This is a genomic window from Tamlana crocina, from assembly GCA_040429635.1.
Lineage (GTDB): Bacteria > Bacteroidota > Bacteroidia > Flavobacteriales > Flavobacteriaceae > Flavisericum > Flavisericum crocinum.
In genome coordinates this window covers 173,014-288,356 of sequence record CP158972.1, presented here as the reverse complement: position 1 = coordinate 288,356, position 115,343 = coordinate 173,014, and the positions used below count along the sequence as shown (strand labels likewise).

The 115,343-nt window shown below is 38.8% G+C and carries 107 protein-coding genes, 3 tRNA genes and 1 riboswitch (2 of these 111 only partly in view); of the genes, 40 read left to right on the top strand and 70 right to left on the bottom strand.

Annotated elements, in window-relative coordinates:
* The 6 genes from ABI125_01255 to ABI125_01230 all read right to left on the bottom strand — a co-directional run.
* On the bottom strand, positions 1-1,793 hold the 5' portion of the coding sequence (locus tag ABI125_01255) for a TonB-dependent receptor (protein ID XCF06497.1). 580 nt of this gene lie to the left of the window's left edge; the window shows 1,793 of its 2,373 coding nt (coding positions 1-1,793); its start codon is at positions 1,791-1,793; its stop codon lies off the left edge, out of view.
* 156 nt (positions 1,794-1,949) lie between these two features.
* A complete protein-coding gene (locus tag ABI125_01250; GenBank protein XCF06496.1) occupies positions 1,950-2,471 on the bottom strand; it encodes an OmpH family outer membrane protein in 522 nt (173 codons plus the stop codon).
* 250 nt (positions 2,472-2,721) lie between these two features.
* Positions 2,722-3,576, bottom strand: a complete 855-nt coding sequence (locus tag ABI125_01245) for a class I SAM-dependent methyltransferase (GenBank protein XCF07859.1) — start codon at positions 3,574-3,576, stop codon at positions 2,722-2,724.
* 172 nt (positions 3,577-3,748) lie between these two features.
* The gene (gene mnmG / locus ABI125_01240) at positions 3,749-5,620 is read right to left on the bottom strand and encodes a tRNA uridine-5-carboxymethylaminomethyl(34) synthesis enzyme MnmG (protein ID XCF07858.1); all 1,872 of its coding nucleotides are present in this window, start codon (positions 5,618-5,620) and stop codon (positions 3,749-3,751) included.
* Positions 5,621-5,693: 73 nt separating this feature from the next.
* Entirely contained in the window at positions 5,694-6,110 is a 417-nt protein-coding gene (gene ybeY / locus ABI125_01235) for an rRNA maturation RNase YbeY (GenBank protein ID XCF06495.1), read from the bottom strand.
* A complete protein-coding gene (locus tag ABI125_01230) occupies positions 6,103-9,525 on the bottom strand; it encodes a DUF4175 family protein (protein ID XCF06494.1) in 3,423 nt (1,140 codons plus the stop codon). The genes ybeY and ABI125_01230 overlap by 8 nt, the downstream gene beginning before the upstream one ends.
* Before the next feature lie 443 nt (positions 9,526-9,968).
* On the opposite strand from ABI125_01230, the gene gltX reads away from it, so the two are divergent.
* The 3 genes from gltX (at position 9,969) to ABI125_01215 (ending at position 13,661) form a co-directional block, all read left to right on the top strand.
* Entirely contained in the window at positions 9,969-11,555 is a 1,587-nt protein-coding gene (gltX, locus tag ABI125_01225; protein XCF06493.1) for a glutamate--tRNA ligase, read from the top strand.
* Positions 11,556-11,823: 268 nt separating this feature from the next.
* Complete coding sequence (locus ABI125_01220; GenBank protein XCF06492.1) at positions 11,824-12,471, top strand: T9SS type A sorting domain-containing protein; 648 nt, start codon at positions 11,824-11,826, stop codon at positions 12,469-12,471.
* Between the two features lie 338 nt (positions 12,472-12,809).
* Positions 12,810-13,661: an alpha/beta hydrolase gene (locus ABI125_01215; protein XCF06491.1), complete on the top strand. Its 852-nt coding sequence runs from the start codon at positions 12,810-12,812 to the stop codon at positions 13,659-13,661.
* 140 nt (positions 13,662-13,801) lie between these two features.
* On the opposite strand, the gene ABI125_01210 is transcribed toward ABI125_01215, so the two are convergent.
* Positions 13,802-14,485, bottom strand: a complete 684-nt coding sequence (locus tag ABI125_01210; GenBank protein ID XCF06490.1) for a hypothetical protein — start codon at positions 14,483-14,485, stop codon at positions 13,802-13,804.
* Between the two features lie 73 nt (positions 14,486-14,558).
* On the opposite strand from ABI125_01210, the gene ABI125_01205 reads away from it, so the two are divergent.
* Positions 14,559-15,482 (top strand): SPFH domain-containing protein, encoded by a 924-nt coding sequence (locus ABI125_01205; GenBank protein XCF06489.1) that lies wholly within the window; start codon positions 14,559-14,561, stop codon positions 15,480-15,482.
* A 63-nt stretch (positions 15,483-15,545) separates the two neighbouring features.
* Here ABI125_01205 and ABI125_01200 read toward each other — a convergent pair whose 3' ends face one another.
* The 6 genes from ABI125_01200 to ABI125_01175 form a co-directional block, all read right to left on the bottom strand.
* A complete protein-coding gene (locus tag ABI125_01200; GenBank protein XCF06488.1) occupies positions 15,546-15,749 on the bottom strand; it encodes a hypothetical protein in 204 nt (67 codons plus the stop codon).
* A gap of 89 nt (positions 15,750-15,838) precedes the next feature.
* Positions 15,839-16,186 (bottom strand): hypothetical protein, encoded by a 348-nt coding sequence (locus tag ABI125_01195; GenBank protein XCF06487.1) that lies wholly within the window; start codon positions 16,184-16,186, stop codon positions 15,839-15,841.
* Positions 16,187-16,462: 276 nt separating this feature from the next.
* Positions 16,463-17,095: a response regulator transcription factor gene (locus tag ABI125_01190; GenBank protein XCF06486.1), complete on the bottom strand. Its 633-nt coding sequence runs from the start codon at positions 17,093-17,095 to the stop codon at positions 16,463-16,465.
* Positions 17,067-18,746 carry a sensor histidine kinase gene (locus tag ABI125_01185; protein ID XCF06485.1) on the bottom strand — a complete coding sequence of 560 codons (1,680 nt, stop codon included), beginning with the start codon at positions 18,744-18,746 and terminating at the stop codon, positions 17,067-17,069. The genes ABI125_01190 and ABI125_01185 overlap by 29 nt, the downstream gene beginning before the upstream one ends.
* 201 nt (positions 18,747-18,947) lie before the next feature.
* Positions 18,948-20,102: a GNAT family N-acetyltransferase gene (locus tag ABI125_01180; protein ID XCF06484.1), complete on the bottom strand. Its 1,155-nt coding sequence runs from the start codon at positions 20,100-20,102 to the stop codon at positions 18,948-18,950.
* A gap of 67 nt (positions 20,103-20,169) precedes the next feature.
* A complete protein-coding gene (locus ABI125_01175; protein ID XCF06483.1) occupies positions 20,170-20,652 on the bottom strand; it encodes a DUF1761 domain-containing protein in 483 nt (160 codons plus the stop codon).
* A 184-nt stretch (positions 20,653-20,836) separates the two neighbouring features.
* Between ABI125_01175 and ABI125_01170 the strand changes: the two genes are divergently transcribed.
* From ABI125_01170 to ABI125_01160, 3 genes are read left to right on the top strand one after another with little or no spacing between them, the layout of a single operon-like run.
* Positions 20,837-21,424: a hypothetical protein gene (locus ABI125_01170; GenBank protein ID XCF06482.1), complete on the top strand. Its 588-nt coding sequence runs from the start codon at positions 20,837-20,839 to the stop codon at positions 21,422-21,424.
* Between the two features lie 12 nt (positions 21,425-21,436).
* A complete protein-coding gene (locus tag ABI125_01165; GenBank protein ID XCF06481.1) occupies positions 21,437-22,039 on the top strand; it encodes a sigma-70 family RNA polymerase sigma factor in 603 nt (200 codons plus the stop codon).
* The gene (locus ABI125_01160) at positions 22,029-22,586 is read left to right on the top strand and encodes a hypothetical protein (protein ID XCF06480.1); all 558 of its coding nucleotides are present in this window, start codon (positions 22,029-22,031) and stop codon (positions 22,584-22,586) included. Before ABI125_01165 ends, ABI125_01160 begins: the two co-directional genes overlap by 11 nt.
* Here the strand turns inward: ABI125_01160 and ABI125_01155 are convergent.
* Positions 22,583-24,601 (bottom strand): glutamine--tRNA ligase/YqeY domain fusion protein, encoded by a 2,019-nt coding sequence (locus ABI125_01155; protein XCF06479.1) that lies wholly within the window; start codon positions 24,599-24,601, stop codon positions 22,583-22,585. The two genes, ABI125_01160 and ABI125_01155, sit on opposite strands and share 4 nt — an antisense overlap.
* A gap of 99 nt (positions 24,602-24,700) precedes the next feature.
* Between ABI125_01155 and folB the strand changes: the two genes are divergently transcribed.
* The 4 genes from folB (at position 24,701) to ABI125_01135 (ending at position 27,288) form a co-directional block, all read left to right on the top strand.
* A complete protein-coding gene (gene folB, locus ABI125_01150) occupies positions 24,701-25,063 on the top strand; it encodes a dihydroneopterin aldolase (protein ID XCF06478.1) in 363 nt (120 codons plus the stop codon).
* Positions 25,064-25,116: 53 nt separating this feature from the next.
* Positions 25,117-25,187: transfer RNA gene (locus tag ABI125_01145), tRNA-Cys, on the top strand.
* Positions 25,188-25,342: 155 nt separating this feature from the next.
* Positions 25,343-26,341, top strand: a complete 999-nt coding sequence (gene yiaK / locus ABI125_01140; protein XCF06477.1) for a 3-dehydro-L-gulonate 2-dehydrogenase — start codon at positions 25,343-25,345, stop codon at positions 26,339-26,341.
* A 44-nt stretch (positions 26,342-26,385) separates the two neighbouring features.
* Positions 26,386-27,288, top strand: coding sequence for a sugar phosphate isomerase/epimerase family protein (locus tag ABI125_01135; protein ID XCF06476.1), 903 nt, complete (start codon positions 26,386-26,388; stop codon positions 27,286-27,288).
* A 203-nt stretch (positions 27,289-27,491) separates the two neighbouring features.
* Here the strand turns inward: ABI125_01135 and ABI125_01130 are convergent, their stop codons facing one another.
* The gene (locus ABI125_01130) at positions 27,492-29,729 is read right to left on the bottom strand and encodes a VacB/RNase II family 3'-5' exoribonuclease (protein ID XCF06475.1); all 2,238 of its coding nucleotides are present in this window, start codon (positions 29,727-29,729) and stop codon (positions 27,492-27,494) included.
* 624 nt (positions 29,730-30,353) lie between these two features.
* Between ABI125_01130 and rpiB the strand changes: the two genes are divergently transcribed.
* From rpiB to ABI125_01115, 3 genes are all read left to right on the top strand, one after another.
* The gene (rpiB, locus tag ABI125_01125) at positions 30,354-30,788 is read left to right on the top strand and encodes a ribose 5-phosphate isomerase B (protein XCF06474.1); all 435 of its coding nucleotides are present in this window, start codon (positions 30,354-30,356) and stop codon (positions 30,786-30,788) included.
* Positions 30,789-31,706 carry a cation diffusion facilitator family transporter gene (locus tag ABI125_01120; GenBank protein XCF06473.1) on the top strand — a complete coding sequence of 306 codons (918 nt, stop codon included), beginning with the start codon at positions 30,789-30,791 and terminating at the stop codon, positions 31,704-31,706.
* Between the two features lie 149 nt (positions 31,707-31,855).
* Positions 31,856-32,302, top strand: a complete 447-nt coding sequence (locus tag ABI125_01115) for a GNAT family N-acetyltransferase (protein ID XCF06472.1) — start codon at positions 31,856-31,858, stop codon at positions 32,300-32,302.
* A gap of 92 nt (positions 32,303-32,394) precedes the next feature.
* Here the strand turns inward: ABI125_01115 and ABI125_01110 are convergent, their stop codons facing one another.
* The 22 genes from ABI125_01110 to ABI125_01005 form a co-directional block, all read right to left on the bottom strand.
* A complete protein-coding gene (locus tag ABI125_01110) occupies positions 32,395-33,762 on the bottom strand; it encodes a T9SS type B sorting domain-containing protein (GenBank protein XCF06471.1) in 1,368 nt (455 codons plus the stop codon).
* A gap of 42 nt (positions 33,763-33,804) precedes the next feature.
* The gene (locus ABI125_01105; protein ID XCF06470.1) at positions 33,805-34,665 is read right to left on the bottom strand and encodes an OmpA family protein; all 861 of its coding nucleotides are present in this window, start codon (positions 34,663-34,665) and stop codon (positions 33,805-33,807) included.
* A 100-nt stretch (positions 34,666-34,765) separates the two neighbouring features.
* Positions 34,766-36,403, bottom strand: coding sequence for a S41 family peptidase (locus ABI125_01100; GenBank protein ID XCF06469.1), 1,638 nt, complete (start codon positions 36,401-36,403; stop codon positions 34,766-34,768).
* A gap of 95 nt (positions 36,404-36,498) precedes the next feature.
* Positions 36,499-37,317: a DUF4349 domain-containing protein gene (locus ABI125_01095; GenBank protein ID XCF06468.1), complete on the bottom strand. Its 819-nt coding sequence runs from the start codon at positions 37,315-37,317 to the stop codon at positions 36,499-36,501.
* Positions 37,318-37,327: 10 nt separating this feature from the next.
* Positions 37,328-37,711, bottom strand: coding sequence for a ribonuclease P protein component (gene rnpA, locus ABI125_01090; protein XCF06467.1), 384 nt, complete (start codon positions 37,709-37,711; stop codon positions 37,328-37,330).
* Positions 37,712-37,787: 76 nt separating this feature from the next.
* Positions 37,788-39,239 (bottom strand): geranylgeranyl reductase family protein, encoded by a 1,452-nt coding sequence (locus ABI125_01085; protein XCF06466.1) that lies wholly within the window; start codon positions 39,237-39,239, stop codon positions 37,788-37,790.
* 2 nt (positions 39,240-39,241) lie between these two features.
* Positions 39,242-40,270: a polyprenyl synthetase family protein gene (locus tag ABI125_01080; protein ID XCF06465.1), complete on the bottom strand. Its 1,029-nt coding sequence runs from the start codon at positions 40,268-40,270 to the stop codon at positions 39,242-39,244.
* A 29-nt stretch (positions 40,271-40,299) separates the two neighbouring features.
* Positions 40,300-41,028 carry a hypothetical protein gene (locus ABI125_01075; GenBank protein XCF06464.1) on the bottom strand — a complete coding sequence of 243 codons (729 nt, stop codon included), beginning with the start codon at positions 41,026-41,028 and terminating at the stop codon, positions 40,300-40,302.
* Complete coding sequence (locus tag ABI125_01070) at positions 41,009-41,647, bottom strand: hypothetical protein (protein XCF06463.1); 639 nt, start codon at positions 41,645-41,647, stop codon at positions 41,009-41,011. The genes ABI125_01075 and ABI125_01070 overlap by 20 nt, the downstream gene beginning before the upstream one ends.
* 3 nt (positions 41,648-41,650) lie before the next feature.
* On the bottom strand, positions 41,651-42,313 hold the full coding sequence (locus tag ABI125_01065) for a hypothetical protein (protein ID XCF06462.1): 663 nt from the start codon (positions 42,311-42,313) through the stop codon (positions 41,651-41,653).
* Positions 42,314-42,316: 3 nt separating this feature from the next.
* Positions 42,317-43,099: a hypothetical protein gene (locus ABI125_01060; protein ID XCF06461.1), complete on the bottom strand. Its 783-nt coding sequence runs from the start codon at positions 43,097-43,099 to the stop codon at positions 42,317-42,319.
* Positions 43,096-43,596: a hypothetical protein gene (locus ABI125_01055; GenBank protein XCF06460.1), complete on the bottom strand. Its 501-nt coding sequence runs from the start codon at positions 43,594-43,596 to the stop codon at positions 43,096-43,098. The genes ABI125_01060 and ABI125_01055 overlap by 4 nt, the downstream gene beginning before the upstream one ends.
* Before the next feature lie 135 nt (positions 43,597-43,731).
* Complete coding sequence (gene thiH, locus ABI125_01050) at positions 43,732-44,868, bottom strand: 2-iminoacetate synthase ThiH (GenBank protein ID XCF06459.1); 1,137 nt, start codon at positions 44,866-44,868, stop codon at positions 43,732-43,734.
* Positions 44,869-44,950: 82 nt separating this feature from the next.
* Positions 44,951-45,721, bottom strand: coding sequence for a thiazole synthase (locus tag ABI125_01045; GenBank protein ID XCF06458.1), 771 nt, complete (start codon positions 45,719-45,721; stop codon positions 44,951-44,953).
* Between the two features lies 1 nt (position 45,722).
* Entirely contained in the window at positions 45,723-46,364 is a 642-nt protein-coding gene (gene thiE / locus ABI125_01040; protein ID XCF06457.1) for a thiamine phosphate synthase, read from the bottom strand.
* A gap of 4 nt (positions 46,365-46,368) precedes the next feature.
* Positions 46,369-47,136, bottom strand: coding sequence for a hydroxymethylpyrimidine/phosphomethylpyrimidine kinase (locus tag ABI125_01035; protein ID XCF06456.1), 768 nt, complete (start codon positions 47,134-47,136; stop codon positions 46,369-46,371).
* Positions 47,137-47,249: 113 nt separating this feature from the next.
* Positions 47,250-47,831: a thiamine phosphate synthase gene (locus ABI125_01030; protein ID XCF06455.1), complete on the bottom strand. Its 582-nt coding sequence runs from the start codon at positions 47,829-47,831 to the stop codon at positions 47,250-47,252.
* 154 nt (positions 47,832-47,985) lie between these two features.
* Positions 47,986-49,845, bottom strand: coding sequence for a phosphomethylpyrimidine synthase ThiC (gene thiC / locus ABI125_01025; GenBank protein XCF06454.1), 1,860 nt, complete (start codon positions 49,843-49,845; stop codon positions 47,986-47,988).
* Positions 49,846-49,898: 53 nt separating this feature from the next.
* The gene (gene thiS / locus ABI125_01020) at positions 49,899-50,102 is read right to left on the bottom strand and encodes a sulfur carrier protein ThiS (protein XCF06453.1); all 204 of its coding nucleotides are present in this window, start codon (positions 50,100-50,102) and stop codon (positions 49,899-49,901) included.
* A gap of 102 nt (positions 50,103-50,204) precedes the next feature.
* Positions 50,205-50,299, bottom strand: a riboswitch (TPP riboswitch).
* A 397-nt stretch (positions 50,300-50,696) separates the two neighbouring features.
* Positions 50,697-52,553: a M1 family metallopeptidase gene (locus tag ABI125_01015; protein XCF06452.1), complete on the bottom strand. Its 1,857-nt coding sequence runs from the start codon at positions 52,551-52,553 to the stop codon at positions 50,697-50,699.
* A gap of 71 nt (positions 52,554-52,624) precedes the next feature.
* Positions 52,625-54,232 carry a S8 family serine peptidase gene (locus ABI125_01010; GenBank protein XCF06451.1) on the bottom strand — a complete coding sequence of 536 codons (1,608 nt, stop codon included), beginning with the start codon at positions 54,230-54,232 and terminating at the stop codon, positions 52,625-52,627.
* Positions 54,233-54,259: 27 nt separating this feature from the next.
* Entirely contained in the window at positions 54,260-55,123 is an 864-nt protein-coding gene (locus ABI125_01005; GenBank protein XCF06450.1) for an MBL fold metallo-hydrolase, read from the bottom strand.
* A gap of 153 nt (positions 55,124-55,276) precedes the next feature.
* Between ABI125_01005 and ABI125_01000 the strand changes: the two genes are divergently transcribed.
* Positions 55,277-57,055 carry an SLC13 family permease gene (locus ABI125_01000; GenBank protein XCF06449.1) on the top strand — a complete coding sequence of 593 codons (1,779 nt, stop codon included), beginning with the start codon at positions 55,277-55,279 and terminating at the stop codon, positions 57,053-57,055.
* A 103-nt stretch (positions 57,056-57,158) separates the two neighbouring features.
* Positions 57,159-59,027 carry a sodium:proton antiporter gene (locus tag ABI125_00995; protein ID XCF06448.1) on the top strand — a complete coding sequence of 623 codons (1,869 nt, stop codon included), beginning with the start codon at positions 57,159-57,161 and terminating at the stop codon, positions 59,025-59,027.
* Between the two features lie 133 nt (positions 59,028-59,160).
* On the opposite strand, the gene ABI125_00990 is transcribed toward ABI125_00995, so the two are convergent.
* The 12 genes from ABI125_00990 to lepA form a co-directional block, all read right to left on the bottom strand.
* Complete coding sequence (locus ABI125_00990; GenBank protein XCF06447.1) at positions 59,161-59,976, bottom strand: DUF3800 domain-containing protein; 816 nt, start codon at positions 59,974-59,976, stop codon at positions 59,161-59,163.
* Positions 59,977-60,213: 237 nt separating this feature from the next.
* Positions 60,214-62,616, bottom strand: coding sequence for a glycoside hydrolase family 31 protein (locus tag ABI125_00985; GenBank protein ID XCF06446.1), 2,403 nt, complete (start codon positions 62,614-62,616; stop codon positions 60,214-60,216).
* A 281-nt stretch (positions 62,617-62,897) separates the two neighbouring features.
* Entirely contained in the window at positions 62,898-64,808 is a 1,911-nt protein-coding gene (glgB, locus tag ABI125_00980; protein XCF06445.1) for a 1,4-alpha-glucan branching protein GlgB, read from the bottom strand.
* Between the two features lie 5 nt (positions 64,809-64,813).
* A complete protein-coding gene (locus tag ABI125_00975; protein XCF06444.1) occupies positions 64,814-66,442 on the bottom strand; it encodes a trehalose synthase in 1,629 nt (542 codons plus the stop codon).
* A gap of 1 nt (position 66,443) precedes the next feature.
* A complete protein-coding gene (locus tag ABI125_00970; GenBank protein ID XCF06443.1) occupies positions 66,444-68,381 on the bottom strand; it encodes an alpha-1,4-glucan--maltose-1-phosphate maltosyltransferase in 1,938 nt (645 codons plus the stop codon).
* A 40-nt stretch (positions 68,382-68,421) separates the two neighbouring features.
* Entirely contained in the window at positions 68,422-69,687 is a 1,266-nt protein-coding gene (locus tag ABI125_00965; protein XCF06442.1) for a glucose-1-phosphate adenylyltransferase, read from the bottom strand.
* 31 nt (positions 69,688-69,718) lie between these two features.
* On the bottom strand, positions 69,719-70,921 hold the full coding sequence (gene glgA / locus ABI125_00960) for a glycogen synthase (protein ID XCF06441.1): 1,203 nt from the start codon (positions 70,919-70,921) through the stop codon (positions 69,719-69,721).
* 632 nt (positions 70,922-71,553) lie between these two features.
* Positions 71,554-72,999 (bottom strand): T9SS type A sorting domain-containing protein, encoded by a 1,446-nt coding sequence (locus tag ABI125_00955; GenBank protein ID XCF06440.1) that lies wholly within the window; start codon positions 72,997-72,999, stop codon positions 71,554-71,556.
* 78 nt (positions 73,000-73,077) lie between these two features.
* Entirely contained in the window at positions 73,078-74,895 is a 1,818-nt protein-coding gene (locus ABI125_00950; protein XCF06439.1) for a 7TM diverse intracellular signaling domain-containing protein, read from the bottom strand.
* Positions 74,873-75,508 carry a response regulator transcription factor gene (locus ABI125_00945; protein ID XCF06438.1) on the bottom strand — a complete coding sequence of 212 codons (636 nt, stop codon included), beginning with the start codon at positions 75,506-75,508 and terminating at the stop codon, positions 74,873-74,875. The genes ABI125_00950 and ABI125_00945 overlap by 23 nt, the downstream gene beginning before the upstream one ends.
* Positions 75,509-75,630: 122 nt before the next feature.
* Positions 75,631-76,437 (bottom strand): hypothetical protein, encoded by an 807-nt coding sequence (locus ABI125_00940; GenBank protein ID XCF06437.1) that lies wholly within the window; start codon positions 76,435-76,437, stop codon positions 75,631-75,633.
* A 156-nt stretch (positions 76,438-76,593) separates the two neighbouring features.
* Entirely contained in the window at positions 76,594-78,390 is a 1,797-nt protein-coding gene (gene lepA, locus ABI125_00935; GenBank protein ID XCF06436.1) for a translation elongation factor 4, read from the bottom strand.
* Between the two features lie 198 nt (positions 78,391-78,588).
* Between lepA and ABI125_00930 the strand changes: the two genes are divergently transcribed.
* Positions 78,589-78,879, top strand: coding sequence for a hypothetical protein (locus ABI125_00930; protein ID XCF06435.1), 291 nt, complete (start codon positions 78,589-78,591; stop codon positions 78,877-78,879).
* 58 nt (positions 78,880-78,937) lie between these two features.
* Here ABI125_00930 and ABI125_00925 read toward each other — a convergent pair whose 3' ends face one another.
* Both ABI125_00925 and ABI125_00920 read right to left on the bottom strand, forming a co-directional pair.
* Positions 78,938-79,093: a hypothetical protein gene (locus ABI125_00925; GenBank protein XCF06434.1), complete on the bottom strand. Its 156-nt coding sequence runs from the start codon at positions 79,091-79,093 to the stop codon at positions 78,938-78,940.
* Between the two features lie 267 nt (positions 79,094-79,360).
* The gene (locus ABI125_00920; protein ID XCF06433.1) at positions 79,361-79,912 is read right to left on the bottom strand and encodes a hypothetical protein; all 552 of its coding nucleotides are present in this window, start codon (positions 79,910-79,912) and stop codon (positions 79,361-79,363) included.
* Positions 79,913-80,006: 94 nt separating this feature from the next.
* Between ABI125_00920 and dusB the strand changes: the two genes are divergently transcribed.
* Entirely contained in the window at positions 80,007-81,002 is a 996-nt protein-coding gene (gene dusB / locus ABI125_00915; GenBank protein XCF06432.1) for a tRNA dihydrouridine synthase DusB, read from the top strand.
* A 48-nt stretch (positions 81,003-81,050) separates the two neighbouring features.
* A complete protein-coding gene (locus ABI125_00910; protein ID XCF06431.1) occupies positions 81,051-81,335 on the top strand; it encodes a SelT/SelW/SelH family protein in 285 nt (94 codons plus the stop codon).
* A 33-nt stretch (positions 81,336-81,368) separates the two neighbouring features.
* On the opposite strand, the gene ABI125_00905 is transcribed toward ABI125_00910, so the two are convergent.
* Both ABI125_00905 and rbfA read right to left on the bottom strand, forming a co-directional pair.
* Positions 81,369-82,574: an FtsX-like permease family protein gene (locus ABI125_00905; protein ID XCF06430.1), complete on the bottom strand. Its 1,206-nt coding sequence runs from the start codon at positions 82,572-82,574 to the stop codon at positions 81,369-81,371.
* 1 nt (position 82,575) lies between these two features.
* Positions 82,576-82,971, bottom strand: a complete 396-nt coding sequence (gene rbfA, locus ABI125_00900) for a 30S ribosome-binding factor RbfA (GenBank protein XCF06429.1) — start codon at positions 82,969-82,971, stop codon at positions 82,576-82,578.
* 203 nt (positions 82,972-83,174) lie between these two features.
* Between rbfA and mce the strand changes: the two genes are divergently transcribed.
* Positions 83,175-83,576 (top strand): methylmalonyl-CoA epimerase, encoded by a 402-nt coding sequence (gene mce / locus ABI125_00895; GenBank protein XCF06428.1) that lies wholly within the window; start codon positions 83,175-83,177, stop codon positions 83,574-83,576.
* Positions 83,577-83,726: 150 nt separating this feature from the next.
* Positions 83,727-83,800: transfer RNA gene (locus tag ABI125_00890), tRNA-Ile, on the top strand.
* 32 nt (positions 83,801-83,832) lie between these two features.
* Here ABI125_00890 and ABI125_00885 read toward each other — a convergent pair.
* The 3 genes from ABI125_00885 to dcm all read right to left on the bottom strand — a co-directional run bounded on the left by ABI125_00885 (position 83,833) and on the right by dcm (position 86,666).
* Positions 83,833-84,717, bottom strand: coding sequence for a carbohydrate kinase (locus tag ABI125_00885; GenBank protein XCF06427.1), 885 nt, complete (start codon positions 84,715-84,717; stop codon positions 83,833-83,835).
* Positions 84,718-84,813: 96 nt separating this feature from the next.
* Positions 84,814-85,437, bottom strand: a complete 624-nt coding sequence (locus ABI125_00880; protein ID XCF06426.1) for a hypothetical protein — start codon at positions 85,435-85,437, stop codon at positions 84,814-84,816.
* Positions 85,437-86,666: a DNA (cytosine-5-)-methyltransferase gene (gene dcm / locus ABI125_00875; GenBank protein ID XCF06425.1), complete on the bottom strand. Its 1,230-nt coding sequence runs from the start codon at positions 86,664-86,666 to the stop codon at positions 85,437-85,439. The genes ABI125_00880 and dcm overlap by 1 nt, the downstream gene beginning before the upstream one ends.
* Positions 86,667-86,948: 282 nt before the next feature.
* Here dcm and ABI125_00870 point away from each other — a divergent pair, with 282 nt between their 5' ends.
* Complete coding sequence (locus tag ABI125_00870) at positions 86,949-87,152, top strand: hypothetical protein (GenBank protein XCF06424.1); 204 nt, start codon at positions 86,949-86,951, stop codon at positions 87,150-87,152.
* Here the strand turns inward: ABI125_00870 and ABI125_00865 are convergent.
* Positions 87,149-87,745, bottom strand: a complete 597-nt coding sequence (locus ABI125_00865) for a riboflavin synthase (protein XCF06423.1) — start codon at positions 87,743-87,745, stop codon at positions 87,149-87,151. The two genes, ABI125_00870 and ABI125_00865, sit on opposite strands and share 4 nt — an antisense overlap.
* Positions 87,746-87,823: 78 nt before the next feature.
* Between ABI125_00865 and pdxA the strand changes: the two genes are divergently transcribed.
* The 9 genes from pdxA to ABI125_00820 all read left to right on the top strand — a co-directional run bounded on the left by pdxA (position 87,824) and on the right by ABI125_00820 (position 95,256).
* Entirely contained in the window at positions 87,824-88,876 is a 1,053-nt protein-coding gene (pdxA, locus tag ABI125_00860) for a 4-hydroxythreonine-4-phosphate dehydrogenase PdxA (GenBank protein XCF06422.1), read from the top strand.
* 126 nt (positions 88,877-89,002) lie between these two features.
* The gene (locus ABI125_00855) at positions 89,003-89,542 is read left to right on the top strand and encodes a DUF177 domain-containing protein (protein ID XCF06421.1); all 540 of its coding nucleotides are present in this window, start codon (positions 89,003-89,005) and stop codon (positions 89,540-89,542) included.
* An 8-nt stretch (positions 89,543-89,550) separates the two neighbouring features.
* Positions 89,551-89,754 (top strand): 50S ribosomal protein L32, encoded by a 204-nt coding sequence (gene rpmF, locus ABI125_00850; protein ID XCF06420.1) that lies wholly within the window; start codon positions 89,551-89,553, stop codon positions 89,752-89,754.
* A gap of 183 nt (positions 89,755-89,937) precedes the next feature.
* A complete protein-coding gene (locus ABI125_00845) occupies positions 89,938-90,930 on the top strand; it encodes a beta-ketoacyl-ACP synthase III (GenBank protein ID XCF06419.1) in 993 nt (330 codons plus the stop codon).
* A gap of 37 nt (positions 90,931-90,967) precedes the next feature.
* The gene (gene accB, locus ABI125_00840) at positions 90,968-91,456 is read left to right on the top strand and encodes an acetyl-CoA carboxylase biotin carboxyl carrier protein (GenBank protein ID XCF06418.1); all 489 of its coding nucleotides are present in this window, start codon (positions 90,968-90,970) and stop codon (positions 91,454-91,456) included.
* A gap of 87 nt (positions 91,457-91,543) precedes the next feature.
* Positions 91,544-92,896: an acetyl-CoA carboxylase biotin carboxylase subunit gene (gene accC / locus ABI125_00835; GenBank protein ID XCF06417.1), complete on the top strand. Its 1,353-nt coding sequence runs from the start codon at positions 91,544-91,546 to the stop codon at positions 92,894-92,896.
* A gap of 98 nt (positions 92,897-92,994) precedes the next feature.
* Positions 92,995-94,104 carry an FAD-dependent oxidoreductase gene (locus tag ABI125_00830; protein ID XCF06416.1) on the top strand — a complete coding sequence of 370 codons (1,110 nt, stop codon included), beginning with the start codon at positions 92,995-92,997 and terminating at the stop codon, positions 94,102-94,104.
* Between the two features lies 1 nt (position 94,105).
* Entirely contained in the window at positions 94,106-94,795 is a 690-nt protein-coding gene (gene mtgA / locus ABI125_00825; protein XCF06415.1) for a monofunctional biosynthetic peptidoglycan transglycosylase, read from the top strand.
* Positions 94,792-95,256, top strand: coding sequence for a 3-oxoacyl-ACP synthase (locus ABI125_00820; GenBank protein ID XCF06414.1), 465 nt, complete (start codon positions 94,792-94,794; stop codon positions 95,254-95,256). The genes mtgA and ABI125_00820 overlap by 4 nt, the downstream gene beginning before the upstream one ends.
* Positions 95,257-95,259: 3 nt before the next feature.
* Here ABI125_00820 and ABI125_00815 read toward each other — a convergent pair whose 3' ends face one another.
* From ABI125_00815 to ABI125_00790, 6 genes are all read right to left on the bottom strand, one after another.
* Positions 95,260-96,171, bottom strand: coding sequence for an ABC transporter ATP-binding protein (locus ABI125_00815; protein ID XCF06413.1), 912 nt, complete (start codon positions 96,169-96,171; stop codon positions 95,260-95,262).
* Between the two features lie 72 nt (positions 96,172-96,243).
* Positions 96,244-98,379 (bottom strand): prolyl oligopeptidase family serine peptidase, encoded by a 2,136-nt coding sequence (locus ABI125_00810; GenBank protein XCF06412.1) that lies wholly within the window; start codon positions 98,377-98,379, stop codon positions 96,244-96,246.
* A gap of 77 nt (positions 98,380-98,456) precedes the next feature.
* On the bottom strand, positions 98,457-99,446 hold the full coding sequence (locus tag ABI125_00805; GenBank protein XCF06411.1) for an aspartate-semialdehyde dehydrogenase: 990 nt from the start codon (positions 99,444-99,446) through the stop codon (positions 98,457-98,459).
* A 136-nt stretch (positions 99,447-99,582) separates the two neighbouring features.
* Entirely contained in the window at positions 99,583-99,984 is a 402-nt protein-coding gene (gene mscL / locus ABI125_00800) for a large-conductance mechanosensitive channel protein MscL (protein XCF06410.1), read from the bottom strand.
* A gap of 63 nt (positions 99,985-100,047) precedes the next feature.
* Positions 100,048-101,154: an alanine racemase gene (alr, locus tag ABI125_00795; protein XCF06409.1), complete on the bottom strand. Its 1,107-nt coding sequence runs from the start codon at positions 101,152-101,154 to the stop codon at positions 100,048-100,050.
* Positions 101,147-101,794 (bottom strand): thymidine kinase, encoded by a 648-nt coding sequence (locus ABI125_00790; protein ID XCF06408.1) that lies wholly within the window; start codon positions 101,792-101,794, stop codon positions 101,147-101,149. Before ABI125_00790 ends, alr begins: the two co-directional genes overlap by 8 nt.
* 108 nt (positions 101,795-101,902) lie before the next feature.
* Here ABI125_00790 and ABI125_00785 point away from each other — a divergent pair, with 108 nt between their 5' ends.
* Genes ABI125_00785 through ABI125_00770 form a run of 4 tightly spaced genes read left to right on the top strand, consistent with a single transcriptional unit; the run spans position 101,903 to position 104,299 of the window.
* Positions 101,903-102,646: a hypothetical protein gene (locus ABI125_00785; protein XCF06407.1), complete on the top strand. Its 744-nt coding sequence runs from the start codon at positions 101,903-101,905 to the stop codon at positions 102,644-102,646.
* 3 nt (positions 102,647-102,649) lie between these two features.
* The gene (gene rsmI, locus ABI125_00780; GenBank protein XCF06406.1) at positions 102,650-103,324 is read left to right on the top strand and encodes a 16S rRNA (cytidine(1402)-2'-O)-methyltransferase; all 675 of its coding nucleotides are present in this window, start codon (positions 102,650-102,652) and stop codon (positions 103,322-103,324) included.
* Positions 103,325-103,333: 9 nt separating this feature from the next.
* The gene (locus ABI125_00775) at positions 103,334-103,678 is read left to right on the top strand and encodes a HopJ type III effector protein (protein ID XCF06405.1); all 345 of its coding nucleotides are present in this window, start codon (positions 103,334-103,336) and stop codon (positions 103,676-103,678) included.
* A 51-nt stretch (positions 103,679-103,729) separates the two neighbouring features.
* Entirely contained in the window at positions 103,730-104,299 is a 570-nt protein-coding gene (locus ABI125_00770; GenBank protein XCF06404.1) for a uracil-DNA glycosylase family protein, read from the top strand.
* On the opposite strand, the gene ABI125_00765 is transcribed toward ABI125_00770, so the two are convergent.
* The gene (locus ABI125_00765) at positions 104,296-105,069 is read right to left on the bottom strand and encodes a hypothetical protein (GenBank protein ID XCF06403.1); all 774 of its coding nucleotides are present in this window, start codon (positions 105,067-105,069) and stop codon (positions 104,296-104,298) included. The two genes, ABI125_00770 and ABI125_00765, sit on opposite strands and share 4 nt — an antisense overlap.
* A 124-nt stretch (positions 105,070-105,193) precedes the next feature.
* Entirely contained in the window at positions 105,194-105,784 is a 591-nt protein-coding gene (locus tag ABI125_00760; protein ID XCF06402.1) for a carboxymuconolactone decarboxylase family protein, read from the bottom strand.
* Positions 105,785-105,842: 58 nt separating this feature from the next.
* On the opposite strand from ABI125_00760, the gene ABI125_00755 reads away from it, so the two are divergent.
* The 3 genes from ABI125_00755 to ABI125_00745 all read left to right on the top strand — a co-directional run bounded on the left by ABI125_00755 (position 105,843) and on the right by ABI125_00745 (position 109,361).
* Positions 105,843-106,268, top strand: coding sequence for an OsmC family protein (locus tag ABI125_00755; protein ID XCF06401.1), 426 nt, complete (start codon positions 105,843-105,845; stop codon positions 106,266-106,268).
* A gap of 33 nt (positions 106,269-106,301) precedes the next feature.
* Positions 106,302-107,993, top strand: a complete 1,692-nt coding sequence (recJ, locus tag ABI125_00750; GenBank protein XCF06400.1) for a single-stranded-DNA-specific exonuclease RecJ — start codon at positions 106,302-106,304, stop codon at positions 107,991-107,993.
* Positions 107,994-108,095: 102 nt separating this feature from the next.
* Positions 108,096-109,361 carry an MFS transporter gene (locus ABI125_00745; protein XCF06399.1) on the top strand — a complete coding sequence of 422 codons (1,266 nt, stop codon included), beginning with the start codon at positions 108,096-108,098 and terminating at the stop codon, positions 109,359-109,361.
* A 7-nt stretch (positions 109,362-109,368) separates the two neighbouring features.
* Here ABI125_00745 and ABI125_00740 read toward each other — a convergent pair whose 3' ends face one another.
* Both ABI125_00740 and ABI125_00735 read right to left on the bottom strand, forming a co-directional pair.
* Positions 109,369-110,121 carry a UDP-2,3-diacylglucosamine diphosphatase gene (locus tag ABI125_00740; protein ID XCF07925.1) on the bottom strand — a complete coding sequence of 251 codons (753 nt, stop codon included), beginning with the start codon at positions 110,119-110,121 and terminating at the stop codon, positions 109,369-109,371.
* 162 nt (positions 110,122-110,283) lie between these two features.
* Entirely contained in the window at positions 110,284-110,739 is a 456-nt protein-coding gene (locus tag ABI125_00735; protein XCF06398.1) for a 6-carboxytetrahydropterin synthase, read from the bottom strand.
* Between the two features lie 149 nt (positions 110,740-110,888).
* Here ABI125_00735 and ABI125_00730 point away from each other — a divergent pair, with 149 nt between their 5' ends.
* Entirely contained in the window at positions 110,889-111,530 is a 642-nt protein-coding gene (locus ABI125_00730) for a 2OG-Fe(II) oxygenase (protein XCF06397.1), read from the top strand.
* A 106-nt stretch (positions 111,531-111,636) separates the two neighbouring features.
* On the opposite strand, the gene ABI125_00725 is transcribed toward ABI125_00730, so the two are convergent.
* The gene (locus ABI125_00725) at positions 111,637-112,971 is read right to left on the bottom strand and encodes an MATE family efflux transporter (GenBank protein ID XCF06396.1); all 1,335 of its coding nucleotides are present in this window, start codon (positions 112,969-112,971) and stop codon (positions 111,637-111,639) included.
* Between the two features lie 193 nt (positions 112,972-113,164).
* Between ABI125_00725 and ABI125_00720 the strand changes: the two genes are divergently transcribed.
* Positions 113,165-113,238: transfer RNA gene (locus tag ABI125_00720), tRNA-Ala, on the top strand.
* A 37-nt stretch (positions 113,239-113,275) separates the two neighbouring features.
* Here the strand turns inward: ABI125_00720 and ABI125_00715 are convergent.
* Complete coding sequence (locus ABI125_00715; protein ID XCF06395.1) at positions 113,276-114,952, bottom strand: glycerol-3-phosphate dehydrogenase/oxidase; 1,677 nt, start codon at positions 114,950-114,952, stop codon at positions 113,276-113,278.
* A protein-coding gene (locus ABI125_00710; GenBank protein XCF06394.1) for an alpha/beta fold hydrolase crosses the window boundary here: on the bottom strand, positions 114,953-115,343 show its final stretch. It continues 458 nt past the right edge of the window; 391 of the gene's 849 nt are visible here — the last part of the coding sequence; its start codon lies beyond the right edge, outside the window; its stop codon occupies positions 114,953-114,955.

Sequence of the window (115,343 nt, the reverse complement as noted above, 5' to 3'; positions counted from 1 at the left end):
TTATTCCCTATTAAATCTGAACCATCTATATAATCGATTCTATTATCAACATTCTTATAGTAGGCTTCTAATTCCAGAGAATACTTTTTATTCTTAAAGTTCCTGTAATAGCCTATGGCATATTGGTTAGATAACTGCGGCTCTATAAACGCTCCACTGGGAGTCCAAACATCTAGAGGAGTCACAGAAGTTGTATTTGAAAGCAAGTGTAGATATTGCGCCGACCTTGTATAACTCGCCTTTAACGATGACGATTCGTTTAACTGATATGATAGCCCCAATCTAGGCTCTAAATTATTGAAGGTTTTAATGCTTTCATTCTTTTTAAAAGCAGTTTCCCCAATCGCTGTACCTGTTTCATAAATACCTAAAGCGCTATTGTAAACTACAGGTTTATTATCTTGATAATTCGTGATATTTACACCGCCCAAACGGTTAAATCTACTCAATCTAAGCCCGTATTGCGCCGTAAATTTATCGGTGATTTTATGTTCGGCACTCACATAAATGCCGCTTTCTAATGCTCTTTTTTCATCCAGCTTTAAAAAATTTATTGGTGAAGAAGCTGAGGTCGGTTTTACTTCACCCGGATTAAGGTTGTAGAGGATACTACTAAAGCCAAAATCCAGTTTTAAATTATTGTTTAAGTAGTATTTAAAGTCATATTTAAGATTGTAATTTGTGATATCGGCGTCCCAATCTAATTTCACAAAATCTATTATAATTTGGTAATCATATTTGCTATAAATCAGTGATAAATTAGAAAACAACTTATCATTAAAAATGTGATTCCAGCGTAAGTTTCCTGAAACATTTCCGTAATTGTTCTTTAAAAAGTTATTAATATTGAAAACGTCTCGTCCAAAGTAACCCGATAAATAAATTTTGTTATTTTTATTTATGTTGTAATTTGTTTTAAGGTTAAGATCGTAAAAAGAAATTTTATCATCTTTTACCTCTTCTATACTTTTCATTAAAAGATGTGCGTAAGACGATCGACCAGCAATTAAAAAGGAGCCTTTATCTTTAAATAATGGCGCCTCTGCTGTTAACCTACTCGAAATCAAACCTATACCTCCATTCAATTCGAATTCCTTACTGTTACCATCTTTTTGATGTACGTCTAAAACAGAAGACACCCTACCTCCAAAATTAGCAGGAATGTCACCTTTGTAGAGCTTAACATCTTTAATAGCATCGTTGTTAAACACAGAAAAGAACCCAAAGAAATGCGAGGTATTGTAAATAATAGCCTCGTCCAATAAAACTAAGTTTTGGTCCACAGCTCCTCCTCTAACATTAAATCCTGGAGCGCCTTCGCCATTATTGGTAACACCAGGCAGCATTTGAATGGATTTAATAACATCTACCTCACCAAGTACGGCTGGCATTTGCTTGATAGTAGAAGCGTTGAGCTTAGACACACTCATTTGTGGTTTTTTTATACTAACACGCTCTGGTTCTTCTGCTGTTATTACAACTTCCCCTAGTGTTTGAGAAAGTTCTTGTAATTCAAAATTAAGTTCTAGATTTTTGCTAAGGTTAACCTCTTTAGTAATGTCCTGATAGCCCATGTAGGACACAATTAAGGTATAATTTCCTTGGCTTGCCGTAAGTGAATAAAACCCGTAATTATTAGCAACAGCACCACTACTTGTTCCTTTTAAAAATACTGTGGCACCCATGAGGGTTTCGCCGTTTTTGGCGTCTTTAACCTTGCCTCTTATTGTGTAATTTTGAGCACATATTAAAGATGAGAATAATAGGCCTAAACCTAATAAAGTATATTTCATACTGTTCGTTTTTTTGATTATCACTTTTATTGACAAACAAAAAAACGAAGGGTTGCATTGGGCCTAAAAAATAAGTTTTCTTAGCATAATTATTTCAACAAAAAAACCCTGCTAAATTAGTTTAACAGGGTTTTTTGTTATTAAAATAAGTGTTAATTACTCCTCCTTTTTATAGCCAGCATTTAAGGCATCCAAAATGGTTTGGGTTAAATCGTGTTGTTCTTCACCATAAAGCACAGTAGCTGCGGCTTCACTGGTACCTAAAATATAAGTATAACCATTTTTCTTTCCATAATCCTTAACAAATTCTTTTACCTTAACGATAGTAGAATCTATTTCCGTTTGAAACTCTTGAGTTAATTGCTGGTTCTCTATTTGCATTTGCTGTTGCAACTGTTGTTGCTTTTGTTGCAAACCGGCCATAAGCTCTTGTTGTTTTTTTTGAGAAGCACGTTGCGCTTCTTTTTGCGTTTCTTGAACTTCGGCCTGAAAAGCTTGCCCTATGCTATCCGCTCTTTTTCTGAATTTCTCTTCTTTAGCCTGATATTTAGTTTCAATATCTTTTTTTTCTTGATAATCGTTAATTACTGTTCCGTTATCAATAAAACCAATTTTGTTTGGCTTTTGGCAAGATGCTAAAACAAGCATCGCTAGTAATACATAAATTGTGTTTTTCATTTTTTGACTACTTATTTATTATTTACGCAAATATTTTTTTGCTAAGCACAAATGTAGCAAAGTAAACCATATTGTAAAGCTGAATTATCCCTAAACTAAAAATAACAAAAATTTATATATACTAAATATTGAATAGAAATTAATTATAAAAACAAACCTTAAATAACGTGTTTTAAGGCTGTTTTATAAAAAAGTGAGGCCATAGATTATTTAGAACAAAAACAACAAAGCAGAAGGCTTTAAACGAATTTTAAGTGTTTTTTGCCACGTAAATTAAAGAAGAAACCTCTTTTGTAGCAAGTGCCTTCAAATTTGAAAACAAACCAATACAGAAAGCGCATATAAGATTCATTTTTCCTGCTTTATATTTTTCTGAAAGCAAGCTCACATAAAAAGCATCAAACCACATAGGTTTGGTTTTTATAACTTGCAAAGAAAAGCTATTCATTAATTTTGAAACTGAATCTCGATTAAAATGCCATAAATGTCTCGGCACATCGTAAGCTGCCCAAAAGTTTTTATAATGTTTGGCATCGTAACTTTTATAATTGGGAACGGCAATAATTAAAGTTCCGTTTGGTTTCAATAATTTTTTAAAAACTGATAAGTCTTCTTCCAAATTTGGCAAATGTTCCAAAACATGCCAAAGGGTAATCACATCAAAACTATGTTCCTTAAATTTAAAAAATTGGCCGGCATCAAAAACAGCATTATTTGTTTTTTTATTGGCTATGCCCCTAGCCTGTTCATTAGGTTCAATTCCAAAAACTTTCCAATTGTTTTTTTGTGCGGTTTGTAAAAAATCGCCCGTTCCGCAACCAAAATCCAAAAGCGTTTTTTCGCCTTCGGAAAACCGATTGATTAAATTCAATTTACTTTTTAAAGAAAAGAAACGGACTAAATGATATGCTTTTTCAAAAAGATTTCTTTTGGAATCGGTATGTGAAATGTAATCCTCACTTTCGTAATATTCTGGTAATTTTTCAATGGACGGTTTTGGGTATGTTTCCAAAAACCCGAATTTTTCATTTTCTAACAATTGAAAATCTTCTCCAGAAACGGAATGATCTTTTAAGTTTAAATAAAGTTTTTGGTTGTTTTTTATTGCCACGAATTCACGAATGTTTTCTCGATAATAAAGATTAAGCAATGAAATTTTACTTCAAAACAATCTCGTATAAATGATTTAATTTTTGTCTAAAAAAAGAACGTTCCACGTGGAACGTTAAAAAACTCAGTCCTTATAGTTAAACAGAGATTCCTGCTTTCGCAGGAATTTATCGACCCATATAAACCAATAAAACGGAAATATCATTAGGGGACACACCACTAATTCGTGATGCTTGCGATACCGTTGTGGGTTGAATTTTTTTCAATTTTTCACGTGCTTCAAAGCTCATCGATTTGATTTGTGAATAATCAAAATTCTCTGGAATTTTCACATATTCCAAACGACTCAACTTATCGGCATTATTTTTTTCCTTAGCGATATATCCAGAATATTTAACTTGAATTTCAGTCTGCTCAATAATCTCTCGATCCAAATTATTCTCCTGAATATAGCTTTCCACAGCATCCACTTTTCGAACATCATCCATTTCGATATTGGGTCGTGCAAATATTTTAAAAAGTTTACCCGATTGTTTAACGGGAGCAGAATCTTTACTAACCAAAATCGGATTTATCTCTTCTGGCTTTACGCTTAAATTTTGGAAAAAGTCGACAAACTTTTCAGCCGATTCGTGCTTCTCCTCCATTCGATTTAATCGCTTTTTTGAAGCCAATCCTATTTCATATCCTTTTGGTGTTAATCTTAAATCGGCATTATCTTGCCTTAAAAGTGTTCTATATTCTGCTCGCGAGGTAAACATTCTATATGGTTCTTCCGTACCTTTTGTAATCAAATCGTCAATCAAAACCCCAATATAAGCTTCGTCCCTTTTTAGCGTAAAAGCGTCGTTTTCCTGAACTTTTAAACTCGCATTGATTCCAGCCATCAAACCTTGAGATGCTGCTTCTTCATAACCTGTTGTTCCATTAATTTGTCCAGCGAAATACAAACCATCAATCAACTTAGTTTCCAAAGTGTGCTTTAACTGTGTTGGTGGAAAATAATCGTATTCTATAGCGTAACCTGGTCTAAAAAACTTGACATTCTCAAAGCCTTTTACAGAGCGCAAAGCTTTAAACTGAACATCTTCCGGAAGCGATGTTGAAAACCCATTTACATAAACCTCCACCGTATTCCAACCTTCTGGCTCGATAAACAATTGATGCCTATCCTTATCTGAAAAACGATTAATTTTATCTTCAATTGACGGACAATAACGAGGACCCAAACTTTTAATACGACCATTAAACATAGGCGACCTATCAAAACCTTCACGAAGTAAATCATGAACCAATTCGCTCGTATAAGTCATATAACAAGAACGTTGTTTTTCCAACGGTTTAGTTACATCCAAATAAGAGAATTTTTCTGGATTATCATCACCCGGTTGTTCCGTCATTTTTGAATAATCCAAACTTCTACCATCCACACGTGGCGGTGTTCCAGTTTTCATTCTACCGGAATCAAAACCTAAATCGACCAATTGCTCCGTTATTCCGGTTGCGGCTTTTTCACCTGCTCTTCCTCCGCCGAAGTTTTTATCACCAATATGAATCAGTCCATTTAAAAAAGTGCCGTTAGTCAACACCACAGATTTCGCTTTAATCTCAATTCCCAAAGAAGTTTTAACACCAACCACTTTTCCGTTTTCAATTAAAAGTCTAGACACCATTTCCTGATAAAAATCAAGATTCGGCGTTTGCTCCAAAAGCATTCTCCAATCTTCAGCAAAACGCATTCTATCACTCTGCACCCTCGGACTCCACATAGCCGGGCCTTTTGATTTATTGAGCATTTTAAACTGTATAGCAGACGTATCTGAAACTATCCCGCTATAACCACCCAAAGCATCAATTTCACGAACAATTTGCCCCTTGGCAATACCACCCATAGCAGGGTTACAGGACATCTGGGCAATGTTCTGTAAATTCATTGTTACTAACAAGGTTTTGCTTCCCATATTGGCGGCGGCAGCGGCAGCTTCACTACCCGCATGCCCAGCACCAACCACAACAACATCATACTCTTCGTTAAACATAAATCCTGAATTTATTTTGAGATGTTCCACGTGGAACAATCAAATTTAAGTTTGCAAATATACGGCCTAAAATTTAATTCTTTTTAAACCTTGACAGATAGTAATTCTCCTTATCCCGCATCAATCTGGCCTCATAATCTGTCTTATCTTTATAACCACAATAATGGAGCACACCGTGAATAATAACCCGTTTTAACTCCTCTTCAAAAGCCACATTAAACTCGTTAGCATTATCCTTAACCCGTTCTACAGAAATGAATATATCTCCTGCAATGGTCTTCCCAACCGAATAATCAAAACTAATAATATCAGTCAAGGTATCATGGTTAAGATATTCAATATTCAATTTATACAAATAGTCATCATCACAAAACACATAATTGATTTCTTCAAGTTTGTATTTTTCGTTTAAAATAGCACTCACAACCCAATCTGAAATGGCTTGTTCTGAATCTAATTTAAAGTCCGTTTCGTAATTGAAATTAATCATTTTGCTGCTTGAAATATTTCTGAACCTTTTCTTTATAAACCGGTTGCAAAGGTAGAGCTTGTTTGTTTAATATTTCGGTGGTTTGAAAATATTCTTTTGCCGTTGGAATTTGATTGTTTACAGTGCCAGAAAATTGTTTTTTGTTTGATTCCGATTCTCGCCTTTCTTCCTCACCTTGTTGATGAGTAGCATTCTGCATCTTTAAAAGCTGATGTTTTAAATCCATCATTTTTTGAAGGGTTTGATTCGTAAAACCTTTGTTCAATAATTCCAATTCTATGTTTTCCATTTTTCGAACCAAAGCATCACCATTACCTCCCAATCCTTCTTTCTTAATTTTTTCTTCGAGCTCATTACGCAATTGTTGCTGCTGTTGGTAGATTTCATAAAGCAATCCATTCATGTCTTCGTTACTTCCTTCACCTTCAACGCTTTGTTTACCACCCTCTCCCTGTTGCTCACCATTTTTGCCTTTACTACCTTCTTCTCCTTCTTTTTCACTTTCATTGTCTCCCTGGCCTTGTTGCTTTCCTTCGCCTTCTTTTGGCTTACCCTGTTCTCCCTTTTTCATGCCCTGCTGCATCATTTTATTCAGCTGTTCTTGGCTCATAATAATATCGGGCAACTGCATATCGCCTTGGCCTCCCTTACCAGCCGACATACTCAAGCTTTCCTGCATACTGTCCAAAATATCACTTAAAATATCTGCCAAATTATTAGCCGAAGTCACAGCGAATTGCTGATTAGAAATACCTTGGTACATTTGATTTTCAGCAAGCAAAGTCATAGCCTTATCAATGTTGTAATACACATCGGTAATCTCTTTGTTAACCTTTTCGGAAATTTTAGTCTGACGCAGAGAAAGCGCAAACAAACTATCATCAACATGCTCAAAATGTTCTTTTAAATTGTTTTGTTTTACCAAATACGAAGCATATTTATTATGACTGCTTTCTATAGTTTTGAATTGATTCATTAGTGCTTCCTGATCAAACGAAAACAACACCAAATTATCTAAAATCTGACGAAGGGTTTCCATGTCCTCCTGCATCTGTTCTCCACCACCAGCTTGCATGGCGCCCTTCATCTGTTCGCTCATTTGCTTCATCTTTTGCGCTGCCTTTTTTTGACTTTGCTTTGCTTTTTGCAACGATTCTTTAGATTTGTTTTGTTCAGAATTTTCTTCATTTTCAGAAGGCGATTGTTGCTCCATCTGATCTAATTCATCAGCCGCCTTTTGTTGCTCAGCATCCACTTCTTTCTCATCTAATTTGTCACGAGGAATATCAATTGGCTTTTTCAATTGATTGCTTTCCTTTTCCAAAGCATCCATTTCTTGTTTGTATTCCTCAAACTTTTCATTTAATTCATCTTGCTTTTCCTTTGTATTTTCTTCCTTTGGTTTATTGATTTGCTCATCTTGTTCATCTGATAATTTCTCCAAATCATCACGTAATTTTTCAAGCTTCTTTTCTACATAAAAACGCTTGGTCAATTCCAAAAGCTGTTCTAAACTACGCTTTTTGTTTTTGTTTTGTTTCGCTAAATCATCCAATTTATTAATCAATTCCTCTTGACTGATTTTATCCTGAAGCTTCTCAATTTCCTTTAGTAACCTTTCGTCCTTTTTTAACTTTTCTTCATTCTCTTTTAAACGTTCTTTGAGTGCTTCCTTAAATTCATCCTCATTGGGGTTTTCTTTTTGGAACTCTTCCAAATTATCCTTTAATTTTTGGTTGAAATGTTTCATCATTTCGTCCTGCTGCTTTTGTCGTTTAAAGAACGACTCTAACTTTTTCTTATCGTTAAAATTTAAATCTGATTTCTCCTTTTGCGTTTGCGTTAACTCATTCAATTCCTTTTCCTGCTCATCAAACTTTTCCAAAGACTTATTCAAATCCTGAATGGTTTCCCCCTGCTCCTTTAACCGTCGCTGCTCTTCCTCATCCTGTGTCCGTTTCCTGTAGGTGAACAATGCACTCTTAGCACTCTTAAATCGGTTAACGGCATCATTATCGAATACCTGAAAATACATCTCATAAGCTACCCCAGCTTCAATATTGATTTCGTTCGGGAAAGCTGAAATAAATTCGGAAATATTGGAGTTGGAAACCGGAATTACGACTTCCTGTTTGTTATTTTCGTCATTGATGGGATAATACACGAGTTGTAGTTTGCTAAAACCATAATCGTCACTTACCTGCCCTCTAAAATAAAGCGTTTGCATATCCAAGCTGTCCTGTTTCATTTCCACATTGATTTCAGGATATTGATCCTTAACCACATCAATATTAAAACCTAAATTTTCGTAATGTTTTAAATGTTGATTGCTCGTACTTAAGGAATAATCGAAATTACTGAACACCTGTTTTGAAATCTCAAACTGGTTTGATTTTTCAGTAATAAAAAGCACTGTGTCTTTTGAAAACAGAAACACCTCATCGGTCGATTTGGTCTGTAATTTCCAAGTGATTTTAGTGCCTTCGGGAACAACGGCATTACCGGTACTGTTCAGTATTTCATCTTGTTTTTTGGTATAATTCGGATAGTCAAGCACCATTTTAAAATCCAATAACGACGGCGTTTCCACCACATTTACAGTATAGGGTTTTGAAGTCACCGTATTGGCCGAAAGTTGAAACGTAACGGGTTCGCCCAATTGCGAAAACACATATTCAAACTCACCCGGTGCTTTCTGCTGCAAAAAATAGGTTTCGTTGTTATAATTAATTTGGGCGGTTTCCGGAACTACCTCGCCAGCCGTTTTTACAATCAATTTAAAATCTTTGTGCTCAATGGCATTTAGGTTGCCATTAACCACAAAAAACTGGAACGGTGCTGGCGGTTCGTAAGCTGTTTTGTAATGCACCACGCGTTGGTAGCTATCGCTAAACCAATTGAAATTCCCCGAAACAAACGTCAGCAATAAAATAACCACGGGAATGGCGGCGTATTTTAAATACCCTAAATTGCGTTTAAAATTTACGGCCAATTTGAAAGGTACCGGCGTCAATGCCATCGATTTCTGTTCTATACTGGCGAACAATAATTCCGATTGTTCGTTGCTTTGATGAAGCTGAAGGACGTTCAATAATTTATCGTTAACCTCTGGAAAATGTTTCCCAATAATTTTTGAAGCCGCTTCGTAATCAATCCCTTTTTGAAGCTTGAACAGCTTCGCCAACGGAATAAAAACAAACTTGATCAGCAACCCCAACTCTACCGCTACAAACAACCAAAACAATACAGTTCTCGCCGTCGTATTGAGCCATAACACGTGCTCAATAAACAGCGTAAACAAAAAATACAACAGCCCAATGGTAAAAAACAAAATAGTGCCCTTAAGCAATTCGTTGGTATAAAATCGCCTAATAAACGCTTCAAGTTTGCTCTGTATGGTTTTAAAATGGCTCATAAATTTTAAAAAATCACGCTAATGTACTAAACTACAACTTTATGTGCTATTGTTCGCTTAACATCATGTTAATTTAATGTAGATGCTCAGCATATTTAGACACAAATTGCACGAATATTCACAAATGCATCACATAATTATTTTATGGTTTTGGAATGAAAAGATTCGTGCTAATCGGTGAAATTCGTGTCTTTATCATGTTGTCTTTTTTTGGACATGAATGGCACTAATTTTTACGAATTATTTATTGAAAAGCTTGATTCTCAACAAAACCATTTAACTAAAACACCCCTATAATCCCCTCAAGGGGATAATAGCCCACGTGTTCCATTTCATAAAAAACGAAAGGCTTTCCAATTGAAAAAAGGACAAAACGGTATCCATACCAGTAGAAATTCGTGTCTAAAGAATTTTGATTGTATCTTTGCACAAACTTAAAAAACATGACCAAGAACGTTCGTGTGCGTTTTGCACCCAGCCCAACCGGACCACTACATATTGGCGGTGTTCGTACCGCACTTTTCAACTATCTATTTGCTAAAAAACACAACGGAACTTTTGTGCTTCGTATTGAAGATACCGACCAAACCCGTTACGTTGAAGGCGCAGAACAGTACATTATCGACGCCTTAAATTGGTGCGGGATGCCTTTTGACGAAGGGCCGACCGAAGCCATACATAGTACCAGTACCGGCAACTATGGCCCATACCGACAAAGCGAACGCAAAACGCTTTATAAAAAATATGCCGATATGCTTATTGCATCAGGCAACGCTTATTATGCTTTCGACACGGCTGAAGAATTGGATTTTCATAGAAAAGACCAAGAAGCCAAAGGAAAAACCTTTATTTACAATTGGCACAATCGATTAAAATTGAAAAACTCCTTATCGCTTAGCGCGGAAGAAACCCAAGCCAAACTTGATGCCGGTGAAGATTACGTGATTCGTTTTAAGAGTCCACAAGATGAGACGCTTCATCTAAAAGACATCATCCGCGGAGATATTAAAATTGATACCAATATTCTGGACGATAAAGTGTTGTTTAAAAGCGACGGCATGCCTACTTACCATTTGGCAAATATTGTAGACGACCATTTAATGGAAATTACCCACGTAATTCGTGGTGAGGAATGGTTGCCCTCATTGGCTTTGCATTATCAATTGTACCAAGCCTTTGGTTGGGAAGCTCCCGAATTTGCACATTTACCGCTTATTTTAAAACCCACCGGAAAAGGAAAATTGAGCAAGCGCGATGGCGATAAAATGGGCTTTCCGGTATTTCCGTTGGAATGGACCGACCCCAAAACCAACGAAGTTTCCAGAGGATACAAAGAAGACGGTTATTTCCCTGAAGCCATGGTTAACTTTTTAGCCTTTTTAGGTTGGAATCCCGGTACCGAACAGGAAATTTTCTCGATGGATGAATTGATTGCCGCCTTCGATTTAAAGAAAGTAAACAAATCGGGTGCTCGCTTCGACCCCGATAAAACCAAATGGTTTAACCACCATTATATGCAAGAGCAAAGTGACGCTATTTTAGCTGAACAGTTTAAGCCAATTGTGGACGAGAATGTCACCCTGAGCGCAGTCCAAGGGTCTCAACAGGATGAGATTTCTCCCGCTGGTCGAAATGACATCGATGTGGAATACATCGCATTAGTCGTTGGTTTAATAAAAGAACGTGCCACCTTTGTTCATGATTTTTGGGACTTGAGCCACTTCTTTTTCACGGCACCAACAACCTACGACGAAAAAGCATCCAAAAAGGCTTTTAAAGAGGATACAGCCGAAATTCTTAAAAAAGTAAAAGACATCATTCTACATATTGACGATTTTACCGTTACCGCTTTGCAAAAAGACATTAAAGGCTGGATTACCAGCAACGACATTGGTTTTGGCAAAGTGATGATGCCGCTACGTTTGGCCTTAGTAGGCGCTTTACAAGGCCCGGATGTGTTCGATATTATGTTTATGATTGGGAAAAATGAAACGGTTAAGCGTATTGATAACGTTATAAAGGTGTTGTAAGTACTACTAACTTAAAATATTAAAGCCCTTAAAATGGATTTACTGGTCTGTTTTTTAAGGGCTTTTTTTATTTGCTTTATTAAAGGGTTACTTGTATTTGTAAAAAATTTCAACTACATTCGTTAACCTGTGCAAAATTTATTTCAGTATTAAAACAGCTGTAAAGCATTATTAAGAATTTAAAAAGTAAACTTAGTCATCTAAATTGTAAATGGATAAACTAGATAATACAATCATTTTTGTATTGTAACAATGAAACCTTTGAAAAATGAAAAAAATAATACATTCTCTAATTCTATTGTTAGTTTCTCTACCATCATTTGCAATAGATATAGTTAGCAGTTCTGCCTCACAAATAACCGGAGGTTTAAATGTAAATGTTGAAACCTTTTGGACTGAAGGGTTTAGTTTATTAAGCAGTAATTTTTCAATAGAAAATAATGTAATAAATCTTTCAATTTGTTTCAAAGAAGAAGGTACCTTAGCGTATCACCAAGAAGATAATGATTTTTTTATCCCATTAACTAATAGTGGTAATTACACGATTAATATTGATGTTATTGTATCTTCACTAGGTTCTACAACATGTGATTCAACTGTCGTGACAGATACAGATTCTACTAGTGCGGTATATAACTCTTTATCAACCAATGATTTTAAAGGTTTAGGAAAGGAAAGTTTTATTATATTTCCTAACCCTGCATCAACAAAAGTCAATTTAAAAGTTGAGAAAGTTTTCCTCAAAGGAATTTATTTATTGGATAGCTTTGGTAGGGTCATAACAAGGTTAAATAATTTACATAAACAAAATATTGAATTTGACATTTCCCACTTAAATCAAGGTGTTTATTTTATTGCAGTAGAAACCGATAATAAAGTTTTTTATAAAAAACTGCTTAAAAAGGAACAAACCTGAAAATAGTGTAATACTCGTTTATTACCTGAATTAATATCATCAGCTATTCTAAATAACTGATAGACAATATTGTTGCTATAAATTTCTGATCTAATTGAATAAAAGATTTCAACAACTCCGAAATATTTATTTTAAACTTTTAAAATAGATTTAATGGTCTGTTTGGAAGGCTTTTTAGTTCTAATAAAAATTGAAGTTGTATATAATTTCAGCTACCTTCGTTTACCTGTGCTGAATTCATTTCAGTAAAGACGGATATAAGTCATCTGTACAGAACTTTTTTTCAGTATTTAAACAAACGTATATCCTTTAAATTAGCTACAATTAAAACAGAAAAAATGAAATATGCGATAATTCATCAAACCATATTACTTTTATTGGTTTTTCAATTTAGTTTTACAAATGCCCAAAATAAATTTGAAACACCTTATGGAAATAATGATTCCGTTGGAAAGTATGTAGAATTAAATGGAGCTAAAATTTATTATGAAGAATATGGTAAGGGTGAACCATTACTCTTAATACATGGAAACAAAGGAGACATTAAAACAATGGAATATCAAATTGACTATTTCAAAAATAAATACAGAATCATTGTTGCTGACAGTAGAGGCCAAGGGAAATCGGAATTAAAAACAGACTCTCTTACTTTTAATCAAATTGCAAAAGATTGGGAGAGCTTAGTGAATTATTTGAAGTTGGATTCCATAAATATACTTGGTTGGAGTGATGGAGGCGTAATAGGATTAAAAATGGGTATCAATAGAAACATTAAAATAAAGAAAATAGTCGCAATGGCGCCAAACTTGAGACCAGACACTACAGCTGTCCATGCTTGGGCTCCCAAAGGAGTTAAAGAAAGATTAATAAGTGCAAGAAAAATGAGGTCTAAAGGAGATAATTCCCGTGACTGGGAATCATATATACAATTATCAGAAATGTTATTATATCAACCCAATATAAGTCATTCTGATTTAAAAAAAATAAAAGCCCAAGTATTGATAATTGTCGGTGACAGAGATATTATAAAAAATGAACATGCAGTAGAAATTTATAATAATCTTCCTAAAGGTCAACTTTGTATTATGCCAGGTCTTAATCATGGAGCTCCTCAGAACAATCCAATAATTTTTAACGAAATAGCAAATAGATTTTTAACTGAAAAATTTGATTATAAAATTAAAAAATAACTGTAGCCAATACGATGTAAAAAAATTGCTTGGTTCTAGCCCACTCGGAAAATCCTGCGGATTTTCCTCTGGTTCATTCCATTTTTAATGAGCTAGTTGCTTGCACACGCAACAACCTTTACACAATCACATTAAACGTTCTAAAACGACACCGTAGCCCCAAAAACCAGCATACTTTGGTTGCCTTTAAAACGGGCATCTCCCCCACTCGTATCCAAATCCTGTTTTTCCAGTTTTTTTAACATATTGGTAAACCCGTAAATGTATTGGGCTTTAAGCTTAAAATTTTTAATGCCTGCCGAAGCCCCAACAGCACCATTAAAATGAAACTGCGAAATGTTGGTGATATCCTCGGCTGTTAAGTTGGCGTAGTTATTTATGTAATAACCTTCCTGGTTTTTATCGTCAAACTCCAGTTTACTGTTGTACTGTATCATGGGGCCAACATCAATGGTAAAATGGTTGGGAATCACTTTTACGTGCATGAGCATCGCCACTTGCACAGCAAACAACTTATAATCGATAAATTCATTTTCGGTGCTTATCATGGTGGGGCGTCCCGCAATCTCCACATGACTTTCCGAAAATTGCAAACCGTAACTCATATTGTACCAACGTAACGGAATATCCACATTCGCCATAAAGCCGCCTACAAATCCATTAGATTCTTTGGTGTCAAAATTATCGGTAAGAATATTGAATTTAGCAATTCCGCCGGTAATGTTAAAACCATTGGTTATGGGGTAATTGCCCCTTTGCGCAAAATTATTTGTAACAAAACATAGTGCCACAGCTACTAATAGGAAAAGTCGGATTCGTTTCATTTGTAAGCCTCTAAGCGATCAAATATAGCATATTTTTGTATCTTAATTTTCTTAAACCTTTTAACTAAACATTATGAGCTTCTTTTATCTTCCCTTTATTATTCTTGGCCTGGTTATTTTATTTGCCTCGTTTTTTATCGTGAAGCAGCAAACCGCTGCTATTATCGAACGATTTGGAAAATTCCACAGTATTCGCCAATCGGGGCTTCAACTTAAAATTCCATTGATTGACAAAGTCGCTGGGCGATTAAGCTTAAAAATTCAACAATTGGATGTTATCGTTGAAACCAAAACATTGGATGATGTATTTGTTCGTTTGAAAGTATCCGTTCAATACCGTGTTTTGAGTCAAAAAGTGTACGATGCCTTTTATAAATTGGATTATCCACACGACCAAATTACCAGTTACGTATTTGATGTGGTGCGTGCCGAAGTACCAAAAATGAAATTGGATGATGTGTTTGTTAAAAAAGATGACATCGCACTTGCCGTTAAAGCGGAACTCAACGATGCTATGCTCGATTATGGATTCGACATCATTAAAACGCTTGTAACCGACATTGATCCCGATCCACAGGTAAAGGCTGCCATGAACCGTATTAATGCCTCAGAACGCGAAAAAATAGCCGCACAGTTCGAAGGCGACGCCCAACGTATATTAATTGTTGAAAAAGCCAAAGCGGAAGCTGAAAGTAAGCGTTTGCAGGGTCAGGGTATTGCCGATCAACGTCGCGAGATTGCCCGAGGTTTGGAAGAGTCGGTTGAAGTGTTGAACCGCGTTGGAATTAACAGCCAAGAGGCTTCTGCATTAATTGTTGTAACGCAGCATTACGACACCTTGCAATCTTTAGGAGAAGAAACCAATAGCAACCTTATTTTATTGCCCAATGCGCCACAGGCTGGCAGCAACATGCTAAACGATATGGTGGCCAGTTTTACTGCTAGTAACCAAATTGGAGAGGCCATGAAAAACGCCAAAAAGAAAAAAGAGGAATAAACAAACCATTCCTCTTAAAACTTAAAAAGCCCATTAGAAATATTTCCAATGGGCTTTTTTTTGCTATTTTTTATATCCTTCTATCAGTTTTTTTAAACTGTTTCGGTAATCTTCTAATTCCTTCTGATTTAAAGTGGCACTTACCTCGCCTTGTGGTAACGTACCTCGGCTTTCATCCAAATATTTTTGAAGCTCGGGATAATCGTCTTCAATGGTTCTAGTAAGCGTTGAGATTTCGGTTAAAATATCTTTTTTTTGTGCTTCCATTTTAATTTGCTTTTTGTGTTAGCAGTAAATTACAAAAATGAAAACGAAAAAGTCTTAAAAAACTACTAATTTACACCTTATCAACCAGATTACTCTTCGTTTTTAGCGATAAGAGAGTTGGAATTATCGTTACCTTCATTGTCTCTCCAAGGCTTGTAATTTTTGTATTCTGGTCCTTTTAAATCAGACTTATCAGAACCAAATACTACCGCTGTATAAGTTTTATCAGAAGCATCTGTATTGTGCTTTTTGTTCTTATAAGCTGGGCCTGTTAATTTTTCTTCTTTTGCTACTGAATAAATGGTAACAGGTTCACTTTTTTGCTTTCCGTGCTTATAGTTTTTGTAAGCTGGCCCGGTTAAATCGCTTCTTTTTTGAGCGAAAGCTGAAGTTGATGCTGCAAATACCAATGCTAAAATAATGGCTATATTTTTCATAATCTTTTTATAGTTTTTATTATACTACAAAAATAAGTGTAAAACAGAGCCTTTACTGGTAATTGAAACCACGTAATCCGTATCCGTATTTATACGGATAAAACGTTAATGGCAGGGTTTAAATTACGTTTTAATATCAAACAAACCCAGTGTGTCAGGTTGAGCGAAGTCGAAACCCAATCGTAATCCTAGTCTCTAAAGACCTTTCGACTGCGCTCAAGGTGACAACTGTTAATTTTTGTTGAAATCCGAGTTCAACTTTTGAATATTATGGTTTTAAATCAAATTAATCTGTGCGGCTTTTTTTATCAATTCGGCGGTATTTTTTACTTCAAGCTTTCTCAAAATATTGGCGCGGTGGGTTTCAATTGTTCGCGTGCTTACAAATAATTTCGCAGCAATATCTTTGGTAGTCAAGCCCTCTGAAATAAGCTCTAACACCTCCTTTTCTTTATTGGACAGAATGTTTTCGCTAACTTTTTGTTCAGACATAAAATTGACCATCTTTTCGGCAATCATGGGGCTGAAGTATTTTTTGCCCTGATCAACAATCCGGATTACCTTAATTAACTCGTCTTCATCGGTGTTTTTAAGCATGTAGCCATAGGCGCCCGCTTTAGCACATTTGGCGATATAGTTTCCATCGTCATGCATCGAAATCACAATAGGTTTTACTCTTGCGTTTTGTTTCTTTATTTGGCTTAAAACCTCAAAACCATCCATGTTTGGCATGGTAATGTCGAGCAAAACAATGTCGATATCATTATTTATTTCCAACGCTTCCATAAATTCTTTTCCGTCTCCAACGGATTTTACAATGTCGATATCGTCGTGCTTTTTCAACAGTTCTTTTAAGCCATTTCTAAAAAGCTCGTGGTCGTCAGCTATGATTAGTTTTATTTTCTTCATGTTCAATAGGTAATTCGATTTCGAAAGTGGTATTGCCCTGTTTCGATTTTATTTTAATTTCACCGTTACAGATCTCAACCCGTTCTTTCATGTTAATAATGCCCGAACCCAGTTTTACGGTATTGATGTTAAAGCCTTCGCCATCGTCAAAATAAAAAAGGGAAATGAAATCGTCAAATTCCGAAAGGGTAATCCGGATATTTTTTGCTTTGGAATGTTTTAAGGTATTATTAATCAATTCCTGTCCTATCCTAAAAATATTGATGGCTTGGTTTTTCGTGATTTTACTCTCGTTTTCCTTGGTTAAGTCTTCAAACTCTATGGAAATGCCAGAAGTTTTTTTGATGTTATCCACAAAATTGGTGAGCGCCACACCAACGCCAAAATCGTCTATGGTTGAAGGCATTAGGGCATTCGACATCAGTCGGATTTCTGAAATCGTGCCATCGAGAATCTTTTTCATTTCAGCCTTTTGGGTGGGGCTTTCAATACGATTTTCAATATAAAATTTCAACGAAGTTAACAACGGACCAATACCGTCGTGCAGTTCGCGTGAGAGACGTCGGCGTTCGTTTTCCAAACCATCTACCATCAGGCGTTTGGTATTAACCCTGTTTTTGTTTTCCTTATTTCGGAACTCCAACAGTTTGTCACGCATTTTTATCAAACTTTTTCCCAATAAATCATTCTGACTTTTAGGAACGTAATTGGAATTTAAGTTCATCTTTCCCAATTCATTGGAAAAACTTACCGCACCCTGTAACGATTTTTTAAGGTTCGCCAAAGCATCGAACATGTCCTTTATTTCGTTGGAATTGATAACAAAATCGTCGGTTTGGTTGTAGTCGCCATCGGCCATTACCTTCAAACTTTTACGCATGTTCGAAATGGGGTTGGTAATAATTTTGGTTAAAAACAACGATAGCACGATAGCCGCTGTCATGATGATTAAAATGAGTCCCAACAGCCTTAATTTAAGTTGTTCCAATGGGGCTTTTACCTCGCTGGTGTCAATCTCCGAAAGGATAACCCACTTGAGGTTAGAAACGGATATGGGGCTGTAAACGCTGTACACATCAATGCCGCGATAGTCATGAAACACCCCTCTGCCGGTAGTTCCCGAAAGCGCATCAACCACCCCTTTGGTTTTGGCTTTGATGGATGAAGGCGCCTTTTCTGGCATAAACCGCGATGGCGAACGCATGGTAAAATCGGCCCCAACTAAATAAGACTCCCCGCTCTCCCCCATTCCAGCACGTTCCAATAGGATTTCCTTGATTTTGTTGTATGGGATAATTTTTGCCTTTACCATGCTATCGTTTACCGAAACCAACCCTATTGAAGTCTTACCTTCTTTGTTGTAGCTCGTAAAATCATAAATTCCAGAAGTACGCAGCACGCTTTGAGGCAGCTCCATATCGAGGCTGTCAATTGAAAATTCATTGCTTTGTTCCGCCAAAAAAGTTTTCCATTCCGTTTGGATTAAATTTTCAAGCTGAATTTGTTTTAAGGTTTTTATGGAATTGAGCTGAAGCAGAATTCTATCGTCCAATACCTTTGAAAACTGATTGTAAAAGGTGATGGACAACATGAGTATCACCATAAAAATCAAGCTGTTTATGATGATGAGTATGAGGTTTCTTAGGCTCATTGACAAACTTTGTAATTAACAATGGTAAAGGTAAAAAGTATTCTATTTCTGTTCAATTTTAAAGCTCAATGTCACTTCGAGCGGAGTCGAGACCTAATTTTATAAATGTTTTTTTAAAGGCTTCTCGACTCCGCTCGACCTGACAAAAATTAGATGTTAATGACATTACCAATCCCATTTTTGAAAGTTACTAAAACAAATCTATTTAAACGGGTGGCGCACCTCCCAATCTTCCGATGGGTTCATCAACTTAAAGATTAATCTAAAAATACCGTTTAAAAAGCTGTTAGTGTGCTTTAAATACACCACCATGGGCTTGGCTTTTGCCCCCACCGAACTTTTTATTTCCATGGCTGTACGGGCATAAACCACTTTTTTAAATTGGTTGCTTATAGCGAATTCCAACATGTCGTAAAGCATGTTTAAATACAGCTGGTTGGGGTATTGATGCGCTTTATCATAACCCAAAAAATAGGTTTCCAAATCTTGGTTGTTCAAAATGAGCGTAAAAAAACCAACCAATTCGCCTTTTAAATAATAACCAAAAACCTTGAAGTTTTCCTTTAGCTGAAGTTTTAAACTATAAAAATGATTTTCGGGAAGTATAAACGTATTAAACTTGGCATTGTTGGAGACGTTCATGTAAAAGCGATGCAGTTCGGGTGTGTGCTTTTCAATAGCATCCAAATCCATTTCAACGGTTTTTATGGAATTTCGTTTTTTACGGGCCCGTTTATAGCGGTCGCGGTATTTTTTATTGAGGCTTTGCAAATAGTCTTGAAACGTTTTCCACTCTGGCCTTACGGAAAGTATCATATTGGGTTGCACATACACTTGGTGCAAATTTTCGGAATCGAAAATAGCTTTAGCTTCGTGAATGGCGTCATCCTTAAAAAAATCCTTTAAGGCAACCGCTCTTATTTTTTTATTTTGATTGCGCTTGATTCTTTTAGCAATATCATCCAAAGCTGAAAAAATAGCCTCAAAAAATTCAGTTTTCAAGAGGGCTTTCGGATTATAAAAAAGTCCGTGCTGCCCCGTATGCGTTAAGTTGCCCACCACCAAAATATTGCCTTTTAAAACCCGCGACACCACATCCTTAAAAAACGTTTTGATGCACGATACCTGCGTGTTGCGAAACATATCCTTTAAATACAACTGCACCCGCTGCGCAATGGCAATGCCTTCCAAAGCCTCATTTTTAAAAACACCAATGTAAAACCATTGGATGTTTGTTGGAGTAGCTTCTTCCATGGCTTGTAAATAATGCGATTGCAACAACACATCGTGTTTTGCTAAAGCGTCCCATCCCAGCGGAAGTTCGTTAAATGATGCGTAAATTTTATAGTGTATCAATACAAAAAAGAAAAGACTGAAAATTACAATTCTCAGTCTTTAAATATGTTAAAAGTTTACAAAAAATCTATTTCCATGCGCAAATAATGCCGCCCATTAAACCCAGGGTAACAATCCAATATCCGGCATTTATAAAAATGTATTTAGCGCTTTTACGCTCGAAAAGCGCATTGGTGCCCAATATAGGCAAAGCAATAAAAATACCTGTTAACACGCCATGGAATACGCCATGTTTAAAGGTTCTGAACGCATCGGAATAATCGGCCATAAACACTTCGTACGACGGTAATGCATTGGCTGGGTCGCCCCCTACCAAACTAAAAGCTCCCATTTGGTGGATTACAATTCCGGGAAGTGCCGTAGAAAGTAAAAACGCAAAAAGCAGTGCCAAACCAAAGATTTTGGCCATGTTGGCCCCTTTCATTTTTTCTTCGGTCATGTCGGCCGCTTTCATCCAAGCCGTTCCGAAAGTTTTTGGGTTGTACCAAATAAAACCGACCACCAAGGCCGAAACCGCAGCCACAATCATGGCTAAAAAATTGAATTCCATAGTTTAAGAAAATTGGTTAGTATGCTTAAAGATAGCTAAAAAACTTTTCTGTTTAGCTAGACTTGGCAAATCTTACTTGTGTTAAACCTAGTCGAAGTAAAAAAACTTTATGATAATATGAACCTTTTACGCATTTAGGTGTATTTAAAAATAAAGATATTTATTAACTATTAAATTTACACCGATGGAAAAAACAACACTCAACCTTATTTTAAGCACAATTATTCTTGCAACATGCGTATTTTATCCAAATACTATTAAAGCTCAAACTGTTAAAAACTGGCACATTGCAGGAAGTAAACCTGAAAGTTATAAAATAGGTATAAGCCACGATAAGGAAAGAAATAGTAACGTAGCATATTTAAAATCCAAAGAATCTAAAATAGATGGTTTTGGCACCATAATGCAAAGTTTTCAACCAACTGATTTTTTAGGAAAAAAAGTAAAATTAACAGGCTACATAAAAACTATTGATGTTAAACGTTGGACAGGAATGTGGATGCGTGTTGATGGCCCAATTAAAGGACAATCCTTAAGTTTTGACAATATGGGAGACAGGCCTATAAAAGGCTCTACACCTTGGAAAAAATATGAAATCATTCTCGACGTTCCAAAATCTGCAACTAATATTTCCTACGGCGTACTAACCGATGGTACAGGCGATGCTTTAATAGACAATTTTAATTTTGAAATTATAAGTGATGATGAAACCTCTACCGGAAGAGTAAAATTGGAAAAACCAACAAACACAAATTTTGAAGAATCTAATTAAAGCGAATTGAGATTGGATTTTATAAGTAAAAATTTCTATAAGAATAAATCTGATGAAGATCTAATAGAACTTATCAATAAAGGAAATGAAAAAGCTTTTAACGAAATATATAGAAGATATTCCAAAAGACTTTATTATTTTTTCTTTAAAAAACTATACCAGGACCACAATAAAGCCGAAGATTTTTTACAAGATTTATTTCTTAAATTAATAGAAAAGGCTAATTATTTCGATAAAACCAAGTTGTTTTCTACTTGGTTTTATACTATCGCATATAACATGTGTAAAAACGAATACCGATTAAACGAAAAACAAAATTTAGTAAAAAACGGTATTTTAGTAAAACCAGATGTTGTCGTCTACTCGAACGTAGAAAACAAATATGATACTGCTATTTTTAACCGCTATTTACAAAATGAGTTAGCTAAAATTGACGAAAACCATAGGCTTGCATTCTTAATGAGATATCAAGATAATTTATCAATTAAAATGATAAGTGAAATTATGGGATGCTCTGAGGGTACCGTAAAATCTCGACTGTTTTATACAATTAAAAAACTATCAAAACAACTAAATAAATTTAATGCTTTAAAAAACTGCAACGATGGAAAATAGGCTTGAAGAATTATTATTAGCAAAAGAATATTCTAATTTATCTCCTAAAGAAAAAGCTTTCGTTTTAACAAAAATATCCAAAGAAGATTACATTATAAAACGTACTTTACTTATCAATTCCATTGAGTCTTTCAATGACGAGTATAAAAATATATCACTAAACAAAAACATAAAAAAAAACTTAAGTGATGCTTTTAAAAAGCAAAAAACAAAAGATAAATCAAACTTTTTAAAAAACTTTATAACAACAAGAAAGGTGTTAGCACCAACAGTTTCTGTGGTTTGTTCCTTTGTTTTAATAGTTCTATTTTATAATTTTTATAAAGAAATTACATTGAAAAACAATATAGAATCGGTAACCAATTATTTACTTTATGAGAATATCAATAAAGAGAATATTAATCATTTTTATTTGATTGATTCTCTTAAAAACCATCATAAAATAGCCGATTCAATAAATATGAAACACAACGAAATGAATAAGTTTTTAAGAATTAAAAATCAAGGTTTAGACGCTTCTTTTTCTCCGTCAGACCATAATTTTTAATTTATTTGTTTAGCCTCTGCCACCAACAACTCATTTTTATCCTCCAAAGCCTTTTCTAAAAAGGCATTGATTTCCTCATTTCTTTCTTGTCCGTTTTCCAACAAAACGCCTAGCACCAAAGTCGCCGCAATACGGGTACCCACTTTTTTTACCGCTGTATTGAACAAAGGCTCCAATTCGTCGTAGCTCACCTCTTTGGCTAACTCTAAAATATCAGCCTTTACTTTAGCCTGTTTATCTTCCGGGTAATTGGTATATTTTTTTCCCAATTGCTGAATCACATTTATGGCCTTACGCTTAGGTTGTTGATTATTAGGTTTATTGTTTTGTTTTGGCTGTTGTGGCTTCGGTTCGTTTCGACTACGCTCAACACGGGTTGCTTTAGCCCACGAATCGCGCAACCCAACGGTTTTGTTGAATACCAATTTTTCTTCGGAAGCATCGTCATCCACATTAAAGTAGCCCAATCGTTGAAACTGGAACCTATCGCCTACTTTGGCTTCTTTTAAACTTGGTTCGACAAAAGCTTCGATGATTTTTAGGGAATTCGGATTTAAAAACTCCATAAAATCTTTGTCCTGGTGCGCATCGGGCGCTTCGTCCATAAACAATCGGTCGTATTCCCTTACTTCCGCTTTTACAGCATGCTGAATAGATACCCAGTGCAAGGTGCCCTTCACTTTTTTGGAAGTATCCTCGGAATAGGTACAATGGATTTCAGTAATATGTTCATCTTTTACCACACTTTCAGCCTTGATGATGTAGGCATTTTTAAGTCGAACTTCGCCACCCAATTTCAATCTGAAAAATTTGTTACCGGCTTCTTCCTTAAAATCGTCCTTTTCAATGTAAAGCTCACGTGAAAACGGTACTTTTCTAAATCCGGCGTTATCGTCTTCCTGATTGTTTTCGGCATCGAGCCACTCTACTTTATTTTTAGGATAATTGGTAATCACCAATTTTACCGGGTCTAAAACCGCCATAACACGCGGAGCTCGTTTGTTTAGATCCTCACGGATACAAAATTCCAATAACGATACGTCAATCACGTTATCGCGCTTCGCCACACCAACGGTTTCCACAAACTTACGCAAAGCTACGGGAGTGTAACCACGGCGGCGCAACCCAGAAATGGTAGGCATACGCGGGTCGTCCCAACCTGAAACGATATTTTCCTCCACCAATTTGAGCAGTTTACGTTTGCTCATAATAGTGTAACTGAGGTTTAAACGGGCGAATTCGCGTTGTTTAGGCCTTAATTTATTAGGGTCGACTACTTGATCTAAAAACCAATCGTAAAGCTCTCTGTGGGGCTTAAATTCCAACGAACACAAACTGTGCGAAATCTGTTCAATATAATCGCTCTCGCCATGTGTCCAGTCGTACATCGGGTAAATGCACCAATCGTTTCCGGTACGGTGGTGCGCTTTTTTCATGATGCGGTACATGATCGGGTCGCGCATGAGCATATTGGGGTGCTGCATATCAATTTTAGCGCGCAAAATGTGTTCGCCTTCATCAAACTCGCCGTTTTTCATGCGTTCGAACAAATCGAGGTTTTCTTCAATCGTTCTGTTTCTGTAAGGGCCATCCACACCTGGTTGCGTAGGCGTACCTTTTTGTTCGGCCATGGCCTCGCTACTTTGCGAATCGACATAAGCTTTGCCTTCTTTGATGAGCTGCAGTGCCCAATCGTATAATTGCTGAAAATAATCGGAAGAAAATAATTCTTTGTCCCATTTATAGCCCAACCAAGCCACATCTTTTTTAATGGCATCCACATATTCCTGTTCTTCTTTAGCAGGGTTGGTATCGTCAAAACGTAAGTTTACAGGTGCATTGTAATGCTCACCCAAACCAAAACTTATACCGATGGCCTTGGTATGACCTATATGCAAATATCCGTTGGGTTCTGGCGGAAAACGGAAACGTAAATCGTTTTTCGGTAAACCATTAGCTAAATCTTCCTCTATAATTTGCTCGATAAAATTGAGCGATCTTCTTTCTTCAGACATAAATTTTAATCCTATTAGAGAAACTAAACGGGTTAGTTCAAAAAGTTCTGTGTAAAATTAGGTAATTTTGCCCGATAATTGAGATTTTAATACGCCAACATGGGAATTATAAAAGTTGAAAATATTCGCATTTTTGCCTACCACGGCTGCCTAAAGGAAGAAACCAAAATTGGTAGCGATTACCGAGTGGATTTGGAGGTGGAAGCCAATTTACAAACTTCGGCCAATAACGATAAACTGAGTGATACGGTTGATTATGTGTTTTTAAACCGCGTGATTAAGGAAGAAATGAGCATCGCCTCTCACCTTTTGGAAACCGTAGCCAAACGTATTTTAACCCGCATTTTTAACGAAGACAAACTGGTTACCAAAGCCACGGTTTGGGTAAGTAAACTGAATCCGCCCATAGGTGGAGACGTGGAACGCGTAACGATTAAAATGACCGAAAAGCGTAAAAATTAATTTTAACACTTAAGAAATGTTATTTTTTTTTACATTTGCACCACCGTTTTAATGGCGTCGTGGCCGAGTGGCTAGGCAGAGGTCTGCAAAACCTTCTACAGCGGTTCGAATCCGCTCGACGCCTCAACAAAAGCTTCCAATGTTCTGGTAGCTTTTTTTATTTTATGCACTTGCCTTTGTTAAAAGTTTCAACTAACTTTCGCTTATCAACTGATTTAAATTATTAAGACGACTCACATCGTTAAAGTTTTAAACAATTAAAATTAGACAGAGAGGTCCATGCAAATTACACCCGAAAACATTCAAAAGGTTCTTTACGAACTCTTTCTTAAGTACAAATTCAACAACACGAATGCTAAATTACTTGCTAATGTATTTACAGAAAGCACTTTAGACGGTGTAAGCTCTCATGGCGTCAATAGAGTGCCTCTTTTTATAGAATATGTAAAAAAAGGAATAATTAAAATTGATGCTGAAGCAGAGAAAACAGCTTCTTTTGGCAATATAGAACGTTGGGATGGAAATTTGGGCCCTGGAATTGTAAATGCAACTAAGTGTACTAACAGAGCCATTGAATTAGCAAAACAACATGGAATGGGCATGGTAGCATTACGCAACACGAATCACTGGATGAGGGGCGGAACTTATGGAAAACAAGCTGCTAATGCCAATTGCATTTCAATACTTTTTACGAATACTAAACCAAACATGCCACCTTGGGGAGGAAAAGACAGCAGAATCGGTAATAACCCCTTTGTGGTATCTATTCCAAGAAAAAAAGGACATGTTATATTGGATATGGCGCTTTCGCAGTTTTCATTCGGTAAGATTAACGATTATAGACTTAAAGGAGAAAAATTACCTTATCATGGTGGCTGGGATGACAAGGATGAGTTGTCAAATGATCCCGATAAAATTTTATCAAAAGAGCGTGGTTTACCCATTGGTTATTGGAAAGGTTCTGCCCTTTCTATGGTGTTGGATATGCTGGCTACCATACTTTCTGCAGGAGACTCTACCTACAAAATAAGCTCAAAAGAAATTGAGACAGCCATTTCCCAAGTTTATATCTGTATCTATCCTGAGGTTTTTAATGACAATGGACTACAGGAGAAACTCTTAGAAGAAATTATTAATTTTACTCAAAACGTAGAACCAATAAATCCTGAAGATACAATATACTATCCAGGTGAAAGAAGCGCACAAACCAGAGCAAAAAATTTAAAGGAAGGCATTTTTGTAAACAGAAGTATTTGGGAAAAGATTATGGCACTCTAATAAAATAAAAGCAAAAATTCCACTTGTCTATAAAAGTGAATACTATGAATATAACTCGAAGAAACATTTTGAAAAATTTAATGCTAGCACCTTTAGTTTTAGGAGCTAACAAACTAATGGCTCATACCAACCCATTAAAAAAAAATTCGACATCAAGACTGCAATACAGCATCAATGCGTATTCGTTTAATTCAGAGCTTAGGAGTGGCGAAATGACTTTTTATGATATGATGGATTTTGCAGCAGATATTGGTTTGGATGCAGTAGATATAACGGGGTATTATTTCAATTCATATCCAGAAATACCTTCAAACAAAGAGCTTTTTGATTTAAAAAGAAAAGCACTCGAGTTAGGACTTGATATTTCATGGACTGGCGTTAGAAATGACTTTGCCACTCCAAATCTTGTAAAAAGAAACAATGACATTGAACTTATCAAAAACTGGTTAGAGGTATCATCTAAAATAGGATCACCTATAATGAGAATTTTTACGGGAAAACATAAAAGCGAAACCTATTCAAAAGACGATGTAAAGGAATGGATGGCGAACAACTTTAAAACCTGTGCCAAATATGGTGAACTTCACGGTGTCGTTGTTGGTCTGCAAAATCATGATGAATTTTTGTTTACCAGTGAAGAAGTTATTGACATGTTGAAAAGAGTAAATTCAGACTGGTTTGGATTAATTTTAGATTGCGGAAGTTTACCTTCTAACGACCCTTATAAAGAAATAGAAAACCTTGCTCCTTATGCTAATTACTTTTTAGTAAAAGAACACGTAAAACAAAAAGATAGCACTAAAGTCCCTGCAGATTTACAACGCATAGCTAAAATAATACAATCTAGTAATTACCGTGGATATGTATCGTTTGAAAGCCTTAAAGAAGGAGATACAAAAGCCATTATAAAAAATATGGTTAGCGAATTTAAATCAGGCCTTAACTGAAATGGCATCTAGAAATTGCTTGCGATGGTATTAATTATGTTACTCAAATCTTTTCATTTTCAGTCTTAAATAAAGTAGTATAAACTAAGGTTTACTTGTATATTAGTAAATCAAGGGTTGTAGCTCATTACAAACTTTATCACATTTTGAAAGCGTAGATGTTAACTAATTACCTACTTTTCATATACTAATACGTTAACTTCCTAATCCTCAGATTTTCCAACTAAATTAAAATCGAGGTGTTTTTTAACTAAATCGGTGTTTTTAACTTTTACAATCACTTCGTCTCCTAATTGGTACATGGTTTTGGTATTTCGCCCAACCATGGCATATTGATCTTGGTCGAAGCCGTAATGGTCGTCTTTCATATCGCGCACACTTACCATGCCCTCGCATTTGTTTTCAATAATTTCCACGTAAATGCCCCAATCGGTCACCCCCGAAATTACGCCCACAAACTCTTGGTCTTTATGGTCTTCCATAAAACGAATTTGCATGTATTTAATGGAATCTCGCTCGGCTTTGGTGGCCAGCATTTCCATATTGCTGGAGTGTTGGCATTTTTCTTCGTAAGTGGCTTCGTTGGCACTTTTTCCGCCATCTAAATAATGCTGTAACAATCGGTGTGCCATCACATCCGGATAACGACGAATGGGTGAGGTAAAATGGCTATAATAATCGAACGCCAAACCGTAATGCCCAATATTGTGCGTGGTATATTCAGCTTTGCTCATACTGCGAATAGTCAAAGTATCGACTAAATTTTGCTCCTTTTTGCCCACCACTTCCTTCAATAAATTATTAAGCGATGCCGATGTGGTTTTGCGGTCCTTAAAATTGAGTTTATAACCAAAACGTCCCACTACATTTTGCAATGCCGCCAGTTTACTATCGTCTGGCTCGTCGTGCACTCGGTACACGAAAGTCTTTTTCGGACTTTGTTTTCCTATAAATTCGGCCACTTTTTTATTGGCCAACAGCATAAATTCCTCAATCAACTTATTGGCATCTTTACTGGTTTTAAAGAATACCCCTTGCGGATTGTTGTTCTCATCGAGATTAAATTTTACTTCTACTTTATCAAACGAAATAGCGCCCGTACTCATACGTTTTTTACGCATAATTTTAGCCAATCGGTCAAGCACCAAAATAGCTTGTGCTATTTCGGGTTGGGTTTGATATGCTTTTTCGGTGAGTGAAACGTCTTGGGGGATTTCGGTTTTTATTTGAGACGCTTCGACTCCGCTCAGCGTGACATCCGGATTGTTTTCAATAATCGCTTGGGCTTCTTCGTAAGCAAAACGGGCATCGCTATAGGTTACGGTTCGCCCAAACCATTGGTTTTTAATTTCAGCTTTATTATTCAGTTGAAATACTGCCGAAAAGGTATATTTTTCTTCGTTGGGTCGTAATGAACAAGCATTATTCGATAAGACTTCGGGAAGCATAGGAACCACACGGTCTACCAAATAAATGGATGTGGCGCGCTCGTACGCTTCGTCATCCAACACTGTGCCTTCTTTTAAGTAATGCGATACATCGGCGATGTGGATTCCTATTTCGTAGAGTCCGTTGTCCAAAATTTTAAACGACAGGGCATCATCAAAATCCTTAGCATCCTTGGGATCGATGGTGAAGGTTAAATCCTGGCGCATATCGCGACGTTTGGCAATTTCTTCCTTGGTAATCGAAGTATCTAAATTATTGGCGTACTCCTCAACATCGTGGGGAAAATCATGTGGCAATCCGTATTCGGCCAAAATAGCATGAATTTCGGTACCGTGTTCACCTGGTTTTCCGAGTACTTTAAGCACTTTTCCGTAAGGTGAATCGGCGTTATCGGGCCAGTCTTCCAACTTTACCAAAACCTTATCGCCATCTTCAGCTTTTAAAGTTTTATTGATGGGCACAAAAATATCTTTGTACATTTTGGTACTATCGGCCACAACAAAAGCATAATTATTATTTTTCTGCATTTGAATAACGCCAACATATTCCGATTTAGCACGCTTAAGGATATTGGTAATTTCCCCTTCCATTTTTCCGCGTTTACGGCGCTTATAAACGTAAAATTCCACTTCGTCACCTTGCAATGCTTTGTTAACATTGTTTGAGGCTATAAACACATCTTCGTCAAAATCATCGCAAATCACGTAACCGGCGCCACGGGACGATAAATCCAAAATCCCCACATGATACTCGGCCGTAACAATGGCTTTAAACTTGCCACGATCAACCTGCTCAATTTCCTGTTTGGCGGCCAATTTGGCCAAGGTTTTTATAATTTGGTTACGGCTACTGGCATCGTTAACACCTAATTTAGCCGCAATTTGTTTATAGTTGTAAGATTGGTTTCTATCTTTTTTTAAAATACTTAGAATGGTATTTGTTAGGTTGGAAATGCCTTTTTTACCGGATTTCCTTTTTCTCTTTTTACTCATTAATTGTTGTAATCTATTTATTTTCCTAAGATACTAGGAAAAAATGTTATAAAATAGCTTTATTAAGGCGAAGATTAAGCTATTTGCTTTGCAAAGCTACGGTTTTAAAATTTAATACGATTTTTTCAATGTTATCTTAAGGTGAATTTAACTTATCCACATTATATATTATAATATCTATTTCTTTTAAAAATTTAAAAAATAAAATGATGGTTATTATAGCTTGTTAATATCTGGTATAACTTTTTTAAGTTTTATTTTGATTACAATAAATTTACATTCTGTTAAAAGGTAATTAACATGATGAATTATTTTAAAGGGTTAATTTTTAACTGATTTCAAATTTTAATCCACAATTGTTAACAACCCAAATTAACCGTTTTTAACTCATAACTTTTTTAAAATTGATGTTTATATCGATCTTATTTTGGTCTGAAAACATCTCAAAAAAAAACGGATTAAAAATTTGCATTTTAGTTTCCGGTTTTTGTTTGAAAAAATAATTGAATAATCCCAATTTTAATTTTACAAAACTATCAACACTTATTAACAAGTAATGAATACTTCCATCCACAATGTTAATAATTGTTACCTTTGTATAAGATTTACCATAATACAAAAAAGATGAAAATTTCAATAGGGAACGACCACGCCGGAACCGAGTATAAACAAGCCGTTGTTAAACACCTTGAAGCTAAAGGATATACCATTATTAACCACGGTACCGATGCTAATGATAGTGTGGATTATGCCGATTTTGTACATCCGGTAGCCAAGGATGTTGAAAACCAAAAAGCAGAGTTGGGCATCCTTATATGCGGCAGTGCAAACGGTGTGGCCATGACGGCAAATAAACACCAAAAAATTAGAGCAGGACTGGCCTGGAACAAAGAAATTGTTCATCTTATACGTAGCCACAACAATGCTAATATTTTGTGTATTCCGGCACGTTTTACAGCGGTTCAACAAGCTATTGAAATGGTCGATGTGTTTTTAAACACCGATTTTGAAGGTGGCCGCCACCAAAACCGAATCGATAAAATTCCTGTTTCTTGCTAAATGGGGCACAGCCACTCGCATAACCACGTGCATGGGCACAACGATTTAAAAGGTCGGAATCTTTTAATTTCCATTTTTTTAAACATTTTAATAACCACCGCACAAGTGGTTGGCGGATTGGTTTCTGGAAGTTTGGCACTTTTAAGTGATGCCTTGCATAATTTTAGCGATGTACTATCATTGGTGGTGAGCTATGTGGCCAATAAATTATCTAAAAAGGAAGCCTCGTTCGATAGAACCTTTGGTTATAAACGGGCCGAAATTTTGGCCGCTTTTGTAAATGCTTCCACGTTAATAATTATTGCGATTTTATTGATTATTGAAGCCGTAAAACGTTTTCAAGATCCCGAGCCTATAAAGTCGGGGTTGGTTATTTGGCTATCGTTATTGGGGATTGTTGCCAACGGTTTAAGCGTACTGTTGTTAAAAAAAGATGCCCATAACAACATTAATATGCGTAGTGCTTATTTGCACTTGTTAACCGATATGTTGGCCAGTATTGCCGTGCTTATTGGCGGACTTTTAATGAAATACTATCAACTGTTTTGGGTGGATAGTGTCCTTACGTTTTTAATTGCCGTTTACTTAATTTTTGTGGGTTACGATTTGTTAAAAACCTCCACTAAAATGATTATGCTCTTTACACCGGCCCATATCAATATTGAAGATGTGGTGAAAACGGTTAATAAACTTCCAAAGGTAAAAAAGCTGCATCACGTGCACATTTGGAATTTAAGTGATAACGAGCTGCACTTGGAAGCGCATTTAGATTTAAGGGAAGATTTAGCCATTACCGAATTCGATGCACTTTTGGAGGAAATAGAATCCGTTTTGCATATACAATTTAACATCAACCATGTTACTATCCAGCCAGAGTTCAATAAAAATGATGATAAAGGCGTAATCGTTCAAGATTGAAGCGTCATTCCGATTAGGTACGACGTAGGAATCTCATAAATGTAATAGTTAAATTAATATCTTTAGATTGTAGTCATTTAGAAAAGAGAAACGTTCCGATAGCTATCGGGATTTTAAAAAATAACCCAACCCCAACTATTTTAAATATCATGTTAACAACCATAGTAAAATCATTCGAACAACTCACAAAACAAGAACTGTATAAATTACTGCAACTCCGCAATCAGGTTTTTGTGTTGGAACAGCATTGTATTTACCTCGATTTAGACGGAAAGGACCAAAAGGCACTGCATGTTTTGGGTTATAAAAATGAAGAATTAATTGCTTATACCAGAATTTTTAAACCTGGTAATTATTTAAAGGAAGCCAGTATTGGTAGGGTATTGGTGGTAAAAAATGAAAGAAAGCACCATTATGGAAATAAAATTATGGAAGCTTCCATAAAGGCTATAAAAGAATATTTTGAAACGTCGGTCATTCAAATTTCTGCGCAGTGCTATTTAAGAAAATTTTATGGCGATTTAGGTTTTTCGGAGTTCGGTGAGGAGTATCTGGAAGATGATATTCCGCATATAGGCATGATAGGGACTTTCTAATTTTACAGCGTCATTGCGAAGGAGTGAGCAACTAAAAAGCCTGTACTGAGCGCAGACGAAGTATGGCAATCTTTTAATAAATCTTCTTATAGTTACCGCTTCAAAGCAAAATGCCCTTTTAAAACATTTCTATTATTTAAAACAATAACATACCAATAGCTATCGGTAGGCAGTAATTTCCCGTTGTAAGTGCCGTCCCAACCATTAGCGTTCGAGGGCAAAAATTTCAATAATTTTCCGTAGCGGTCGTAAATCGTAATATTGTTGATAAGATTGGTGTTGTCAATCACTTTCCAAACATCGTGAAAACCATCGCCGTTGGGGGTAAAATATTTTGGGATGTAGTATTCATTTTCAGTAATTAAAACAAAAAAACTGGATTCATTGCTGAAGCAAGCCGTCTCGTCATAAATATAAATGGTTTGTGAAGTGGAAATAATATCGCCAGCATTTAAAGTAGTTCCAGTACCATTTTGGCCCGTAAAATAACTCCCGTTAACCAAATTTGGAAGGGTGTAACCGGTGCCAATAACATCATCCAACTCATCAACAGGAACAAAACCGTTACAGTCGTTAATATTTTGTGCATAATTGTTGAACGTATCGGGCATCCAATCTGTACGGTCGTCATTTAGGTTATCAACAATCACGCAGTTCAAATCTTGATTTCCACTGAAATAAACCGAATTCATATTACTGTTATTACTATTTTTTAGGTTTAAATTGCAAAGCAGGTTGTTACTGCAATTCAAATCGGTGAGGTTGGTGTTGTTTGAAAGGTCTAATACCGAAATACTATTTTCATAACATATTAAAACGCCCAATCGTATATTATTTTGAAGGTTTAAGTTTGAAATTCGGTTTTGGTCGCAACTTAAATAAGTGAGGTTTATATTGTTTTCAATATTCAAATTTGCAATGAAATTGTTGCCACATTGCAATCGGCTTAAACCCGTATTGTTTGAAACATTTAGAGTCGAAATTTGATTTCCTTCGCAGACCAAAACATTCAATTTTGTATTGTTTGTAACATCCAAATCAGTTAAAAGGTTGTTTTCACTGCGTAACGAAATCAGCTCACTATTTTGGGTAATATCAAGATTGGTCAACTGATTGTTGAAACACCATAACCGTTGCAAATTAGGCGTGTTTTCAATATTAATGGCTGTTAACAAATTATCGCTACAATATAATTCGGTGATATTTGAGTTTTGGCTAACATCCAAAAGCGTCAATGCATTATCGGAGCAATCGAGATTGGTTAAAGCAATAAAATCTTCGATTCCGGTGAGGTCTAAAATGTTTTTTGAAACGAGGTCCAAATCGGTTATTATACTAATATTTGCCGTTGGAATTTGTCCGTTAATAGGAGGGGAGTCGTAACCCAAATCAATCAATGCCTGCTCAAAATTAGGATCTGGAATAGCGGTATTTTGACAAAAACTTTTAAAGCTTATCAAACAAAAACAAACTATAAAACCAATTTTATGGGGCATAGGCTTTTAATTAGCATTGCCAACGTAAGTAATCACAATTTCTACGCGCCTATCAAACTCTGGGTCGCCTCCCAAAGGAAACTTACGTCGCATGCCTAAATGCCGCATACGTTTTTTATCCACGCCTTTTTTGGCAAAATAATCGTAAACATACTTGGCCCGTGCTTCCGATAGGTTACGTTTTTTTGTTTTTCTATCAACGGCATCACGCGTAAATTGGGTACAGCACACATGCCCTTGAACGGTAAAATAAATATCGTCGCGCTCTACCAAAGCTTTGGCAATATTTTCTAAAGTCTTTTTAGAACCTGGTGTTACTGTGGCATAGCCCGTTTTGAACAAAATATTCTTAAAAATGATTTTATCGCCCACAGCGCTTTCATTTATTAAATCTATTTCGGTTTTTTCCTTGATTTTTTCAGGCGTTACTTCGGCCACCTCTACTTTTTCGGGTTTTGGTGGTTTGGGTTTCACTATAATTTCAACCTTTCGGTTCAACCCTCTAATTTTCAAAAGGTCTTTTTCTTCAACTACTTTTAAAAGAATTTTACCCTTACCATCAACGTTAGAAATCAGGTCTTCACTAATCTCGTTATTGGCAAAGATGGCTTTTATGGCGTCAGCACGTTGTTGCGAAAGTTTTAAGTTGTAAGTATCGGCGCCACGGTCATCGCAAAAACCGAAAATAGCAATCGATTCAATTTCTACATCCGAGATGTTCGAAATGAATAACAACAATCGGTTTTCTTCAGTTGGAGGTACCACGAATTTATCGGTATCAAAATAAACTTCGTGTGTTAAATCTTTTTGCGAAAAGGCCATTACACCGTTAAAAGTCAATAATATCAATACCAATAATTTACGCATAGTAGGATTTAGAATAGATGGATAAATATACTATTTTTAATCGAAAACCATCGTAAAAGCCTATAAACAGGGCTTTTTTTAGGACGATTGAACAAAAACACTATAGCCGTAAATACCCGTTGTAAGTGGATAGGTTACCTAAAATATCTGTGGCTTTTTTAATTTCGGGGTTATGGGTTTTGTAATATTCGTAAAGCCCTTCGCGGTACACGTAGCGTTTTACGATTTCTTCGGTAAGCAGTTTCAGTAAAAAATCTTTGTTTTCGTCAATCACACTTTTTTTCGATTGCTCTAAATTTGAAATCAAAGCGTTGTAGTTGTTTTCGATATCGTCGTTCAATTCTTCTTTTTTAGCCGTTTCGAATGCTTTTTTTAATGCTTTTTCGGTATCGGTTTCAAATGAAAAATTATTGGATTTTAGGAAACTTTTAAACTCCGAAAAATCCTGATTATTAAGATTGAACCCATCTATATTTTCGATGTTGTGGTTGTAATAATAGTTTGTAGCAAAATCGAAAATCAAGTTGTTATTGACAATAGCGGTGGTAATGGGCGAGGTTTTGTAAGTACCCATAGGCACGTCGGGATACACGCCGCCGCCATCAAAAACCTTTCGTCCGTTTTTGGTTTTAAACTCGTGATAATTTTTTTGGTCGATTTTAACGGCCTCGCCTTTTTCGTTCCTATTCCAATAATCTAAAGCCTGAATACAGCGTCCCGAAGGTGTGTAATATCTAGAAATGGTAATTTTTACTTGGGTGCCATAAGTCAGCTCTTTTGGGCGTTGCACCAAACCTTTACCAAAGCTGCGGGAGCCCACGATTACGGCACGGTCTAAATCTTGTAAAGCACCCGAGACGATTTCGCTGGCCGAGGCGCTTTTTTCGTCAATTAAAATAACCAAAGGCATTTCGGTATCAATGGGATCACGTTGGGTGAGGTAAGTACGGTTGTACTTTTTAACCTTCGATTTTGTGGTTACCACCAATTGCCCTTTCGGAACAAACAGATTAACAATGTTAATGGCTTCATTTACTAATCCACCGGGGTTTCCGCGTAAATCCAAAATCATTTTTTTGGCGCCTTGGGCCTTTAAATCGCGAAGGGCGTAATTGGTTTCCTCGAAGGCTTTTTGACTAAAACGGCTCAATACAATATAGCCCGTTTTATCATTAATCATTGAAAAATACGGCACGGCCTTAATCTCCACTTCCGCGCGGTTTATGGTAGCCGTTTGGGTTTTGCCTTGGCGTTTAAAAGTCACTTCAACCGAAGAACCTGACGTACCTTTTAGTAAATCGCCAGCACTTTCTTTATAATTGGCCACAACGGTGTTGCCCACCTTTATAATTTCGTCTCCAGCCTTTAAGCCCGCTTTGTCGGCAGGATAATCTTTGTAAGGCTCAACCACAATCAATTTATCTTTTAAAGTCTGAATTTTAGCCCCAATACCCGTATAATCGCCGGTGTTGTTAATTCTTGCCGCTTCAACATCCTGCTCGTTCATAAAATTGGTGTACGGATCCAGGTCTTCCAACATACTTTTTATGGCAGTGTCCATTAAATCGGCCGGATTGGTATCATCAACATAATTCATGTTGAGTTCCTTAAACAGCGTGGTGAAAATTTCAATCTGTTTCGCGATTTCAAAAAAATCATTTTTAAAAGCGGTAGTGCTGAAAAAAACAACTCCAGCCAGAATAGGGATTATGATTCTTTTCTTTAATATGAGTTTCATCTATTTGAATTTTTTAACAACTTATTTTTTAGGTGTTTGTTGGTGTTGCTCTGGCAGTTATCAAAATGTTTTGACTATTCCCTACCAAAAGCCCATTATGATTTTTTACTCTTATTTATCCATTTTCTTAAAAAGAAAATTCCGATGATGAGAATGATAATAAACGGCCAAATATGTAAAATTCCCAAGAAAAATAAGGAAATTCCGTTGAAGCCGGATTTTATGGCATTCCACATTTTGGTGCCGTACGATTTGGCTACCGGCGCTTCAGAAGTGAGTTTATAAAATTCAATTTCCAAAGTGCTTAGCGATACTTGGTTTTGAAGGTAATTCAAGCGGCCTTGTTTGGCTTCAATTTCTTCTCTGATGGTTGAAAGTTCGCGTTCTATTTCTAAAATTTCCTTGACGTTTTTAGCTTTGTCCAATAATTCCAAATAGCGATTTTCCAACTGTTTTTTGGCCTTTAATCGGGCTTCCAAATCAATGAATTCTTCGGTGACATCTTTTGCAGAAACACGTTTTTCATCAAAATACGATACGTTTTGGCTAACGGCATCTAAAGCATCCTGAAAGTTTATAGTGGGAATTCTTATAACCAACCGACGGGTAATTCTATTAAACGCATTGTTAGAATTATCATCTTGAATAAAACCTTTGTTCGCTTGAACCACATTTTTAATGTCGAGGTAGGTTTTATCTAAATCTCGTGTTTCAAACCGCAGAAATGAGGTTTTAATGATTTTTTGAGCCGTTGATTCAGAAGGAACCGCCATATCATTATCAACAGTAGCCATTTCTTCAACACTGTGCATTACCTCAGATTCAGTATGCACCACCGATGTATTCTCGCTTGATGGTCCTTTAGAGCACATCAAAGGAAACAAAAGCACTAAAACATAAGATAGTAGTTTCATAACAGATTTTTTACTGGCTTTCCTCCGAAATTTTGTTTAAAAATTTAGTAAACAACTGGTTCATTCGTTTTTCAACTTGATCAAAAGAGGGTTTTTCTTTGCCAATGTACAAAATCATAAACGCGTGAGGCGTTGTTAAATTGTTAAAATACTGGCCTTTATTTAGTCTGTAAGCTTCTCGAAGGAAACGTTTTATGCGATTTCTAGCCACAGCAGTTTTAAAGTTTCGCTTACTTACCGAAACACCGGTTTTAGCCATAACATCATCATCAAAAGTAGTGCCCAAATAGACCAATCGCAAGGGAAATGCCGATACCGATTTACCCTCGGTAAACAGTTGGTCTATTAGTTTTTTGCTTTTTAGCTTTTCTTTTTTGCCGTAGGTGAATTTCAATGCGCTGATTTTATTGCCAAAGGTAGCAAAATATAAAAAGCGTTTTTTAATAAGAATTTCGATTTGGTGGAAGGAATTATCTTTTCACGGTATGCTTAGCCACAGTAAACGTTTTTCCAGCTACGTTGGCCAGCCAACCCAAATGGGCCTTGGGGTCTTTGGCGAGGGCTTTTAAAATATCAGTAGTAGTTTTAGCCAATTGCGTACCATCCTTTAAAAATTGAGAGGGATGTTCTATATTTTTCAATAGGTATGAATTGGTATCATAGCCCGCTTGCATAATTATTTTCAAAATAAATTCGGCATCCAAAGCTTTGTAGGAAGGGTAGGTACCCTCAAAAATTCCAGCAACGGTGCCTGCAAATTTTTGGTCTTCCTTACAACGGCCAATCAATATTTTTAAGAATGACATCCAAATGGGTTCCAAACTTTTATTTTTTCCAAATTGAACAAGCAAATTTGAAAGTGAAAAATCGTATTCCAATTCGTTTTCGATGGTTTTTTGATAAGGTATTAACGCTTCAACACTAAAATCGTTGATTTTTGAACATTCCTTTATGGTTTCGGAAGCCCACCGCGCACTCAAAACTGCATATTGTATACCATCACCGCTAAGTGGATTGATTAGTCCTGCAGCCTCGCCCACCAACATAGCTCGGTTTGAAACCACTGGATTTTTTGGGTCATAAAATGTTATGGGCCAACCTTGAACTTTTTCCGTTGCCGTACCGTTACCCAGTCGTTTTTTTAAATCGGCGTTGGTGTCAATAAAATTTGAAAAGCATTTTCGAACCTCCGAAACTTGTTTCGGGCACGTTTTAAATACCATCGCCATACCCACATTGGCATCGTGTTCCCCTTTCGGAAAAAGCCAATAAATCCCAGGGAAATTCTCTTTGTTGAAATACACATCCACACGGTTTCTTGGACCATTTACATTTTTATAATACGAACGAAGCCCCAGCAGTTGATAAGCCGGGTCGGGGGAGTTGCCACGTAATTGTCTTGCCACTATCGACCTGCTACCATCGGCACCAACAATAAGTTTTGAGGTAATTTGCTGTTCCGAAGCGCCAACTTTGTATGTAGTGCTTACTTTCAGATTGGTAACCTTAAAATCCGTAACCCGAGCCCCTTCAATAAAAGTCGCTCCGGCCGATTTTGCTGCATTGTAAATCATAAAATCCAGTTCAATTCTCGGTATAATCCGTGCATGAAAAGGCAATTCATCGGGCTTTTCCAATTCGATAAAGGTTTGATCATTTTCCATAAACAGTCCCACTTTTTCAATGGTATTAGCCTTTTTAAAAGTATCGGTTTCGGTAATGCCCATATCGTGGAGTTCCTTAAGCGCAATGGGACTCACACCATCGCCGCAAACCTTGTCCCTTGGGAAACGTTCGGCTTCGATAACCACCGTTTTTATGTTCGCTTTTGAAAGATGATAAGCCAGCGAACTCCCCGCAGGGCCGCCGCCAACAATAAGCACATCGCAATCTACCGCTATGTTTTGCCTAATATGAATCATCTTCAATAATCTCTGTTTATCATGTACAAAATGATGGTTTCCAGAAAGGCTTTATCTTCAGAATCCTTCAAATGTGAAAAATGGGTGTAAAATTCTTTTAAAGCTGCGCCGGCCAAATATTGACTTGTTTTTTTGGCATGGATGATGGATTCGTATTTATGCATCAGCTCCAAAATGTGTTTGGCATCGGTCATGGTTCTTTCCAAAACGGGTGTGCCCAAATAGTTTTGTATCAACGATTTTTCGTTTTTTGAACATTCTGAAAGCAGATGAATGAGCATCAATGTGCGCTTGCCTTCAATAATATCGCCACCTATTTCTTTTCCGTAGGCACTCTCTTCTCCCACTAAATTGAGAACATCGTCCTGAATCTGAAAAGCAGCACCCATAAAATAACCCAATCGATTAAAATTATCGGGGTTCACGTTGCCTTTGCTCCCAATAAGCGCACCGATGCGTATGGGCTGAATGCAAGTGTACCAACAGGTTTTTTTAAGAATCATGCGCAGATAATCGCTTTCCGAAAGGTCGCAGCGGTTATCCTGTCGCCAACCCAATTCGAGGGCTTGTCCTTCGGCCGATTCGGTAATAAGATGATGGATTTCCAAAAAAATGCGTTGCGCCAATTTTTCACCCAAAAGGGTTTTGTTGTGCCAAAGCGGAAAAAGGCTCAAGGCATTCATCATATCGCCTACGTTTATCGCTATGGCCCTGCTGTGGGTGGTGTGCATCGTGGGTTTGTTGCGGCGCGAGAGGCTTTCGTCTTCCACATCGTCGTGGATTAGGAAGGCATTGTGAAGCATTTCGAGGGTAACGGCGCTAAATTTAGCCTGACTTAATGGTCCGCCATGTGCACCACAACTGGCCATGCACAACCCCGGCCGGAAGCCTTTTCCGCCACGGTTGGGATAATCCAAAACCAAATCGTACAAATATTTTTTGGGCTCTTTTTCGGGTACAAACGCATGGATGCCACGGAGGGTTTCAGCACCGTAGAATTTTAATTTCGATTTCATTTCCGAAACATCCATCGTAGCGTGTTTTTTGAAATTTTAGTACTTCAATCCACAATTTCCAAAACCAAAAGAATCCTAATTTTTGGATTGTTTATATCGGTTAAAAAAGCGTTGTAATGCCCAACGGTACTGTTTTTTGGAAGATTTATGGTAATGTTAATGTCCTTTTCTTCCTGGGGTTTTAGTTGTACCGTTTTGGGCTCTATTTTAATGGCTCGAAGTCCTATTTTTAGTGAACCACTGCCTAAAAAATCCGATTTTCTGAGTTCTATGGTAGTGGTTTCGTTTTCCGAATCATTGAACAAACTCAAATTAAGCGTTGTGGTTTCCCCTGCTTTTAAAGGATGTTCGGGTTCCAGAAAAATAATATCGCCATTTGATGGTTTTGAGGAACTTTTTGAAGCGGACTTATTTTTTTTTGAAGTTGAATTCGTTTCGTTTTTCAAAGCTTCAAGAACCTCGTTCATTTGGCTGGTAATGGAAGCAAAGCCATCAATCACTAAATCGAGTACTTCGTGCGAATCGCGCCTAATGCGGTTCATCAAGGCATCGGGGTTGCTCCTCAGTTCGTCAACATCAATCAGTTTTTTTTCAATGTTTTTGGCAGCCAAAATACCCGCGGCTATTTCTTCCTCTAAAATATTAACGGCAGAATTAACGATGTTCTGCGCTTTGTTCACCACGCGGTCGGGGTCTATCCACGATTCGTTTTTATCCTTTTTCGATTCGCCAGCACCCGATGCGTTTTTTTTGCTATTTTTTCGATTTGGCATTGGTGGTTTTGGTTTGTGGGGGTTGCACATTGAGGTGGATTCTGAAAAATGAAGGCTCGTAGCCTACCACCGACGCATTGCTGAAATACATATTGGGCGGTGTGTTTTTTGGAATCCGCAAGGTGATTTTTACCGTGCTGGACTCACCCGGCTTTTGGGTGAATTTTTGCGGACTGAATGTAGTTTTGATACTAGGAAATTCTTCGGATGCGCTGTTTATAAAAATGGAATTGGTGAGTTGGCATTCGGCAGTTTCGGTTTTGGTGTTTTCCAAAACAAATTCCAAAGTCACGCTTGAACCCGCTTCAGCATTGGCCGACAGTTCAAAAGCTGGTTCAGTTACCATTTCATTTTCATTGTTTTCACCATTTAAAAATGAATCCACCATCCCCAAACCCAATTGCATGGCGTGGTTATAATATTCTAAATTCAATTGGGCAAACGCCTTAAACGCCTTGTTGTACTGTTCGGGCTTAAAAACAAACAGGTTGCTCGACTTGTTGGGCTGTTTGCTCCATTGGTTCAGTAGATTTAAACTTTGGTTCATGTATTTTTTATTCAGTTCCAAAGTTTGCTTAAACAAGGTTTCCAAAGGCTGATTGTCGGTTGTTTTGGTCATTTTTTAAGTGTTTTGGCGGTCGCGGTTTTGTTGGGGTTCGCAGTAAAAGTGCGATTGCCAACTTTGCCATTTCAACTTGAATTTTTTCTCTTCATGCGGCGTTGCCGTTGTGGCATGGTGGTCGGCCACATTAACGGTCAAACAAATATTTTGGTTGTATTCCTTTTCGCGGAGCACAATTTCTGCGGAATATGTGCCATTACTAAAATTGGCTAAATCGAGTACTAATAATACGCGCTCGGAATCATGCGGTTGAAGCGACACACTGTTTTTGTTCAACTTGGGTTGCGAAGGTGCTAACGTGCCATCCTGGTCGGTCAATTCCCGAATGCCTACTTGATAGGTTTTGGCTGAGCTACAGTTGTTTTTTACCGTAAAAGGAATCATAATGCGCTCTCCAGCCATAGCTTTTCTATCGATGGAAGCAATGCAGTGTGGCGGGCATTTTTCTTTTGGCGCACAGCAATCCTCGTTATTCATAATGGCTTTAAGAGGGTTCAAAGCACTTTTGCCCAACTGCCCCATTTGTTCACTAACAGGGGCGTTGTTGCCTATCATATTTTCTAACATGGTGCCGTAAAATTGTATTGACATGTCCGAAAGGGTTTGGATATTTTCCATAACGGCATCGCTAAACACGTTCGATTTTAGTTTTCTGTTTTCCATGGCTTAGGTGATTTTAGATTCTTGGTGCGATTTAATAACAAACGATAATTCTTGGTCCCAAAACCGAACGTTCAAATCGTAGTCGTTATCGGCTTGGGCTTCCTTCGGCATCACAAAAGAAAACGTAACAAGCATCTGCTTGCCGGGTTTTATTATTTGTCCGGCCTCGGCAATTTTGGCGTTGGCCCAATTGGGCAATTGTTCTTTGATGTGTTGCGTAATTTGGTCCATGGTCGCGTTAAAACCATTGGCTTTTCTATCTCTTACTCCAAAACCAAAGGCGCGGCACAGCATATCCATATCGAGAGCTGCCACGTGTTTAGGATTGGGGATTTGAAAATCGAGGTTGCCCCTGTTTAAAACGGTAAAACTAACGCTGTGTTTTGTGCCCGGAGCAGTAGCCTGAAGCGTAAATTCGTTGGGTTGCACAGCGATGTTGATACTAGGCTGAACCACCAACTGAACTTGTTTTTTTTTGCCCTTAATTTCAATGAATTGATGATAAGTGCCCGGTGGTGTTTCTGGAGGAAGGCTGACCGTGAGCGACTGTAATTTGGTTTCGCCGGCACGCAGTTTGGTGTTTATATAAAGTGAAATATCACTTAGTTTGTTTAAACTTTTGCTGGTAGTGGGTTTTAGACCTATGTACCGAATTCGGGTGTTGGTTTTATTGGTGTTGCGCAACTGTACCGTACCGCTCAACCGTGTAGGTGCACCATTCAAAATAATGGTTTCATCTCCAAAATCGATATTTTCAATTGTAGCATTGGGTACTTTGGTCATCATGGCGTTTGTTTTTTGGTGTCGGTTTCTCGAATGTCACTCCTTTTCGGGAAGGGTCGGGTGTCGGGTTGGCAACAATCGTCTTCGCAAAGTTCAGCCGATGTAGGTACGTAAGGTTCGGTAATAATTTGCCCTTCGCCGCTAGTGCAGATACTAAAAAATTCTACGCCCATCATTTTAAAACAAATGTTGGTGTAATTCGGTATACGCACGCGATGTTTCATCAAATCTTTGATGTCTTGCAAGGTGAACCGAGGCAGATTTAAAATTTCCATTTTATTGTCGGTTGCCACGGGTTCTTTTGCATCTCCGGTAAGTTTTAGTGTATTGGTAGTATTCAGGTTGCCGCTGATAATGTTTTGCACACTTCCGGAAAGTGCCGTTGCAATTTGTCCGGAGTGCCGGGCATCCATGCCACCCGATAATTCGGTGTCCACATCAAAAGGCGCATCGGGGTGAATGGTATGGTGGTAATTGGTAGGAATTCTTGGCGTACTCATAGCGTGAAGAAATTTACAGTTAGCCCCTTAAAGGTAGTAAAAATTTCACGATAATTGAACGTAAATATTTAAATTTTAGATAGTTGTGTTTTTTGAATGGACGTTGATACGTAATAATTGAATATGTTTTATCGTTTACCAAGTGTTTTCCCAGTCTTTCCAAACGGGTTCCAAACCATTATTTTGAAGCATTTCTGCAATGGTTTCCGTGGGGCGTTCGTCTGAAATTTCAAACTGCTCCAACGATTGTGGTTTTACCACATAACCACCGGGGTTGGTTTTCGATTCGGCACTCATGGAGGTAATGCCCAAATGGACAATATGATTTCTGAAGGTTTCACTCTCGCGGGTACTCATGGAAAGTTCCACATCTTCATCCAATAACCGGAAGGCACAGATGGTTTGTGCCAAATCGCTGTCGGTCATTTCTACTTTAGGTTCCAATCCACCGGAATGAGGACGCAACCTCGGAAACGAAATGGAATACTTGGTTTTCCAATATTTTTTTTGGAGGTATTTTAAATGCAAAGCCGTAAAAAAACTATCGGCACGCCAGTCTTCCAAACCAAACAATGCGCCCAATCCTATTTTGTGAACACCAGCCCTGCCCAATCTGTCGGGAGTTTCCAATCGGTAGTTAAAATTCGATTTTTTCCCTTTCGGGTGATGTTTTTTATACTCTGCCCTGTTGTAGGTTTCTTGATACACCAAAACGGCATATAAGTTGGCTTCAATCAGCTCTTCGTATTCATTTTGGTCCAATGGCTGGACTTCAATAGTAATATTAGAAAACTGTTCGTTAATCAGTTTAATCGAATTTTTAATGTAAGGAACTCCAACCGTTTTGTTGGCTTCACCGGTAACCAACAAAATATGGTCGTAGCCTTTATTTTTTAAAAAGGCAACTTCTTTTAAAATTTCGGCATCGGTAAGAGTGCGGCGCGGAATTTTATTCGTCATACTAAATCCGCAATACGTACAAATGTTTTGGCATTCGTTGCTTAAATACATAGGTACGTACATTTGTATGGTATTGCCAAAGCGCTTTTTGGTAATACTTTGGCTCAGTTGGGCCATTCGCTCTAAATAGGGTTTGGCTGCTGGTGAAACGAGGGCCTTAAAATCTTCTAAATCGCGTTTGGTTTTAGCTAAAGCATGCTCTACATCTTGTGCCGTTTTGGAGTTGATACTAGACAAGGTTTCGTCCCAATTGTAGGTATCGAGAATGTTTGTGAAACTACTTTTTATTGGATTTTGAATATTGGTTTTCATATTTTATGCGAAATTCTTTTTTGAATTGGGAACTTCAATTATGAGATTACTTCAGTCGTACCTCCTTCGTAATGAGGTATGGTTATTTTAAAAAACTGGTTAACGGGCTACTGGCTTCGGCGTGGGTTTTTACGGAAGCCAATTTGGCGTTGTAGGCCATTCTTCCTGCTTGAACGGCCATTTTGAAGGCTTTCGCCATGTTGGTAGGGTTTTGCGAAACGGCAATGGCGGTATTGACCAAAACGGCATCGGCACCCAGTTCCATGGCAAAGGCGGCGTGCGACGGGCTACCAATACCAGCATCCACAATTACGGGAACGTTGCTTTGCTCGATAATAATTTCTAAAAAGTCTAGGGTTTTCAATCCTTTGTTGGTGCCAATTGGTGCGCCCAATGGCATAACACACTGTGCTCCCACTTCTTCCAAACGTTTGCACAACACGGGGTCGGCATGAATGTAGGGCATCACCACAAAGCCTAATTTTACCAGTTCTTCGGCTGCTTTTAAGGTTTCAATGGGGTCGGGCAACAAATATTTGGGGTCGGGATGGATTTCCAATTTTACCCAGTTGGTATCCAAAGCCTCACGGGCCAATTGCGCCGCAAACACCGCTTCTTTGGCATTTCGAACGCCCGAGGTATTGGGCAATAGATTGACGTGGGGCTGCATGATGCTTTTCAGCATTTTATCCTTACTGTTGTTGGCGTCAACACGTTTTAGAGCCACCGTAACCAACTCACTTTCCGAAGCGAGAATGGCTTCTGTCATTAGTTGGTTGGAACTGAATTTTCCAGTGCCAGTAAATAATCTCGATTGAAATGTTTTATCTGTTATTTTTAGTAAATCGTTCATATTAAAAAGTATGGCGTTGCTCTTGGGTGGCCGATGCGCCCAAAAGTTTGTTAATATTTGAAATGTTGTTGAAATCTTGTGTAATGGCTCCAGACATGGCAATACCGTGAACACCGGTTTTTAAAAGCTCAGGAATGTCGGCTTCATTTATTCCTCCAATGGCAATAATAGGCGTACTGCTTTTTAAGGTGTCGAGAATAGCTTGATAGCCTTCCAAGCCCAAAATAGGGCTCAAATTAGCTTTGGTTTTAGTAAACCGATACGGCCCCAAGCCAACATAATCGACGTTTTTGGCGATTAGGTTTTCGCAGTCTTCAAGGGTATTTGCCGTTCCACCAATTAAGTACCATTTACCTAAATATTCACGGGCTTCGGCGGGGCAGGTATCGGTTTTTCCCAAATGCACACCGTCTGCTTTTATAACTTTAGCAATTTTATAATGGTCGTTTATAATCAACCGCGTTTGAAAATGTGCCGTAATTTCCCGAGCTTGTTCTGCGGTTTTTAAAATGATATCTTCGGAATAATTTTTTAATCGAAGTTGCACCAATTCGGCACCGTAGGTACAGGCTTTTTGGACGTTTTTAAGATGGGCTTCCGGAGAATCTCCTTGTGATATATAATGAAGCTTTGCTATTTGCATGTTGCTAATGTTTTAATTGATAATTGTGATGACCGAGTAAACCCGAATTCGAATTTAAAAACTGCTCGGTGTAATATTTGGCGTGTTGGGCAGCGTCTTCCAAAGGTATTTCTAAAGCTAAATTGGAGGCCAGGGCAGACGACAATACACAACCGCTGCCGTGCTTTTCTGAAACTTTTTCAACACTTGGTGGGATATTGATCTTTACAATTTTACTGTGGTACAATGCGTCCCAGCCTGGTTTATCAGTTCTGTGTCCACCTTTTAAATAAATTTGGGTTTTGGTTGAAATGTGTTCAAGAGTCGTTTCTATATCTTTTTCTGGGTAAAGGGATTGAATTTCATCGTAATTAGGGGTGATAATAAAACACCTGTCCCAAATACTATCTAACAACTGTTGATTTTCTGAAGTATGAAAATCGAACCCGGCGCTGGCCTTAAAAATAGGATCTAAAACGATTTTTATATCAGGGTTGAGGTGGTTTAACTGTTTTAAGATACTTAGCAAAACGTCCCAAGATTCAACAATGCCAATTTTCACTACTGAAATTTGAAACCGTTGAAAAAGCACATCAATTTGGTCTGAAATAACTTCGGGTTTTACCCAATCGCAAGTTTTAAAATCCACATCGTTTTGAACCGTAATGGCTGTACAAACCGATAAACCGTACAAACCATGTGTCTCAAATGTTTTGATATCTGAAGTGAGTCCCGCACCACCCGAGGGGTCGTGGCCTGCAATGGTTAATATATATGTTTTATCGTTTTGCATATGTTGTTATGTTGAATTGTCAGGCTGAGCGGAGTCGAAGCTTTGTTTCAGCATTTCATAATTTTTATAATCTGTTTAGAAAACTTATCAATACAATTCCTCATGCTTCGGAATCACTCGAAGTGATGTTTCATCGTTTTAAAATCCTGCACAGGCGTTTCACTCTGCCAAATACCGCCTAAAACACCAACGCCTTGGTAACCCAGTTTTGTGAATTCCGACAGGTTTTTGGTGGTCACTCCGCCCATTCCAATGATGGGTTTGTTGATGTGGTTAACATCAAAACCACGGCCTCTGTAACCTTTTTTTGAAATGGATGAAAACACCGGGCTCAATAAATGATAGTCGAACTCGAACTCACACGCCATCAATTCTTCGGTACAATGAAACGAACTGCTCATACAGATGCTTTGGTTATTCCTGATGCTTTGAAGAGTGTCCAAAGAAACTTCGCGTCGTTTGGCCTCCTGAAAATGAATGCCTTTTAAGTTATAATCGTTTATCAATTTATGATGTTGATGTACCACAATTCTGTTGTGAAAACGTTTATCAATTTGGTTTAAATACTCGCCGTGCGATTGATAGTTTTTATGTGGCTTCCGTAAATGAAAATACTCTAAACCAGCTTCGAAAAGCTGATTTAGAATAGAAATTTCATTTTTTATGTCCTGCTCGGGAGCGATTAAAACTACCATATTTTTAATGACGTCACTTCGAGTGAATTTTAGGATTGGAATGACTAAAATTTTTATCGAGAAGTATTCTTATTTATGTTTCTTGGTTGGGCACTTCTCGATACAATTCCTCATACTTCGGAATCACTCGAAGTGACGTAACGTTTTTGAAATTCTACAAATAAACCTCCGAACCTTTTTCCTTAAACTCTTGCGATTTCTCTTCCATGCCTTTTTTGATGACTTCATTTTCAACAATATCGTTTTCCTTAGCAAAATCGCGGACTTCCTGAGAAATTTTCATCGAACAGAATTTTGGTCCGCACATTGAGCAGAAATGTGCAATTTTAGCACCAGCAGCCGGCAAGGTTTCGTCATGATATTCGCGAGCCAATTCGGGGTCTAAACCTAAATTAAACTGGTCTTCCCATCTGAACTCGAAACGTGCTTTACTCAAAGCGTTGTCACGATGTTGTGCTCCCGGGTGGCCTTTGGCTAAATCGGCTGCATGGGCGGCTAATTTATAGGTAACTACGCCGGTGCGAACATCGTCTTTATTAGGTAGACCTAAGTGTTCTTTCGGGGTTACGTAGCATAACATGGCGCAACCGTACCAACCAATCATTGCGGCCCCAATTCCAGAGGTAATGTGGTCGTAACCCGGCGCGATATCGGTGGTTAAAGGGCCTAAAGTGTAAAATGGGGCTTCGTCGCAAACCTCAATTTGCTTTTCCATATTTTCTTTAATCATGTGCATGGGCACGTGTCCGGGGCCTTCAATAAAACACTGTACTTCGTGTTTACGGGCTATTTGGGTTAACTCGCCTAAAGTTTCCAATTCGGCAAATTGGGCTTCGTCGTTGGCATCGGCCACCGAACCTGGGCGCAGACCATCACCCAAAGAAAAGGCGACATCGTATTGTTTCAATATTTCGCAAATCTCTTCAAAATGCGTGTACAAGAAACTTTCTTTATGATGTGCCAAACACCATTTCGCCATGATGGAACCACCGCGGGAAACAATGCCAGTAACGCGCTTTGCCGTCATAGGCACATAACGTAACAGTACACCGGCGTGAATGGTAAAATAATCCACCCCTTGTTCGGCTTGTTCTATAAGCGTATCACGGAAAATTTCCCAAGTTAAATCTTCGGCAACGCCGTTTACTTTTTCCAAAGCTTGGTAAATAGGCACAGTTCCCACAGGAACAGGTGAATTACGGATAATCCACTCGCGGGTTTCATGAATATTCTGTCCAGTGGATAAATCCATGATATTATCGGCACCCCAACGGCAAGCCCAAACGGCTTTTTCAACCTCTTCTTCAATCGATGAAGTGGTGGCAGAGTTACCAATATTAGCGTTTATTTTCACTAAGAAATTGCGACCTAAAATCATAGGTTCGGCTTCGGGGTGATTGATGTTTGAAGGAATAACGGCGCGCCCACGGGCCACTTCTTCACGGACAAATTCCGGAGTTATTTTTTTCGGAATGGCCGCCCCAAAATTTTGCCCCGGGTGCTGTTTGGCGATTTCGGTCATTTCATCAATGCGCTGGTTTTCACGAATGGCGATGTATTCCATTTCAGGCGTAATAATGCCTTTTTTGGCGTAGTGCAATTGCGTAACATTTTTACCTTTTTTAGCGCGTAACGGCTTTTTTAGGTGGGCAAAACGCATGTGGTCTAAACTTTTATCGTTTAAACGCTCGTTACAATATTTTGAAGAAAAAGCATCCAATTGCTCCACATCGCCACGATCTAAAATCCATGGCTCACGGATGCGTTCAATACCGTTATGCACATTAATTTCTTTGTTCGGGTCGGTGTAAGGCCCAGAAGTATCGTAAACGGTAACCGGTTCGTTGGGTGTTAATTTTCCCGTGAAGGTATCTTTGGTGTCACTCAAAGAAATCTCTCGCATGGCCACTTTAATTTGTGGATGGATTTTTCCTTGAACGTAAATCTTTTTTGAATTGGGAAAAGGCTGTCTGGTAATTTGTTCCTGCTTAGGTGCGGTGTCTTTATTTTTCATGGGTATTCCGAATTTTATGATTTTGTGGAAGAATTAAAAGGCTTGTTTTGGATTTATCCGCCTTGTGTGGCTTGGATAATTAAAATAGAATCGCCGTTTTGAAACGTTTGTTCGCTCCAATGCTCTTTTGAAATAATATTTTGGTTTACGGCAACGGCAATGCCTATTTGTGGATAGTTTTCCTGAGTCAATAATTGCGAAACATTAACGGTTTCGTCAATATTAACCTCACGTTCGTTAAGGTGAATAGTTATCATTTACAATATGTTTAAATATTGTAAACCAAGGGAATAGCATGTGCTTTGAAAAAAACACCCAGAAAGTGGTGTTTACGAAAAGATGTGTTAGAACGCATTGCAGCAATCTATTCAACTTTTCCCTTCGGCGGTACTAACCGCATCAGGTTCAAAGGGTATGTCTCAGTTCTATTTTTAGAACACCCCTAAAGTTTACGTGGCTAAATTAATAAAAATTAAATGATTGACCATAGATTTAGAGCGAAGAAGGTTCTCAATAGTATTTTAGCCCTACGTCGGCAAGCAATCAAAATTCACTCGAACTGACGGAAAAACTTCTTTTAGACCAATCCGTTAAGTTTATAATCGTTACGACACATCGAGTGCTGCGAAGTATGAGCAGTGTATCGAGATGTATCGGGTGTTAAAATTTATGCACAAAAAAGGCTTCCCGATTGAAAGGGAAGCCTTTTGATAATTTGAATTCTATTTAAAAATTCTGTTGTCACCTTGAGCCTTTCTGCTTCGCTCAAGATAAACAAAAGACGAAAGGTCTTAGAAAAAATGATTTCAATTAGGTTTCGACTGCGCTCAACCTGACATAATAGTAAAAACTTACTTTTTATTATTTTCTGAATTGATATCGGCCATCATATTTTTGGGGTCGATTTCAACCGACTTTACAGGTTTTGACGTTTTGAAACTGTAGGTTGGGTAGGCCCAAGCCCAGTCGTTTATAATTGTAGCTTCGGTTGGTTTTTCACCTCGCATCATTTGCAACGGGATATAAAAATCTTGGGAAGTACCATCGGTGTAAGTTACGGTTAAATCGATAGGCATGGGCATGAGTCCGATGCGCTCTAAAGTAACGGTTTTGTTTTCAACAGATTTCACTCCGTAATCGATGGTGTTCGTGGTACGCGTAAAATCGTTCAAGTACCAATCGAGTTCCAGTCCTGATACTTTTTCGGCCACACGAATAAAATCGGTACGTGTGGGGTGCTTAAATGCCCATTCTTTAAAATACTGTTTTATGGTTTGCTTTTGGTTTTCTTCGCCAATAACATAAGCCAATTGGTTTAAAAACACATAACCCTTGTAGTATGCCGAGATGGAATACGAACGGTTATAATTAAAACGATCGGCATGTGTAGTAAGTGGTTGTTCGGCACCCGAGTTTACGTAATAGTTGTAAACATCGTAAACTTTTTGAACCGATTTTTCGAACGGTTTGTTGAAAATATGGCTCTCTGCTTTTTCTCCAAAATATTCGGTAAAGCCTTCATCCATCCAATAGTTGGTCGATTCGTTGGTGGCCAACAAAAACTGAAACCACGAGTGTGTCATTTCGTGAGCTGTTACACCGAATAAACCACTAAACTCACCTTCACCAACAATTAAGGTACACATGCCGTATTCCATACCGCCATCGCCACCTTGAATGATGGAATATTGCTCGTAGGGGTAGTGCCCGATATTTTCACTTAAGAATTGCATCAATTCCACAGCTTTGGGCTGTAGTTTTTTCCAATTGTTAAGTTTTTCTTGGGGCATGGTACTTTTATACAAAAAGTGCAGCATTGGCCCGTTTGGAACTTGTACAGTATCGTGGGTATAGTTGGGGTCTGCGGCCCAAGTAAAATCATGCACGTTGGGCGCAACAAAATGCCAAGTGAGTTTTTTAGTGTTGGGTTGTCTTAAGGTGTCGGTTTGGTAACCGTGGCCAATTTCGTTAGGGTTTTGTAAGTAGCCTGTGCCTCCAATGGTGTAATTTTTATCGATGGTTATTTTAACATCAAAATCGCCCCAAACACCATGAAATTCGCGACCAATATAAGGGTGGGCATGCCAACCTTCATAATCGTATTCGGCTAATTTTGGATACCATTGTGCCATCGATAAAGCCACGCCTTCTTTATTGTTTCTGCCCGAACGACGAATCTGTACAGGCACTTGGGCATCAAAAAGCATATCGAAGGTTACGCTTTCACCCGGTTTGATAGGGCTGGCTAACTTTACCTCTAAAACAGTGCCCACGGTTTCGTGATTCAATTCAACACCATTTTGTTTTAATGAGTTCACTTTTATATAGCCAATTTCGTTGGGTTTCAGTTTACTGATGCGGTCTTTTACACGTCCGTCGGGGTCGGCAATGGTTCGCGAGCGTACATCCATTTCGCTACCGGGTTGAAAGGCGTTAAAATAAAGGTGATAAAACACCTTGTTTAAAGCATCTGGAGAATTGTTGGTGTAAACCAAGGTTTGCTTGCCTTGGTAGGTGTAGTTATCAACATCCACATCAATTTCCATTTTATAATCGACATGCTGTTGCCAGTAACATGGGTTGGAAACCGTTTCTACAGTTGGCGGTTGAGGTGGCTCAGGAACACTTGGTGCTTCAACCACGTTGGAAGAACTTCCGCAGGAAAAAATAAGGGTAAAAGAAAGTATATAAATATAAATTCGATTCATGAATATTGAAATTAAAATTAAGGCTGTTCAAATTAAAATAATGATTTTGAACAGCCTTAAAAAATTATAAATTATTTCGACATTTTCGCTGCCATAATCAAGGCATTGTATGCATTTGCCATTTTTGAAGATTTGCTTAAATCGGCAAACGGACGGATATCGCTAGTATTGCCGCCAACAATAACTTTAGTGTTTATGGCCAACCCAGAATCCATAATAATCTGCTTTACTTGGGCAGCGGTTAAATTAGGATAATAGGAACGGATTAAGGCTGCAACCCCCGCAACGGCAGGAGCCGCCATTGAAGTACCGCCTTTAGAGTCGTATTCATTTTCGGGTGTGGTTGAATAAACATCATCGCCTGGAGCAAACACATCTACGTTGTTTTTTCCGTAGTTTGAAAAGGTAGCTACCATACTAGATCCGTATTTAGGCGCCAAGGCACCCACTCTTATATAAGTATCTGATATTTCTTCACCGTTAACGTTATCATCTGGATAGTTAGGTTTTACATCAACATCTTTACTGTCGTTACCAGCGGCATGCACAAAAACCACATCGTTTTTTGCGGCATAGGCAATGGCATCGCGAACCCAGTCACTATGTGGGGAATAGCTTTTACCAAAGCTTCCGTTGATGATTTTGGCACCATTATCAACGGCATACCTAATAGCTAAGGCGACGTCTTTATCGTATTCATCACCATTGGGCACGGTTCTTACGGCCATGATTTCAACATTGTTGGCTACACCGTTGGCGCCTTTTCCGTTGTTGCGTTCGGCAGCTATAATGCCGGCAACGTGTGTGCCGTGGCTTTCAGATTTTCTGCTCGGCTTTACGTTACCGTTCCCATAGTATTTATTGGCCATATTATTGGGGTCATCACCGTTAACGCGACCATTAAAATCTTTATTCAAATTATAGTTTAACCTTTCGTTTATTGATTCTAGGCCATCTTCTATTTCTTTTACGGCTTCGGCCATGGAATCTAGGCCGTTACTGAACATGTATTGTGCTATTTGCTTAGCTTGGTTTAAAGCTTCATTGTCTGTTTTAATGTTTTTTACTTCTTCTTTGGTATAATCTTTTTTACCGAAATGCTTCGTTAAGGTTTGGTCGGCTCCCTTTACTTGTTGATGGATTTGGTCGTATTGGGTTTTCCTTTCCATCCATTTGGGGTATTCTGTATCGTACTCTGTTTTTGCTCGTGCATAATCGGGGCTACTGGTATCACCACTTGCTAAAATCCTAACATATTCCAGTTGTTCGTTATAACCATCGCCTAAAAAATTCCAACCGTGAATATCGTCAATATATCCGTTGTTGTCGTCGTCTTTTCCGTTGTTTGGAATTTCATCTTTGTTGGTCCAAATCACATCATCCAAATCTTCGTGATCGATGTCGATACCCGAATCGAGCACGGCCACAATTACTTTTTTGCCCTTTCTGTTTTTGATTAATTCGGCGTAAGCTTTATCGACACTCATTCCGGGGATGGTATCTTTTACCAAGTCCAAATGTCCCCAGTTTTGGGCCTCGGCTTCAGTAAGCTCAGAAACTTTTAAGGGTGAGGAGTCGATGTTTTCAACAGGTGTAGAAATGATGTCTGCAGTACTTCCACAGCCATAGATTAGGGCTGATATAAAAAGTGGCGCAACAAGTGTTTTTATTGTTTTCATTGTTGTTATTTGAATTAGTCTATTATGTTATAAATTGAATATCTCTTGGGCGGTATAGATTTCGTTGAGTCTTACGCCTTTTTCGGTGTTTTTTACGGTAATGATTTCGTTATGGGCATCGTGCTCCAGAAAGAGGTAGAAATTATTTTCGGCAGCAAGATTTAAAAACTTCTGTTTTTCGTCGAGGGTTAATAGCGGCCGCGTATCGTAACCCATAACGTAGGGCAAGGGCAAGTGTCCAGCGGTTGGCAATAAATCGGCCATAAAAGCAATGGTCTTGCCTTTATAAGTAATAAGCGGAATCATTTGTTTATCGGTGTGCCCATCGGCAAAAAAAATGTCGAATCCTAAGGCCGAATTTTTAAGTGTATTTCCGTTTGGAAGTGCTGTGAAATGCAATTGGCCACTTTCTTCCATGGGCAAAATGTTTTCCTTTAAAAAGGAAGCCTTTTCACGAGCATTAGGTTGTGTGGCCCATTGCCAGTGGTCTTTATTGGTCCAGAAACGGGCGTTTTTAAATGCCGGTTCGTAGCCCGTTTTGTCTTTATTCCACTGAATACTCCCGCCGCAGTGGTCAAAATGCAAGTGGGTCATAAACACATCGGTAATATCATCACGATGGAAACCGTATTGTTTTAACGACGAATCTAAATCAAAATCGCCCCAAAGGTAGTAGTAGCCAAAAAATTTATCAGATTGCTTGTTGCCCATTCCGGTATCGATGAGTATCAACCTGTTGCCGTCTTCAATGAGCAAGCATCGTGTAGCAATATCAATCATGTTGTTGACATCGGCGGGATTGGTTCGGTTCCACAACGATTTGGGTACCACACCAAACATGGCACCGCCGTCAAGTTTCAAGTTTCCTGCGTTAATGGGGTATAACTGCATTGAAATTTTTTAAGTCATGCAAATTACTAAAAGGATTAAAGAATAACAGAATTATAGCTTTATTTTAACACTTGTGCGTAAGATTATTTTTGAAACGCATAAAAAATGAATTACATTTAAAAGTGAAAAACAGTCTTCTAAAAAGTTGAAAAAATGGATATTTTAATCACTTTTGCCATTATTCTGGTTGGTGCGTTTCTATTTGTGAAAGATTACTTTTCTATAGATACCACTTCCATTTTAATTATGGCCATGTTTATTGTGGTTGGTGTATTGAGCCCAGAAGAAGGTTTTTCGGGTTTTAACCATCCGGCTACCATTACTTTAGGTTGTATTTTTGTGGTTAGTGGTGGTATTTTTAGTTCGGGTGTTTTAGATGGGTTAAGCCATCGTATTATTAAATTGGCTAAGATACACTACAGTGTGGCATTGGTTGTTTTTTGTAGTATTTCTGGGGTGTTTTCCGCATTTATAAACGATACTGCCGTGGTGGCTCTGTTGCTGCCAATCGCCCTTACGGTATGCAGGGAAACCTATATTACGCCAAGCCGTTTGCTTATGCCCATTTCGTTTGCCGCTCTTTTTGGGGGCACTTGTACGTTAATTGGAACTTCCACCAATATTTTGGTGAGCAGTTACGCAAAAAAATATGGCGTTGACGAGTTCGGGATGTTCGAGTTTAGTTTGGCAGCGCTCTGTTTATTGGCCGTGGGTTTTGCTTATATGTTTATTGTTGGCCCGTTATTATTGCCAAAGAATAGGGGCGATAACGAAGAGTTTACCAAAAAGGCAGAGACTTACATTACCGAACTGTATGTAGAGGAAAATTGCAAAGATATTGGTGAAGATATCGACAAGTCGATTTTGGTTAATGATTACAATGTTAATATACTGTCCATTTTGCGCAATGGTGTTTTGAAGCATAACTTCGGAAAGAATGCCAAAATTTTGGAAGGCGATATTTTAAAAATCATTGTTCCGCCTGAAACCATGTCGCGACTGCTGAGTATGGAAGGCTATAGCGTAAAGGGCAACAAACGCATGAAAAAGGCCGAAGACCAATACAAATCGTTTAATTTGTACGAGGTCATCATTCCCTTTGGCTCGAGTTTGGCGGGCAGTTCACTCAAAGAAATTAATTTTAGGAGGCAATACAATTCTTCTGTTGTGGCCATCAGGCAACGTGGCGAGGTAAAGTACGATAAACTCACGCGCGTTACCTTAAACGAAGGCGACATGCTATTAATGCTAAGCGAAAACGAAGAAATAAACAGTTTGGTGTCTCAAAACCTAATCGTTAAACTTTCGGAATACGAAAAGAAAAAAACCAATTACAAAAAGGCTATTCCGGCAGTTTTAATAGGTGTTGGTGTGGTGTTGGCGGCTTCCCTAAATATCACATCCATTTTAATTAGTGCCATGGTTGGCGCTTTACTTATGGTACTTTTAGGTATTTTAAAGCCCATTGAAGCCTATAAAGCTGTGGAGTGGAAGGTTATTTTTATGATGGCCGGAGTCCTATCTATGGGTACAGCTTTAGAAAAAACAGGAGGGGCGACTTTAATTGCCCATTATATCATGACCACTTTGGGCCAGTACAGTGCCCATATTACTCTGGCTATTATTTATTTATCGGCATTGGTTTTAACCAATTTAATTTCCAGTAAGGCTACAGCGGCTTTGTTGGTGCCTATTGTTATTAATTTATCCCAAAGCATGCAGATTAGCGAACGGCCGTTTTTGGTTGCCGTTATGTTTGCTTGTTCGCTAACGTTTATGACACCCATGAGCTACCCTACAAATACTATGGTGTATGCGCCCGGAAACTATAAATTTGTCGATTTTTTAAAAATGGGAACCCCTTTAAATTTATTGATTTGGCTAGCCGCATGCCTTGTTATTCCTTACTTTTTCCCTTTCACGATAAGTTGATGGACTTGTACAAAACGTATTCTTTCAAAATCAACTAGTATAACAGGGCTAATTCATCTGTTTTTACTTAAATTAGTCACTTTTAATAGATGTTTTTTCGTGTATGTTAGAATTAGCTGGAATCATTATATTGGGAATATTGGCACAATGGGTGGCCTGGAAATTTAAAATTCCCGCTATTTTACCTCTAATATTAATCGGCTTGTTGGTAGGCCCAATTGCAGCCGAGTTTTTAAGTGAAGACGGCAATAAATGGATTGAACCGGTTTGGAACGGAAAAAATGGATTGTTTCCGGGCGACGGACTTTACTATTTCGTGTCTCTCGCTATTAGTGTGATTCTTTTTGAGGGAGGACTCACCTTGAAGCGGTCTGAAATTAAAACCGTAGGCCCCGTTATTACAAAACTCATTACCATTGGTGCAGCCATTACGTTTTTTGGTGGTGGTATTTTGGCCAATCAAATTTTTGGGCTTAGTTGGGAACTGGCGTTTTTGTTTTCTGGGCTTATCATCGTTACCGGCCCGACGGTAATTACCCCGATTTTAAGGAACATTCCGCTAAAAAAAGATGTTTCCGCAGTACTGAAATGGGAAGGTATTTTAATCGATCCCATTGGGGCCTTGGTAGCCGTATTGGTGTTTGAGTTTATTAGCGTGGAAGGCGATAGCGGCTTCACCAAAACGGCACTCATTGAGTTCGGGAAAATCATTCTTTTTGGTACTACCTTCGGGTTTACCTTTGCCCATGCTTTGGCGTTTGCTATCAACAAAAAGCTTATTCCGCATTATCTGCTCAACGTGGTGTCGTTATCTACCGTGCTATTGGTGTTTGTAGAGTCGGAGATTTTTGCCCACGAATCGGGGCTTTTGGCCGTTGTAGTTATGGGTATGGTTTTGGGTAACAGTAAGCTGGATAACATTAAAGAACTGCTTTATTTCAAGGAATCGTTGAGTGTTCTGCTGATTTCAATACTCTTTATTTTATTGGCGGCCAACATCAATTATGAAGATTTAACCTTGCTCTACACTTGGAAAACGGCAGGGCTGTTTGCGGCCATTGTTTTTATTCTTCGTCCGTTGGCGGTGTTTGTGTGTTCCCAAGGCTCTAAACTAAAAATTAAAGAAAAGCTATTTATAAGTTGGGTAGGGCCAAGAGGTATTGTGGCCGCAGGTATTGCCTCCCTATTTGGTAGTAAACTGATCAGGCAAGGTGTTGAAGGTGCCGAGTACATTACCCCCATGGTTTTTATGGTAGTGCTGGGTACGGTTTTGTTAAATGCCACAACGGCCCGATTGTTTGCCAAATTGGTGGGTGTGTTCCTTAAAAAGTCAGAAGGTATTTTAATTGTTGGGGCATCAAAAGTGTCGCGTTTATTGGGGCATTATTTAGAAATGAACGGCAGGCACGTGGTGCTTATCGATAGTAATGACCAAAATATTGAAAAAGCCAAGGAACTCAGCCTGGAAGCCATAACTACCGATATTTATTCCGATACGCTAATGGATAATATCGAACTGAACGACATGGGCTATTTAATGGCACTTACCGCCAACCCCGATATTAACAAGTATGCCATAAATAAATTCAGCGAACAGTTTGGTGAAAACGGCTCGTTTAGGCTGGTAACCACCGAAGAGATGCAGGACGACATCAACAACCCCGAAGACGGCCTGTTTTCGCATAAAGACGATTTTAGCCGATTGATTCAATTGGCACGGAAACATCCGTCTATCCAGGAAATCGATTTGGAAGACAAGGCGCATTACGAGGAACTGATAAAAATCTCGAATAACGATGAAGATATCATCCCGCTGTTTATCAAAGACAAAAAAGGCGAATTGCACATTATCTCTTCCTTTAATCTGGATGTAAAAACTATTGAAGAAGGCTACCAATTGGTGTATTTAGGAAAACCTTTTGATGTTGAAAAAGTACCCACAGCCGAAACACCGGTAGCGAAGGAAGATTGATTTTTGTGAAATAAAGGGATTTGTTATTGTTAATAAATTTTTATAAGTTCATAAAAATTCGTACATTTGCACTAGTTAAGTCTGCGAAACACGAAAGTCGACTCCAAGTCGTTATTTCAAATTTAATTTGGAATTAGTGTTTTAGTGGGCTTATTTTATTTTTAGCTGTTAATGGGTTTTTACGGTTGTCGTAATAATTTTTCCACCCATCATAATTCTTAGTATCGTATAAATCAATTACCAATTTTACTTGGTCTTTAACAAAGTTATAGTATCTAATTTCTCCTCTTTCAAACACACGTTGAATAGTCCAGCAGAAATAATCTGCTAAATTTAATAGAGGGTCTTTTGTTGGGTAGTTTACATTAAAAACAACTTTAGTTTTTGATTCCTTATCTCCGTTATTTTTTGAAAATCTTTGTTTAGCCTTTAGAAAAGCCAGTTCCAAATTATGGTTTTTAGTACTTTTTCCACGTTCTGAAATATGCATAACAAGCTTGTCGTGTTTTGATAGTTTATTCTTAAGTAAATGGGAGAGTAGGTCTGCATAAAAATACTCCTCTTTACCTTTGTGCTTTGTTTCATAGCGCTCAATATTTTTTCTGCCTACAACAGCTTCAAAACTACAATTTATAGTTTTCATTAAATCGAACATTTCTTTTCTGACTTCAGGCAAATCATCAGTAGCGTGCAAATAATAACCAGTTCTTTCGATTTTCTTTAAGACACTTGGGACGTGATAAAACTCATCGTTAACAATTTTATTTTGAAGGGCATTTATTTTATCTCTTACCTCATCTAGCGGATCTTTTACTTTTATCATGCCAAGAATAAAGGTTTTTGATACACCATTCTGTCCAATAATGTTCTTCTTGCCTTTACCATAGAAAGTGGTATCTCCAGCTTCGTCTAAAAAGCGATGATAATCCATTAACTTATTTTTTCCCATTTCAATTTTTAATCTGTTAAAAAGTCCTCCTATTTTTTACTTGGCAGAATATATTTCTGCTATTTACTGCATACTCATGTTACTGCATACTCATGCTAGCACAAGAATAAGATAAATATAGAGACAACAAACCAATATTAAAAATATTTCTTACAAAGAAGGTGGCGCTTTTACTTTTAGGTATAAAAAAACCCCGCTAAAAAGCAGGGTTTTTTTACTATGTGCTTGCAACGGGGTTTAAGCCATAATATGCAACTCTGTAAACTCTTTGGTTAAGGTTAACGAATTCTCGCCATCTATTTTAAGTTGATCAAACGGAATCTCCACATTATCAACCTCTATTTTAGATATTTTGAACGGTAGGCCGTGCAAGTTCAATTTAAAGGTTTTATAAGTGGTTACATATTTTCCAGACTTGTGTTGTTGAATAATCAGCTCGTCCTTTTTACCGTGCAGCTTAAAGTTTCTTAAGCTATAACGGCCTTTTATGTAATCGTAACCATCACCGGCATCTTCGTACACCATGGATTCTTCCTTGCCTTCTTTGTAATACACATCTAAAATAAGCTCGTCGATGGTTTTTTCGCCCACATACTGCTGTATCGGGTATTTAGGGATAATGGCACCTTCGCTTACAAAAATAGGCATGCTGTCTAAATCGGCATCTACCCAAATTTCTTGTCCACCTTTCACCACTTCATCGGTCCAGAAATTGTACCATTGGCCTCGAGGAATGTACATGCGTCTTCCTTTTTGGTTCGGTCCGTTAACTGGACATGCTAGTATCTTTTCACCGAAAATAAACTCATCGTTTCGGTAATGGGTTTGCGAGTCTTCTTGGTCGTAAAGCACCAACGATTTTAAAATTGGAATACCCTCATCGGCATAGCGCCAAAACGCCGTGTACAAGTACGGTAGCAGTTGATAACGCAGCTCGATAAACTTACGAACCACATCGGTTATGGTTTTTCCAAAAGCCCAAGGCTCCTGGTCGCCATGGTCGCCAGAGGAGTGCGTTCTGCAGAACGGGTGGAAAATACCCAATTGGATCCATCGCGCGTACAGTTCGCCATTGGGTTGCTCGGCAAATCCGCCAATATCCGATCCTACAAACGAAAATCCAGACATGGCCATACGTTGCGCCTGTAAATTGGCAATGTTTAAGTGGTCCCAAGTGGCCACGTTATCGCCGGTCCAACTCGAGGTATAGCGCTGTGTACCCGAATAGGCCGCCCTAGTGATGACAAAAGGTCGTTTCGGGTAAGAGAATTTCTTTAAACCTTGGTAGGTAGCGCGGGCCATTTGCATACCGTAAATATTGTGTGCTTTACGGTGGCTACAAGGGTTGCCGTCGTAATCGTGGCGTACATCGTCGGGGAACGACTTCCCGGGAACATCCATAACGGCGGGTTCGTTCATATCGTTCCAAACGCCTTTTACGCCTATATCTTCAACCAATTCCTTGAAAAGATCGGACCACCATTCGCGCACTTCCGGCTTTGTAAAATCGGGGAAATAACATTCGCCCGGCCACACTTTTCCTTTCATGTATGGGCCATCGGCACGTTTACAGAAATAGTCTTTTTCAAGCCCTTCCTTGAATACCGAATAATCCATATCGATCTTAATTCCTGGGTCGATAATCACGATGGTTTTAAAGCCATCATCGGCCAATTCCTTAACCATACGTTTCGGGTCGGGGAAATACTCTTTGCTCCAAGTAAAACACCTAAAGCCTTCCATATAATCGATATCCAAATAAATGGCATCGCAAGGAATTTTAAGCTCCCTGAATTTGGCGGTGATTTCCTTTACGTTCGATTCTGGATAATAACTCCATTTACACTGGTGGTAGCCCAAAGCCCAAAGCGCCGGCATTTCGTGGGGTTTTCCGGTTAAATCGGTGTAATTGGCCACGACTTCCGACATTTCAGGGCCATAGATGAAATAATAGTTCATTTCGCCGCCATGTGCCCAAAAACTGGAGATGTTGCGACGTTCGCTGCAAAAATCGAAATACGAACGGAAGGTATTATCAAAAAAGATACCGTACGATTTTTTATTGTGCAAAGCCGTGTAAAACGGTATGGTTTTGTAAATAGGGTCGGTATCGCGGCCGTAGGCGTAAGAGTCGGTTACCCAATTCTCAAAACGCTTGCCCTTTAAGTTGTTATCTACAGGTTTGTCGCCCAAACCGTAATAGCTTTCTCCGGGTTGTGCGGTTTTCGACATTTTTACCACATCGCCACCAAACTCGTAACTTTCTTCCCAGTGGAAGCCCAATTCGTCTTCGCAAATTAAACTCTTGTCTTTGGCATCGTAAATAGACGAACGCAAATCTAATTTCGAAATATGGCAAATGAGTTTTGAAGTGGTGATTATGTAATTATCGTCGTCTTCGGTAACTTCCAGATGGTTGTAACCACGGCTGGCATATTTTGTAATGGCATACGAAAAATCATTGTCAAAAATACCTGTGGTGGTAAACCTAAAACGAAGGATACTGTCGCGGCGCACGGTAACTTCAAGTTTTACGCCATTTTCTGTGGTGAACGAAAGCACGTTAAGGTTCTTTTCGTACTTTATTATTTTGGAAGGAAACAGGTTTCCTTTATATTCTAATTCGGTGTTTAAAATCATAATATTATGCGTGTATAATAATAACCGAAAGTACTAATTTTAAAAATTATTATGCGGTTAATTTTATTAAAAAATTGATAAGAAATTTGTGTAATGCTCAAATATTCAGTCATATACTTATCGAATATACAATGGATGTTAGGTTGAATGAATTTACATATTGTTGTAACACATGATTTATTACAAAAAAGAGCGTTTTTGTATAAATATTTGATATGAAGCCCGATGAAGAAGCTTTTGCCCTTAGCGGTTTTAATGATCAAGGACAAAAGCTTTAGTTTTTAGGATTTGAACTCAAAAACGGTAACCGCCAATGGGGGCAATGTTATCTCTGCAGAATAATCTTTGCCATTCCATGCCGTTTTTTTAATGCTGATGTCTTTTGTGTTTGAAACACCGCTACCGCCAAATTCCTTCAAGTCGCTATTAAAAACTTCTTTCAGTTTCCCTTTTACAGGAAGGCCGATGCGGTATTTTTCTCTTATGGCCGGTGTTAAATTGCAGACCACCACCACATTGTTTTCAGCTTTATAACCTTTACGGATATAGGAGATAACGCAATTTTCGTGGTCGCCGTAGCTTATCCATTCAAAGCCTTCGCCAGTGAATGGTTTTTCGAACAATGCGGGTGTGGTTTTATAAAATTTGTTTAGTGCCTTGTAATAATTTTTGGTGTCTTGGTGGGGTTTAAAATCCAAAAGATTCCAATCTAAACTTTCTTGGAAATCCCATTCGTTGTACTGTCCAAATTCGCCACCCATGAATAAAAGTTTGGTTCCAGGATGGGTAAACATGTAGCCGTACAGCAAGCGCAGGTTGGCAAAACGCTGCCACTCGTCGCCAGGCATACGCCCTAAAATGGAGTTTTTACCATACACCACCTCGTCGTGCGATAGAGGCAACATAAAGTTTTCGGTAAAGGCGTAGGCCAAACTAAAGGTAATTTCATTGTGGTGGTATTTACGATACACGGGGTCTTTGGCAAAATACTCCAAAGTGTCGTGCATCCAGCCCATCATCCATTTCATTCCGAAACCGAGCCCACCAAAAAAAGTGGGTCGCGATACCATTGGGAATGCGGTCGATTCTTCTGCGATGGTTTGCACATCGGGGAAGGAGGCGTAAATTTCTTCATTCAGTTCTTTTAGGAAACTGATAACAGCCAAGTTTTCGCGACCGCCATAAATGTTGGGTTCCCATTCGCCATCTTCGCGTGAATAATCTAAAAACAACATGGATGCTACGGCATCCACACGCAGGCCATCGGCGTGGTATTGGTCCATCCAAAAAATGGCGTTACTGATTAAGAACGAGCGTACTTCATTGCGTTCGTAATTAAAAATCAAACTTTTCCAATCTTGGTGGTAACCTTTCCGTTTGTCGGGGTGTTCATAAAGATGCGAGCCATCAAAAAAGCCGAGCCCGTGCGCATCTTCCGGGAAATGCGATGGTACCCAGTCTAAAATAATGCCGATATCGTTTTGGTGTAATTTATCAATTAAATATTTGAATTCCTCGGGGTAGCCAAAGCGTGATGTGGGCGCGAAATAACCCGTGAGCTGGTAGCCCCATGACGGATCGTACGGATATTCCATAATAGGCATCAGCTCTACGTGGGTAAAGTTCATGTCCTTGACGTAGTTTACCAATTCGTCTGCCAGTTCGTAATAGGATAAAAAACGGTCTTCTTCAACGTGTTTTTTCCAGGAGCCCAAATGCACTTCGTAAACTGAATAAGGCGCATCCAATGCATTGTGTTTTTTTCGTTTTTTCATCCAAGTGCTGTCTTTCCACTTGTAGCCGTCGTCCCAAACAATGGATGCCGTGCTAGGCGGATGCTCACATCTTCTAGCATAGGGGTCGGCCTTTTCGGTTTTAATATCATTGTTATGGCTCTGGATTTTGTATTTGTACTTGGCTCCTTTTTCTACAAGCGGAATAAAACCTTCCCAAATACCACTGGAGTCCCAACGTACGTTAAGTTGGTGCTCGCCTTCAATCCAATAATTAAAGTCACCAACTACAGAAACCTGTTTGGCGCTAGGTGCCCAAACGGCAAAATAAACGCCTTCAATGCCATCAACGGTAACAAGGTGCGAACCAAATTTTTCGTAAAGCCTGTAGTGTTTACCGGCCTTAAAAAGGTTGATGTCGAATTCTGTAAATAAACTGTGAACTTTTACTTGTGCCATATATTTTAATGATTTATAATATTAGAAATTCCCTTTAAAGGGATTGCTGCCCACTGTGGGCGCGAGTTGAGTTCGTAACCCAATTCGTAAATTGCTTTTTCAAGCAAACAATATTTCAAGATGAAAATACGCTCTTGGTTGTACCCTAAGTTGAGGTTGGCGTTTTGTGTTTCGGTAACGTAAGTACCCAAAAACAGACCCGTTATAAAACGATACAAAATCTCGGAAGCTTTGAATAATTGTTCCAAAGAGGCTTTGTATTGTTCTTTATTGTTGAAAACGTTAGCATAAATAGCGTAATGGAACGAACGGAACAAACCGGCCACATCTTTTAAAGGCGGTTGTTTTACCGTACGGTCTCGAATGGTGCTTTCGGGTTCGCCTTCAAAATCGAGGATGTAAAAATCGTTGTTTTTTACCAAAACTTGCCCCAAATGATAATCGCCGTGAATACGGATGCGCTCGCCTTTTAGCTTCGTCCAGTCGAAATTGAGAAAACGCTTCCTAATCAGATTTTTTTTGTCCAAAAATTCATTGGCCAAATCTAAAGCGATACCCTCCAATTTATGGAGGTTGTTTTCAATGGTATTCAGTCGGTTTTGAAATTGGTAAAGCATTTTGTTTTTAAGCCAAACGGTATAATCGTTGTTGTAATGGGCTGGGGTAAAAGCGGTTTCTTCAAACTCCGAGCCTAATGCGATGTGCATTTCGGCGGTGCGCTTGGCCAAAGTGCGTACCTGGGTAAAAATGTTTAAGCCTGCCCAGTCAATAATTTCGGCCGGTACGTCTTTAATTTTTAAACGTTGGTACAATTCGGTGTTTGGCAGTGCGTCTATATGGATGTTTTTATACTCGATGTTTGAAAAGACTTTATGCAATTCTTTTAACATGTATTCCCAAGCATCGCCTTCATTCGGAATCATTTTTTGCATCAACCCAATCGTGATGTTTGCCGAGTTGGAATCGACCAAATTAATACTGCCCAAATACGCCGGGGTGTTTTTAAACTCCTTTTTTTCGGATAAAAACCGACTCATTTCGTAATCGGGGTTTTTATCGGCGAAAATGCGCCTAAAAAACTTTAAAACGTATTTTTCGTTATACACCAAAGAGGTGTTGCTTTGCTCCAAGCCCATGAATCTTGACGATTCGTAAGTCAAATTTTTAAATAAATGACTTTTGTGGTATTGCACTTTTGTAGTGTCTTTAGGCTCGGCGGTGGCAATGCGTTCAAAAACCAATTTCCTGAAGGCTTCCAAGTGCGTGGCATCAATAATATAGCCCGATTGATTGTTGATTTCAATAGGAAGAATACGGTTTTCCTTGGCAAAATCTTCATCGGTTACAAACGCAATGGGCAAAAAATAATGCTGATAAAAGGCTTCGACGAAATTAACCTCTAAAATGAGTCCGAAATAAATCTCGCCATCTTGCTGTATTTTGAAATATTCAACCAGCTCGATGTATTTTAACTGGCTTGATTTACCGCCGTACCAGCGTTGCTCTACAATATAGTTTTGCAATACATCTAGCAGAAATGTTTTAACAAAATCGGTATGGTCCAATAGTGATTCCCATGGCTTAGCGCTCACGAAAACAGGTTGTACCGAAGATGTTGAAACATTGTTGGCCATATTATTTGTTTATTTTGAAAATGTGAAGCGGCATGGTGGGGTGCAACTCTATAAAGCACCACTCATTGTTCCAATTGTAGCGACTGTCGGTTATCAAGTCGTGCATTTCAATGTTGTGTCCGTGGTTCACACCAATATCGTGCAAGGGCACTTGTACGGTGCCTTGCTGCGAGTGGTGCGAATCGAGACTGATTACCACAAATATTTCGTTGGTTTTATCGTGGTTCCACTTATAAAATGCGATTAAATTATCGTTCTGGATATGGCAGAATTTAATGTTGTTGGTTTGCTGCAGGGCCTCATTAAGGTTCCTGATGTAATTTATTTTCGCAATTAAAGTGGTCAGTTTGTTTTTTATGTCCCAATCGTAATGTGTAAACTGGAATTTTTCGGAATTTAAATACTCTTCTTTCCCTAGTAAAGGTGCCGATATCATATATTCGAAAACAGGTCCATAAATCCCTATGGACGAGCTAAGCGTTGCCGCCAAGGCATAGCGAATAATGTGCATCGATTCGTTAGCGCCCTGCAAATGGTACGGGTTAATATCTGGCGTGTTGGGCCAAAAGTTGGGCTGCATGTATTCCTTTAGCTCACTTTTGGTCAATTCCTCAACATATTGGATGAGGTCGTGCTTGCTTTCACGCCATGTAAAATAAGTGTACGATTGCGTAAAGCCTTGTTTTGCCAACTGCTGCATCACTTTAGGAGCTGTGAAAGCTTCGGCCAGAAAGATCACATCGGGGTACTTTTCCTTTACTTTTGAAATGATCCAATTCCAAAAATAGAACGGTTTGGTATGCGGGTTATCCACCCTGAAAATCTTAACGCCACAATCAATCCAGTGCATTAAAATATCCAAACACTCGTTCCAAAGGTTTTTATAATCTTCGCTTTCCCAGTAAATAGGAAGGATGTCTTGATATTTTTTTGGTGGATTTTCAGCATATTGAACGGTGCCGTCGGGTCGCCATTTAAACCATTTGGGGTGGTCTTTTACCCAAGGGTGGTCGGGTGCAGCTTGTAGGGCATAATCCATGGCGATTTCCAGGTCGTTGTCTTTTGCCGCTTGGATCAATGCTTTAAAATCATCCAAACTGCCCAATTGCGGATGGATGTCTTTATGGCCGCCATGCTGCGAGCCAATGCCCCAGCATGAGCCCACGTCGCCATGTTTTGCCTCGGTGGTGTTGTTTTTTCCTTTTCGGTTTACTTCGCCAATAGGGTGAATGGGGGGCAGGTAGACCACATCGAACCCCATACTTTTTATCCTTGGCATTAACGGAATGCAATCGTTAAAAGTACCGTGAACTCCTTCGTGTTGCGATGCAGAACGCGGGAAAAACTCGTACCATGTGCTGAATCTTGCCCGTTTTCTATCTACAAAAATTTGATAATCTTTTGTGGTGTTGGCCAATATTTTTGAAGGATTGGCAAAAAATATGTTGTAGAGTTTATCTTTTGCCGCTTCAGTAATCGCCTCGCCGTAATGGCTATCATTTTTAAAGATATGTATTAAATGTTCAAGGTAGCTTTTGTCTTCGGCATTTACCTTTTTTAATAGTGGCTCAATCAGTTCAGCACCTTCCAGCAATTCTGAAACCACATGCTGCCCGTCATTTATTTTTCTAATTAGCCCGTAGCGCCAATTCAGGGCATAATCTACCCAAGCTTCAACTTTATAGGTGTAATAACCTTGTTTTTCAACAGAAAAAGTAGTTTGCCACTCGTCGTTGGAACGGAGCAACATGCGCTTTTCTTTCCAAGTTTTATCATTCTCGTGCTTGTACAAAACTGAAGCACCCAAAACGTCGTGGCCATCGGCCATGATATGAGCTTCAACATTAACAATTTCGTTAACAACACGTTTTATGTAAAATTCACCGCAATTAACGCTAGGCGATACGTAATCAATGATTGCTCTTTTTTGGTTTTGCATGGTTTGGTTAGTTATTGAAAGGGGTTTAGTAAATTTTAGTTTAAATGATGAATCCTTTTGGAATGGTAGCTCCGTTTTTAACAACTACAATACCGTCTTTAATACAATAGGTATCGGTTTCTGCATCTTCCAAATGGGTGCCTCCATTAATTCTTACGTCATCGCCTATGCGGCAGTTTTTATCCAAAATACAATTTTTTATAAAACATCGTTCGCCAATACCCATTAGGATTTCTATTTTCTGGCTTTCCATGTCCTCTAAGGTTTCGTAATAATCGCTACCCATCATATAGGTATTGATTACGGTAGACTCCTTCCCGATTCTGGAACGGATACCAATAACCGATTTTTCGATTTTTGCAGCACTGATAATACAACCTTCAGCGATTACGGCCCGATCTAAAGAGGTGCCCGCTACTTTAGTGGTGGGCAACATACGGGCGTGGGTGTAAATACGCTTGGTCCTGTCGTATAAATCGAATTTTGGGATATCGTCGGTTAAGCCCAAATTGGCTTCAAAGAACGATTCTACCGTTCCAATATCCGTCCAATAGCCTTCGTATTGATAACTTAAGGTTTTGTGGTTTTCAATAGACTGTGGTATGATTTCCTTACCAAAATCGTTGGTTTCTGGGTTGCTCATCAACTTCACCAATAAATCTTTGTTGAACACATAAATACCCATAGAAGCTAAATAATTTCTGCCTTGGGCTTTCATTTCATCGCTAACATCCGATGTCCATTCGGGTAGCAAACTGGCATCGGGTTTTTCAATAAAAGAGGTGATAATGTCTTCTTCGTTGGCTTTAAGGATGCCAAAACCGGGTGCATCTTTTTCGTTTACAGGAATGGTGGCAATGGAGATTTCGGCACCACTGTCTTCGTGTGCTTCAATCATTTTATCATAATCCATTTGGTAAAGTTGGTCACCAGAAAGAATTAAAGCGTATTCAAAATCGTGATTTAAAAAGTGATGCATGCTTTGCCTAACGGCATCGGCAGTACCTTGAAACCACGTTTTATTGTCTGGGGTTTGCTCGGCGGCCAAAACATCAACAAAGGCACTACTAAAAAAGCTGAAATGATAGGTGTTTTTAATGTGTTGGTTTAATGATGCCGAATTGAACTGTGTTAAAACAAAAATGCGCTTGATGTCGGCATTGATGCAATTTGATATGGGAATATCCACCAATCTGTACTTTCCCGCAATGGGCACCGCTGGTTTTGATCGTTTATCGGTTAATGGGTAAAGTCTGGATCCTTGGCCACCTCCTAAAACAATGGCTAAAACTTTATTGTTAATCATATCTTTTGTTTTTTAGTACTACTTTAACTTGTTATATCAACGATTTGTACAGGCTTTCTACTTGTTTGGCAATGGCCACCCAATCAAAATATTCTTCAACCCGTTTTCGGCCTTTTTGGGCCATGTTTTCACGAAGGTCTTTGTTTTTTATTACCTTATTGATGCCATCGGCAAGATCTCGGGAAAACTTATCGGGGTCGATAGGTTCGAATGGCGCTTCTTTTTGCTGTTCCAAAGGAATTAAAAAACCGGTTTCGCCATCAACCACCACTTCTTTTATGCCACCAACGGCACTGGCCACGACAGCGGTTTTGCAGGCCATGGCTTCAATGTTTATAATGCCAAAAGGTTCGTAGATTGACGGACAGCAAAATACATCGGCATGCGAGTAAAGCTGAATGATTTCCTCTTTGGTAACCATTTTGTCTATCCAGATTACATTTTTGCGCGTTTTTTTCACTTCGTTAACGGCGTCTTCCATTTCCTTGCCAATTTCCTTGGTGTCTGGCGCACCGGCACATAAAACGATTTGCGTATCGGGGTCAATATATTTAATGGCATTTACCAAGTGGATAATCCCTTTTTGGCGGGTAATCCTGCCCACAAAAAGCACGTAAGGTTTTGTTTTGTCCACCTCGTATTCATCAAGTGTTGAGGTTTCTGAAGTGGTTTGGTATTGCTGAAGATTGATGCCGTTGTAAATAACGTGCACTTTACTTTCATCCACATTAAAATGTTTAATCACATCTTCTTTGGTTTCCTCAGAAACGGCGATTAGCGCATCGGCCATTTCAATAGCTGTTTTTTCTACCCATGACGAAGCATCGTACCCTCTGCCCAGTTGTTCGCGTTTCCAGGGCCTTAAAGGTTCTAGGGAGTGAGTGGTTATAACTAAGGGCGTACCGTAACAAAGTTTGGAAACAATACCAGCAAAATGCGCGTACCAAGTGTGGCAGTGTACCACATCGGCATCTATGGCTTCGGCATTCATGTGTAATCCAGTACTTAGGGTTTTAAAAACGGACTTTAGCTTGTCGTCTGAGTTTTCAAAAACACCATCTTCAAAAGGATATCCTTTAACACTGAGATTATCTGATTCTTCATCTTGATCGCCAAAGCACCTAACATCAACTTCCATTAATTTAGCGAGTTCGCCCGCCAAATATTCCACATGTACTCCGGCCCCACCATAAACGTATGGAGGGAATTCTCTAGTGTAAAAAAGTGCTTTCATGTAATATAAATATTATCGTATGAATTTGATTAATAGCTTGCCAAAAAAACAGAAAATTAACTACCCAAAAACTTTTTTAATGTTATCAAAAGTTAAAAATTATGATAAATATTTTGCTTTGACCTTTTTAAATAAAAGACCAAACCGACCAGTTGAATCATAAAATTGTTAATAACAATAGTTGTGATGAAACAATATTCCACTAAAAAGTTGTACCACTCAAGCATTAGGTATTTAGGGGCTTGTTGTGGGTTTGAATTTTTTTTCAAAGTTCTTATGTTATAAACATACAAAATAATTATTAACAATTTAAGGCGATTTTGCTTTTTGAAGAAATTAAAGTAAAAGGGCAGTTACAAAAGATTATCAATAAAAAAAGAGAAATAAAAAGCGGTTTTTGTTTTAATCGTTCACCGATTTTAATGAAGCACTGAGAATTGTTTTTATTTCGTTGAAAAAATGACCCAAAATACGCCCCTTTAAAACAAATTTTTTTGGAAGAAAAAAAGAAATAAGGAGGTTTCAATATTAATTGAAACCTCCATTTTCAAGATTCGTTTTTAATCAATTTAAAACATACATCTTGAAGGTTGGTTAACAGAACATTGTTAACGACTGATTAATAGCGTCTTTTAAATTTTAATTAATCTTTTTGTGACAGATATATTTTCTGAAGTTGTTCCTTTTATTATATAAATGCCTTTTGGAAGGGTTTTTACTGAAATTGAATTTGAACTATGGCTTAATATTTTTCTACCGTTAATATCAAAAACCTCAACATGCTTCATGATTTTATCTGAAAAGGATACCATATCGCTCGCAGGGTTTGGGTACAAAGTAATAGACTTTATTGTGTTTTCATTTATTGAAGCCGTCGCCTCGATAGATCTAAGTAGTTGTCCTGTGGTTGAAACCACATAAGGGATGTGTGTTTGTGGCTGAAAAACTAAATCAATTTTTTCTCCAAAAGTACCTGGTAAATTCGGTTCGTTGGTCGATATCCAGTTTTGGCCATCCCATCGCTTAATATTTATGCCAAAGTATGTGGCGCCGCCATCAATAAAACAAACATAGGGTTCTCCGGTTGCGGGGTGTATTTCTAAATCGTAACCCAAAGCAGAACCCACCCATATTTCTTCTGGCGTACCAAGCGTGTTCCAATTATTGCCATCCCATTTCTTTATGGTCAAGGTTATGGTTTGGGAGTTATTTGGATTATCGTAACTTTCTGGGCAAAGTACATAGACATCTCCGTTTGATTGGTTGACCCGTATCCTGAACCCTTCACCGTAATTTACGGGTTCAAACCCAGGGTCGCCCAAAGATTTCCAACTGCCTTGGAAATACCAAACCTCCGAACGTAGTGATGAGTCGGAAAATGAAGTTATTACGTAAGGGATACTTGTTGAGTTGTGGTAGTCTACATCGGAAACATACGCGCCAAACGAACCAAAGGTTTCATCCCCTAGATGTCCCCACATACCGGCATCAAAATGCGAAACAATGGTTTTGCTCCCTATTGGAATTTGTGTTGGGCCATTGCCGACAATAACGGGCATGTTTGAAATGGGGTTTCTTACCATCCTTGTTCTGTGTCCGCCAAAAAACACATCGTCCACCACGCTGTTATCTACTCCCATTATTTCTGTCCAAGTGCTTCCAACATATTCAGCGACATGATATTTGTATTGGGTAGCACCATCAAAATAACTGTCCTGGTAAAAAACAATAGGTACGTTAGTGTCTTGCCTAAAGTAAAATCCCCAGAAAAAATCGGCCGAGCTGGTGTTTCCAGAACCTGGGCCATCAAATTGGGTAGATATAAGCTCCCAGTCTGTACCGTTAAATTTAGCCAAAGAAGGCCCTACGGCCACATTGGTAGTGTGATGCCTAAAAAAGACATAAGGCTCGTTGGTTATGGGATGGAATTGCAGGTTTTGAATGCTGCTGTGCGATTGTCCGTTGCCATAACCGGGGTTGGGCGTGAAATAAGAATCGCTGCCCCCAACAATTTCCCATTGTCCGAATAAAGTTTTAGCCAGCAAAAACGCTAAAACTGTTAGAGTAGTTTTTTTCATAATGCCATGTTTTAAATTGATTAGTGTAAAACTACATTATGAAAGCACCATGGCGCAATACCGGAGTTCAGGTAGATTTTATGTGTTTAGCGTAATAAGTATGGCGGTTCCTTTGTTTTTTTGGGAATCGATGGAAAATTTGCCCCCAATTTGTTGAATTCTGGAGCGCATGTTTTTTAAGCCCAACCCCGTCGCATCTTCCTGCAATTTAAAGCCTTTTCCGTCGTCCTCTATCGTGATGCTGATTAAATTGTCGTGCCCCAATAACTGTATTTCTATTTGTTGGGCATCGGCATGTTTTATGATATTATTTAAAGCTTCCTGAACCACTCTGTATAGCTGGGTAGAAATATCGTCTTCAATATTTTCAGGAAAATGGTGACTGTAAAAATCAATGTTCAGCGTGGTTTGGTTCGATAGTGTTTCGGCCAATTCTTTAACGGCCAATTCAAACCCAACAATTTTAAGGTTTGAGGGTGAAATCTCGTGCGATAAATTTCTAACATCATGGCAAATAGCGTCGATGGTTTCGTTAACGTTTTCGTCTTTAAACTTATCTGAAACAAAACGTTTTAAATAACTTAATTGGCTGCCAATGTTATCATGCAATTCCTTGCCTATCCGTTTGCGTTCTTGGTCTTCTCCTTTAATAAATGCATTGAGGTTTTTCTTTTCTTGAATAACAATTTTTTTCGAAAGGATGTTGCGTTCGTCATAAATATCCTTTACCATAAACACTACGGTAAATGTTAAAAACAAAATTTCCAAATAAGAAGAGTAAAAGATAATGGGCAGGCCATAAAACAGCGTGTTAACCAAACCGTAACTGTGGTAGAGTATAGTGGCCAATGTGCCAATAATCATAAAAATATAGGCCATGGCGAAAAAGGAGGTGTGCGTATGTTTTCTTCTGAAATAAATAACAATTTCCGCAGTGATAACGGACAGCATAATTAAAAACAGGACATACCATATTTTCATAAAAATAGCGACGTAATTTTCAAAAAGGTTGGTAAAAGCGAAGTGAATGAGCAACCTTATGGAAACAATACTGATTAATAAAATATCCATGAGCCTTTTCAGTTTGGGCATAAAAGTTTTGGCTTCCAGAATTTTTTGGGAGAAGACCACAAACAACAGCATGGAGATTTCGCTGAACAGGGCATAATGGATGTACTTGTTTAAAATGCTGCTTTCGTCCAAGAAAATTTGGGAAAATACCCCAATGTACGAGCTGATGAAAAGTCCCAAAAAAACCACGTAACCAGCATAAATGATGTAGGTAGCTTTCCGAATGAAATAGTACACCGATAGACTAAAAATAACAGATAGCAGGCTGATGCCATAATACGATCCAATAGCGAACTGTTGAATGAACCCTTGTTTGATGAAGTGTTTTTCGGTTTTTATTGATACCGAAGTCACCAATGGTTTGCCGGATTCTTTTTTTATTTTGATTTTATAAGCCGTGGTTTCGTGGGCATTCAACTTTATGGGGAAACAAAAATGCCGGTGATCAATGGCCTTTGAAGATATCGGGTGTTCAATGCCTGTAATAAATAACGGTGTTAAATGGCCTTTTTCATTTTTATAAAAAGTAACTTCCTTTATAAGAGCGTTGGTGAGCTCAACAATTAAATTTTCGCTTTCCGCAAGTTTGTTTTTTACCGTAAAATCTATCGTGTTGTATTCATTTTCAAAACTGAAGTAAAAGTAATTTCGGCTGTCAAAACCTTTGCCGTTGTGGTTTTTGTTGATTTCAGAAAAGTCCTTTAAGTTTTCAGAAGTAAAATGCTGGTCAATAAAAAGTGTGTCGATTTGGGCCGCTCCAAAATAAGAGCCCGCTAAAAAAATAAACAGGAAAAACAGCTTATTATGGCAACAGTTTTTTTTCATTAACAAGTTTTACAAGGTCGATGCTATTGTGAATGTCGAGTTTTTTGAAAATATTTTTCTTGTGCGTTTCAACGGTATGGGCACTAATAAAAAGATTTTCGGCTATTTGCGGAACACTTAACCCATCCATCAATTCTGATATGATTTCTTTTTCGCGACGTGTTAGTTTTATTTTTTCAAGGAAGCCATCGGTTTCTTCAACATGGTTTTTAACACCTTTTCCCTTATAGAATTTTGAAGATTCAAATACCGAATCTAAAGCACTCAGCAAATCGGTTGATGAACAATTTTTCAGCAAAAAGCCATCGGCACCGTATTGTTTTACTTTTTTAATGATGCTCTCCTGATTGTACATGGTTAAAATGATAATCTTTATTTCTGGAAACAAAAGTTTTGTCTTCTTTAAGATGGAAACACCATCTTTATTTGGAAGGTTTAAATCCAAGAGCAAAGCATCGGGCTTGTTGAGTTTTAATGTTGATTCTACGTTATTGCCATCAACAACATAACCGATAACTTTATAATCGGGTTGGTTTTTGAATATGGAAAGCAGTCCATCAATAACAATTTGATGGTCTTCACAAATTAGAATTTTTTTCGGTTGCTTTTTCATGAGAGCAATGAGCAGAAAGTAAGGTACTAAAATAAAAAGAAAACCCTGGACAAAAATGTACAGGGCCTTTTGAAACTTGTTTTACAATTTAACATCTAAAAATGAATAAATAAAAGGGGTCCTTACTCTAGCCTTACCCGATTAAATTTATAGATTAATGAAATAATTATGGCATTATTTTTATTGAATGCCCCCCAGGTGAAATCGTCTTTAAACTCACCACCGGATTCAGGTTTATTGGTTTGGCTTTGGTAGGCCAATGCGTTGGTTTGGATCATGAGCATCCATCTGGTAGTTAGATATATGTTAAGTCCCAAAACAAGGGCTGCCGTTAATCTGGTAATATCGGTTGTGCCACCACCAGATTTAAACTTATCCGCGCCGAGACCATAGCCAAGCATGGCGCCATACATAAAATGAACTAAATTGTTTTGGGCTAAGGCGGTAAACATTAAGAGTTTTAGCTGAAAATCAATAAAACTGGCCGTGTAAAAATCGGTGCTGATTCCGCTATAAACAAAGCCTAAAGATCCGTACAATGCCGATTTACTAAACATGGCCAATTGCATAAAATATGAAGCATGAAGGCACCATAGCGTTTGGTCTGAATTGAAACCAAAACCCGCGCCAAAGGCCAGCATATTTTGCACAAATGCCATAGCGGTTGCAGGGTCGTGCGTTTCTAAAGAGCTCATTTCTTCAATGGTTTTCGGGTTGTTGGCCTCAATGAAGTTAAATGGGTCGAGCGCTTCGGGGATTTCGCCTAAATCGTTGTTATGACTTAGGGATAGCTGTTGGGCATAATCGGTCTCTAAAGTGGTTTGCACGTAGTGGCTGGCGTAGTCTGGGTCTAATAATTGGGCATAGATGTTTGAGGTTAAAACGAGTAGAAAAGTGGAGCAAACGAGTGGAAGTAATTTTGTTTTCATAATATAAAGATGGATTAGTTACTTTTTTAAAAAGTAGCATCGATATCATGAAAATTTGAAGCCTAATGGTGTATTAAAGTACAATAAAAATAAAAGCCAAACAAAATTTTTTGTTTGGCTTTCAGTTTTTTATGTTTTAAAAAAGGGTGTTTTTGCTTAATCGTTTAGTTTTAAAACGGCCATAAAGGCTTGCTGCGGAATTTCTACATTCCCCACTTGGCGCATACGTTTTTTACCTTTTTTCTGTTTTTCAAGTAGCTTCCGTTTACGAGAAATATCACCACCGTAACATTTTGCGGTTACGTCTTTACGAAGGGCTTTTATCGTTTCGCGCGAAATAATTTTGGCGCCAACAGCGGCTTGAATTGGAATATCGAACTGTTGCCTAGGAATAAGCTCTTTCAGTTTTTCACACATCTTTCGGCCAACGGTTTGTGCGTTATCGGCATGAATCAATGCCGAAAGTGCATCAACAGGTTGGGCATTCAAAAGAATATCCAATCGTACCAATTTTGAAGATTTCAATCCGATAGGATGATAATCAAACGAAGCATATCCTTTTGAAACGGTTTTCAATCTGTCGTAAAAATCGAAAACAATTTCGGCCAAAGGCATTTCAAAAGTCAGTTCCACACGCTCGGGCGTCAAATAGGTTTGGTTGGTAATAATGCCGCGCTTTTCAATACAAAGTGACATTACGTTACCAATAAAATCGGCCTTGGTAATAATGGTCGCTTTAATATAAGGCTCTTCCACACGGTTTAGCGTAGAAGGGTCTGGAAGGTCTGATGGGTTATTTACAATAATAACCTCATCTGGTTCTTTATTGGTAAAGGCGTGGTACGACACGTTGGGAACGGTGGTAATCACCGTCATATCGAACTCGCGCTCTAAACGTTCTTGTATAATTTCCATGTGGAGCATGCCCAAAAATCCGCAACGGAACCCAAACCCTAAAGCCGCAGAACTTTCGGGTTGGAATACCAACGAGGCGTCATTCAATTGCAATTTTTCCATGGAGGCACGAAGCTCTTCAAAATCTTCGGTGTCTACAGGGTAAATACCAGCAAATACCATGGGTTTTACATCCTCGAAACCAGAAACCACGTTTTTTGTCGGGTTAGAAAAATCGGTAATGGTATCACCTACTTTTACTTCCTTGGCGGTTTTAATACCGGTAATTAGGTAGCCCACGTCACCTGTTTTTATATTCTGTTTGGCAACTTGCGTGAGTTTTAGGGTGCCTACTTCGTCTGCATAATAATCTTTGTTGGTGGCGGCAAATTTAATGTGTTGCCCTTTTTTTATTTCGCCATCAAACACTCTAAAATAGGTTTCAATACCTCTAAACGTGTTGTAAACCGAATCGAAAATCAAGGCACGCAATGGCGCTTCGGGATTTCCTTTTGGCGCAGGAATACGTTCAATAATAGCTTTTAGAATATTGTCAACACCAAATCCTGTTTTTCCACTGGCATGGATCACCTCTTCGGGGTCGCAGCCCAATAGGTCCACAATATCGTCGGTTACTTCATCGGGGTTGGCACTTGGTAAATCCACTTTGTTTAACACGGGAATGATTTCCAAATCGTTTTCCAAAGCCAAATATAAATTGGAAATGGTTTGTGCCTGTATGCTCTGTGCAGCATCAACAATAAGTAATGCGCCCTCGCAAGCAGCGATGGAACGGGATACTTCGTAGCTAAAATCTACGTGTCCCGGCGTGTCAATAAGATTCAACACATAAGGCTCGCCCTCAAAAATATAGTCCATTTGAATGGCGTGCGATTTTATAGTGATGCCACGTTCGCGCTCCAAATCCATATTGTCGAGCAACTGGTCCTGTTTTTCCCTAGCGGTTACCGAACCGGTATGATCCAACAAACGGTCTGCAAGCGTACTCTTCCCGTGATCAATATGTGCAATAATGCAAAAATTCCTGATGTTCTTCATAAAGCAATCTGTACCAAGATTCAATTTGCAAATATAGCTGTTTTAATGTGGAATATCTGCAAATTATTTCATCTGCGGACAATATGGGAATAAAATTTTTTCTTGACAAAATAAACTTACTTTTATGTATATTTAATTTTTCAATTTCAGAAAATAAATGGACCAATGCATTGCTAAAATTAAAAAGGGCCTCCTTTTTTGCTTTTTTTCATTATTTCAATCACCTCTTTTTTAAATGCCGAACAGGAAAAAAACATTCCCGACATAGAAAAAATATACGTGCGCACCGATAGGGATTATTATATTTTGGGTAAAGATTTATGGTGCAAGGCTTATGCGGTAAATACCTTTAAACATTGGCTTTTTAGTCATAGCAAGGTGCTTTATGTGGAGTTGGTTTCTTTTGAATTAAAAATTTTGACAAGGCATAAAACTTACATCCAGAAAGAGCTTGGCCATGGTGATTTTATTTTTGAAAAAAGACATTGAAATTATTGATATTTTTAAGCAGCAAACCAATGAACAAGAAGATTTAAATGGAAAAGGCTTAAAAAAACAGGAGAAATACGATTTCTGAAACCCCAAAATAGATGCCATTAAAAGGCCAAGTGCCGCTATTTTCGGTTCGGAAGGCGCCAACGGAGTCATTGCTATTTATACCAAGGAAGGCGCCACCAATACCGCCGAAAAAAAAGTGTACCATAGTATAAAGGACAATATAGAAGGTTTTTATAGCGAACGTGTGTTTTACGAATCGAATTCTGATAAAGACGATTTCCAAGCATAAAGCAAAGCTGCCGTAAGAAACACGATTTGTTGGAATCCGTATGTGCACCCCGACACCACCGGAACGGTGCGAGTAAACTATAAAAACACCAAGGTGGCCGCTAAAGCAAAAATAACTTTATAGGGCATCACGGCAAGCGGTATTCCTGTGGTTAAGGAAGCTTATTATGTGGTTGAAAAATAGTTAAATGCCTAAAATTTTCGCATCCACATCAAATACCGTGTCAATCAAAACATCAATTTGTTGCGACGTGGCTTCGTCGGCAGTAGCGTTAACACGAAGTGTAAACTGGTCTTCTTTAAGGTAGGCTTCCAATTCTTTGTTTAAAACATCAAGTTCAAGTGTGCTTGTATTGAGGTTTTCAATATCGATGAGGTTGGCTATTTCGGTTTCTTCAATGTTATCCGACTTGATATAAATATGAATTTCCTTCAAAAAATTAAAGTTGGCATCTTCGGGCGAAGAAATGTTAAGCGTTATACTTTTCAGTTTAATGCTTTCCACCGAATTTTTGTTGGTCTTGTTGTTGCTAAACGTGCTTTCGCTGTTGGTTTCAATCTCCTGTTGAGGCAAGTTCAGAGCTTGGCCTATTAACGCGCCTGGCACAGGTGGAATCGAATAAGTGGTTTGGTAATCCATCTCAAACTTGGTCAGGTCGTCTAGTTTGTCTACAACCTCGTCGCAGTTAAAAAGGAATAAAAAAGCAGAGCAGAAAAGTAAAATTTTGGTTTTCATAGGTTAAGTTTTGGGCTTAAATATAAGGTTTTCAAATGAAAAGCTTTTTAAAGAATCAATAAATTACTGTATTTTTGCGCCAAAATTGAAAGGTTTGGTAAAGATAGGCAACATAGAACTTCCCAATTTTCCATTGCTGCTAGCACCCATGGAAGATGTTAGCGACCCACCGTTTCGTGCCCTTTGTAAAGAGCAGGGCGCCGATGTGGTTTACACCGAATTTGTGTCGAGTGAAGGGTTGATTCGTAACGCTGCCAAAAGTGTTATGAAGTTGGATATTTATGAAAAGGAGCGCCCGGTGGGCATCCAGATTTTCGGTGCGAATTTGGATAGCATGTTGCAAACCATAGATATTGTTTCTGAATCGAAGCCCGATATTATCGATATTAATTTTGGTTGCCCTGTAAAAAAGGTGGTGAGCAAAGGTGCTGGAGCTGGTATTTTAAAGGATGTTTGCTTGATGGAGCAACTTACGGCCGAGATGGTAAAACGTACCAATATCCCCATTACCGTAAAAACCCGTTTGGGCTGGGACCACGATTCCATTCGTATTGTTGAAGTGGCTGAGCGGTTGCAGGATGTGGGCTGTAAAGCCATTGCCATACATGGTCGTACCAGAGCCCAAATGTATAAAGGAAATGCCGACTGGAAGCCTATTGCCCAAGTGAAGAACAATCCGCGAATGCACATTCCGGTGTTTGGAAACGGTGATGTAGATACGCCCGAACGCGCTGTGGAAATGCGCGATGAATACGGCTTGGACGGTTGTATGATAGGTCGTGCCAGTATTGGCAATCCGTGGTTTTTTAAGCAAGTAAAACACTTTTTTGAAACGGGTGAGCATTTAGAGCCTATTTCGTTGAAAGAGCGTGTGGAGGCGGCCCGTCGCCATTTGCAAATGTCCATCGATTGGAAGGGCGAAACTTTGGGCGTTTTTGAAACCCGTCGCCATTACACCAACTACTTTAAAGGGATTCCTCATTTTAAGGAATACCGAATGAAAATGGTAACCAGCGACCATGCCGAAGATGTTTTTGCTGCCTTCGATGAAGTTGAGGAGAAGTTTGCCGACTATCAGTTTGCGGAATAAACTACTCGTTGACTTTGCCAATTTCAATATCGTCAGAATACAATAACGATGAAAAATCAAGTTAAAATTATATACTGTACGCAATGCAAGTGGTTATTGCGGTCAACTTGGATGGCTCAAGAACTGCTAACAACATTTAGTGAAGATATAGATGAGCTAACACTTGTGCCGGGTACGGGTGGTATTTTTGAGATTTACGCCAACGATGTGAAAATTTGGTCGCGAAAGGAGATGAAGGACTTCCCGGAAATAACCACCTTAAAAATAAAGGTTAGGGATGTGATAAACCCCGATAAGGATTTAGGGCATATTGATAGGAAAAAACAGGGTTAAGGTTTTTTATGCGTCGTGACTAATAACGGAAAACTAAACACGCTGCACCAATGTCTTCGAAATACGGGCCGATGCAATTTTTGAGGCCAACACGCCCAACACCGAAATGGTTACAAAAACAATAATGAAGTTTTCAACCTTTATGGTTACAGGGTAAGGTAGCGTAGGGGTTATCATCACCCAGCCAAATGTTTTTTGGAGCATGGTCACGATTAACGCCAAAATCAGTCCGATGGCACCGCCAACAATACTCATAAGGCTGCCTTGGTAAAAAAATATTTTCCTAATGTCTTTTACCGTAGTGCCCATATTAAAAATGGTGTTCAGACTTTGTTTTTTGTCTAACATCATCATAATCAACGAGCCCACCACGTTAAAAAACGCAATAATCAACACCAAGGTAAAAATAAGATAGACCGCGAGGTTTTCGGTATTCAGCATTTTATAAATGGCATCGTTCAACTGGGCTCGGTTTTTTAAAATCACTTTGTCGCCCAAAATGGATTGGATATTGGCTTTGGCAACAGCTTCATCAACACCATTTTTCAGTTTGAATTCAATAGCCGTGAATTGGTTATCGTTATAATTCAGTAGGTTTTTTGCCAAATCAACTGGTGCATAAATATAGCTGTCGTTCAGCGTTTCATTAATAAAAAAAACACCAACATTAATGGCTCTAATGCTGTTAAAAGCGTTTTTTGTAGAGGTAATGGCACCTTTTCCGGGTTTGGGAACATAAACGTTTATAGGCTTTGTGAAATCCAAAACCCCTAACGATAAGCTGTTGGAAATGCCCCAGCCTACTACAAGCTGATTGGTTTTTTGCTCCAGCCAATTGCCGTAATCGATCACCGAATCTATTTGTACCACATTTTGGTAATGCTCGTCTACCCCTTTTAAAACGGCTAAAGTGTTTTTATTATCGGAAGTGATAAAAATGCGCTCTTCAATAATTTTGGAAAATTCGGCAACATCTTCCAATTGGTTGAGTTGACTAAGTTCTTCTTCGGTTAAAACAAACGATTTTCCAGCAGCAGGTTCCGCTTTTAAGTCGGGGTCTACAATGGTAGAAAATTGAAGCGTAAAATCCTTCAATCCTGCAAAACCGGAAAGCACGATAAACAATGAAGCTGCTCCCAAAATAACACCGATAAGTGCAATGTAGGTTATAAAATTAATAGCGTTGTTGCTGCTTTTGCTGCGCAGGTAACGTTTGGCTATATAGAGCGGAAAATTCAAATTACGATTTTTTTCTTTTGTCTAAAGCATCGGGGTTTTTGATGGGGTCATCCTCTCTTTTCAACGATTTTTCAATGTTTTCAATGTATTCCAAAGAATCATCAATAAAGAATTCCAAATGGGGCATGCGGCGCAGTTGGTTTTTGGTGCGCTGTGCCAGTTCGTGGCGAATTAATGGCGTGTTGGAACGGATGCCCTCCAAAAGTTCTTTGCCTTTATTGTTGGGGAAAATACTCAAATACACTTTGGCAATGGAAAGGTCGGCCGTTACTTTTACTTTCGAAACCGATATAATAATTCCGCGCATGCCGCCTTGTGTGGCCGCACCTTGCAACACTTCCACCAAATCTTGTTGTAAAACCGAACCTATTTTTTTTTGTCTTTGACTTTCTTCCACAGTGAAAAATTTTAGAACCTTTCGTTTAAGGTACAAAAATAACGGATATTTAAAGATTATGTTACTTTTAGCGTGCTATTTTCGTATTTTGATGCTGATTAAGGTAAACCGAAAAGATTCCCTTTTTATTCATTGCCCAATATTTTATGATAATGAATTCATAAATCTTTCGATTTAAAGGGAATGACAAAAGACTAGGTTAAATGAACAAAATTGAACATATTGGTATTGCGGTAAAAAGTTTAAAAGAGTCCAATAGTTTGTTTTCAAAACTGTTTGGTGAAGCGCACTATAAAATTGAAGCCGTTGAAAGTGAGGGTGTAAAAACCTCGTTTTTTAAAGTGGGCGACAATAAAATTGAGCTTTTGGAAGCCACAACAAAAGATAGCCCTATTGCTAAATTTATTGAGAAAAAAGGTGAAGGCATTCACCATATAGCCTTTAGTGTTGATGATATTGAAGCTGAAGTAACCCGGCTAAAACAAGAAGGTTTTGTGGTGCTAAACGATACCCCAAAACGGGGAGCTGATAATAAACTGGTGGTGTTCTTGCACCCAAAAACAATAAATGGCGTGTTAATTGAATTGTGCCAAGATATAAAGTAGTACCATAAAACTTTAAATTGCATGGGAAACTTCAAATCAAGGCAATAGGTTTTAAATATTGATTATCGCGTAAAATTTCTTGTAGAGTTATAAAATATGTAGTAATATTGCACTCTCTTTTTAAAAGAGTGATATTAGTGAAAACTAATAGGTCCTATAACTCAGTTGGTTAGAGTATCTGACTCATAATCAGAAAGTCCCTGGTTCGAGCCCAGGTGGGACCACAAAAGCCGCTTCAAATGTTGAGGCGGTTTTTTTATTCCGGAAACATAAACTCCGCAATTGCCTCTTCCGAAACTTTAGGATTCGCCCCTTCGCTTTGCGCCACCAAAGCCCCAACCGCACAGGCAAAATCAATGGCCTTTTGTGGTTCGGTGTTGCTTAAGAGCTGACTGATTAACGAGGCTAAAAACGAATCGCCCGCCCCAACGGTATCCACTACTTTAATGAGGTAGCCGCTATTGTAATACAGTTTGCCGTTGTAGAGTAGCACCGCGCCGTGTTCGCCTTTGGTGACACAAATGTGTTGGGTTTCGGTTTTTTCGGCTATAAAATGGAGGTTCTGTTCGAGTGATTTGAATTTAGAGCCCATCATTTGGCTGACTTCATAAAGCTCGTCGTCGTTAAATTTTATAAAATCAGCCTTGTCCATTAAATACACCAGTACATCTTGGCTGTAATGTGGCGGCCTTAAGTTGAGGTCGAATATCTTGTACCGTGCCGCTTCAATGAGGTTGAACAGGGTGTTTCGCGAGGTGTCGTCGCGGGCGGCCAAACTGCCAAAAACGAATGCATCGGCTTCTTTTACCGCTTTTTGGGCTTCGTCGGTTAAAAGAATTTTATCCCAGGCCCTGGGGTGTTTTATATTGTACGAAGCCGCGCCTTTATGGTTCAACTTCACTTTTACCTTCCCGGTTTTGTATTTATACAGTACCTGAACGTGGTCGGTATTTATATTGTTTTTGTTTAAATATTGCAGTAGTTTTTCGCCCCAAACATCGGCACCAATGGCACTGACCATCGATACATCATTTCCAAAGGAAGCTAATCTGCTGGCTACATTCAGCGGTGCGCCACCTATTTTTTTTTGATTGGGGAATACATCCCACAAAATTTCTCCAAAACATACCATTTTACGCATCACTCTACTTTTTCATTAAAGTTCTAAAAAAATCGGTAATTCACAAATGAAAGTTTGAAAATGTGTTTGAATAAAAGCGTTTTTGGTGATGTAAACTTAATGGTAAAAAACCTTCGCGATGTTATTGTCAATTAAATACCGAAGCCGAAGTTGCAAGTTGATGGGGCGTTCCTTCAGGTGTTTGGTGTAATAGATGAGTCCGGCGCGCTTTTCATTCAATTCAGGAATAATGTTTTTTCCGAAGGAAAGGGTGTTTCTGATATCGAAATCGTATGCATCAAGTTGGTTTCGCGATAAGCCTTTTTTGTGTAAATGACTGATGAGCTTTTCTCTATTAACCGAAGTGATTTTTAATGACGCGATATCATTTTGGGCAGATAATTTTGATTTTCCTTCCTTCAGAAAAATGGCCGTAACCAAAAAGTAGAATTGAGTTTTTTTAGAGTTATCGAATAGCCAGCCTTCTTTAATTTGGTTGTGTTTGTTTATATAGGAAAGTTCGAAGGTAAAGGTGGGTAGATCTTTGTTTATGTAGTGAAGTTGAGCCTTTTCGTCAATTAGATACTCGTCGGAATTATGATGAAAAATAACATCGACGCCACGGTGTTGCTGTTCTAAATCTGTAATTCGTAAAAAATTGAGTTTTTTAGAATGGTAAATGTGGTCTAAATATGTATTTAGTATTTGTTCTTGCTTTAAATCCTGTTTAAAAGTGGACACTATTTTTGGTGTATTTGGTTGTAAAGGGCTGCGCCAATTTTTTCAACGACACCTACCACAAGGGCATTGCCCATAAAAAAGGCACGTTTGGTATCGCTGATGCCTTCCAATTTGGTGTGGTTGTCTGGAAACATGTTGAGGCGTTCCAGTTCTACGGGGGTTAATCGCCGCAAGCCTTTTTTGGTTTTCACCACATGTTTAAAACGTGAGGGCGATTTGCCGCCTTCGCCAGTAATAATGGTTCGCGAAGCATTATCGAGCGCATCGGGGTAAATCATGGCGCCTTCGCTATAATTGTATTCAAAACCTGCTTTGGTTTTCCGTTTTTCTTTTTTTGAGCCTTTTAGGTATTCCCATTTCGGTTGGTCGGCCTCGTCAATAAAAAACTCAGGTGTCACTTCGCCATTTTGTAAAACATTGCCCAAAACCGTTTTGTTGCCTTGATAGTTGGCCTGGGTTTTTGCAGTGTAAACTTTTCCGTTAATGAGCAATCCTGTGTTTAAAAATGGTGAAATTTTTCCGTTTTTGTTGAAGTTGTTGGTGATTTCAACCAAATTGCCAGTCAAATCAAAATTTTCTAAAGCACTAATTTTTTCAACAGGAAAGGCTTGGGCAATAGTGCCTTCTTTTGTTAGCCAGTTTGCTTTTTCTGAATTTTCGATGCGTTTAAAGACTGCCGATGTTTTATGGTAGCCAATAAAAAATATACGTCGGCGGCGTTGGGGCATGCCGTAATCGGCGGCGTTGATTACCCGCCATTCTACAGCATAGCCCAATTGGTTGAGGCTTTGAAGCATGACGGCAAAATCTCGTCCGCGTTGGGTGGACGGCGATTTTAAAAGCCGGTCCACATTCTCCAAAAACAGGTATTTGGACTTGTTTTTCTTTTCTTCCAAAATCCGGTGGATGGACCACCAAAGCACCCCTTTTTTGCCTTTCAGTCCTTTAGAATTTTGTAATGTAGTGGCCACCGAATAATCTTGGCACGGGAAACCGCCAACCAACACATCGTGGTCGGGAATTTCAGTTGTGGGTACTGTGGCAATATCTGTATTGCTGTGGTTTTTATTTCCAAATCGGGCTTCGTAAACCATCGACGCGTGTTGGGTTTTTGTGCTGGGCTCCCATTGGTTGCTCCAAACCACTTTGTAATTGTTGGCTTCAAGCCCCAGTCTAAATCCGCCTACACCGGCAAATAGTTCGGCTACTTTTAATTTGTTGTGCTTCATGCTTTGGATAGAAAAACGTATCGGTTAACAAAATTAGTTAATGGGACTGCTTCAGTCCATCAGTAAATTAAACTTTTATTAAATTCTTATCAACGGTATTTTTGCATTAGGTTTACAATATTTTATGCATATATTTGTTAAAAAGCTAAAGCAAAGATTTTGTTGTTTGCAAAACGAAAGATGTATTTCATCGAAATTTATATGCATTTCAAAGATGTTTTTTGCTGATGAAAATTAAAAAAATTTTGCCAACAGGCTTTTTTTCATACATTTGTGACCCAGATGACAATACAAAATAAAAGAATATTTGCCTCAATCTTATTTGTATTAATAAGTGTTGTTTGTGTGCCTCAAGGTTTGCCTACGCCTCCGCCACCAGGTCCGCCACCACCAGGTTTACCTATTGATGGCGGTGTTTTATTCGGTATGGCTTTCGCGTTTTTTTATGGCATCAAAAAATTAGTGTTCAATAAAAACACCAATTAGTCCACTTTGTTGAGTGCTGTAAGCCGCGCCACATATTTTCCCAAAACATCAAATTCTAAATTTACTACCGTGCCTTCCTTAAAGGTGTTGAAATTTGTGTGCTGGTAAGTGTATGGAATTATAGCCACACTAAAACGGTCCTTTTTTGAGTTTACCACAGTAAGGCTGGTGCCGTTAACGGTAATGGAGCCTTTTTCGATAGTGATGTTGTTTAACGAAGCATCATATTTAAAAGTAAACACCCAGCTGCCGTTTTCTTCTTTAACACTGGTGCAAACCGCAGTTTGATCCACATGGCCTTGAACAATGTGGCCATCCAATCTGTCGCCCAATTTCATGGCGCGCTCTAAATTTACTCGGTCGTTAATTTGTAGGGTGTTTAAGTTCGTTTTTTCCAAAGTCTCTTTTATGGCCGTTACGGTATATTCGTCGCCATCAATGGCCACCACAGTGAGGCAAACCCCGTTGTGTGCCACACTTTGGTCTATCTTCAATTCTGAAGTGATCTGGCTTTTTATGGAAATATGAAGGTTGTCCAACTCGGTTTTTAAATTTGAAACACTACCTATATCTTCAATAATTCCGGTAAACATATTATTGTCTTTTTATTTAATTAAATTTGCCCATTCAAAAGAATTTCAAAATTACGAACAAAAGTTGTCATTATTCAAATGAAGCAGGCAGAAAATATAACAGTTGGAATATCGATAGGGGATTTAAACGGTATTGGGGGTGAAATTGTGTTGAAAACCTTTGAAGACCTGCGGATGCTTGATTTTTGCACGCCCGTTATTTTCGCTTCTATTAAGGTGATGTCGTTTTTTAAATCGCATTTTAATTCTGAAATTAACTTTAATAGCATTAACAACCTCAACCAAATTGCCCACGGCAAGGTTAATGTGTTTAATTGTTGGAAAGAGCCCGTTAATATTGAATTTGGGAAAGAAGACCTGAAAATTGGCGAATATGCCATAAAATCTTTGGAAGCCGCAACAAAAGCACTGAAGAGTGATGAAATAGATGTATTGGTAACGGCACCAATCAATAAGCACAATATTCAGTCGGAAAAGTTCAAGTTCCCTGGCCATACCGATTATTTGGCGCAGGAATTGGGAGGCGATAGCCTTATGTTTATGGTTACGGAAGATTTGCGAGTAGGCTTGTTTACTGATCATGTTCCAGTAAAAGATATTGCTAGCCACATTACCCCGAAATTGATTGAGCAGAAAATTGAGACGGTTTACAGTTCGCTTAAAAAGGATTTTAAAATCCAAAAACCCAAAATTGCCGTATTGGGCATTAACCCGCATACGGGCGACAACGGCGTAATTGGTAGTGAAGACGACGAGGTATTAAGGCCAACGCTCCAAAAAATAAAAGAAAGCGGTAAACTGGTTTTTGGCCCCTATGCTGCCGATAGCTTTTTTGGGTCGAACAATTATAAAAACTTCGATGCTATTATAGCCTCTTACCACGATCAAGGTTTAGTGCCTTTTAAAACCCTTTCGTTTGGGCAGGGCGTTAACTTTACGGCCGGATTGAGTAAAATAAGAACATCGCCCGATCACGGCACAGCTTTCGAAATTGCCGGAAAAGGCAATGCCGACGAAAACTCGTTTAAGGAAGCGGTTTTCAGTGCCATACAAATTTTTAGAAATCGAACCAGTTACGAAGCGCTTACGGCCAACCCATTAAGGAAGTCCACAAAAAAAGAGCGTCGTTAATGAGTTCATTTTCGGCGGATAACCCTGAAAAATCGCTACATTTAAGATATAAACAAAAAAATGTTTATAAGTCATGTTGCGTAAATAAAAATTTATATATTTGCAGGCTCAAAATAGATGTTGATAATGAAGCCATTAAAAGAGTTTACCATTCCATTTGTTGGACTGAAACTAGGAAAGCATCATTTTGATTATAAAATTGAACAGGCGTTCTTTGAACATTTTGAGTATGACGATTTTAACGATGTAAACGTTACGGTTGATTTGGTCTTGGAAAAAAAGACCACATTGCTGGAATTACATTTTAAAATTTCGGGTTGGGTAAACGTAAATTGCGACCTTACCAACGAACCCTATAACCAAAACATAGAAAACGAGTTTACCCTCGTGGTGAAATTTGGCGATGAGTACAACGATGAATATACAGATATTTTGATTGTTCCGCACGGTACTTTCGAAATCAATATTCAGCAGTACATCTATGAAATGATTGTTCTGGCCGTTCCGTTAAAAAGAACGCATCCAGGCATTGAAGATGGCACGTTAGATTCAGACATACTAAAAAGATTGGAGGAATTAAGCCCCAAGCTTAACGAAAAGAAAGACAAAGATGAGGATATCGATCCTCGGTGGAATACATTAAAAGATTTATTAACGGATAAATAACATATAAAATGGCACATCCTAAAAGAAAAATCTCGAAAACAAGAAGAGATAAAAGAAGAACACATTACAAAGCAACTGCGCCACAGATTGCAACATGCCCAACAACTGGTGAGGCTCACTTATATCATAGAGCACACTGGCACGAAGGAAAATTATACTACAGAGGTCAAGTTTTAATTGACAACTCGGAAGAAGTAGAGAACTTGGCATAAAAGAGTTATGCAAGCATATAATAAAACGCTCATTGTTGAGCGTTTTTTTTATGAAATACTTTTTCTAAATCACAAAAACACGTAATTTGCATAAAATTACGTTGAAATTTAGCAGTATTCATAAAATTTTGAACGTTTTTTCACAGATTATAACGATTTCTTAATCGAAATAACTTAAAAGGTATGAGTAAAATCTCAGCAGCAATTACAGCTGTAGGTGCGTATGTGCCAGAATACGTTTTAACCAACCAAATGCTGGAAGGTATGGTTGAAACTAATGACGAATGGATTACTACCAGAACAGGAATCAAGGAACGTAGAATTTTAAAAGATGATGGCAAAGGCACTTCTTACCTGGCCATTAAAGCGGCGCAAGACCTTATTAACAAAAAGGGTATCGACCCAAAAGATATTGAGTTGGTTATTGTAGCTACGGCTACCCCAGATATGAAAGCGGCTTCAACGGCTTCGTTTACTGCTACAGAAATTGGTGCTACCAATGCCTTTTCGTTCGATATGGATGCGGCATGCTCCAGTTTTCTTTATGGCATGTCGGTAGCGGCAAGCTATATTGAGTCGGGACGTTATAAAAATGTATTGTTGATTGGTGCCGATAAAATGTCGTCAATCATCAATTATAAAGATCGTGCTACTTGTATCATCTTTGGTGATGGTGCAGGTGCAGTTTTATTCGAACCTAATGAAGAAAATTTAGGGCTTCAAGACGAATATTTACGAAGCGACGGCACAGGTAGAGAGTTTTTACAGGCTACTTACGGGGGGTCATCATTCCCAATAACTGAAGAAGCCATGGCTAAAGGCGGACAATATGCATTTCAAGAAGGGCGTACCGTATTTAAAAATGCCGTGTTCAACATGGCCGATGCTACAGTAAAGATTTTAGAACGTAATAACTTAACCAAAGAAAACGTTGATTGGCTGGCAGCGCATCAAGCCAATAAACGTATTATTGATGCTACGGCACAACGTATCGATTTAGAAGAGGAAAAAGTGATGATAAACATCCATAAGTATGGTAATACGACTTCGGCAACTTTACCACTACTTTTAAATGATTACGAATCGCAGCTTAAAAAAGGAGATAATATTATATTTGCCGCTTTTGGGGGCGGATTTAACTGGGGTGCCATTTACCTAAAATGGGCCTATAATTAATAAAGACACTAACCACTAACTTAAAAATTAGTAAACTATGGATATAAAAGAAATTCAAAACCTGATCAAATTTGTAGCCAAATCTGGTGCAAGCGAGGTTAAATTAGAGATGGACGATGTGAAAATCACCATCAGAACAGGATCGGATTCAGATAAAAATCCATCGGTGCAATACGCTCCGGTGCCAGCCCAAATACCACAACAGGTAGTAGCTGCACCTGCGGCCGAAGCAGCAGCTCCCGCCAAGGCTGAGCCAGCAGCACCTAAAGCAGCAGACGATTCAAAATATATCACTATAAAATCACCAATAATCGGTACGTTCTATAGAAAACCAGCACCAGACAAGCCTTTGTTTGTTGAAGTGGGACAAACCATTGCAGAAGGCGATGTACTTTGTATTATTGAAGCGATGAAACTATTCAACGAAATTGAATCTGAAGTTTCAGGGAAAGTAGTTAAGATATTGGTTGACGATTCTTCTCCGGTAGAATTTGATCAACCTTTGTTTTTAGTAGATCCATCATAACCCCTTTAAAAATTCCAATAAGCTAATCTCAAAATCCCAATATTTGGAATTTAGTGATTGGAATTTGAAATTTTTAATTCAAAAGTTATGTTTAAAAAAGTATTGATTGCCAATAGAGGGGAAATAGCACTGCGTGTTATTAGAACCTGCAAAGAAATGGGCATTAAAACGGTAGCGGTGTATTCCAAAGCAGATGCCGAGAGTTTGCACGTAAAGTTTGCTGACGAGGCCGTTTGCATCGGTCCAGCACCAAGTAGCGAGTCGTATTTAAAGATGTCGAATATCATTTCGGCTGCCGAAATTACAAACGCTGATGCCATTCACCCCGGATATGGTTTCTTATCTGAGAACGCCAAATTCTCGAAAATCTGTGAGGAGCACGGTATTAAATTTATCGGCGCCAGCCCAGAGATGATTGATAGAATGGGTGATAAAGCCAATGCCAAAGCCACGATGAAGGCTGCAGGCGTACCTTGTGTTCCAGGAAGTGAAGGCGTTATTGAGAGTTTTGAGGAATGTGAAAAACTGGCCAAAGAAGTAGGCTATCCCGTAATGCTAAAAGCGTCTGCCGGAGGTGGGGGAAAAGGTATGCGAGGTGTATTTAAGCCAGAAGATTTGAGAGCGGCTTGGGATTCGGCCAGACAGGAAAGTAAAGCCGCTTTTGGTAACGACGATATGTACATGGAAAAACTTATCGAAGAACCCAGACATATTGAAATTCAAGTGGTGGGCGATTCTAAAGGAAAAGCATGCCATTTATCAGAACGCGATTGTTCCGTTCAACGTCGTCACCAAAAATTAACCGAAGAAGTGCCTTCACCATTTATGACGGATGCACTTCGTAAAAAAATGGGTGAAGCGGCTGTAAAAGCGGCAGAATATATTGGGTATGAAGGAGCAGGAACGATTGAGTTCTTGGTCGATAAGCACCGTAATTTCTACTTCATGGAAATGAATACCCGTATTCAGGTAGAGCACCCGATTACCGAGCAGGTTATCGATTTCGATTTAATCCGTGAGCAAATTTTGGTAGCTGCAGGTGTTCCAATTTCCGGAAAGAACTATTTGCCAAAATTACATTCTATAGAATGCCGAATCAATGCCGAAGATCCTTATAACGGATTTAGACCATCGCCAGGTGTAATTACTACTTTGCATGCTCCAGGTGGGCATGGGGTTCGATTGGATACCCACGTTTATGCTGGGTATGCTATTCCGCCAAACTACGATTCTATGATCGCCAAGCTGATTACTACCGCGCAAACCCGCGAGGAAGCCATTAGTAAAATGAAGCGTGCTCTAGATGAGTTTGTGATTGAAGGGATTAAAACAACCATTCCTTTCCACAGACAACTTATGGATCACCCTGATTATATTGCAGGGAATTACACCACGAAGTTTATGGAAGATTTCGTAATGGAAAAACCCGTTGAAGAATAAATAATAAAAAACTCCGAAAGTAATTTCGGAGTTTTTTTATGGCCTTATCTCCCATAGACAGGTATGTTTATTTTTAAATAAACTATTACATTAGTGATATGGATTTATCATATTGGGAAATAAAATCTTGGCTAACCCACATCGATTTTTGTATCGTAGGTAGCGGCGTTGTAGGGCTTAATTGTGCCTTGCATTTAAACGGAAAGTACCCAAAAGCAAGGATTCTCATTCTCGAAAAAGGCGTGATGCCGCAGGGTGCCAGTACCAAAAATGCGGGCTTTGCCTGTTTTGGTAGTTTAAGCGAATTGCTTGACGATTTAAAAACCCAGCCGATTAATGATGTTGTTTCCCTATTCAACAAGCGCGTAAAGGGCTTAAAATTGATGAGACAAACCTTGGGAGATGAAGCCATTGGTTATAAAAATTACGGCGGCTATGAATTGTTTTCAGATGATAATCTTTTTCAAGAATGCACCTCAAAAATTCCAGAAATAAACGACCTGCTTTTTCCGGTTTTCAAAGCTCCTGTTTTTATTCCGAAAGAACATAAATTTCATTTTAAACAGGTCAACGAAACAGCCATTTACAATCCGCTTGAAGGGCAAATTGATACGGGGAAAATGATGGAATCGCTATTGCAAAAGGTACTTTCAAAAGGCATAAAAATATTAAATACCGTTACGGTGGAAGCATTTTCTGAAGACAACAAATCAGTAAAAATAAAAACCAATATTTGCGAGTTATCAGCTTCAAAACTGTTGATTTGTACCAACGGATTCGCTTCCCAATTCAACATTCCCGGTGTAAAACCAGCTCGAGCCCAAGTATTGATTACAAAACCCATCAAAAACCTAAACATAAAAGGCACATTTCATTTGGATCTTGGCTATTATTATTTCAGAAATATTGATGACAGAATATTGTTGGGCGGTGGGCGAAATCTGGATTTTAAAGGAGAAGAAACCACCACATTCGGGCAAACCGAATTAATCCAAAATCAATTGGAAAGCCTGTTAAAAACAACTATTTTGCCCGAAATCAACTTTGAAATAGACCACCGTTGGAGTGGCATTATGGGCATGGGAAATAATAAAACACCGATTGTAAAATCCATATCTAACCACATATTTTGCGGTGTAAAGCTTGGTGGTATGGGTGTGGCCATTGGTGGTTTAATTGGAAAAGAACTTGCAGAACTCGCCTCTTAAAATGATAAAAAAACTATTCCGATTTATATTAAAAACCATCGTTTGGTTCATCGTTATTTCGGTGCTTTGGGTGGTGGCTTACAAATGGTTGCCTGTTGTGGTAACGCCGTTAATGGTGATTAGGGCAGTGGAACAAAACCAAGAAAACAAAGACGTGGTTTGGAAACACGATTGGGAATCTTTAGACAATATTTCCAAGCATTTACAATTGGCGGTGATTTGTAGCGAAGACCAAAATTTTTTAAAGCACCATGGATTTGATGTTAAAGCGATTGAAAAAGCGTATCAGGATAATTTAAAAGGGAAGCGACTAAAAGGTGGGAGTACCATAAGCCAGCAAACAGCCAAAAATGTGTTTTTATGGCCGCAACGTAGTTGGACGCGCAAAACATTAGAAGCTTATTTTACATTTTTAATAGAGTTAATTTGGACCAAAGAGCGCATTTTAGAAGTATATTTAAACAGTATTGAAATGGGGCCTGGCGTTTACGGTGCAGAAGCAGCTTCAAAGTATTGGTTTGGCAAGTCGGCCACCAGTTTAACCAAGAATCAAGCGGTAGCTATCGCCGCCGTTTTGCCCAGTCCGTTGCGGTATAAAGCAAACCCAGCTTCCGCTTATATTGAGAAAAGAAAGCGTTGGATATTGCAGCAAATGAACTATTTTGGAGCATTAAATTTCCCTGTTGAATGATGAGTAGCCTAAAAACAATAAAACAAGAACTTTATAGGCAATGCGAAAGTTTTGTTGACCATAAACTAAAATCGGTTAGGAAAAACATTAAGGAGCTTCAGGAAGCCTTACAATCCGAAACCAAAAGCACGGCGGGCGACAAACATGAAACGGGGCGTGCCATGTTGCAATTGGAGCGCGAAAAGACCGGGAATCAACTTGCTGAAATTGAAAAAACACAACGCCTCCTTTCAAAAATAAATATTGAAAACACCAAAGAAACAATTGGTTTGGGCAGTGTGGTTTATACTTCGCAGACCAATTATTTTATCGCTATTAGTGCCGGCGAGTTAATTTTTGAAAACGAAACATTCTATGCTATTTCTGCCCATACGCCCATAGGGCAGTTGCTCATGCAGAAATCGGTTGGCGATGAGGTGGTTTTTAGAGGCAATCGTTTTAAAATCAAGAGAGTTTTATAAAACTTATGTTTCAACTTTAAGAAAAATGGATTGGCCTTTTTTGAGTTGGTCAGCATGCTCAAAAAGAACAATGTCACCATTTAATTCGGCTTCAACCAAATAATAACCCCCTTTAAAATAACTTCGGATTACGGCAGCTTTTAGATTGGATTTTTCCATTTCTTTAAGTTGGTGCGAATAGACTATTTGTCCGTCAATTGTATTGAATTCTCCGAAAAAAGAAGCTACAAGTGGGGTTTGTGGATTGAGGTATAGGCGTTGGGGACTGTTGTAGGCTTCAATATTATGGTTATTCAAAACCATCATATTATCGGCAAAACCGAGCACGTCTTCTTTGTCATGCGTAGCCACAATACAGGTGATATTTTTTTCCTTTAAGTATTTAAAAACACTGCGCCTTAAACTTTGTTTTTTAAAATTGTCGATGTGGCTAAAGGGCTCGTCGAGCAATAAAATTTCAGGTTGTTTGGCCAAGGCTCGGGCTAGTGCTACCCGTTGTTTTTGTCCGCCACTAAGCAGTTTGACTTTGGTTTTTGCTACATCGGTAAGTTCAACCACTTCTATGAGTTCGGAGGTGCGCTGTTCTTTTTCCTCCGGATAAAAATTGGAAAGGAATTTCCCGATATTTTCTTCCACCGAAATAAAAGGCATCAAGTCAAATTCCTGTGCTACATATTTCATAAAATCGTAACCCACTACCAAGTTGAATTTTGGCCCCAATATTTCTTCGTTTTTCCAAAAAATTCGGCCTTCGTCCAAATCGTATTCGCCGTATAATACCTTGAGCAGAGTACTTTTTCCGGCGCCGCTTTCTCCAATAATAGCCAAGTTTTCGCCCGCTTCCGCTTTAAACGAAATGTTTTTTAAAACGGGCTTGTTTTTATAGGAAAATGTGAGGTTTTTTACGTTGAGCATGGTTGCAAAAATAGCATAAAAAAACCGCTCAATTAGATTAAGCGGTTATTTTAAAAGTATATCGAAAAGAATTTATAAAAGGGGCAATGTTTCGTATCCCATATTAAAAAGTGCAAATGCGAAGATGTTGGCGTATTGTTCAATCACTTTGCTTACGGGAGTTCCGGCGCCATGCCCCGCATCGGTTTCAATGCGTATTAAAACGGGGTGGTTTCCAGATTGTTTGCTTTGCAGTTCGGCAGCAAATTTAAAGCTGTGAGCTGGCACAACACGGTCGTCATGATCGGCAGTTGTAATTAAAGTTGCTGGATATTCAATACCTTTTTTAACATTGTGCAGTGGTGAATAACTTCTTAAATATTCAAACATGTCTTTGCTGTCTTCGGCCGTGCCGTAATCGTAGGCCCACCCAGCCCCCGCTGTAAAGGTGTGGTAGCGCAACATGTCTAAAACGCCAACAGCCGGCAGTGCCACTTTAGCTAAATCTGGGCGTTGGGTCATTACTGCGCCGACCAATAATCCGCCATTGGAGCCACCACGTATCGCTAAATGCCCAGAGGAGGTGTATTGGTTTTCGATAAGGTATTCCGCAGCAGCGATAAAATCATCAAACACATTTTGTTTTTGCATTTTGGTTCCGGCATCGTGCCATTTTTTTCCGTATTCGCCACCGCCTCGCAAATTGGGCACCGCAAAAATACCGCCTTGTTCCATCCAAACGGCCATGCCCACACTAAATGCTGGGTTTAAACTAACGTTAAAACCACCGTACCCGTAAAGGATGGTAGGGTTGTTTCCGTTTAGCTCCATTCCTTTTTTGTGGGTAATAATCATGGGGACTTTAGTGCCATCTTTTGAGGTGTAAAACACTTGGTTGCTCTCGTAATCTTCTGGGTTAAATGCAATAGAAGGCTTCCAATATAGCTCTGTTTCGCCAGTTTCAAGATTTAATTTGTAGATACTGGACGGGGTATTGTAGTTTGTAAATGAAAAATAATCGGTTGTCTCGTCTTTTTTAGAACCAAAACCACCGGCGTTGCCAATGCCTGGGAGAGGTATGGATCTAATGAGTTTTCCGGTGTAATCATACTGTTTAACCTGTGATATGGCATCAACCATATATTCAGCTATCAGGTACTTGCCAGAGGTTGATATGGATAAGACGTTTTCGGTTTCGGGAATCACGTCCACCCAACGTTCTGGCGATGGATTCTCAAGACTTAATTTTACGACCTTTTTATTTGGGGCATTTAAATTGGTTATGAGATAAAGTGAATCGTTTTGGCTTCCTATAACAGTGGTGCTGCTATTGGTGTTGTTCAAAACGGGGATTAGGGGATTGTTTTCGCTCGACAAGTCTTTTATAAACAATTTGTTTCCGGTGGTGGACACACGAGGAGTGATTAGCAAATATTTATCGTCGTCGGTAACATTGGCGTAAATGTAGCGATGCTTTTGTTCTAGGGTGCCACCATAAATTAATTGGTCTTGGTGTTGTGGCGAGCCTATTTTGTGGAAATAGACTTTGTGTTGGTCGGTTTTGGCTGAGAGTTGGCTGCCTTTGGGTTTGTCGTAACTGGAATAGTAAAATCCTTCGTTTTTATACCATGAAATTTGGCTGAACTTGATATCAACTAATGTGTCTTCAATAATGGCTTTGGTTTCGGTATTTAGTACGATAATTTTTCTCCAATCGCTTCCGCCCTCAGAAATAGAGTAGGCCATGAGTTCACCATCTTTAGAGAAGCTTACATCGTCTAAAGAGATGGTACCATCATCAGAGAAGGTATTGGGGTCGAGAAAAACTTCTTCAGTGTTATTTTCGTCTTTTCTGTAAAGTACGTTTTGGTTTTGTAGTCCGTTGTTTTTATAAAAATAGGTGTAATTGCCTTCTTTGAAAGGCGCTCCTATTTTCTCATAATTCCATAAGGACGACAGTCGGTTTTTAATATCGTCTTTAAAAGGTATTTGATTTAGGTAACCAAAAGTAGTGGTGTTTTGCGCTTTAACCCATTGGGCGGTTTCTGCGCTCATATCATCTTCCAGCCAGCGGTAAGGGTCTTTAACAGGAACACCAAAATAATGGTCTGTGGTGTCTACGGTTTTGGTTTCTGGGTAGTTCACTTTTGTGTTATTTTTTGTTGTTGATTGGTTTTTGCAAGAAGCGAGTAGAACGACACATAATGCGGATAGAAGTAAAGTTTTCATTAAAATAAGTGTTTCCGCTAAATTAAAAAAGCCCCCTTTACTAAAGGAGGCTTTTAACAATCTTTTAAAAGATTGATTTACACTAACTTATTTTCGATTAAGTATTCAGCAATTTGAATGGTGTTTGTTGCAGCACCTTTACGAAGATTATCGGCCACAATCCACATGTTTAATGTGTTTGGTTGCGATTCGTCGCGACGAATTCTTCCAACAAAAACTTCATCTTTATCATGAGCGTAAATAGGCATTGGGTACGAGTTGTTGGCAGTATCATCTTGTACTACAACGCCAGGTGTTTCACTTAATAATTTACGAACATCGGCCAAATCAAAATCATTTTCAAACTCAACGTTTACTGACTCTGAATGTCCACCAGAAGTTGGGATACGCACAGCTGTGGCCGAAACTGAAAACGAACGGTCGTTCATAATTTTTTGCGGCTCGCGCGCCAATTTCATTTCTTCTTTGGTGTACCCGTTTTCTTCAAATACATCGCAGTGCGGCAATGCATTTCGCCCGATAGGATAAGGATAAGCCATTTCGCCTTCAACACCGGCGATTTCGTTTTCCAATTGGCGAACGGCCTTTACACCAGTACCAGAAACCGATTGGTAGGTAGAAACTACCACACGCTTCATTTTATATTTTTTATGTAACGGATTTAGTGCCATAACCAACTGGATGGTAGAACAGTTTGGGTTGGCAATAATTTTATCGTCTTTGGTCAATTCACTAGCGTTGATTTCTGGAACCACTAACTTTTTTGAAGGATCCATTCTCCAAGCCGATGAATTGTCAACCACAGTAGTACCAACCTCTGCAAATTTTGGAGCCCACTCTACCGAGGTACCGCCACCCGCAGAAAACAAAGCGATATCTGGGCGCATGGAAACAGCCGTTTCCAATCCAACTACTTTATAATCGTTGTTTTTGTAGGTTATTGTTTTTCCAACAGAGCGCTCAGACGCTACGGGAATTAATTCGGTTACAGGAAAATTACGTTCTGCAAGAACTTTTAGCATCACTTCGCCAACCATACCAGTGGCACCAACAACAGCTACTTTCATTTTTATACTTTTTTAAAAATTTGTGGAGACAAAACTAAGTATTAATTCCATTTTAAAATCTAAAAAAAGCCCTCATTTTTAAAAAACGAGGGCTTTTTAACAACAAATAACAGGTTGTTGTATTATTAACAGATTGTTATTTTTTTAACAAATCTCTAATTTCACCTAGTAACTCTTCTTGAGTTGGGCCTTTTGGAGCTTCAGGAGCTGGTTCTTCTTTCTTCTTCATCTTGTTAACACCTTTTACAAGCATAAACATTACGAATGCCACAATGATAAAGTCGATAACATTGGTTAAGAACGATCCCCACAATACGGCAACTTCACCAACCATTTCTCCGGTGTCGTTAAGCGTACCTTCTTTTATGATATATTTTAAATCTTTGAAATCGGACTTGAATATCAATCCAATTAGTGGGGAAACGATACCTCCCGTAAATGAAGAAACCACTTCTTTAAAAGCGGCACCCATAACAAAACCAACTGCAATGTCAACAAGGTTGCCCTTCATTGCAAATTCCTTAAACTCTTTAAGCATAATTTTAAATTTTTAGATAGTGTTTCTCAAATTAACTAAAAAAAATTAACATTTAATAATTTTTTAGGTTATAAAAACGCGCTTAATCCGTTGTGAAATCGAGGTTATAAGCTCATAGGAAATAGTGTTTGCTGTATCGGCCAAATTTTCGGCAGTGGTTTCTGCGTTAAAAACGATGACCTCGTCGCCTTCCTTGCAATCAATGTTAGATACATCAACCATAATCATATCCATACAAACATTACCCACAATAAAAGTCTTTTGGTTGTTGATGGTTACATAGCCTTTGCCTTTACCATATTGACGGCCAATACCGTCGGCGTGGCCAATGGGTAAAGTGGCGGTTTTGGTAGGTTTTGTGCTAATAAAACCGCGGTTATAGCCTACGCTTTCGCCTGGTTCAACGTGATGAATTTGTGAAATAACCGTTTTTAAAGTGCCAATGGGCTTTAAGAATTGGTTTTCCTTTTTGGAGTTTCCAAAACCGTACAAGCCAATACCGCTTCTTACCATATCGAAATGTGCTTCCGGATAGTTTAAAATGCCCGAAGTATTGCACATGTGAAGGATGGGCTTGTAACCAATGGCTTCCGTAAAACGGTTTGAGATATTATTAAAACGCTCAATTTGGTTTTGGGTGAAGGCTTTTTCATTTAAATCTTCACTGGCGGCTAAATGTGAAAAAATGGATTCAACCTTTACAGCTTCGGTATTTTTTACTTTTGAAGCAATACTATTTACGTCGTTTTCACTGAAACCCAATCGATTCAATCCGGTGTTGAATTTAATATGAATGGGGTAATGATTCAGTTTTTCCGCGGAAGCGACTTCCAAAAATTCATCTAAAATTTTGGTATTGTAAAGGGCAGGTTCCAAACAGTGCTCAATCAGTTCCTTGAAATTTACCGTTTGCGGATGGAGCACCAAAATAGGTTTGGTAATTCCAGACTCCCTCAACGCCACGCCTTCGTTGGTGTACGCCACTGCAAAGTAATCTACATCGCGTTTTTCTAAAAAATGGGCTATTTCGCAGGGGTCGTTGCCGTATGCAAAAGCCTTGACTACGGCCATAAATTTGGTGTTGGGCTGTAGTTTAGATTGTAAATGCTTTAAGTTTTCCGAAAGTGCCTTTAGGTTAATTTCTAGCACTGTTTGCTGTGCTTTAGGCATTGGGGTCTTTGGGTTTGTTTATTATTTCTTCGGCATCGTTAACCTTCATGTTTCGCACTTTGTCGCGCAGCATGGCCTTGTAGTAAGCCGCTCTGCTCAATGGTTCGTATTCTTCCACTTCGCCCAAAAGTACCAAATTGTCGCTTTTTGATTTTCGGTAGCTGTACTGCGCCAAATTTCCGGTACGGGTACACACGGCGTGCACTTTAGTAACATATTCGGCCGTCGCCATTAAATTGGGCATGGGGCCAAAGGGGTTGCCTTTAAAGTCCATATCGAGTCCGGCCACTATAACCCGAACACCTTTGTTTGCTAGGTCGTTGCAGATACGAACGATTTCTTCATCAAAAAACTGGGCTTCATCAATGCCCACTACATCGCAACCATCGGCCAAAATAGGAATATTGGCGGCAGCAGGAACGGGCGTTGAGCGTATTTCGTTGGCATCGTGCGACACTACCATGTCTTCATCGTAGCGCACATCTAAAGCCGGTTTAAAGATTTCTACTTTTTGGCGGGCAAATTGGGCACGCTTCAATCTTCTGATGAGTTCTTCGGTTTTTCCCGAAAACATTGAGCCACAGATGACTTCAATCCAACCAAATTGTTCTTTATGATTTACCGTATTTTCAAGAAACATTTCGTAATTTTAGCACTAAAACAAAGCGATTATTCGTTTGCATAAAGGTGGCGTAAATTTAGGAAAAAACAAAAGCCTACCGAGTATAATTTTTTAAAGTTTTAAACCATGAAGAAGAAGATAGAGGCCGAACTTATAGCCATTGCACACCGAGTTCTTAAGTTAAAAGGAAAGGAAGATGTGCTTAAAATGCATGCCGAAGTGGCCTTGCTTTATGAAAAATTATCGGTTTTAAAATTTGCCCACGACCATTTTGGAGAAGACCTGCCCACCATAGGTAGCGATACTTCGTTTTTTGGAATGTTGGATAAAGCTTTCAACAATAAAATAAGTGACAATATTGAGGTTGAGGATAAAATCTATGTTAACTTAGATGAAAATGAAAACGAGGCCATTATGGAGCCCGTTATGAACAAAATAAAGGATATGGTGGCCTTTATGCCAGACGAAGATGAGGAACAAGAGCCTATTGTTAAAGACACCAAGCCTGAACCGCCAAAACCGCAATACAGCCTAGACGATATTACAGCCGGCTTTGATGAAACCCCCATATTCGAGCCTGTGACGAGCAGCCAAAACGGTGTGCCAAATGAAAAAAAATCATTGAACGATAAATTGAAAATTGGTGGATTCAACATTGGGCTGAATGACAAAATAGCGTTTATAAAGCACCTTTTTGATGGCCAAAATGAAGATTATATTCGCGTTATTTCGCAATTAAATACCTTTCAAACCTTTGCCAATGCCAAGAATTTTATTGAAACCATGGTAAAACCCGATTACAACAATTGGGAGGACAAAGAGGAGTTTGAAGGGCGTTTTATGGAAATTATCGAAGCCAAGTTTAACTAACCCATGAGTAAACTCTACATCGTGCCTACACCCATAGGCAATTTAAAAGACATCACCTTTCGCGCCGTTGACGTTTTGAAAACAGCCGATTTAATTTTGGCCGAAGACACCCGAACCTCGGGAAAACTTTTAAAACATTTCGAAATTTCGACCCCCATGCAATCGCACCACATGCACAACGAACACAAAACCGTTGATGCTGTTGTGCAGAAAATAAAAGGAGGAAGTACCATTGCATTGATTAGTGATGCGGGTACGCCGGCCATTTCCGACCCTGGTTTTTTGCTTTCGCGTGCTTGTATCGAGAATAATATTGAAGTGGAATGTTTGCCCGGAGCGACGGCTTTTGTGCCAGCTTTGGTCAATTCTGGGCTGCCTAACGATAAATTTGTATTTGAAGGTTTTCTGCCCGTAAAGAAAGGCCGCCAAACAAGATTGTTGCTTTTGGCACAAGAGCCACGAACCATGATTTTTTATGAAAGTCCGCATAAATTAGTGAAAACTCTGGGGCATTTTTGCGAGTATTTTGGTGATGACCGACAATTGTCCGTGTCTCGCGAATTGACCAAACTATACGAAGAAACCATCCGCGGAACGGCCCGCGAAGTGTTAGAACATTATACCCAAAAACCACCCAAAGGCGAAATTGTTATTGTGGTAGCTGGAACGAATAAATAAAATTGAAAAATGACTATTGAAACTTTTAAGAATAAATTAAAAAATACACCAAAAATCGTAGCATTTTCAGAAACTATGGATGTAATTGAAGCGCACTACCAATTTACGCCCACAGCCTTTAAAAATGGAGATCTAGAAAATAAAGCAGGCGAAAATTCAGGGTCGTGCAAATTATTGGCTTTTGCCAAATTACAGAATTTATCAAAAGAAGAAACCTTGGCCTGTTTCGGTCAATTCTATTTTGAAGACGTATTAAAAGACCCCAACGGAAATGGCCACCAAAATATCCGTAATTTTATGAAAACGGGGTTTGATGGTTTATCTTTTGAAGGAGAGCCATTAAAAGGAAAGTAAGAGTTTAGTTCGAGTGTCATGTTAAAAATGTGATGCGTCACACAATATTCGATGCAACAGTTACTTGAAAACATAAAACAATGTACCATTTGTGAAGCGGACCTTCCACTTGGCCCGCGACCTGTTGTTTCGGCGCATACCCATTCTAAAATCGTTATTGTGGGGCAAGCCCCCGGCACCAAGGTACATGCATCTGGTATTCCGTGGGATGATGCAAGTGGTAAGCAACTGCGGAAATGGCTGGATGTTACTCCAGAGGTGTTTTACAATCCTGAAAATTTTGCTATAATCCCCATGGGGTTTTGTTACCCCGGAAAAGGAGAAAGTGGCGATTTGCCTCCTCGCCCCGAATGCGCGCCACAGTGGCACCAAAAGTTGTTTGACGGGATGAAGCAAGTGGAGCTTGTACTTTTAATAGGCATGTACGCCCAAAACTACTATTTGGGAAAAGTAGCTAAAAAAACGCTCACCGAAACGGTTAAAAATTATAACGACTATTTGCCCAAATATCTGCCGTTGCCGCATCCGTCGCCAAGAAATCGGTTTTGGTTGGCTAAGAATCCTTGGTTTGAAGTTGAGGTGTTGCCAGTGTTGCAGCAAATAGTGAAGAAACTCGTTTAAAATGCTTTTAAGTATTCTTGATATTTGAATATTTCCTGTGGATTTTCTTTTATGTTTATTCGTTTAATTTCCTCGTTATTTTCGTCGAGTTCAATTAAATAGCCGTTATCGCCATCTTCCAACATTCTTAGGAACATTTTTAGAGAACCATCTGGATTATAAAACTTAATGGCTTCAAAATCGTCGTAGTTAGACGATATTTGTTCAGAAAATACTTTTCCGTTTTTTATGGTTTGGGTGATGCTGCGGCCTTCCTTTATAAACATTTGGGATTCAATATTGCCAATTAAATCGAATGATACCGATTCGATTACTTCTTCATCTTCTATCTTCGATTCAGATTTGATGTTGCCATTATCAAAATATGAAATGCTTTTGCCGTACAGCACACCGTTTTTATGCGTGTTTACCTTAGAAAGCTGTCCTGAAAGGTTGAAGGTTTTCTCCTCACCATGCAATTTTCCGTTTAAATAATTGGACTGCGAAAAAATTTCCCCATTGCTATGGAAAACAATGTAAGTGCCATTCAGTATGCCATTGGTTACATTAAATTCTTCCCACTTTTTGAATTTGTCGCCCACAACATAATAACCATTTAAAAGCTTTCGGTCTTCATTACTTCTGTAGATGCTAATGTCGTTATGAGAATCCACAAAGTAGGAATTTCGAGCCACCAATTTAAAATTGTTATCGTTGTTTTGAGGTTCTTTTTTACAACTGTGGATAAATAAACTGGCGGAAGCAAAGCATATAATAAATTTGGTTGGCATTAGGTGAAGTTTTTTCAACATGGTTTGTAAGGTTTAAATTTAAGTCATTCGTGAATTAGTGGCAACCAAAAAAACAGATAAAAGATAAAAATAATGAGATTCCTGTCTTCACAGGAATAGTAAATCAGCCATGCTTCCCGCGTTCCCAGCCATGTTTCCCCAAATATTTCTCTCCACTTTCAACTGCGCCAGTTTCAATGGTGGTCGCCATACTATCATTCCAACGGTTTAAATAGCCAAAAAGAGAAATCACCCCGAGCATTTCAACAATTTCGCCATCGTTCCAATATTGATGTAAACGCTTTTTTAAATCCTCATCAACAGCATTTGGCACTTGGCTGGCGGCCAAACTGAAATCTAAGGCAGCGCGTTCGGCTTCGCTAAAAGCTGGGTGGGTGCGGTAGTCCCAAATGTTATCCAATTGTTCCTGTTCAGCGCCGTAGCGCTCGGCAGCCCGAATAGCATGGGCTTGGCAATAACGGCAACCGGTGGCATTGCTACTTACCCAAGCCATCATGCGCTTAAGGGCAGAGGTAACCCGCCCTTCGTTCGCCATAACGGCTTTATTCAAATTAATAAACGCTTTACTTATTGCTGGCCGGTGTTGCATGGTGAGTACTGAATTGGGACAAAAACCAAGGGTTTCATTAAAAAATTCGGCTAATTTTTTGGTTTCCAAATCATGATCTGCAGATAAAGGCGTTACTAAAGGCATAGTTGTGAATTTTGTAGTATTTTTGACAACTACAAGTAACAAAAAATAGTTTAAAGCAATGTCAGTTAAAGTTTCTACAAAGTGGTTAGGCGAAATGCGGTTTGAAAGTACAAACCCATCTGGACTCAATTTATTTATTGATGCCGGAGAAGAAAACGGAGGAAAAGGCGAAGGCTACCGCCCCAAAGCATTGATGCTTTCTGGTTTGGCTGGATGCTCTGGAATAGATGTGGCTGCTTTAATCAAGAAAATGAAATTGGAGGTGGATGATTTCAGCATTGAAATTGAAGCGAATCTAACTGAAGAGCATCCCAAGTATTACGATAAAGTAGCGATGCATTTTCATTTTTACGGCGAAAATTTAAGCGAAAAAAAATTGCAGCGTGCGGTCGATTTATCCATTGAAAAATACTGCGGTGTAATGGAAATGTTCCGTCAGTTTTCAGAATTGGATGTTCAAACACACTTTCATTACGATAATTAGATTTTTACCCTACCGAGTAGTTAAGCTATTTTTATGCGCTGGACCATAAAACCACAACCGGAACCTAAAAAAGTAAAGACCTTGCAAAAGGCGCTTAAGGTTGACGAACACATTGCGACTTTGCTATTACAACGTGGCGTTGAAACCTTCGATGAAGCTAAACGTTTTTTTAGACCCAAATTGAAGCACTTGCACAATCCGTTCTTGATGAAAGATATGGATAAGGCTGTAGCCCGAATAGAAAAGGCTTTTGCAAATAACGAAAATATTTTGGTGTACGGCGATTACGATGTGGATGGCACTACGGCGGTGGCACTTATGTCCACCTACCTAAAAACAAGGCACAATTTGGTTTATACTTATATCCCGAACCGGTACGACGAAGGTTACGGAGTCTCTTATAAAGGCATCAACTTTGCTTTGGAAAATGATTTTACGTTAATTATAGCGCTCGATTGTGGTATTAAATCGGTTGAAAAAGTAGCACATGCCAAATCGTTGGGAATCGATTTTATTATTTGTGATCACCACCGTCCGGGAGACGAAATTCCCGATGCCGTTGCGGTTTTAGATCCCAAACGTGAAGATTGTAATTACCCGTACAAAGAATTGTGTGGTTGTGGCGTTGGTTTTAAGCTCGTCCAGGCTTTGGCTTCAAAAGAGGGAAAAACGGCGGCCGATTTAACTGAGTATCTCGATTTGGTGGCCACGGCCATTGGTGCCGATATTGTTCCCATTGATGGCGAAAACCGCGTGTTGGCTTATTTTGGGTTGTTGGTTATCAATACCAATCCACGTCCTGGTATCAAAGCCATTTTAAATCAGGTTGAAAAAACTGAGCTGACCATCACCGATGTGGTGTTTGTTGTGGCACCAAGAATCAATGCCGCTGGGCGGATGGAACACGGTAATTATGCGGTGACTTTATTGGCGGAAGAAGAAGACGATTTGGCGGCCAAATACGCCGAAGAAATCAATAATTATAATTTAGAGCGTCGCGAAACCGATAAACAAATTACTGAGGAAGCACTCCAACAGATTGAAGAAAATAACGAGCAAGATAGGCTAACTACTGTGGTTTACCATCCCGAATGGCATAAAGGTGTTATTGGCATTGTGGCTTCGCGGTTAACCGAAACTTACTATCGCCCAACTTTAGTATTTACCAAAAGTGGCAATAAATTGGCCGCTTCGGCACGCTCGGTCAGGGGATTCGATGTTTACAATGCCTTGGAAGCCTGTAAAGAGCATATCGAGCAATTTGGCGGACATAAATATGCAGCGGGTTTAACGCTCGAAGAAAAAAACTATGAAGCCTTTAAGCAGGCCTTTGAAGAGGTAGTTTCAAAAACCATAGACAGGAACTTATTGACGCCCGAAATTAAAATTGATGCCCAAATCGATTTAAAGAATATTACGCCCAAATTTTACAGGATTTTAAAACAATTTGCCCCCTACGGCCCGAATAACATGACACCTGTTTTTATGTCCGATAACTTAATAGACACAGGTTACGGAAAGTGCGTGGGCGAAGACAAAACCCATTTAAGATTAACCGCCACACAACCTACCTCGCCAGACCGATTTGTAGGCATTGGGTTTAGTATGGGCGATAAATTCGAAATTATTTCTGAAGGAAAGCCGTTTAAAGCGGTGTATTCCATTGATGAAAACGAATGGCGCGGCAATGTGAGTTTGCAGTTGAAGCTTAGAGACATAAAATAGAGCACAAATTTTAAAATAACGAATTCTCTTATTTTAGATTTTATACGAAAACTAAAATAAAGGGTGCGCTTAATTTAGTTTTCGTATAAAAATTAAAATAGGATGGCAAGAACAGACCCTTATGCGGCATTACGAATAAAGGAATTCAATATTTTTTTATTGGTACGTTTTGTATTGGTATTTGGTTGGTCCATGCAATTTATTGTTATTGAATGGCAGGTGTATAGCCTTACCAAAGACCCACTGTATTTAGGTTTGATTGGTTTGATGGAAATCATCCCTGCGTTTACCATGGCACTGTTTGCCGGACACATTGTGGATCAAAAGGAAAAACGGAATCTGTTGGCGCTTTGCATAGCGGCATTTTCATTGATGAGTTTGGGGCTGTTTTTACTGACTTCCGACAAAATTGTTGGCGATTGGAATACCCAATCCATCTTATATGCCATTTATGCACTTGTGTTTTTTGGAGGCTTTTTGCGTTCGTTTTTCGGGCCCACTATTTTTTCGTTGGTGGCGCTCATTGTTCCGAAGAAAATATATCCCAACGCCGCCACATGGAGCACCAGTACTTGGAAAGCAGCAGCCGTTTTAGGAGCACTTTTGGGTGGTTTTTCCATCCATTGGATGGGCGTTCCCAAAACATTATGTTTAATATTTATTTTGGTGAGTATTTCTTTCGGACTTACTTTTTTAATCAAGAAAAAACCCATTTTAAATCCGAAAATTGGAGAACCGGTCAAAGAAAGTTTAAAAGTGGGTGTACGCTTTGTGTTTAGCGATAAAGCCATTTTAGGTGCCTTGACTTTAGATATGATTGCGGTTTTATTTGGAGGAACGGTAGCGCTATTGTCTGTTTTTGCGCAAGATATTTTGGAAGTCGGTTCGAAGGGGTTTGGCATTTTAAATGCCTCAATTTCATTGGGAAGTATCTTTAGTATGTTTATGACCACTTACATGCCGATAAGTAGAAATGCAGGAAAAAAACTGCTGGCTACTATTTTCGGTTTCGGACTCTGCATTATAGCTTTTGGGCTGTCGAATAGCTTTTGGGTAAGTGTTGTGGCACTGTTTTTAAGTGGCGCAACCGATGGGGTTTCCATGGTAATTAGGCAAACCATTTTACAGCTAAAAACCCCCGATGATATGCGCGGGCGAGTATCGGCGGTAAATTCAATGTTTGTGGGGTCTTCAAATGAATTGGGCGCTTTTGAAAGCGGGTTAGCAGCCAAATTAATTGGTCCTGTGGCGGCCGTGGTTTTTGGTGGCACCATGACTTTGATTACCGTTACCGCTATTGGAGCCAAAAATCATACGCTCAGGAATTTGGATTTGACTAAAGAAATCGAGGCCATTGAAGGGAAATAGTCTTGACTTAATACTCCTTTAACTCCAAGGTTTCCCCATCAAAAACGCCATAAGTAAAATATGAGATCCAATCGCCCAAGTTGATGTATTTTGAACGTTCGTTAAGGTCAATGTTCAAAGGTAAATGACGGTGGCCAAACACGAAGTAATCACGGTGTTTGTCCTCTAACTTGCGCTTGCAGTATTGCACCAGCCACTCATTGTCCTCACCCAAAAATTGGGCGTCTTCATCGCCTGAAATCATCTTGTTTTTTACCGAAAGGTACTGTGCCATGCGTACGCCCAAATCGGGATGCAGCCAACGGAACAGCCATTTGCAAAACGGGTTGGTAAATACCTTTTTCATGCGTTTATAGCCTTTGTCGCCCGGCCCTAAACCATCACCATGGCCAATAAAAAAGGCTTTGTTGTTAAAGGTGAATTCTTTGGGTTTGTGGAATACGGGAATATTCAGTTCTTCCTCAAAATAGCCGTTCATCCAAAGGTCGTGGTTGCCCACAAAATAGTAAATAGGAATGCCCGAATCGCTAATTTCGGCGAGTTTGCCGAGGGTTCGTGTAAAGCCACGCGGTACTACCGTTTTAAATTCCATCCAAAAATCGAACATATCGCCCAATAGAAAAATAGCCGCGGCATCGTGCTTTACCTCGTCGAGCCAAGCCACGAATTTTTTTTCGCGTGGACGGGAGGCTTCGGCCGTTGGTGCGCCCAAATGGTTATCGGATGCGAAATATATTTTTTTTCCTTTCGGGATTTGCATGCCGTAAATATAAGTTAATTCCTTTGAAGGCTGGAATTCCATTCTTCTATTTTTGTGGTGCAAAAAAAACATAGGACAAGCCTAGCACTAGGCACATAAACGCGTTAGGGATTGAAGCAAGCTACCGTGTAGCGCGTAAAGCCCGACCTGAAAGGTAACGCCCTAATTATTATCGTACGCAAACCATTCAGCAAATGCGGTTTCGGTTTCTTGAAGTTTTAAGCTGTGCAGCATGATTTGTTTGGGCAGCCGCTTGCTTATTTTTTTTGCAAAATCTAGTACCATCATTTCGCTGGTGGGTTGGTAATCGACCAACAAAATATTGTGTCCAAGGGCTTCAAGATCTTTAGCCAGCTCCACGTGAGGGGTGTTTTTGTTGAACACCGTGGCGTGGTCGAAAACGTTTACAATTTCTTCTTTTACAATTTTTTTGAGGTCGCCAAAATCGATAACCATACCGTACTTCACGTTCGATTTGTCGGTTATAGGTTTACCAATAACTGTAACAAAAAGTTTGTAGCTATGGCCGTGTATGTTTTTGCACTTTCCGTCGTAGCCGTAAAGGGCGTGGGCGGTTTCAAAATCGAATTTTTTGGTGATGCGGATGTTGTTCCCCATGGGTGATTAAAAATTATGCTGCAAATATATTGATTTTGTACGAGCAATTGATTTTTACATTACATTTGCGCGCTTTTTACTCGATAATCGAGATTTAGATGCACCGAAGTTGTTCAATTTTAAAGATATACCGTTTTGATTTTAACTAAATGAATCCACTTTTTGAATCTGTAGGTTTTGAAGAAAACCCCGTTTACGAGCAATTGATTGCCGATATTGGGAAACAGCAATACAGTATTGTTGAGGATTTCTTCACTCAGGATGAGGTTGCGTTATTAAGGCAAATGTTGCAGCAAAAGCACGAAGCCGATGCTTTTAAGAAGGCGGCCATTGGTAACCGCGTAAACGAAACCATTGAAAAATCCATACGTGGCGATTTTATTCTATGGATGGATGAGCGCAAAGCCAATACGGTGGAGCAATTGTTTTTTAACAGAATAAACCATTTGGTGGATTACCTAAATCGCACTTGTTTTTTGGGTATTTTACAAAAGGAGTTCCATTATGCGCTTTACCCCAAAGGGACATTTTATAAAAGGCATATCGATACATTTCAAAATGACGACAGACGAAAACTCTCGTTGGTTTGCTATTTAAACGAAGAAGATTGGTTGCCGGAAAATGGCGGTGAATTGGTGTTGTATTTAAACGAAAACGGCGAAGAAATGGAAAAGGTGATTTATCCATTCCCGGGACGGATTGTTATTTTTGAAAGCCAAATAATTGAGCACGAAGTGAAGCCCGTAAACACGCAGCGTTTAAGTATTACGGGGTGGTTGAAAACCCGATAGACTACCGGCGGCCTCGGTATCGGTTGTAAAAATAAATAACGATAAGCACTACGGCTAAGATTAGAAAAAGTCTGTTGCCCATGATTTTGTTTTTAGGGAGGCAAAGTTATTGTTTTTCAGACAATGGTAAAAAAGTCTTTCTGAATTTTACAATCAGAGGAACGCCCCGTGCCAACATCCAAAAGGTAATGGCAATAAAAATGGCATGTAGTTTATAACCCAACCCATCGAGTGCAAAAAGGATGGGAATAAAGACGATAAAGGTTGAAAACAGTAACACATTACGGAGGTATTCCATTTTTCCGAGACCTTTAAACATGCCGTCGAAAATAAAGGCTAAAGTACCGAGGGGCTGCATGGCCAGAATAATCCAAAAGATGCTGTAAAATGCTTCTAAAACTTCGGGTTCTTTGGTGAAAATACGTCCAATAGGATAGTAAAAAACAGCACCAATAACAGCTAGAATTACGCCTATAATCAATCCGTATTTAATGAGTTTGTTACTTAGCGCAATTAATGTGCTGTAGGCTTCGGCACCAAAAAGTTTTCCGGAAAGAATGTTTCCGGCACCAGCATAACCATCAACTACAAAGGCTCCGAAAAACCATAAATTTATGGCAATGGTATAAGCGGCAATGTAATTGGCACCGTAACCAGTAGCAAACGAACTGGCAAAATATAAAGTGACATTTAGGGCTACGGTACGCACAAATAAATTGAGAATCATAAAAATAAAACGCCTGATTTCTGGATTGAAAGGCAAACTCACTTTTAAAGGAATAGTGGTTTTTTTCAATAAAAAGTATGCCGATAAGCCTGCCATAAGCATTTGGGCAATCACACTAGCGTAAGCTGCACCCTTAAGATTTATTGGAGCAATATAGCCATCGATACCATAGACCAAAATGACGTCCAATATAATATTCACAGCCGCACCAATTATGGCGATAATCATGGGGTGGTAGGTGTTTTGCAATCCACGGAAAGCCCCAAAAACAGCTATAGTAAACAAAGTGAACGGAAACCCGAGTACCCTAATTTTGTAATATAACACGGTGTAATCTAAAATTAACCCAGAAGCATTATACAGTTTAAAAATGTATTGGGCGAATGGGTAGGTAGCAGCAATAATCAACAAACTTAATGAGGTGATTATGAAAATGGCCTGAGCGGGTAAATCTTTGATTTGCGCTAATTTGTTGGCGCCTAGGTATTGCGAAACTAACGACGAAATGGCACTTCGGGTTTGCCCCAAGACCCAAATGAGCATGGATAAAAATGTGGAAACAATGCCCACTGCGGCTAACGATTCGGTGGCGTTAAATTCAATATGCCCCACAATGGCGGCATCGGTCATCGATAAAATGGGTTCAGCTACGCCTGCAATTAATGCTGGAATAGCCAAATTGTTGATGTGTTTTAAACTAATATCGATGCTCATACTGAGGATTTTCGGGGTCAAAGGTATTTTAAATTTGTGTTTTACCTTTTTAGGAAGTAGAATATTTTAATTTTTGTTGGGGCAGGCGAAATAATTTAATCCATTATGTACAGCAAACAGGATAATTGTATATATTTGCCGTTCGAAATTATAATTGTTATTACAGCATAATTTTGAAGTGAACAACAGTAATGGGGATGTAGCTCAGTTGGCTAGAGCGCTTGACTGGCAGTCAAGAGGTCGTGGGTTCGAATCCCATCTTCTCCACAAAAAAGCTTTCAATTTCTTGGAAGCTTTTTTTGTTTTACATAAACTCACTGTCATAAAACGTGGTAGCATCAAGTATTAAAATGTTTAGGTTATTTTTTTCAGTTGAAATACGGCTGCTATCCCAACCTAGATACTCTGCCATATCCTTTAAAATAAGTTCAGAATAGGTCTTTACACTGGCAATATCAAAAAACAAACGGCCGGTACGGCGCACAAAAAAGTCGGATAAACTATTCACCATTTCATGATGAATACTGTACCACAATTCGGCACGTATTAATCTTGTTAAGGAATCTGTGTTTTCAAAAGACGCCGATTTAAGTATTATGCTGTCAGCCATTTTTCCATAAGTGGCACATAAATATGGGGCGTAATAGGCATCTGTAACCCCCATGGCTTTTAACTCCTCTTTTAGTTGGTTTTGGAATTGGGAAACCTCATTTTCATCCTTAAATGAAGGGTTTACCAATGGAATTTGCGTTGTTTTCGATTTTTTCAAGTTAGACTTTTCCTCGTCATCCATTTGCTTTAAAACCGCTTTAATTGCTCTTTGTGCCATTTTTCGATAACCTGTGAGTTTTCCGCCGGCAATAGAAATCAATCCACTTTCAGAAATAAACAACTCATCTTTACGCGACAGCTCAGAAGGTGCTTTGCCGTCTTCGTGGATAAGGGGTCTTAATCCAGCCCAACTCGATTCTACATCGCTAAGCGTTAAGTTTAGTTGATTAAAGGTGTTGTTTACAGCGTTGATAAGATACTCTACATCCTGTTTTGTTGCTACCACACGGTTTAAATTTCCAGAATAATTGGTGTCGGTAGTGCCAACATAGGTTATTCGGCCTCTAGGAATAGCAAAAACCATGCGTCCGTCCGGCACATCGAAGTAAACGGATTGTTTTATAGGCAGTTTTTCCCAAGGAAAAACAATATGCACCCCTTTGGTAATGTGAAGATGTTTTTGGGTTAATGAATGGTCTTTGTTCCGCAAAGTATCAACCCATGGCCCCGTGGCAGAAATAAAGTGTTTCGCCTTTATTACCAAAGTGTTTTCGGTATTATGATCGATGCAATTAAGACTTTTTATTTTATGATTTTGATTGTAATTGAAGGATTGTACATCGCAATAGTTAATCAAATTAGCCCCGAAGGAAGCGGCCGTTTTAAGTATTTCGATGGTTAGCCGGGCATCATCTGTTCGGTATTCAGCGTAAAGCCCGCCGCCCAAAACTTTCGAGTCATCCAACAAGGGCTCTTTTTTAAGAGTTTCAGTTTTATCGAGCATCACCCGCTTGTCGCTTTTGGAAACATCGGCCAAATAATCATAAATTTTTAAACCAATGGAAGTCAATAATTTTCCATAGGTACCACCTTTTATGAGCGGGAGCAACATTTTTTCTGGAACTACAAGGTGAGGTGCCAATTTATGAACAATGGCACGTTCGGTACCCGATTCATGAACCAAACCGATTTCAAATTGTTTTAAGTAGCGCAGCCCGCCATGAATGAGTTTTGTGGATTTATTGCTCGTTCCGGAAGCAAAATCGTGTTTTTCAACTAAACAGACAGTCATGCCCCGGCTTGCAGCATCGAGAGCAATGCCTGCACCAGTAATACCTCCGCCAATAATGGCTAAGTCATAAGTGGTGGACTGGAGTGTTTCAAGCTGTTTTGCCCGGTTTAAAACGGAAAAAGTGGATGGGTTTGCCATTCATTCGTTTGGTGTTAAAAATGAAATAGCTTCTTGTACGGCCTCACTTAAATGGTTGGGTAGACGTTCTTTTTCATACGGATGAGAGGCTCCAAAAACATGGTCGGCACCTTCAATGATTTTAAGCGTGCTATCGGGTTTCCAACGTTTAAGATTGTGGGCTTCGCTCACTAGGACTGTCGGGTCTTCATTACCATGGATAATTAAAAATGGAATATTCAATTTTGAAACCGCGCGTTTAATGGTCAGTCGTTCTTCGTTGTTTTTGAAATCTGCATAAAACTGGTAATAATGGGGCATATTTTGTTTGGTGCGCCCGTTTACAACATATTTTACGCCTTCTTTTTTCCATTTTTCGGCATCGCCGGAAATGGGGCCCCGAGAGGCGTAA

Bases quoted from the DNA above. Each gene is read 5' to 3' on its own strand.
- ABI125_01250 (XCF06496.1), bottom strand. From the start codon at position 2,471: ATGAAAAACACAATTTATGTATTACTAGCGATGCTTGTTTTAGCATCT.
- mnmG (XCF07858.1), bottom strand. From the start codon at position 5,620: ATGTTTAACGAAGAGTATGATGTTGTTGTGGTTGGTGCTGGGCATGCG.
- ybeY (XCF06495.1), bottom strand. From the start codon at position 6,110: ATGATTAATTTCAATTACGAAACGGACTTTAAATTAGATTCAGAACAA.
- ABI125_01230 (XCF06494.1), bottom strand. From the start codon at position 9,525: ATGAGCCATTTTAAAACCATACAGAGCAAACTTGAAGCGTTTATTAGG.
- gltX (XCF06493.1), top strand. From the start codon at position 9,969: ATGACCAAGAACGTTCGTGTGCGTTTTGCACCCAGCCCAACCGGACCA.
- ABI125_01220 (XCF06492.1), top strand. From the start codon at position 11,824: ATGAAAAAAATAATACATTCTCTAATTCTATTGTTAGTTTCTCTACCA.
- ABI125_01215 (XCF06491.1), top strand. From the start codon at position 12,810: ATGAAATATGCGATAATTCATCAAACCATATTACTTTTATTGGTTTTT.
- ABI125_01210 (XCF06490.1), bottom strand. From the start codon at position 14,485: ATGAAACGAATCCGACTTTTCCTATTAGTAGCTGTGGCACTATGTTTT.
- ABI125_01205 (XCF06489.1), top strand. From the start codon at position 14,559: ATGAGCTTCTTTTATCTTCCCTTTATTATTCTTGGCCTGGTTATTTTA.
- ABI125_01200 (XCF06488.1), bottom strand. From the start codon at position 15,749: ATGGAAGCACAAAAAAAAGATATTTTAACCGAAATCTCAACGCTTACT.
- ABI125_01195 (XCF06487.1), bottom strand. From the start codon at position 16,186: ATGAAAAATATAGCCATTATTTTAGCATTGGTATTTGCAGCATCAACT.
- ABI125_01190 (XCF06486.1), bottom strand. From the start codon at position 17,095: ATGAAGAAAATAAAACTAATCATAGCTGACGACCACGAGCTTTTTAGA.
- ABI125_01185 (XCF06485.1), bottom strand. From the start codon at position 18,746: ATGAGCCTAAGAAACCTCATACTCATCATCATAAACAGCTTGATTTTT.
- ABI125_01175 (XCF06483.1), bottom strand. From the start codon at position 20,652: ATGGAATTCAATTTTTTAGCCATGATTGTGGCTGCGGTTTCGGCCTTG.
- ABI125_01170 (XCF06482.1), top strand. From the start codon at position 20,837: ATGGAAAAAACAACACTCAACCTTATTTTAAGCACAATTATTCTTGCA.
- ABI125_01160 (XCF06480.1), top strand. From the start codon at position 22,029: ATGGAAAATAGGCTTGAAGAATTATTATTAGCAAAAGAATATTCTAAT.
- ABI125_01155 (XCF06479.1), bottom strand. From the start codon at position 24,601: ATGTCTGAAGAAAGAAGATCGCTCAATTTTATCGAGCAAATTATAGAG.
- folB (XCF06478.1), top strand. From the start codon at position 24,701: ATGGGAATTATAAAAGTTGAAAATATTCGCATTTTTGCCTACCACGGC.
- yiaK (XCF06477.1), top strand. From the start codon at position 25,343: ATGCAAATTACACCCGAAAACATTCAAAAGGTTCTTTACGAACTCTTT.
- ABI125_01135 (XCF06476.1), top strand. From the start codon at position 26,386: ATGAATATAACTCGAAGAAACATTTTGAAAAATTTAATGCTAGCACCT.
- ABI125_01130 (XCF06475.1), bottom strand. From the start codon at position 29,729: ATGAGTAAAAAGAGAAAAAGGAAATCCGGTAAAAAAGGCATTTCCAAC.
- rpiB (XCF06474.1), top strand. From the start codon at position 30,354: ATGAAAATTTCAATAGGGAACGACCACGCCGGAACCGAGTATAAACAA.
- ABI125_01120 (XCF06473.1), top strand. From the start codon at position 30,789: ATGGGGCACAGCCACTCGCATAACCACGTGCATGGGCACAACGATTTA.
- ABI125_01115 (XCF06472.1), top strand. From the start codon at position 31,856: ATGTTAACAACCATAGTAAAATCATTCGAACAACTCACAAAACAAGAA.
- ABI125_01105 (XCF06470.1), bottom strand. From the start codon at position 34,665: ATGCGTAAATTATTGGTATTGATATTATTGACTTTTAACGGTGTAATG.
- ABI125_01100 (XCF06469.1), bottom strand. From the start codon at position 36,403: ATGAAACTCATATTAAAGAAAAGAATCATAATCCCTATTCTGGCTGGA.
- ABI125_01095 (XCF06468.1), bottom strand. From the start codon at position 37,317: ATGAAACTACTATCTTATGTTTTAGTGCTTTTGTTTCCTTTGATGTGC.
- ABI125_01085 (XCF06466.1), bottom strand. From the start codon at position 39,239: ATGATTCATATTAGGCAAAACATAGCGGTAGATTGCGATGTGCTTATT.
- ABI125_01080 (XCF06465.1), bottom strand. From the start codon at position 40,270: ATGGATGTTTCGGAAATGAAATCGAAATTAAAATTCTACGGTGCTGAA.
- ABI125_01075 (XCF06464.1), bottom strand. From the start codon at position 41,028: ATGCCAAATCGAAAAAATAGCAAAAAAAACGCATCGGGTGCTGGCGAA.
- ABI125_01070 (XCF06463.1), bottom strand. From the start codon at position 41,647: ATGACCAAAACAACCGACAATCAGCCTTTGGAAACCTTGTTTAAGCAA.
- ABI125_01065 (XCF06462.1), bottom strand. From the start codon at position 42,313: ATGGAAAACAGAAAACTAAAATCGAACGTGTTTAGCGATGCCGTTATG.
- ABI125_01060 (XCF06461.1), bottom strand. From the start codon at position 43,099: ATGATGACCAAAGTACCCAATGCTACAATTGAAAATATCGATTTTGGA.
- ABI125_01055 (XCF06460.1), bottom strand. From the start codon at position 43,596: ATGAGTACGCCAAGAATTCCTACCAATTACCACCATACCATTCACCCC.
- thiH (XCF06459.1), bottom strand. From the start codon at position 44,868: ATGAAAACCAATATTCAAAATCCAATAAAAAGTAGTTTCACAAACATT.
- ABI125_01045 (XCF06458.1), bottom strand. From the start codon at position 45,721: ATGAACGATTTACTAAAAATAACAGATAAAACATTTCAATCGAGATTA.
- thiE (XCF06457.1), bottom strand. From the start codon at position 46,364: ATGCAAATAGCAAAGCTTCATTATATATCACAAGGAGATTCTCCGGAA.
- ABI125_01035 (XCF06456.1), bottom strand. From the start codon at position 47,136: ATGCAAAACGATAAAACATATATATTAACCATTGCAGGCCACGACCCC.
- ABI125_01030 (XCF06455.1), bottom strand. From the start codon at position 47,831: ATGGTAGTTTTAATCGCTCCCGAGCAGGACATAAAAAATGAAATTTCT.
- thiC (XCF06454.1), bottom strand. From the start codon at position 49,845: ATGAAAAATAAAGACACCGCACCTAAGCAGGAACAAATTACCAGACAG.
- thiS (XCF06453.1), bottom strand. From the start codon at position 50,102: ATGATAACTATTCACCTTAACGAACGTGAGGTTAATATTGACGAAACC.
- ABI125_01015 (XCF06452.1), bottom strand. From the start codon at position 52,553: ATGAATCGAATTTATATTTATATACTTTCTTTTACCCTTATTTTTTCC.
- ABI125_01010 (XCF06451.1), bottom strand. From the start codon at position 54,232: ATGAAAACAATAAAAACACTTGTTGCGCCACTTTTTATATCAGCCCTA.
- ABI125_01005 (XCF06450.1), bottom strand. From the start codon at position 55,123: ATGCAGTTATACCCCATTAACGCAGGAAACTTGAAACTTGACGGCGGT.
- ABI125_01000 (XCF06449.1), top strand. From the start codon at position 55,277: ATGGATATTTTAATCACTTTTGCCATTATTCTGGTTGGTGCGTTTCTA.
- ABI125_00995 (XCF06448.1), top strand. From the start codon at position 57,159: ATGTTAGAATTAGCTGGAATCATTATATTGGGAATATTGGCACAATGG.
- ABI125_00990 (XCF06447.1), bottom strand. From the start codon at position 59,976: ATGGGAAAAAATAAGTTAATGGATTATCATCGCTTTTTAGACGAAGCT.
- ABI125_00985 (XCF06446.1), bottom strand. From the start codon at position 62,616: ATGATTTTAAACACCGAATTAGAATATAAAGGAAACCTGTTTCCTTCC.
- glgB (XCF06445.1), bottom strand. From the start codon at position 64,808: ATGGCACAAGTAAAAGTTCACAGTTTATTTACAGAATTCGACATCAAC.
- ABI125_00975 (XCF06444.1), bottom strand. From the start codon at position 66,442: ATGGCCAACAATGTTTCAACATCTTCGGTACAACCTGTTTTCGTGAGC.
- ABI125_00970 (XCF06443.1), bottom strand. From the start codon at position 68,381: ATGCAAAACCAAAAAAGAGCAATCATTGATTACGTATCGCCTAGCGTT.
- ABI125_00965 (XCF06442.1), bottom strand. From the start codon at position 69,687: ATGATTAACAATAAAGTTTTAGCCATTGTTTTAGGAGGTGGCCAAGGA.
- glgA (XCF06441.1), bottom strand. From the start codon at position 70,921: ATGAAAGCACTTTTTTACACTAGAGAATTCCCTCCATACGTTTATGGT.
- ABI125_00955 (XCF06440.1), bottom strand. From the start codon at position 72,999: ATGAAAAAAACTACTCTAACAGTTTTAGCGTTTTTGCTGGCTAAAACT.
- ABI125_00950 (XCF06439.1), bottom strand. From the start codon at position 74,895: ATGAAAAAAAACTGTTGCCATAATAAGCTGTTTTTCCTGTTTATTTTT.
- ABI125_00945 (XCF06438.1), bottom strand. From the start codon at position 75,508: ATGAAAAAGCAACCGAAAAAAATTCTAATTTGTGAAGACCATCAAATT.
- ABI125_00940 (XCF06437.1), bottom strand. From the start codon at position 76,437: ATGAAAACAAAATTACTTCCACTCGTTTGCTCCACTTTTCTACTCGTT.
- lepA (XCF06436.1), bottom strand. From the start codon at position 78,390: ATGAAGAACATCAGGAATTTTTGCATTATTGCACATATTGATCACGGG.
- ABI125_00925 (XCF06434.1), bottom strand. From the start codon at position 79,093: ATGGTACACTTTTTTTTCGGCGGTATTGGTGGCGCCTTCCTTGGTATA.
- ABI125_00920 (XCF06433.1), bottom strand. From the start codon at position 79,912: ATGAAAACCAAAATTTTACTTTTCTGCTCTGCTTTTTTATTCCTTTTT.
- ABI125_00910 (XCF06431.1), top strand. From the start codon at position 81,051: ATGAAAAATCAAGTTAAAATTATATACTGTACGCAATGCAAGTGGTTA.
- mce (XCF06428.1), top strand. From the start codon at position 83,175: ATGAACAAAATTGAACATATTGGTATTGCGGTAAAAAGTTTAAAAGAG.
- ABI125_00885 (XCF06427.1), bottom strand. From the start codon at position 84,717: ATGCGTAAAATGGTATGTTTTGGAGAAATTTTGTGGGATGTATTCCCC.
- dcm (XCF06425.1), bottom strand. From the start codon at position 86,666: ATGAAGCACAACAAATTAAAAGTAGCCGAACTATTTGCCGGTGTAGGC.
- ABI125_00870 (XCF06424.1), top strand. From the start codon at position 86,949: ATGACAATACAAAATAAAAGAATATTTGCCTCAATCTTATTTGTATTA.
- ABI125_00865 (XCF06423.1), bottom strand. From the start codon at position 87,745: ATGTTTACCGGAATTATTGAAGATATAGGTAGTGTTTCAAATTTAAAA.
- pdxA (XCF06422.1), top strand. From the start codon at position 87,824: ATGAAGCAGGCAGAAAATATAACAGTTGGAATATCGATAGGGGATTTA.
- ABI125_00855 (XCF06421.1), top strand. From the start codon at position 89,003: ATGAAGCCATTAAAAGAGTTTACCATTCCATTTGTTGGACTGAAACTA.
- rpmF (XCF06420.1), top strand. From the start codon at position 89,551: ATGGCACATCCTAAAAGAAAAATCTCGAAAACAAGAAGAGATAAAAGA.
- ABI125_00845 (XCF06419.1), top strand. From the start codon at position 89,938: ATGAGTAAAATCTCAGCAGCAATTACAGCTGTAGGTGCGTATGTGCCA.
- accB (XCF06418.1), top strand. From the start codon at position 90,968: ATGGATATAAAAGAAATTCAAAACCTGATCAAATTTGTAGCCAAATCT.
- accC (XCF06417.1), top strand. From the start codon at position 91,544: ATGTTTAAAAAAGTATTGATTGCCAATAGAGGGGAAATAGCACTGCGT.
- ABI125_00830 (XCF06416.1), top strand. From the start codon at position 92,995: ATGGATTTATCATATTGGGAAATAAAATCTTGGCTAACCCACATCGAT.
- mtgA (XCF06415.1), top strand. From the start codon at position 94,106: ATGATAAAAAAACTATTCCGATTTATATTAAAAACCATCGTTTGGTTC.
- ABI125_00820 (XCF06414.1), top strand. From the start codon at position 94,792: ATGATGAGTAGCCTAAAAACAATAAAACAAGAACTTTATAGGCAATGC.
- ABI125_00815 (XCF06413.1), bottom strand. From the start codon at position 96,171: ATGCTCAACGTAAAAAACCTCACATTTTCCTATAAAAACAAGCCCGTT.
- ABI125_00810 (XCF06412.1), bottom strand. From the start codon at position 98,379: ATGAAAACTTTACTTCTATCCGCATTATGTGTCGTTCTACTCGCTTCT.
- ABI125_00805 (XCF06411.1), bottom strand. From the start codon at position 99,446: ATGAAAGTAGCTGTTGTTGGTGCCACTGGTATGGTTGGCGAAGTGATG.
- mscL (XCF06410.1), bottom strand. From the start codon at position 99,984: ATGCTTAAAGAGTTTAAGGAATTTGCAATGAAGGGCAACCTTGTTGAC.
- alr (XCF06409.1), bottom strand. From the start codon at position 101,154: ATGCCTAAAGCACAGCAAACAGTGCTAGAAATTAACCTAAAGGCACTT.
- ABI125_00790 (XCF06408.1), bottom strand. From the start codon at position 101,794: ATGTTTCTTGAAAATACGGTAAATCATAAAGAACAATTTGGTTGGATT.
- ABI125_00785 (XCF06407.1), top strand. From the start codon at position 101,903: ATGAAGAAGAAGATAGAGGCCGAACTTATAGCCATTGCACACCGAGTT.
- rsmI (XCF06406.1), top strand. From the start codon at position 102,650: ATGAGTAAACTCTACATCGTGCCTACACCCATAGGCAATTTAAAAGAC.
- ABI125_00775 (XCF06405.1), top strand. From the start codon at position 103,334: ATGACTATTGAAACTTTTAAGAATAAATTAAAAAATACACCAAAAATC.
- ABI125_00770 (XCF06404.1), top strand. From the start codon at position 103,730: ATGCAACAGTTACTTGAAAACATAAAACAATGTACCATTTGTGAAGCG.
- ABI125_00765 (XCF06403.1), bottom strand. From the start codon at position 105,069: ATGCCAACCAAATTTATTATATGCTTTGCTTCCGCCAGTTTATTTATC.
- ABI125_00760 (XCF06402.1), bottom strand. From the start codon at position 105,784: ATGCCTTTAGTAACGCCTTTATCTGCAGATCATGATTTGGAAACCAAA.
- ABI125_00755 (XCF06401.1), top strand. From the start codon at position 105,843: ATGTCAGTTAAAGTTTCTACAAAGTGGTTAGGCGAAATGCGGTTTGAA.
- recJ (XCF06400.1), top strand. From the start codon at position 106,302: ATGCGCTGGACCATAAAACCACAACCGGAACCTAAAAAAGTAAAGACC.
- ABI125_00745 (XCF06399.1), top strand. From the start codon at position 108,096: ATGGCAAGAACAGACCCTTATGCGGCATTACGAATAAAGGAATTCAAT.
- ABI125_00740 (XCF07925.1), bottom strand. From the start codon at position 110,121: ATGCAAATCCCGAAAGGAAAAAAAATATATTTCGCATCCGATAACCAT.
- ABI125_00735 (XCF06398.1), bottom strand. From the start codon at position 110,739: ATGGGGAACAACATCCGCATCACCAAAAAATTCGATTTTGAAACCGCC.
- ABI125_00730 (XCF06397.1), top strand. From the start codon at position 110,889: ATGAATCCACTTTTTGAATCTGTAGGTTTTGAAGAAAACCCCGTTTAC.
- ABI125_00725 (XCF06396.1), bottom strand. From the start codon at position 112,971: ATGAGCATCGATATTAGTTTAAAACACATCAACAATTTGGCTATTCCA.
- ABI125_00715 (XCF06395.1), bottom strand. From the start codon at position 114,952: ATGGCAAACCCATCCACTTTTTCCGTTTTAAACCGGGCAAAACAGCTT.